Here is a 115,343-nt window from a genome sequence, read left to right as displayed (position 1 = left end):
CGGCCAAACCGAGCGGGTGCCGCGGCGAGTGCGTTGGCCTGGCCGCAAGGCCGCCCCGGCGATCTGATCTGACCAGTACTGATCGATCAGGCCTGCGCTGGTCAGTTCTGCAGCGGGATGACGTCGACGCTGCCGCCGACGCCCACGACGACGAGCACGCGTGCTCCGGTGACCCCGGCCAAGGCCAGGCCGAGGCGCTCGGCCGATGGCAGGACGTCGTCGATCGGTGCAGCGTCGATCGGTGCAGGGCCGTCGGGGGAGGCCGCACGCTGCCAGACCGTGACGGCGGCGCCGGTCAGCTCGGCGATGAGGTCGCGGGTCGCGGTCGGGTCGCCGGCCGTGACCAGAATGACCCGGTGGATGGCACGGCCGGGCAGCTCGGCCTCAGCCAGCGCAGCGCGGTCCCTCCGCCAGACCGAGAAGTGGTAGCCGGCGGCGAGGCCGGTGGCGACGAGCAGCCCCAACGGTGCTCGCACCCGGTCGAGCAGGCTCTGTCGGCTCAGGTCGTCGAGGACGAATTCGAAAATGCGGTAGCCGATCACGAGCAGGGTGATAATGGCCACGATCGCGCTGATCCCGAAGATGAGAATTAGGTAGACCCGGCGGCCCGTCACCTGGGCGGACACCGGATCGACCGGGCGCAGCGGCTTCCAGGCGGCCCACCAGACCGGGCCACCCACGATTGCGGCGCTAAGCCCGCCGAGCAGCAGGGAGCGCGTGTCCGACCCGACCACGACCGGCGCCAGGCCGGACAGCAGGGCATTGACGATGATTCCCAGCCCGGTAGCCGCAGCCACCAGACCGAAGCCGGAAACGACGAGGGTGGCGGCCAGCCGGGTCGGCAGCGCTCGCTGCCGCAGCAGACCGTGGTGGTAGGCCCAGACCAGAGCGCCGACCAGAGCGGTCGCCACGGCGGTGCCGAGCGGATCGAGAATATCGTCCAGCGGATGCTCCCGGGCAAAGGCCAGCCGGAGCAGCACGAACAGCACCGTGCCCGTTCCCACCAGCGACGCGGCAGCAGCGGCGGCGATCCCCAAGACGACGAGGGCAAGATCGGCCAGCACACCGCGCACGAGCCGGGCGCGCTCCCGCATCCACTGCCACCACCAGATCAGGGTGCCGCCGAGAAACCAGACGCCTGCCTGCAGGGCCAGCCGCCACCAGGGATCGCCGATGACGATCGAGGACTGGAGCGCGTCGACGGCCGCATTGATCAGGGATGCGAGCGCGGTCACCGCCCCGACCGCTCCGATCAGCAAACCAAAAATCGAGCTCAGAATGGGCGCGACGCTCGTCAACTGCATGGGACTCTTGGACGGGTGTCGGGACATCCACCGGTGCCAGGCCCACACCAGCGTCCAGATCAGCGCGACCGCGAGGGTGCGCGGCTGCCAGTCGCCCCGCACCAGTGCCGCCAGGGTCCCGAGCAGGGCAGAAGCCGCGGTCACGATCGCGACCGTCTGCAGGCCGGCCAGGTAGAGCCCCCAAGAGATCGACGCCCGCTCCGCGCTCGCCATCCGCCGCCACAGCACCCACCAGAGCAGCGCGGCGAACGGGCCGGCGATCAGGGTGAAGGCGAGGGACCGCGCGAGTCCGGTCACATCGATACCGGCCAGGTTGGTGCCGGTATCGAGGGCGCGCCCCAGGAGGCCGCTCAGGCCGATCGCGGCGATGACCACGAGCGCGAACAACAAGATGTACACGACCACTCGGCGTGCCGTCGGGGTTGATGTGCTACCGGGCTGTCTAGGAGATCGGCGCACAGCGATGACGATGCCGGTCATGCCCACGCCCAGCACGGCGACGAGGACGAGAAGGACCACGATGGACATTACTTCGTTACCATCGGGTTCGGGCAGATGGAGAGCTCCCAGGGAGCTGTCTCGATCAGCCAGGCACCGTCCGCCCTGACCAGGTCGAAATTGCTCTCGAACTCATACTCGGAGGCGCCGAACGGGCCGTCGTCGTAGGACGTGACCAGGGACACGACGACATCGGCTGATTTGGGGCGAACCGTCGTTGACACCAGTACGACGCGAAGGCTGTTGGTTGGACCGTGTTCGACGGGCCCACAGCCCACCAGGGCCTCTGCGGTGAGCAGCTTTTCGGCCGCATCTTCGTCACCGGCGATGACGGCCGCAGAATAGGCCTGCACCACGCCTTCCGGGGTGTTTGGGTCGAGCAGTTCCGGTGCGCCGCGGGTGAAGACCACCACGAGGGCGACGAGCACCAGGGCGACGATAGTGCCGAGGATGACGATCAAGGTGCGATCTTTAGTGCCCGCCAGTGTGTGCATGTTCTCATCATGGACCCAATGGTGTGGCATCACCACAGCGGGTGCCGGGGGGAGCGCGCGGGGATCTAGGCTAGTGAGCGTGTCGACTCTCAGTGATCTCGTTCTTGCCCAGGGCCGCAGCAGCGCGGAAGACGTGGACTGGCTGCACATGCTCGTTGCCGACGGCCAGCTGCTGGCCGACCTCGCTTTCGCCGATATTGTCGTATGGGTTCCGGCGCAGTCTGGCGGCTTCGTCGCCGTCGCGCATGCCCGGCCGTCGAGTGCCGCCACGCTGTTCTATCGCGACTTCGTCGGGCAGCAGATCAAGGTCGAGTGGCGCAATCAGGTTACCGAGGCGTTCGAGACCGCCAGGATCGTCGACGCCACCGCTCCCGACTGGTATGAGGAGACGCCGACCCGGGTGCGGGCTATCCCGGTGCTGCGCCGGCTGAGCACGACCGGTGCTGCGGTAACGGATGCTCCGGTGGCGGTGCTGACCTGCCACAGCAACCTGAGCGAGGCACGCACGCCGGGACGCCAGGAGCTGACCTTCAACGATTGCGCCAACGATCTGTTCGCCATGATCGCGTCCGGGGACTTTCCCGACCTCGGCGCTCCGACCGGTCCGCGCCGCGGCGCGCCACGCGCCTCCGACGGGCTGCTCCGGCTCGATGTCGACGGACTGACCACTTTTGCCAGCCCCAACGCGCTCTCGGCGTTCAACCGCATGGGTTTCATCGAGGAACTCGAGGGGGAATCGCTCGCCGAGGTGACGACCGGCCTGCTTACCGGCACCGCCGTCGTGGACGAGTCGCTGCCCCTGGTGGTCACCGGGCGGGCACCGTGGCGCACCGACATTGAAGCGCGCGGCGTGACGGTGTCGCTCCGGGCGATTCCCATTCGCAACCGCGGCGAACGCGTCGGCGCGATCGTGTTGTCGCGGGACGTTACCGAACTGCGGCACCAGGAACGTGAGCTGATCACCAAGGATGCCACCATCCGGGAGATTCACCACCGGGTCAAGAACAACCTGCAGACCGTTGCCTCGCTGCTGCGGATCCAAGCTCGGCGTACCCAGTCCGACCGGGCGCGCGAGGCGCTGACCCAGGCGATGCGGCGGGTCGCTGCGATTGCCGTCGTGCACGACACCCTGTCCGAGGGACTCAGCCAGATCGTCGACTTCGACGCCGTTTTCGAGCGGGTGCTGCTGCTCACGGTGGAGGTCGCATCCGCTCACAATACGACCGTGCATCCCAAGTCGTCGGGTAGCTTCGGCACCCTGCCCAGCGCCTATGCGACGCCGCTCGCGCTGGTTTTGACCGAACTGGTCACCAATGCTGTGGAGCACGGCCTCGCCGGGCGCGAGGGCGAGGTGTCGATCGAGGCGCAGCGCAGCGAGGAGACGCTGACCGTCATGGTGCGAGACACCGGTGCCGGATTACCGGAAGGTAAGGTCGGTTCGGGGCTCGGCACTCAGATCGTGCGCACGCTCATTCAGGGCGAGCTCGGCGGCACCATCGACTGGCACACCATGATGGGCAGCGGCACCGAGGTCACGATCGAGATCCCCCTCCGCTTCATGCAGGAGTCCTAGCCCTTTCGGGACGGGGCCTGGGCCCCGTCCCCGGGCCCAGGTTAGAAACTGGGACCAGGGACATACGGTGGGCCCGGGGAGCGGATGCCGATTCCGCGCGGTCGCGCGGCCCGGCTGCGCGCAGAGCACAAAAAAACGAGCCCGCGGCCTCCGGGAATACCGGACGGCCGTAGGCTCGCGTTCTGTAGCGGTGCCGGCTTTGCTAGGAAGCGCGACGGGCGCGTGCGGCGCGACGCTTGAGCGCACGCCGCTCGTCCTCGCTCAGGCCGCCCCAGACCCCAGAGTCCTGACCGGTCTCGAGTGCGTACTGGAGGCAGACCTCCGTGACGTTGCAGCGAGCGCACACCGATTTTGCCTTCTCGATCTGGTCCACAGCGGGTCCAGTGTTACCGACCGGGAAGAAAAGTTCCGGGTCAGCGGTGAGGCAGGCAGCTTTATCGCGCCAGTCCATAGGGATGCTCCTTTTATTACATGGGTGCACGGCCGATTGGCCAGAGTTGCAGGGTGATGGCCGGTTGCAGGAAAGTGGGATCTGCGCGATAACCGCGTTGAAACAGCTCACGTCCCTGTGAGCGTCAACCGGGCCTCAAATATCGTCCCATAATAGAGGTATCAAATCAATAGTTTTGTATGGCTTTTCGCTGTGAACAGCGACTCTGGTGCGCGGCGCCCAGCTCGGATCGACCTCCGGGCGCTTCGTCGTGCCCCCCTTCTGGGTGTGCTCGTAGGGCTCGTAGCTCTGGAGGCGCTCGCACTGTGGGCGCTCACGGCCTGGTGGGTGCTCGAACTGCTCATCGATACACCGACCTCGATGGGTGGCGCGCTTGCCCTGCTGGCACTGACGGCCGTCGCGGCCGTGTGGGTGAGCGCAATCACGGTCGGCGCCCTGCGCGGGCGTCCGTGGATTCGCGGAGCCGCGGTCACCTGGCAGCTCGTACAGATCATGATCGCCGTCGGTTGCTTCCAGGGCATCTACGCCCGCCCCGACGTCGGCTGGGCGCTGCTCGCCCCCTCGATCGTGGTGCTCGTGCTGGTCTTCACTCCGAAGGTCGTCGCCGCGACCAGTCACGAACCGAAGCCGGACGCCGACTGACCACGGCCGCATGACCGCTAGACGGTCAGGCGTCGATGCCGAGCTTCTTGCGCAGGCTGGCGACGTGGCCGGTGGCCTTGACGTTGTACAGGGCGTGGGTGATGACGCCGGCTTCGTCCAGCACGAACGTCGACCGCAGCACGCCGGTCACGATCTTGCCGTAGAGGTTCTTCTCGCCCCAGGCGCCGTAGGCGCGGTGCACGTCGAGTGCGCTGTCGCTCAGCAGCGGAAAGTTAACCGCATCATGCTGCTGGAACGTCTTGAGCTTGGCCGGGGCATCCTTCGACAGGCCGAGCACCTGGTAGCCCGCGGACTTGAGCGACCCGAGGTTGTCGCGAAAGTCACAGGCCTGGGTCGTGCAGCCGGGGGTCATCGCCGCCGGGTAGAAATACACGACCACCTTGCTGCCCGCGAAACGGCTAAGCGAAACGGATGCCCCATCCTGGTCGGTCAGGGTGAACTGGGGGGCCGTATCGCCGACTGCAAGGCGCGCTGAATCCGTCATGGTTCCATCGTATCGAGAGCAGACTCAGCGGGCGGGCGCAAACGTGGCGAGCAGCCGTTGCAGCGAGTCGAGGCGCACCTGGCCGGTGTCGCCGAGCTCGCCGGCCTCAACCGCGTCGATGATCGCGCAGTCCGGCGAATCGGGCAGGTGAGTGCAGCCGCGTGGGCAGCGCTCCGCGATCGTCGCGAGGTCGGTGAAGGCCTTGAGAATATTGTCGGTGTTGATGTGACCGAGGCCGAAGGAGCGAACGCCGGGGGTGTCGATAACCCACCCGCGGCCGGCATCCGTTTCGAGGCGCAGTGACACCGTCGACGACGAGGTGTGGCGCCCGCGCCCGGTGACGGTGTTGACGACGCCGATGGCCCGGTTGGTGCCGGGGACGAGCGCATTCACGAGCGTGGACTTGCCGACGCCGGAGTGCCCGACGAAGACCGTGTCGTGGCCGACCAGCGCCGCAGAGATCTCCTCGATCGGCATCCCGCCCTCCCCGCTTTGAAACACGGGCAGGTCGAGGCCGGCGAAGTTGGCCAGGAACGCGGCGGGGTCGGCGAGGTCGGTCTTGGTGATGCAGAGAATAGGTTTCACGCCGGCGTCATAGGCCGCGACCAAATAGCGATCCACCAAGCGGATGCGCGGCTCCGGGTTGGCCGCGGCGACCACGATCAGCATCTGGTCGGCGTTGGCCACGATCACCCGCTCGACGGCGTCGGTGTCGTCGGCGCTCCTCCGCAGCAGGGTGTCGCGCGGCACGATGCGCACGATGCGGGCCAGGCTGCCCTCGGCTCCGGTGGTGTCGCCGACGATGTCGACCCGGTCGCCGTTGACGACGGCCTTTTTGCGCAGCTCGCTGGCCCGCGCGGTTGTGATTCGACGCTCGGTGGGCAGATTCTCGTCGAGCATGACGGTGTAGCGACCGCGATCTACCGAGAGGATGCGCCCGGTCAGCGCATCCTGATGGCTCGGCCTGGTCTTGGAGCGCGGTTTACTGCCCTTGCGGCCGGGGCGCACCCGCACGCTCGACTCGTCGAACTCCGGTTCGTCGTCGGCGGCGGAGGCCCACCAGGTGTCGCCGGGATCGCCGGCCAGGTCCTCGGCAAGACCCTCAGAACCGTCAGCGGGCGGCGCCACGGGCATCTACAGCGCCGCTTCGGAGATCATCGCGTGCCACAGCTCGGGAAACTGGGGGAGCGTCTTCGCGGTCGTACCGATGTTCTCGACCTCGACGCCGGGCACGGCGAGGCCGATCAGCGCACCGGCCGTGGCCATGCGGTGGTCGTCGTAGCTGAGCCACTGGCCGCCGTGCAGGGGCGCCGGTTCGATCCGGAGGCCGTCGGGCAGCTCGGTGACCTTGCCGCCCAGCCGATTGATCTCGGTCGCCAGTGCGGCGAGACGGTCGGTCTCGTGGTGGCGAATGTGCCCGATGCCGGTGATCGTGCTCGGCGTCGAGGCCAAGGCGGCCAGAGCGACGAGGGTGCAGGCGAGTTCCCCGCCAGCGGAGAGATCCAGGTCGACGCCGACGATGTGCTCGCCCCCGGTGACGGTGAGCCGGTCACCGGCGCGCGTGACGACGGCGCCGAACAACGGCAGCAGCTGGGCGAGGTCGGCCCCGACCTGCGTCGTCGTCTCCGGCCAGCCGGTGATGGTGACACTGCCGCCGGCCACGAGCGCGGCGCACAGAAACGGTGCCGCGTTTGATAAATCGGGTTCGATGTCGACCGTGCGACCGGCGAGCAGGCCGGGTGCGACGATCCACTCGCCGACGTTCGGCGTAGACACGTCGACGCCGCGCGCGCGCAGCACCTCGATGGTCATCTCGATGTGTGGCAGGCTCGGCAGCCGTTCGCCGGAGTGGGTGAGGTGCAGCCCGTGCTCGAAGCGTGCGCCGGCCAGCAGCAACCCCGACACGAACTGGCTTGAGCTGCCGGCGTCGATGGTGACCGCTCCGCCGGTGACCGCTCCGCGGCCGTGCACGGTGAAGGGCAGGGTGTGCTTGCCATCGTCGTTGATATCGCCGCCGAGGTCGCGCAGAGCGCCGATGATGGGACCCATCGGGCGGCGTCGCGCGCCGGAATCGCCGTCGAACGTGGTCGGGCCGAGCGCGAGGGCTGCGAGCGGGGGCAGAAAACGCATGACCGTGCCGGCCAGGCCGCAATCGATCGTGGTGGAGCCAAGCAATTCCTCGGGCGGGGTCACCAGCAGGTCCGTTCCGAACGCCCCGTCGCCCGCAACGGCCTCGATCGTGGCGCCGAGCTGCCGCAGGGCATCGACCATGAGATCGCTGTCGCGCGAGTGCAGCGGCGCGCGCAGCAGAGACGGTTCACTGGCGAGAGCGGATGCGACGAGCTCCCGGTTGGTCAGGGATTTCGAGCCCGGCAGAGCCAGCACCGCCTGCAATGGCGCGCCAATGCTCGGCGCCGGCCACCAGACATCCACTTCGGTCGGTGAATTGTCGCCGTACGGATCAAACTCCGGCTTGGAATATCTCGAGATCAACATCGGTTATCAGAATAGTCGGTGATAACAATCTGAGGGAGGCCCGTGACGGTGTCAATGCTGTTAGAACGACCCCTGGCTGTGGGGAACGGCCTAGAATTGCCTGTGATGACTTCAGACACGCCCGTCAATTCGGAATCTATTCCGGTTGACGACACAGAACTGGTTGCACCGACCAAGGCCGAGCTGCGCGAGCAGACCCGCGGACTGTTCGAAGAACAGGCCCTGCCGTTCCTCGACCAGTTGTACGCTGCCGCCATGCGCATGACCCGCAACCCGTCCGATGCCCAGGACCTCGTGCAGGAGACCTTTGTCAAGGCCTTCGCCGCGTTCGCGCAGTACGAGCAGGGCACCAACCTCAAGGCCTGGCTCTACCGCATCCTCACCAACACCTTCATCAACCAGTACCGCAAGAAGCAGCGTGAGCCCTATCAGGGCACCATCGATGAGCTCGAAGACTGGCAGCTGGGCGGCGCCGAGTCGACGACCGCCATGTCAGGACGGTCGGCCGAGGCCGAGGCCATCGACCATCTGCCGGACAGCGCCGTTAAAGAAGCCCTGCAGTCCATTCCCGAAGACTTCCGACTCGCCGTGTACTTCGCCGACGTCGAAGGCTTCTCCTACCAGGAGATCGCCGAAATCATGAAAACACCCATTGGCACCGTGATGAGCCGCCTGCACCGTGGCCGGCGACTCCTTCGTGAGCTCTTGGCCGGTTACGCGGCCGAGCGCGGACTAGGCCAGGGACAGAAAACATCCGGGAGCGCAAGCAAATGACCGATTGTGGTTGCGAGAAGGCCAAGGCCGAACTCGAAGAATACCTGCACAACGAACTCCGCAAAGACGATGCGGCCGACATTCAGGAGCACCTCGCGACCTGCACCGACTGCAGCGCCGAACACCTGATCGGACGCACCATGACCGAGGTGATGCAGCGCGCCTGCAAGGAAACCGCGCCCGAAGTTCTGCGCGACCAGGTCCTGCTCAAGCTGCGCGCCCTCCAGGCCTCGCACTAGCTGAGCGCGCACGTTCAATCGCCTGTCGCTGTTCGCTGGCAGGCAAACGGATGCCACCGCGCTCGCACGCGGGCCGGCCACGCCGCAGCCTCGTGGCACTCGTCATGGATCGTGGCACTCTAGCGCGGGGTGCCACGAGCGGTACCAGGGCCGCGAGCGGCGGCGTGACCGCGCGCATCCGCTGAGGGCACGTGTTCGTTGCACCCGCCCCGGTTGCAACCGGCCAGGCACGGGCCGCCAGGCCGCGCCCGCCGCCGCGCAGGAACACCAATGGAGGGTGACCCCGGGGTCACCCTCCATTTTCATGTGCGGTTACAGCGTGAGCGCCTCGCGCTGCAGCTTGGCCTGCTCGACCGCGTGGCGCTTGGCTGAACCTGCCGCCGGCGAGGCCGACGCGGGACGGGAGAACAGCCGGATGGCTCGCGGGCCGAGCTTGTTGGTCTCCAGGTAGAAGAACGGCCAGGCTCCCTGGTTCTCCGGTTCGTCCTGCACCCAGGCCAGTTCGGCGTTCGGATACTGGGCGGCGACGTTCTTTAGCTCAACGGCGGGCAGCGGGTAGAACTGCTCGACGCGCACGAGAGCAATCTCGGGGTTCGGGTTCTTCTCGAGTTCGTTCAGCAGGTCGTAGTAGATCTTTCCGGCCATGAACAGAACGCGCTTGACGGCGTTCTTGTCGTTCACGCGTGCATCGTCGATGACCGCTTCGAACTTGCCGCTGGTCAATTCAGACACGGCGCTCGTCGCTCCGCGCAGGCGCAGCATCGACTTGGGCGTGAACACGATCAGCGGACGGCGCGGACGCATGTAGGCCTGGCGACGCAGCAGGTGAAAGTACGACGCGGGCGTCGACGGGCGCGCCACGGTCATGTTTTCCTCGGCACACAGCTGCAGGAATCGCTCGATGCGGGCTGAGGAGTGGTCAGGGCCCTGACCCTCGTAGCCGTGCGGCAGCAGCAGCACAACGGATGACCGCTGGCCCCACTTCTGCTCGGCGGAGGACACAAACTGGTCGATGATGGTCTGCGCACCGTTGGCGAAGTCACCGAACTGGGCTTCCCAGAGCACGAGCGCGTCGGCGCGTTCCACCGAATAGCCGTACTCGAAGCCCATGGCGGCGTATTCGCTCAGCAATGAGTCGTAGATCCAGAATCGGGCCTGGTTGTCCTTGAGGTTGGCCAGTGGCAGCCATTCCTGGCCATTCACCCGGTCGTGCAGCACCGCGTGACGCTGCACGAACGTGCCGCGGCGGGCATCCTGTCCGGCAAAACGCACCGGGGTGCCCTCGACCAGCAGCGAGCCGAGCGCGAGCAGTTCGCCGAAGCTCCAGTCGATATTGCCGTTGCGGCTCATGTCGAGGCGCTTCTGCAACAGTTGCTGCAGCTTGTTGTGCACGGTGAAACCGGCCGGCTTGTTATTGAATGCATCACCGATGAGCTGGATGACGCTCTCCGGGACACCGGTGGTCTCGGGCTCACCTGCGGCGTCTTCACGGGCCTGAGCTTCAGCCTCGGCCTTGGCCGTGGCGGCCATTTCCGGCGTGATGACCGGGATTGACGCGGTCTGGGCAGCGTGGGTCTCGAGGAAGGCGCGCTCGAGGCGATCCTGGAAGTCGCGGTGGGCGGCTTCGTATTCTTCCTCGGTGATGTCACCACGGCCGACGAGCGCCTCGGTGTACAGCTTGCGCACGCTGCGCTTGGCCTCGACCAGGTTGTACATCAGCGGCTGCGTCATCGAGGGGTCGTCGCCCTCGTTGTGGCCCCGACGGCGGTAGCAGATGAGGTCAACGACGACATCCTTCTTGAATTCCTGGCGGTAGGCGAAGGCTAGTTCGCCGGCGCGTACCACGGCCTCCGGGTCATCCCCGTTGACGTGGAAGATCGGCGCCTGGATGGTCTTGGCGACGTCGGTGGCGTAAACGCTGGTGCGGGCATCCTGCGGCAGGGTGGTGAACCCGAGCTGGTTGTTGACCACGATGTGTACGGTTCCGCCGGTGCGGTAGCCGCGCAGCTGGGACATCTGCAGGGTTTCGAGTACGACGCCCTGGCCGGCCATCGCGGCGTCGCCGTGGATGAGGATCGGCAGGGTGGAGAAGGTGCCGATCGGCTTGCGGTCCTGCTTGGCGCGCACGATGCCCTCGAGCACGCCGTCGCCGGCCTCGAGGTGCGAGGGGTTCGCTGCCAGCGACACCGGAATCTCGGCGCCGTCTTCACCGCGGAACATGCCCGTGGTACCGAGGTGGTACTTCACGTCGCCGGAGCCGTGTACGGTGCGTGGGTCCTGCGTGCCCTCGAACTCGCGGAAGATCTCGCCGTAGGTCTTGCCGGCGATGTTGGTGAGAACGTTCAAGCGGCCACGGTGGGCCATCCCGATCGCGACCTCGTCGAGACCCTGCTCGGCGGCGCCCTGCAAAATGGTGTCCAGTAGCGGAATGGTGCACTCGCCGCCCTCGAGGCTGAAGCGCTTCTGACCGACGTACTTGGTCTGCAGAAACGTTTCGAAGGCTTCGGCCTCGTTGAGCTTGGCCAGAATACGCATCTGCTCGTGGTGGGTGGGCTTGACGTACGACTTCTCGATTTTCTCCTGCACCCACTTGCGCTGGGCCGGGTCCTGAATGTGCATGTACTCGATGCCGGTGGTGCGGCAGTACGAGTCACGCAGCACACCGAGAATGTCGCGCAGCAGCATCTGGCGCTTCGCTCCGAAACCGCCGGTCACGAAGGACCGGTCGAGGTCCCAGAAGGTGAGCCCGTGGGTGGCGATGTCGAGGTCGGGGTGGCTGCGCTGTGAGTACTCGAGCGGGTCGATGTCGGCCATCAGGTGGCCGCGCACGCGGAACGAGTTGATCAGTTCCTGCACCCGCGCGGTCTTGTCGACGGCGCTCGCGAGGTCGACGCTGATGTCCGGGGCCCAGTGGATCGGGTCGTACGGGATGCGCAGGGCGGAGAAGATCTCTTCGTAGAAGTTGTGCTGGCCGATCAAAAGCTCGTGCACGATTTTGAGGAACTCGCCCGACCCTGCACCCTGGATAACGCGGTGGTCGTAGGTGCTGGTGAGGGTGATGGTCTTTGAGATGGCCAGGCCGGTGAGCGTCTTGACGCTCGAGCCCTGGAATTCGGCCGGGTAGTCGAGGGCGCCGGCGCCGATGATACAGCCCTGGCCCTTCATCAGGCGGGGCACCGAGTGCACGGTGCCGATGCCGCCCGGATTGGTCAGCGACAGGGTCGCTCCGGCGAAGTCGTCGGCCGTGAGCTTGTTTTGGCGGGCGCGAGTGACGAGGTCTTCGTAGGCGGCGAGGTATTCGCCGAAGGTCATCGTGTCGGCACGCTTGATCGCCGGAACCAGCAGGGCGCGGGTGCCGTCGGGCTTGGGCATGTCGATGGCCAGGCCCATGCCGACGTGGGCGGGAGCGACCACGGAGGGCTTGCCGTCGACCTCGTCGTAGTAGACGTTCTGGCTCGGGAACATCTTGAGCGCGCGAATCAGCGCCCAGCCGATCAGGTGGGTGAAACTGACCTTGCCGCCGCGTGCCCGCTTCATGTGGTTGTTCATGACGATGCGGTTGTCGATGAGCAGCTTGGCCGGGATGGTGCGCACGCTGGTCGCGGTCGGCACGGTCAGGCTCGTAACCATGTTGGTCGCGAGTGACTTCGCCATACCGCGCAGCGGAACGACCTTGTCCTGCTTGACCGGCGCTGACTCGTCGGTGACGACGGTCTGCGGGCTGGTGACGGGAGCGTCGGCGGGAACCGGGGCCGGCTTCGGCGCGCTCGAGGTGGTGCGGGCCGTCGGCTGGTTCTCAGCCACCTGAGCTGGCGCTGCCGGTACGGCCGGGACGGCGGCGGGTGCGGCTGCGGCGGGTGCGGCCGGCGCCGGTGAAACGGATGCTGCTGGCGCTGCTGCGGGGGCAGCATCCGCTGGAATGGGAGTGTTCGCGGTCTGATTGTAGCTCTCCAACACCGGCCACCACGACTCATCAACCAAGTTCTTGTCGATCAGGAATCGCTCATACAATTCGTCAACGAGCCACTCGTTTGCTCCGAATTCGCCTGACGTTGTCTCGTCAGAAGCTCCACCGGTTACCTGGCTTGACACCGTGGGATCGCCCACTCTCTGCTTTGAATTTGGATGCCCTCGGCAAGGTCCGTTGCCGGGTCATTCTGCGCTTTCATTGAGCCTGTCGCTGACGATCGTGACCGCCAGGTCAGTCTTACTGTCCAGCCTAATCCCATCCCACGCGACCACTAACACCCTGTCGAACGGCTAGCGTTCTTGGTATGCAGTTCTATGGAACGACGCCCAGCCATGATTTGACTTACTCCGACGTGTTTTTGGTGCCCGGACAATCGGCTGTCACTAGCCGGTTGGATGTCTCCCTGGCACCGAATGACGGTACGGATGCGACGATTCCGATCGTGTCGGCGAATATGAACTCGGTCACCGGGCCACGCCTGGCTGCCTCGCTGGCCCGCCGCGGAGGGCTCGGAGTGCTGCCGCAGGACATGCCGTTGCAGGACCTCGATGCCGCTATCCGCTGGGTCAAAGCCCAATCGGTTCGTTTCGACACGCCGTTCACCTTTGCCCCGGACGATACCGTCGAGATGGCGTTGCGGCAGGTTCCGGCCTCGCCCGGCCAGGGAATCGTCATCCACTCCACCAGCGGAGACTACCTGGGCTGCATCGTCGCCAGCCGGCTGGCGACCGCGCTACCCGATGCGCGCCTCGGCGATCTGCTGCACGGTGAACTCGCCGCGCTCGACGCCGACGACGTCGAGGGGCCGCGCCGCGCCTTCGACCTGATGACGGAGGCTGACATCGATTTCGCGCCGGTGCTGCACCACGGCACCGTCGTCGGAACGCTCAGCCGCAAGAGCGCCCTGCGCTCCACCCTGTACCAGCCGACACTGGACGCCCGCGGTCGGCTCAAGGTCGCTGCCGCGATCGGCATCAACGGCGACGTCGCCGCCAAGGCCCGCGCCCTCGCCGCCGCCGGCGTCGACATTCTGGTGATCGACACCGCGCACGGCCACCAAGACGGCATGCTGCGTGCCCTCGGCATCGTCGCCGATCTGAACCTCGGGCTGCCGATCGTGGCCGGTAACGTCGTCACCAAGGACGCCGTGCGCGACCTGGTCGGTGCCGGCGCCACGATCGTCAAGGTGGGAGTCGGTCCGGGCGCCATGTGCACCACCCGCATGATGACCGCCGTCGGTCGGCCCCAGTTCTCGGCCGTGCTCGAAACTGCCACCGCGGCCCGTGAGCTCGGCGCGCACGTCTGGGCCGACGGGGGAGTGCGCTACCCGCGGGACGTGGCCCTCGCGCTGGCCGCTGGGGCGGCATCCGTCATGATTGGTTCCTGGTTTGCCGGCACGACCGAGGCGCCAGGAACGCTGAATACGGATGCCCGCGGCGCGCTGTACAAGGAAAGCTGGGGAATGGCCTCGACCAAGGCCGTTCAGGCGCGCTTCGAGCGCCTCGACGCCTACGACCTCGCCCGCAAGACCCTGTTCGCCGAGGGGATCTCGAGCTCGAAGATCTACCTCGACCCGCTGCGGCCGTCGATCGAGGACCTGCTCGACATGATCACCTCTGGCGTGCGCTCGTCGTTCACCTACGCCGGCGCCACCACCGTCGCCGACTTTCACGAGAAAGCGCTCGTGGGCATTCAGTCGGCGGCCGGGTACGAAGAGGGCAAGGCTCTGCCGGTCTCCTGGTAGATGTGGGCGGGCGCTGCCGGACGGTTCTCGTGCTGCGCTGGTGGGTGTGGTCGGGCGCGCAGGCAGGTGCGCCCGGTATACTCGGAGAAATAATGGATGACCCTCCCACCGCTGAACCCTCGCCTGACAAACCCTCGCCCGTGACTGCCGGCGGTGAAATCCTTGTCTGAGCTGATCATGCTCGGGTTCGGCCTCATCCTCACGGTGGGAACGGGCATCTTCGTCGCCAGTGAGTTCGCCCTGGTGAATCTCGATCGCGCCGACCTTGAAGTGCGCCGCGATCGCGGGGAAACCCGTCTCGCCATGACCATCGCGGCGCTGAAAATCACCTCGACCCACCTGTCGAGTGCGCAACTGGGCATCACCCTGACCACGCTGCTGACCGGGTACACGATCGAACCGGCCCTCTCGTCCCTGCTGCGCAGCCCGCTCACCGCGGCCGGGCTGCCGGTTGACCTGGTTCCCGTCTTCGGCACCACGATCGCCATCGTCTCGGCGACCCTCGTGTCGATGGTCATCGGCGAACTGGTCCCGAAGAATTTTGCGCTTGCGTTGCCGATTCCGACCGCTCGGCTGGTCATTCCGTTTCAGACCGTGTTCACCGCCGTGTTCAAACCGGCCGTGCTCGTGCTCAACAACAGCGCCAACGGCCTGTTGCGCGCGTTCGGCATCGAACCCAAGGAGGAGCTCTCGGGTGCCCGCACCGCTGAAGAGCTCTCCTCGCTCGTACGCCGCTCGGCCAGCGCCGGGCTGCTCGAGAAGGACACCGCGACCCTGCTGCGCCGCACGTTGATGTTCTCCGGACACATCGCCTCCGATGTCATGACTCCGCGCCCGCGGGTCGCGAGTATCCACCGCACCGATTCGGCGCAGGACATCATCGACCTCGCGCGTTCCACCGGTTTTTCCCGGTTCCCGGTCGTCGACGAGAGCGTCGACGACGTCGCGGGTGTCGTGCACGTCAAGCAGGCGGTGGCCGTGCCGCGCAATCGGCGAGCGGATGTGCCGGTGTCGGCCCTGCAGACCGACCCGGTTCGCGTGCCCGAAACGATGAAACTCGACGACCTGCTCGGCGAGTTGCGCGGTCGTGGCTACCAGATGGCGATCGTCGTCGACGAATATGGTGGAACCGCCGGCGTCGTCACCCTGGAGGACCTGGTCGAGGAACTGGTCGGCGAGGTCGCCGACGAGCACGACCGAGCCAGGGCCGGCGTCGTGCGCTCGCCCGACTCGCTGACCTTTCCCGGAATGCTGCGACCGGATGAACTGCTCGATCGTACCGGTGTCGTCGTGCCGGAACAGGGCCCCTACGAGACCGTGGCCGGCTTTGTGATGAGCGAGCTGGGGCGGTTGCCGGTCACCGGCGACCGCGTACCGGTGCCGGGCGGATTCCTCACCGTTGAGCGCCTGGAAGGGCGTCGCATCGACCGGCTGCGTTTCACCCCGGAGGTGGCGCCGGAGCCGGCGGTTCCGCCCGGGCCCAAGACTGATCGAAAGAAGGTGAGCGACAAATGAGCGACTGGGCCGGACTTGCCTGGTTGGTCGTGCTGCTCGCCGCCAACGCCTTCTTCGTCGGAGCGGAATTCGCCGTCATCTCGGCGCGTCGTTCCCAGATTGAGCCGCTCGCCGAGGCCGGAAAACGCAGCGCCAAGACCGCGCTCTGGGCGATGGAACACGCAACGCTCATGCTCGCGACCTCGCAGCTGGGCATCACGGTCTGTTCGCTGCTCATTTTGAATGTCTCCGAACCGGCGATCCACCACCTGCTCGAGGTGCCGCTGGCCCTGACCGGCCTGCCGGAGGCTCTGATCGGCACGATCGCCTTCATCGTCGCACTGCTGCTGGTCTCGTACCTGCACGTGGTGTTCGGCGAGATGGTACCGAAAAACCTGTCTTTCTCGGTCCCCGACCAGGCCGTGTTGCTGCTTGCCCCGCCCCTCGTGTTCGTCGCCCGCGTCTTTCGTCCGGTGATCGTCACGCTCAACGCCTGCGCGAATGGTGTGCTGCGACTGTTTGGCGTGCAGCCGAAGAATGAGGCGACGAGCGCGTACACGCTCGACGAGGTCGCCACGATCGTCACGCAGTCCACCAAAGAGGGTGTGCTGAGCGACGGGACCGGCGCCCTGACCGCGGCTTTCGAGTTCACCAACCTTAAGGTGCGCGACGTGGCTGTTGGTCTGTCCAAGCTGGTCAGCCTGCCCGAGTCGGCCACTCCGGCCGACGTGGAGAAGGCCGTCACTCGCCACGGGTTCTCCCGGTATGTGCTGGCCGATGCCGAGGGCTATCTCACCGGATACGTGCACCTGAAGGACGTTCTCGACCTCGATATCGCATCGGCCGGGGAAGCAACTCTCGCGGAACCGGACAGCTACTCGGGGCGGATCCCGGCCAAGCGCATCCGTGCCCTGATTTCAATCTTTGAAGACACCGACCTCGAAGATGCCCTCGCCACCATGCGTCGCTCTGGCGCGCACCTCGCGCGCTCGTTCACCGCAGAAGGCGAAACCACCGGGGTGCTCTTTCTCGAGGACATCATCGAGGAGCTCGTCGGCGAAGTGCAAGACGCCACCCGCCGCGAGTAGCCCGCGCAGCTCGGGGATCTTGATCGCTCGCAAGCTCGCGCCTCGATCGGCGAGTGGCCCGAGCGTGCGGAGTACGCGAAGGACGGCCGTCACCCGCGTGATTCGCGTGGTGAGGGCCGTCTTCAGTGGATGCGTTACGCGACGCTCCGACGTCGGGCGGCGACGAGCGTGGCTCCGGCCAGAAGCAGCAGCAGGGCGGCGAAGCCGAGCGGCGCGGCGGTGAACCCGGTCGCCGCGAGCGCCGCGGTGACGGTCGTGGCGGCATCCGCTGCGGTGTAGGAGAGGTAGGTGACCGTCCCGGTTGCGCTGACCGTGAGGTAGGCGACGCGAGAGATGACCGAGCCGTCAGTGGCTGTGCCCGTCAGGGTCACGGTGTGCTGTCCGGCCGTCACTCCGGTCGGCAGAATCGCGCTGGCCGTGAACGCGCCAGTGGAGTCGATCGTTCCGCCGGCCAGCAGTACCGGGGTGGAGCGCAGAATGACGGTGTAGTCCGAGCCGACGGCCAGTCCGGCGCCGGACACGGTTACCGGGGCGCCGGCGACGACGTCGCCAACGGCCAGGCCAAGGTCGAGCGTGAGGGTCGGTGAGGTAGACGTAACCACATCAGCCGTGGCCCACTTCGCGTACACGGTCACGTCATCGGTCGGGGCGACCGAAAAATCAAACGCCGTTGTGAAGTCTGCCGTGGTGTACCAGCCATCGAAGTCTGCGTCCGTCGGCTCAGGATCGACGGCCAGCTCGCCCGCCACCAAGCGCTGCTCAGCAATCGGGTCGTGCCCGGTGACGTCAAACGACACGATCGGGTCAATCACAGTGGTGTAGCCCATCCATGTCGGCGTCGTAAACCCTCCGTCAACTCCGAACTTCGAAAGATAGTGCACCTTCAAGCCCTCAGCCGTACCCAGCGACGGCTCGAGGTCGTCGGCGCCGAGGACTGTCGTTGGCGCTGCGCCGGCGAAAGCCACTGACACGACGGGGGCCCCATAGAAGATATTCGCTTCGATGGTCTTCACGGACGCCGGAATGCTGATCGCCGTCAGCCTTGCGTTGTTTGCGAAAGCATACCCTCCAATGAACTGGAGCCCCTCGTGCAGGGTGACCGAGGTCAGGCCGTCGTTTGCGAATGCCGCGGCGCCGATGCTTTCCACTGACCCTGGAATGTCGAGTGGCGAAAGGAAACTGTTCGTGTGGAACGCGCTGCCGCCGATGGTCTTCACGGACGCCGGAATGCTAATCGATGTCAACAAGTTGGATTTAAAGGCCGAAGAGCCAAGGGTGGTCACGTTGTTGCCAATGGTGATTTCCGTGATGCTCTTATAGGCAAAGGCGCTGTTTCCGATGGCGGTGACCGTATAGGTCGTGCTCATATCTTCGACCGTGTCGGGAATCTCAACGATCCTCGACGCCGCATCAGTAAGGCTAACGGCGGTCGCCGTTCCGTCGCCAGCGCTCGTGTCATACGTGATGCCGTTTGCGGCGGTGAACGTCGTACACGAGGCCCACTTCGCGTACAGGGTAACATCCGTGGTCGGGGCGACCGAAAAATCAAACTTCGTCATCCTCTCTGCATCGCTGGTCCAGCAACCGACCTCGGTATCCGTCAAAGTAGGAGGCACGGCCAGCTCGCCCGCGATCAAGCGCTGCGAATCAATCGAGCCGCCGTGCTCGGTCAGGTCAAACGACACGATCGGGTCGATCACGGTGAGGTAGTCCGTCCACGCTCCCGACGTAAACCCTCCGTCAACTGCGAACTGCGACAGATAGTGCACCGTCACAGGCGTAACCACGACACCGTCATACCTAGAACCCCAACCCAGCGGCGGATAGGTGGCATTAGAGTCATCGAGTGTCGGCGCGAGGCCGGCGAAAGTCACCGATACGACTGCGCCCTCATAGAAGATGTCCTGACCAATGTTCTTCACTGACGCCGGAATGGTGATAGCCGTCATCAGGTTTCCACCGAGGGCATGACTGCTAATGCTAACGAGCCCCTCGGAGAGGGTGATAGAGCTCAGGTTCTTCCCATAAAATGCGTACTCATCAATGGCGGTGACCGGGAAGCTCGTGCTGTCCTTTAGGACCGTGGCAGGAATCACAACGGTCGTGTCCGACCCGGTATAGCCAATGGCGGTAATCGTTCCGTCACCAGCGCTCGGTCCGTAGACAATGCCGTTCGCGGCGGTGAAGCCTGCCGTCGTGGCCTGTGCCGGTCCGGCGATCAGTGCGATCGAGCTGGCCACGAGTAAACCGACGACGGATGCCGCTAGCATCCGTTTCGACGCCCCTCGCGAAAGGGAAAAACCTACAGACACTGCGACCTCCAGATAGATGAACGTGACGACTCGGCCACCGGCGGGCGTGGTCGTCAGAGGGTTCCGACACACGCCGAATTTTGAGCCTACTTCGAGCACCCCCCCCCATTTGCCCAGAGTGGGAGTGCTGGGATTTCGTTACGAACTACTGGGATGGGTGCTTCTGTTCCAGCAAAAGGGATCAGCGGATGGCCGCGCCCGATTCGGCTGGCCGCTACGCCCGTTACCGTAGCGAGCACCCAGATCGGGCGCGCTCGCGGCGGGTCGCAGCGCTCCGACCGCACAAGACGGCCGTCACCCGCATGATTCACGCGGTGACGGCCGACTTCAGTGGATGCGTTACGCGACGCTCCGACGTCGGGCCGCGACGAGCGCGGCTCCGGCCAGGAGCAGCAGCAGCGCGGCGAAGCCGAGCGGCGCGGCCGTGAATCCGGTTGCCGCGAGCGCTGCGGTGGCAGCATCCGCTGCGGTGTAGGAGAGATAAGTGACCGTCCCGGTCGCGCTGACCGTCAGGAAGGCAACGCGAGACAGGGAAGAGCCGTCAGTGGCCGTGCCCGTCAGGGTCACGGTGTGCTGTCCGGCCGACAGTCCGGTCGGCAGAACAGCGCTGGCTGTGAACGCTCCGGAGCTGTCGATCGTTCCGCCGGCCAGCAGTACCGGGGTGGAGCGCAAAATGACGGTGTAATCGGAGCCGGCTTTGAGCCCCGCGCCCGACACCGTCACCGGAGCACCGGCGACAACGTCGCCAACGGCCAGGCCGAGGTCAAGAGTCAGGGTCGGCGACGACGGCGCGACCGGCTCAACAACCGGCTCTCCAATAACCACCGCGGCCACGGGCCACTTCGCGTACACGGTCACATCGTCGGTCGGAGCGACCGAAAAATCAAACGGCGTCGTGAAGTCTGCCGTGGTGAACCAGCCATCGAAGCCTGCATCCGTAACAGTAGGAGCCGTGGCCAGCTCGCCTGCAACCAAGCGCTGCGCCGCAATCGCGTCGTGCCCGGTGACGTCAAACGACACGATCGGGTCAATCACGGTGTTGTAGCCCATCCAGGTCGGCGTCGTAAACCCATTGGCACGCCCTCCGTCAACTCCGAACGTCGACAGATAGTGCACCGTCAAGCCCGCAGCGTCGCCCAGCGACGGCTCGACGTGGCCCGAGTCCGGATTGATGGCGTCAGTGCTCCAGAGTGTCGGCGCTGCGCCGGCGAAAGTCACCGCTACGACGTGGCCGTGCCAGAAGAGGTTCGCGCCAATGGTCTGCACTGACGCCGGAATGGTGATTGCCGTCATCGGGTTTCCCCAGAAGGCGTATTGATCAATGCTTTCGAGCCCCTCATGCAGAGTGACCGACGTCAGGCCAGTGTCGCCGAAAGCTGCCTCGCCGATGTGTGTCACTGACGCTGGAATGTCCAGTGACGTTAGAATACCGCTTGAGCTGAACGCATCGTCTTCGATGGTCTGCACGGACGCCGGAATGATAATAGGCCCGGTCACGGAGTTCCTGCTGAAGGCCATCTGGCCAATGGTTTTCACGTTCTGGCCAATGATGACCCCGGTAAGGCCCCAATATTTAAAGGCCTCGGCCCCGATGGCAGTGACCGTGTACTCCGCGCCCGCTTCTGTGACCGTGTCGGGAATCTCAACGGTCAATGCCGACCCGTCATAGCCAATGGCGGTAATCGTTCCGTCGACGGCGCTGGCACCGTATCGGATGCCGTTTGCAGCGGTAAAGCCCGACGTCGCGGCCTGTGCCGGAGCGGCGATCAGCGCTATCGAGCTGGCGACCAGCAGGCCGACAACGGATGCCGCCAGCATCCGCTTCGACGCTCCTCGCGAAAGAGAAAAAGCTACAGACACTGAGACCTCCAAGTAGGGGACCGTGACGTCTCGGCCGCCGGTGGGCGTGGACGTCAGAGGGTTCCGGCATGCGCCGAATTTTGAGCCTACTTCGGGTGTTACCCACGTCTTCTCTCGGTGGACACTGTGATTGCCGGAAGAACTACTGGGTTTTCGATCCGCCCGTGCAAAGTCGACCGGTCGTGGTCTCCCGGGGTGCTCCAACCGACCGGGCGTGTCCGGAAGGCAGCCGCTCGCGGCATCCGTTGGTGTGATCGTGCTGAACCGAAACGACCTATCGTGGAGGCATGGTGAAACCGCGCGGCTGGCTCGAATGGGAGGCCGAACAGGCCCGCGACTGGATCGCGCGGCCCCAGGCCGGAGATGACAAATACTCCCGTGGTGTGCTCGGAGTGCGCACCGGTTCCAAGGACTACCCGGGCGCAGCGGTGCTCGGCGTCGACGCGGCCGTGCGCACCGGCGTCGGCATGGTGCGCTACCTCGGGCCGCGCCGCGCTCAGGACCTGGTCCTGCAGCGCCGCCCCGAGATCGTGACCCTGCCCGGGCGGGTACAGGCCTGGCTGCTCGGCTCCGGTATCAACGCCGCCACGAGAACGGATGCCGTCAGCGCTGCCCTCGACGAAGCGCTCGCCGAGGGCCTGCCCACCGTCATCGACGCCGGCGCCCTCGACCTGGTCTCGCACGCAATCGGACCGACAGTCATCACACCGCACGCCGGCGAACTGGCTGCGATGCTCGAGGGCGAGGCCAAGCCGGGCTCAGCCTCGCAGATCGCAGCGAATCCGGGGGAATGGGCCATTCGCGCCGCCCGGCTGTTTGACGTCACGGTGCTGCTCAAGGGAGCAGTCACCCACATTGCCTCACCGGCCGGCGCCCGCCTGACCGTGTCGACCGGACCGGCCTGGCTCGCGACGGCGGGGTCCGGCGACGTGCTCGGCGGCATCCTCGGGGCGCTGCTGGCGACCCACTCCGACCAGCTCGAAGCGGATGCCGCGTCCCTCGCCCCGCTCGCCGCCACTGCAGCGCTCATCCACGCCGAAGCGGCGAACTTCGCCTCCGCCGGCGGTCCGATCGCGGCCCTGGACGTGGCCGACGCCGTACCGCGGGCCGTCGCCGCGTTTCTGGACTATGGCATCGCGCCGGGGGCTCGTCCGGCGCGCTGACGCGCGCCTTTCCCCAGCGCCGAGCTCGCTCGGCGTGCTGACGTTTGCGCGGCGCGCAGTCGCGATGCCCTTCCGGCGCGCCAGAGCGGAACGCGGGCGAGAAACTCCCGGGTGAGCTGCGCGGGCGGTGTCCCTGGGCCGCCGCCTGTGCGAAGGTAAAGCGTGCGAATTCACGACGAGCCCCGCGGGGCAACCGGCGCGCGGCCTGCGCGGCCGGTGCTGCGGCATCCGCTCGCCGCGCTATGGTCGGCCTTCGTGCTCGTGCACCTGCTGCTGATCACTCTGGCTTTGTTCGGGCCGGGGTATCCGCTCGGCGATGTCGAAGTGGTGTATCGCGGATGGGCGGAGGGCGCCGCGGCCGGCAATATCGTCGGCGTCACCGAGAATTTCGTCTACCCGTTGCTCGCGCTCGTACCCGTCGTCGGCGCGCTCGCCCTCGGCGGCCCGGCCTATCTCGGCACCTGGTTTGGGCTAATCACCGTGCTCAACGCCGGGGCATTCTTCGTACTCCTGCGCACGCACCGACCCGCGGCGTGGTGGTGGCTGGCATTCCTGGCGTTGCTTGGCCCGATTGCGCTGCTGCGCATCGATGCGGTCACGGTGCCGCTCTGCATCATCGCCCTGCTGGGCCTGCGGCGCCTTCCGCTCTGGGGCACGGTGCTACTGACCATTGCGGCCTGGATCAAGATCTGGCCGGTGGCCGCCCTCGCCGCCCTGTTTGTGGCGTCCAAACTGCGCTGGCGGATGCTCGGGGTCGCCGCAGCCGTCACCGCGGCGGTCGTCGCCGCGGCCGGGGCGCTCAGCCTGGCTCGAGGCAGTGGCATCCACGTACTGAGTTTCGTGGGCGAGCAGGCGGGCCGGGGGATCCAGATTGAATCACCCATCGCTGTGCCGTGGCTGTGGCAGGCCGTGCTCAACGTGCCCGGCAGCTTCATCTACTACGACCAGCAGATCCTCACCTTTCAAGTGGCCGGCGCTGGCACCGCCGCCGCAAGCGCCGTGATGACTCCGTTGCTTGCGCTCGCCGCCGCCGCCGTGCTGCTGCTCGGAGTGCGGGCCCAGCGGCGGGGAGTCGGCTGGTTGGCGGTCTTTCCGCCGCTGACCCTCGCCCTGACCGTGACCCTCATCGCCGTCAATAAGGTGGGGTCGCCGCAGTTCATCAGTTGGCTGGCCGCACCGATCATTCTCGGGCTCGTGCTGAACGGGCGCGCCTGGCGCACGCCGGCGCTGCTCGCGCTCGCGCTCGCCGCCCTCACCCAGCTGGTCTACCCGTACCTGTACGACTGGCTGCTGGTGGCCCATCCCCTCATGATTCTGGTGCTGACCGTGCGCAACCTACTCGAATTCGTGCTGCTCGGCTGGGCGCTCTTCACGCTGCACCGGCTGGGCAGGTCAGGCCGGCCCGCCCGCGACCGTTTCACCACGAAACCACTCACCACCAAACCACTCATCTAGGGAGCCCACCATGCTTGTAGCATTCTCCGTCGCACCGTCCGTCGCCGCCGACTCGCAGGGGTCCGTGCACGATGCGGTTGCCGCCGCGGTGCGCATCGTCCGCGAATCCGGACTGCCGAATCACACCGACTCCATGTTCACCACCATCGAGGGCGACTGGGATGAAGTCTTCGCCGTGATCAAGGCGGCGACCGAGGCGGTGGGCGCCTTCGGGCCGCGTGTTTCCCTCGTGCTGAAGGCGGACATCCGCCCCGGCCACACCGGCGAACTGACCGGCAAGCTCGAGCGCCTGGAGACCGCCCTCTCCGAGTGAATCGTCCGCTCCAGCTGGCCTGGGTTTAGGCTTGTTGCATGCCCCTCACTCCTGACGGGTCGACGCAGCTGTCGTCGACCCGTATTCGTCTTGCCCTGCTCGCCCTGGCCCTGGGCGGATTCGGCATCGGCGCGACCGAATTCGTTGCCATGGGTCTGCTGCCGAACCTGGCCGCCGATCTGCTGCCCGGTCTCTATGCTGCGGCGCCGGATGCCGCCAACGCGCAGGTCGGCTGGCTGATCTCGGCTTATGCCCTCGGTGTTGTCGTTGGCGCGCCCACGATCGCGGCCGCTGCGGCCCGCTGGCCGCGCAAACAACTGCTCCTGGCCCTGCTGACCGCGTTCACGCTCGGCACGATCGCCTCGGCCCTGTTGCCGACCTTTGAGACCGTTCTCGTTGCCCGCTTTGTGGCCGGGCTGCCGCACGGCGCCTACTTCGGCATCGCCTCGCTCGTCGCCGCCCGCCTGATGGGCCCCGGCAAACGGGCTCGCGGTATCGCAATCGTGCTCTCCGGGCTGACCATCTCCAACGTCATCGGGGTGCCCACGATCACCTGGATCGGTCAGGTGAGCGGATGGCGAATCGCCTACCTCGTCGTCGCTGCGATCTTCGCGCTCACCTTCGTGGCCGTCGCTATGTTCGTGCCGTTCCAGGCTGGCAACCCCAAGGCCACCATGCGCGCCGAGCTGCGAGCATTCAGCCAATTGCAGGTCTGGATCACGCTCTCGATCGGTGCGATCGGCTTCGGCGGCCTGTTCGCGGTCTACACCTATGTCGCCCCGCTGGTGATCGAAATCACCGGGCTCACGGCCGCAACGGTACCGCTTATTCTGGTCGTCATCGGCCTCGGCATGACAGTCGGCAACTTCGCCGGGGGAGCGCTGGCCGACTGGAGCGTGCGCCGCACCATGTACATCTCGTTCGGCGTGCTCATCGCAGCGCTCGTCACACTCGGCCTGTCGGCGCAGTCGCTCGTCGGTTTGGTGATCGGCATGTTCTTTATCGGTGCAGCGGCATCCGCTCTCTCGCCGACCATTCAGGCCCGACTGATGGACGTCGCGCACGAAAGCCAGTCGCTCGCGGCAGCTCTCAACCATTCCTCGCTCAACGTCGGTAACGCCCTCGGCGCGGCCCTCGGTGGCGTGGCTATCGCCGCTGGGCTCGGCTACCTCGCCCCGGTCTGGATCGGCGTTGCCCTGAGCGCGCTCGGCGTGCTGCTGACCCTGCTCACCTTCATCATCGACCGTCGGCGCCGCTTGTGCGGCCAGCATGTGCCCTACGGCACGCAGCTGATCCCCGTCGTTCGCAAGGGCTAATGTCGGCGCGTGCCCGTCGGCATCCACTTAATCGAAGCCGCGTTAACGAACGAACCGGCCCGCATTACGAAAAATGGGGCCGGTTGGCAACACGAAGGTCAGTCCGTTTGCAGCAGGATGCCGTCGTGGATGGCACGTTTGCGCAGCGCGACCTTGGTACCCACGTCGTACCCGGCTAAGCGGTACTTCTCGCGAATGCGCTTCAGGTAGCTCTTGGCGGTCTCCTCGGAGATGCCGAGTTGGTAGGCGACGGCCTTCACCGGCTCACCGGCGCCGTAGAGCGCCATGACGCGGCGTTCCTGGGCGCTGAGGCGGGGACCTTCAACGTTCTCGGTCGAGTTGAGCGCGTAGTCGAGCTCAGCGGAGATGTAGGACTTGCCGTTGTAGGCAGCACGAATGGCATCGACAATCATGCTCGCTTCCTCGCTCTTCACGAGGTAGCCGAGGGCGCCGGCGGCGAGGGCTTCGCGCACGAGAGCCGGCTCGGAGTAGGTGCTCATGAGCACCGTCTTCACTCCGGTCGTCTTGAGCGTAGCAATCTTCAGGGACACCGGAATGTTGTCCTTGAGATCGAGGTCGAGCAGCACGACGTCCACCGGAAACTCGCGGTGGGTCAGCAACTCGGGCCAGGTCGTCACCGCCGCGACCATCTCGATGTCGTCAGCGGCGCTTCGAATCCACTCGGTGAGCGCCCCCAAGAGCATCCTGTGGTCGTCAACAAGGGCCAAGCGGATGGGACGGGGTGTCGTCGTCATATGTTGCCTCCTACTGAGTGCACCTTATCGTCTATATCCCCAATACTAGGCATCAGCTGGATTGTCCACACTGCACTCGATGTCTACCCGCAAGCTTCCGGCCCAATTGGAATCCATGTGCGGACCAACCGCACAAATCGCCTGCCAGGTTTCGGGATCGACACGCCGCCGCGATACCCCAGTTGTGGTCAATTGAATCGGAAAACGCACCTGGTGCTGCAGCCCCACCCCACGTGTGGGGGCAATCGGTCCGAACCGCAGTGAAACGGATGCTCCCGATCGCTGGGTATCCCCGATCAGCAGCCAAATCGTCAGGAGCAGCCCCTCACGTTGGGTCGGCGACAACAGCCCGGCGAGCCCGGCCGGGTCGCTCAGGGCTACGACGGGGCCAAGAAACTCGCTCTCCGTGATCGCGTGGTGCAGCCAGGTCTCGGTGCGGCCCTCGATCAGGTGCACGCGCAACTGGGTGGCGAGCGACGCAGCGGTCGTGGCCGTCGACGCGGCCAACGGAAGCGCTGTGCGTCCCTGGGCCACATCGTCGAGCAAGGTCTCCGCATCGAGGTCGAGCCGAGCCAGCTGTTCCGAGGCGAGCATGCCGACCGCAAACCGTGGCTGGGACACGGTGCTCTGCACGAGCACGAGGTCGAGCTCGCGCTGAACCATGCGCCGAAACGCTTGCACAATGCTCGCGCCGACCACCGGCGGTACCACCGCGAGGGTGACCCCGAGAATATCTGGTCCCAGCGTCAGCACGTCGCTGCGGGCTTCGAGCAGGGTTGCAGCGCCCATGATGACACCGAGGGCGAGCGCTGCCAGGGTGATATCGCGAGATTCCCGCAGGGTCGCAATCGTCAGCAGAAAGGCGCCAACGGCTGGAGCCGCGGTGGGAAAGGCCGCCGTTCCCGGAATTCCCATGGATCCGGCCAGGTCGAGGGCGACCACGATCGCGCAGAGGCCGAGGGCTAGTAGAAACAGCCACATGGGCATGCGTGAGGAGAGTTCGTGGACCGCCAGGTTCACCCCGACCGCGATCGCGGCGAGTAACAGCCAGGCCACAATACTCAGTGTGGGCGTGGGGGCCTGGTCCCACTCGACCACCAGCCGCACAGCCAGAAAAACGGCGATGACGGCCGCACTGATGCTCATACCGATACCGAGGTGGCGGGCGCCTAAACCGTTTTGGTCCGAGCGGAAAACGGTGAAATGACCGTCACCACGCAGGCTCGATCGCGGAAACCGCAGCGGCGACAGTGCGGCCCGGGTCGTTTGGCCAGCGGATGATGTCGGCCAGCTTCGCGCGTCCGGCCCGCCCAGCAGGCGCGCACCCACACCGCGCGTGCGAACGGTATCAATGGGTGCGGTGTCGCTCAGCGGACTCATTTGGGAACCTCAAGAACAACCGTCGTTCCGGCACCCGGCGAGGAAAACAGACGAGCGTTGCCCCCCGCGTCACGCAGCCGGGCAACGACCGACTCGGCGACGCCGAGTCGTTCCGAACCGACCTGTCCGAGGTCGAAGCCGACCCCCGTGTCCGTGACCATCGCGCGAATGGTGGCGTCGTCATCCGTTATTGTTACGTCGGCATGATCGACCCCGGAGTGACGGCGCACGTTTTCGAGGCACTCAGAGAGGGCGAGCAGAAAGGAATCGAGCACGTTGCTGGGCAACTGCACCTGCCCGCTGCCGTGCCAGTTGACGGTCAGACCGACCCGTTCGAAGCGCTGACGCACTTCGTCGAGCGTGTCGCCGAGGGTCAGCAGCGAGGCTGGTTCGAGGGTATACCCGCCGGAACGGCTCGGCATCGGCAGGCCGCCGAGCCGCAATTGACGCAGTAGCCGGGCGTCGTCGCCAGCCTGCTTCTGCAGGGCTGCTGGGCTCACTCCGACCCCGGAATGGGCCAGCAGGGTCAGCGTGGCGAGCACGGTATCGTGCAGCAACCGGGCGTCCTGTCGGCGTTGCGCCTCGAGTTCGCTGGCGTGCCGTTCGGCGCGGTAGGCACGCCCGATCGCGGCAATGCGGTGCATTACCCGAGGGACGCTCTGCGCGATAAACCAGGAGGCGAGGGTGAAGGAAAACCACATGGCCACCGTCAGGGTGAGCAGAATGACTTGGTTGGGGGCGCCTACTGTAACGACGGCAACAGTCGCGACGGTCAGCACGAAGAAGGAGCCGAGCATCAGCAGCCGACGTGCGCTCGTGATCAGTACCGCCGCGACCGCGCACATCGGCGCGGTCGCCACCATGCCGATCACGCTTTCCTCGATTGGGTTGGGAGAAACTCCGGGGTGGCTCGCGAAGCCCACGACCAGGATCGTTCCTTCTCCGCAGAGCACGATAAGCACCGCCCAGCGCAGGGCGCCCGTGCTGCCGAGCAGGTACTGCGCGGCCGCCAGCAGCAGGATGAGCGCCACCGCCGCAATGCGCGCGTCTCCGGCAAGGCCACCGGGTACGAACAAGCACGCCAGCGTCGTGGCCGAGCCGGTCAGCCCGGCCGCCTGCACCGCTCTGCGAAGGAGCCGGTCTCGCTCCTTGAGGATGCGTTGCATGGGTGCCTGTCTGGTGGGAGATAAACATGTCTATCTGCACCATACCGGGCGAGACGCCGGAGAGTTCTCCCTAGTCCAACACCCGCCGTATTTGGGCGCCGATCGCTTCGTTCTCGATGAGGAAGCCATCGTGACCATACCCGGATTCCAGCACCACAGCGGTGGGGCCATCGATATTGTTCGGCAGGTGGGCGGCGATGGTGCGCTGGCCGTCGACCGGGAACAGTCGGTCACTGTCGATACCGACGACAACGGACCGGGCGGTGACCCGGCCGAGGGCGGTCGCCACGCCGCCGCGGCCGCGCCCGACATCGTGGGAATTCATGGCTTCGACCAACACGATGTAGCTGTTGGCGTCGAAGCGCCTGGTGAATTTATTCCCGTGAAAGTCAAGATACGATTCCACGGCGAAGCGACCGTTGGCGCCGAGCGGACTGATATCGCTCTGCCAGCCCCGCGCGAAGCGTGCGTTGAGTTCGGCTGGGCTGCGGTAGTTCAACAGGGCCATGCGGCGGGCGAGGGCCAGCCCGCGCGTCGGTCCGTCACCATCTGCTTCATCGTAATAATCGCCGGCCCGAAAGGCCGGGTCGGTGCGAATCGCCTCGATCTGAACCGAGTTGACGGCGATCTGATCGGCCGTGGTGATTGGCGGCGCGGCCAAAATGATCAGGCGCTCGACCCGCTCGGGGGTGATGATCGCCCATTCCAAGGCGTGCATGCCGCCCATTGACCCGCCGATGACGGCAGCCCAGCGGTCGATGCCGAGTCGGTCGCTGAAAACGCGCTGCGCGCTGACCTGGTCGCGAATCGTGAGATAGGGAAAACGGATGCCCCACTCCAGACCGTCCGGAGCCAGCGACGCCGGCCCGGTGCTGCCCTGGCAGCCGCCGAGCATGTTCGGCGCCACGACGAACCACCGGTCGGTGTCGATGGCGAGGCCCGGTCCGACGATGCCGTCCCACCAGCCGCCGGTCTCCTGGCCGGGGCCGGGGGCACCGGCCAGGTGGCTGTCGCCGGTGAGCGCGTGCAGCACGAGCACGGCATTGTCGCCGGCCGGATTGAGGGTGCCCCAGGTCTCGTAGGCGAGCCGCACCATGGGGAGGCTGCCGCCGGCCTCAAAGCTCAGCGGGCCGAGAGTGGCGAATTGCCGGTTTCCCACCGGGTCACCGTCACGCCAGGCACCGGTCGCCGGAGGCTTGCCGAGGACCGAGCGCGCCTGGGCTTCGGTGATGAAGCTCGACGGGACCGTGTCTGCTGATGATTGCCATTCCATATCCGTCCATTCTGTCGGCCGAGTGGACGGCTCGGGCGCATGTTACGTTGTGCGCCCGGGCCCAGCGACCCGGTCAGGCGTCGGCGCGGTCGCGCTTGACGACGGCGCGGGCCGCGGCGAGGCCAGCCTCGAGGTCGGCTTTCAGGTCGGCCACGTTTTCGATGCCGACCGAGAGCCGCACCAGGCCCGGGGTGACGCCGGCGGTGAGCTGCTGCTCCGGGGTGAGCTGGGCGTGCGTGGTCGAGGCCGGGTGAATGACCAGGGAACGCACGTCGCCGATGTTGGCGAGGTGGCTGAACAAGCTCAGATTGTCGACGAGGGCGCGGCCGGCGGCGACTCCGCCCTTGAGTTCGAAGGAGAGCACCGCTCCGACGCCGAGCGGGGCGTACTTGTTGGCGTTGGCGTACCAGGGGCTCGAGGGCAGGCCGGCGTAGTTCACCGAGGCGATGTCGTCGTGGTTGTCGAGCCACTCGGCGATTTCCTGGGCATTCTGCACGTGGCGTTCGATGCGCAGACTGAGCGTCTCGATGCCTTGGATGAGCTGCCAGGCGCTCGCCGGGGCGATGGCGCTTCCGAGGTCACGCAGCAGCTGCACGCGAGCCTTGATGACGTAGGCGATGCCGTCACCGACCGCGGTGGTGTAGCTCGCGCCGTGGTAGGAGGGGTCGGGTTCGGTCAGTCCGGGGAACTTTTCCACATTCTTCGACCACTCGAACTTGCCACCGTCGACGAGAACCCCGCCGATGACGGCGCCGTGGCCGCCGAGGAATTTCGTGGCCGAGTGCACGATGATGTCGGCGCCGTGCTCGAACGGGCGAATCAGGTACGGCGTCGCGATCGTGTTATCGACGATCAGCGGAATGCCGGCGGCGTGGGCGACATCCGCTACCAGAGTTATGTCGAGCACGTTGATGCGCGGGTTTCCGATGGTCTCGGCGAAGAACAGCTTGGTGTTGGGGCGCACCGCACGGGCCCACTCGGCCGCGTCATCCTGGTCTTCCACGAAGGTGGTTTCGATGCCGAGCTTGGCCAGGGTGTACTTGAACAGGTTGTAGGTGCCGCCATAGATCGAGCTGGACGAGACAATGTGGTCGCCGGCCTGGGCGATGTTCAACACCGCAAAAGTGGACGCCGACTGTCCGCTGGACAGCAGCAGCGCCGCGGTGCCCCCCTCGAGTGCGGCCACGCGCTCCTCGACGACGGCCTGGGTGGGGTTCTGGATGCGGGTGTAGATATTGCCGAATTCGGCCAGCGCGAACAGGTTCTGGGCGTGCTCTGCGCTGTTGAAGACATACGAGGTGGTCTGGTAGATCGGCGTCGCCCGAGCGTTGGTGGTCGGGTCCGGGTGTGCTCCGGTGTGAACCTGCTTGGTCTCAAACTTCCACGATGAAGAATTGTCGGTCACGATAGCCTCCGGATCACTCGGCGCGGATTGTCCGGCGCTCTGGCCACGAGCATATGGAGCCGGTGTGAACCCTGCAACGGATGCCGCAACACGGCGTCATCTTCTGCCGGATGCTACTTTCGGTCGCGATGCGGCAGCACAATCGTGCCCGTCGGTGTCGCAGCGCCCGGGCGAAACAGCCACCGGGCTTTCGGCTCGACCAGGGGCCGCATTACCCTCCGCACGATCGGCAGCGAGAGCACGATCGAGATGGCCACGCTCAGCACGATCATCGCCGGAAGCACCCAGCCCGCCTGCGGCCCGTCGAGTACACCGGTTTCACGCAGCGGGTAGAGCAGAAAGGTGTGCAGCAGATAGATATACATCGTGGCCGCTCCGAGCTCACTGAACCAGGTCGTGCGCCGGGGGATCAGCATCAGGAACGCCACGATCAGCGCGAAGGCGAGCAGTATGACGGCCAAACGGATGCCGCCGGCCCACCATGAGGAGTAATCAAACGTCGCGTACGACTCGTCGTAGAGCAGAAAACGGCGCACCTGCAGCTCGCGCAGGGTCTCGATATTGAGGGTGATCAGCAGGTACAGCCCGCCAAACAGCCCGAGCGCCCCGGCCCGCCAGCGCCAGACCAGCCCCGCGCGCAGTTCGAGCCAGGTGTCCGTCAGCAGCCACTGCCGCAGTTTCCAGCCGAACACGAAGAACGGGAGCAGCCCGAGGGTGCGGGCGAGGGTGAAGGTGCCATCGATCGACGAGATGTAGCCGGCGCCGATGGAGATCACAATGCTGATGGTGAGGGGATAGCGCAGCAAGACCAGGTAGGGCAATGCGATCCGCCAGATCAGCAGGGCGAGCAGGAACCAGAGGGTCCAGCTGGCACTGGAGTAATCCAGCAGAAATTTGCCGCCGAGGATCCAGCGCAGCCCGGTCCAGATGGTTTCGAAGATGAGGTACGGAAAAACGATGTCGGTGAGCAGCCGCTGCATCTGTCGCGCGTCGGGAGGCCCCGATTTGGCAAAATAGCCGCTCACGGCAACGAACACCGGCACGTGGAATGCGTAGATGAACAGGTACAGCGTATAGGCGACATCCGCTTCGCCGATGAGTTTGAGAATGGCGTGGCCGATCACCACGAGGGTGACCGCGATCCAGCGCGCGTTGTCCCAGAGGGGTAAGCGACGCTTCTGCGGTCGAGTGGTGGCGGTGCCAAGTGCGCTCATTGAATCCATTCTCCCGCCACAATGGAGAAATGAGTACTCGAAGAGTGGTTGTGACCGGAGCAAGTTCGGGAATCGGAGCGGCGACCGTTCGCCTGTTTCGGCTGCGAGGCTGGGATGTGGTCGGGGTCGCGCGGCGGGCCGACCGCCTCGCTACGCTGCGAGCGGACACGGGAGCGGATGTCTTCACCGCTGACCTGACGCTGCAAGCGGATGTCGACGCCCTCCGCGACTATCTCGCCGCCACCGGCCCGGTGCACGCCCTGGTCAACAATGCCGGCGGCGCCAAAGGCCTCGACACTGTGGAGGCCGGGAGTATCGAGGACTGGGCCTGGATGTTCGAGATCAACGTGCTCGCCGTCAAGCGGGTCACCACGGCGATTCTGCCGCTGCTGCGCTCCGGCATCGACTCCGGGGCCGGGTCGGCCGACATCGTCACCATCACTTCGATCGCCGGGCACGTGGCCTATCTCGGTGGCGGCGGCTACAACGCGGCCAAGTTCGCTGCCCACGCCATGACCGAGGTACTGCGCCTCGAGCTCTCCGGTGAGCCGATTCGGGTGATCGAGATCGCGCCAGGCATGGTCAAAACGGATGAGTTCGGTCTGGTTCGTTTCAACGGTGACGCCGACAAGGCGTTCGCGGCCTACGACAACGTGCCAGATCCGCTATCGGCGGAGGACATCGCGGAGACCATCGTGTCGAGCGTTGAGCGCCCGGCACACGTGAACCTCGACCTGATCGTGATCAAGCCGGTCGCCCAGGCGGCCCCGACACGCATCGCCCGTGGTTCGCTGAAAGTGCGCGAGCTCTAACCACGTTCCGGCCGCGCGGGGGTTGCGCCAATTCGCGGGACCTGCGCCGGTGCGCGGGAGTTTGGGAGCGGGGGCGGTGCTGGCCGGCCTCGTTACGCGGGTGTTCCGCCAGTGCGCGGGACCTGTGGCCTGGCCACAACTCCCGCGTGCCGCGAGGGGGGGCAACTGACCCGGAGCTGCCCTCGAAACTGAGCCATCCTGCCACCGTATTTAGCCACATTTTGAACTGGAGTGGGCATGCTGCCGACATGAGGGTGTCTGCGGGGCCGCTCGCGCGCATCCGCTGGCCGAGGTCGGCGACCACCGTACCCCGGGAGCGGATGCCTGCAGCAGCAGGGGCACAGAAACGGGCCGGACAGGATATGCATCCTGGCCGGCCCGTTTGTGTACTGCAGAGGGTTAGTGCTCGACGGCCTTTTCGGCGCCGTGCCCGGTGAGCGAACGCACCGACATTTCGGCGGCGAGCTTCGGGCTCTCCTTCACGGTGCTGGTGACCGATCCGAGCCAGCCCAGGAAGAACCCGAGCGGGATCGAGATGATGCCCGGGTTGCTCAGCGGGAAGATCGCGAAGTCCACGGCGGCACCGAACATGGAGGTGTCAGTGCCCGAGAATACCGGCGAGAAGATGATCAGAAGCACGGCTGAGGACAGCCCGCCGTACATGCTCCAGACCGCGCCCCGGGTAGTGAAGCCACGCCAGAACAGGGAATAGAGAATGGTGGGCAGGTTGGCGCTCGCCGCGACGGCGAACGCGAGTGCCACGAGGAAGGCGATGTTCTGCCCCTGCACGCCGATACCACCGGCAATGGCGAGGATTCCGATCACGATCACGGTGCGACGGGCAACCTTGACCTCGTCGTCGGGGTTTCCCTTGCCCTTCTTAATGACGGAGCCGTAGATGTCGTGCGCAAAGCTCGTTGCCGCCGTGATGGTGATTCCGGCCACAACGGCCAGGATCGTCGCGAAGGCGATGGCCGAGATGAAGCCGAGCAGCAGCGGACCACCGAGAGCGAGCGCGAGCAGCGGAGCTGCCGAGTTCACTCCACCGGGAGCGGCGAGAACGGTGTCAGCACCAACGAGCGATGCGGCACCGAAGCCCAGCACGAGGGTGAAGATGTAGAACGCGCCGATGAGCCAGATGGCCCAGACCACAGAGCGACGAGCTTCCTTGGCGGTCGGAACCGTGTAGAAGCGCATGAGCACGTGCGGCAGGCCGGCAGTTCCGAGAACCAGGGCGAGGGCGAGCGAGATGAAGTCGAGCGGGTTGGTGCCGTACTTCAGGCCCGGAGCCAGGATCGCATCGGCCGGAACGGAGGTCGAGACGGCAACAGCGCTGTCGAGCAGGGCCGACAGGTTGAACCCGTTCAGGGCCAGTACCCAGATGCTCATGGCGAGTGCACCGATGATGAGCAGGAACGCCTTGACGATCTGCACCCACGTGGTGCCCTTCATACCGCCGACCAGTACGTAGACGATCATCAGCGCGCCGACGACGGTGACCACGATGGACTGGCCGAGCTTGTCGTTGATGCCGAGGAGTAGCGAGACGAGTCCGCCGGCTCCGGCCATCTGGGCGAGCAGGTAGAAGAAGCACACGGCCAGGGTGGTCGTTGCTGCTGCCACGCGTACTGGACCCTGCTTCAACCGGAAGGAGAGCACGTCGGCCATCGTGAACTTGCCGGTGTTGCGCATGAGCTCCGCAACGAGCAGCAGGGCCACGAGCCAGGCGACGAGGAATCCGATCGAGTACATGAACCCGTCGTAGCCGCTGATCGCGATGGCGCCGACGATGCCGAGGAACGACGCCGCCGAGAGGTAGTCGCCGGCGATGGCGAAACCGTTCTGCGGTCCGGTGAACGAGCGGCCACCGGTGTAGTAGTCCGCGGCGGACTTGTTGTTGCGTCCGGAGCGGATGACGATGATCAGGGTCACCGCCACAAAGGCGAGAAAGATGGATATGTTCAGGATCGGGTTGTTTTCAACCGGTTTGACCGTCGTGGCCAGGAGGTGCAGTGCGTTCATCGCTGTTCCATCCGCTCAAGCTCAAGGCGAAGTTCTTCGGTGCGCGGGTCGATCTTGCGGTTCGCGAAGGTCACGTAGGTCATGGTGATGGCGAACGTCGTGACGAACTGGCCGAGGCCGAGCAGCAGTCCGATATTGATGCGGCCGAAGACCGGCGTGGCCATGAACTCGTGCAGGTACGCGGCAGCGAGTACGTAGGCGATGTACCAGACAAAGAAGAAGATTGCCATCGGTACGACGAACCTGTTGCGGGTGCGCTTCAACTCGAGAAAACGGGGGGTCTTTTCAAAAGCCTCGTAGTCGATGATGGACTTCGGTGGGGCGTCTTTCACTGCTTCACTCATGGGGCCTCCTTGCCTTAAGGGTGGAAAGTACGGGTTTTACGGAAAAGTTGTCGGTGCGCGGTTTAGGGCGCGAGCGGTCTTGACCTGGTTAGGAAACGGATGCTGACAGCGCCTGTTTCAAATCGTCGAGAACGGTGGGGTCTTCGATAGTGGGGGGAACGGAATATTCTTCACCGTCGACGATCTGCCGAATGGTTTTGCGAAGAATCTTGCCCGACCGCGTTTTGGGCAGTCGGTCGAGTATGGTGACGTCGCGAAACGCGGCAACCGGGCCGACATGCTCCCGGACGAGCGCGACGAGTTCGGCGGCCAGAACGTCGTGGTCGACACTAGTCCCTACTTTGAGGGTCACGAAACCAGCGGCTCGCTGGCCCTTGAGGGCGTCGTGCACGCCGAGTACCGCGCACTCGGCGACGGCCGGGTGCAGGGTGAGTACCTCTTCGAGCGACCCGGTGGAGAGCCGGTGCCCGGCAACGTTGATCACATCGTCGGTGCGGCCCATCACGAACAGGTAGCCGTCGGCGTCGAAATGGCCGGAGTCGCCGGTGGCGTAGTAGCCGGGGAAGGCGGTCAGGTAAGAACTCGTAAACCGTTCCTCGCTGCCCCAGACCCCGAGCAGGGTTCCGGGCGGCAGGGGGAGTCGAATGGCGATGTTGCCGTCCTTGCCGACTTTCTCGATCGGCTTGCCCTTGGAATCCAGAATGGCAATGTCGTATCCGGGTACCGGGACGGTGGCCGAACCCGGCTTGGTCGGCAATTCTTCAATGCCGAGCAGATTGGCGCAGATCGCCCACCCGGTCTCGGTCTGCCACCAGTGGTCGACGACCGGGCAGTGCAGCCCATTGTTGGCCCAGTGGAAGGTCTCGGGGTCGAGTCGTTCGCCGGCCAGGAACAGGCTGGTCAGGCTCGAAACGTCGTGGTTCTTCAGATCGAGCAGGTCGGGGTCGACCCGGCGGATGGCCCGTATGGCGGTCGGCGCGGTGAACAGAACCTTCACCTTGTAGTCGTCGACGACGCGCCAGAAGGCGCCGGCATCCGGGGTGCCGATCGGCTTGCCCTCATAGAGGACCGTGGTCGCGCCCGCCAGGAGCGGCGCGTAGACGATGTAGGAGTGTCCGACCACCCAGCCGACGTCGGATGCGGCCCAGTAGACGTCGCCCGGTCCCACATCGTAAATGTTGCGCATCGACCAGTTCAGCGCAACGGCATGGCCGCCGTTGTCGCGGATGATGCCCTTGGGCTTACCGGTCGTACCGGACGTGTACAGGATGTACAGCGGGTCTTCGGAGCGCAGGGCGACCGGGTCGGCCGGCGCGGCTTTGGCCTCTTCGGCTGCCCAGTCGAGCCAGACGACATCCGCTTCTGAATGGTTCTGGTAGTCAGCAGCTGAGCCGGGGATGCTGTCCCGGCCCTGCACGATCACGGTGTGCACCGAACCCTGGCTCAGGGCGATGGCCTTGTCGACCAGTGGCAGGTATTCCACCGCGCGGCCAGGCTCCAGGCCGCCGGATGCCGTGACGATGACACTCGGGCGGGCGTCATCAATGCGCACGGCCAGTTCGGTTGCGGCGAAACCACCGAACACGACCGAGTGCACCGCGCCGATGCGGGCGCAGGCGAGCATGGCGACAACGGCTTCGGGAATCATCGGCAGGTAGATGACGACGCGGTCGCCGGTGCCAACACCGTTGGCGCGGAGTACGCCGGCGAACCTGGCGACGCGGCCGAGCAGGTCGAGGTAGCTGAGCTTGACCCGGGTGCCGGTCATGGCGGAGTCATAGATCAGCGCGGTGTGGGCGCCGCGGCCGGCCAGCACGTGGCGGTCGAGTGCGTTGTAGCTGGTATTGAGAGTGCCGCCGGGAAACCAGCTGCCGGTCGCCGGGCCGTCGGGAGCGAGCGCCAGACGGGGCTGCGTGATCCAGTCGATGCCCTCAGCCGCCTCAAGCCAGAAGGCTTCCGTCGACGAAATGCTGCGTCGCCACGCATCCCGGTAGCTCGCACCTGATTCGCCGTTCATGTCTATCTTCTCCATCGAAGTGCCTCTGTATACAAAGAGTGGTTGAAGTATTGCATATAACCCAGCATTGTGGAATAGGATCTGAGTTGTGTATACAGAAACCGCAATGTTGGGGTTAGACGTGCCGCTCCGCGCCAGTGAGCGAGCGTACCGTCAGCTGCGCGGGGAAATCCTGAACGGATTCCTCGCACCAGGGGCTGCCCTGCTCGAAGTCGAACAGGCCGAGCGTATTGGCATATCGCGCACCCCGCTGCGGGAAGCGGTGGCCCGATTGATTGCCGATGGACTCGTCGTCGGTCGCCGAGGCCGTGGCTTTGAAGTCACCGATATCTCGGTCGACAGTATTTCCGAACTTTACGAACTGCGCCAGGCGCTTGAGGTGCAGGCCATTCGTCTGGCGGCGATTCGCCGTGATCCCACCCCGTTCGCCCTGCTCCGTGAGGGCTTCGTCAATGCTCCGCAGCTGCTGGAACAGGGCGACGTCGGAGTGCACCGATACTACGGGCTGATCGATGAACTCGAAGATGCCATCGATGTCGCGGTCGGCAACCCCTTTCTCGTCGGCGCCCTGCGCGCCGTACGCACCCACTTGGCCCGAATTCGTCGGTTGGCCCGGAGAAATCCGCTGCGGCTCCATGCCGCGGCGGCCGAGCATCTGCTGATTCTCGACGCCATCATCGCCGGCGATCCGTCGCTGGCGGCCCATGCCACCCATATTCATCTTCATCAAAGCCTCCAGAGCGTCCTCGCGGCGATCGATGAGGGTTCGGCCACTGTCGCCAATTAGCGGCCCTGGTCACCTAACGAAGGGATCCACAGTGCAGCTTCACCACGTTCGAGTTCACAAGAGCGACGAGAATCTGGCCCGCGAGGACCAGCTGGCCTGGAAAATCGCCGAGGTCGCCGCCGACCCGGCCCTCGTCTCTGAAGAGGTGACCGAGATGGTCATCAACCGGGTGATCGACAACGCCTCCGTCGCGGCGGCCAGCCTGACTCGTCGCCCGGTGATCGCCGCCCGCTCGCAGGCGCTCGCACATCCGCGTTCCAATGGCGGCGACGGAGCGACTGTGTTCGGCCTCGCCCCCGCCCGCCGGGTTTCCCCGGAGTGGGCGGCCTGGGCCAACGGTGTGGCCGTGCGTGAACTCGACTATCACGACACGTTCCTCGCCGCCGAGTACTCGCACCCCGGCGACAATATCCCGCCGATCACGGCGGTCGCCCAGCACCTCGCGGCCTCCCGCGGCCTGACCGGCAGCGACCTGATTCGCGGCATCGCCACCGGCTACGAGATTCAGATCGACCTGGTGAAATCGATCAGCCTGCACGCGCACAAGATCGACCACGTTGCCCACCTCGGCCCGTCGGTCGCCGCCGGTATCGGCACCCTGCTCGGCCTCGACAAGGAAACCATCTTTCAGGCCGTCGGTCAGGCGCTGCACACCACGACCGCGACGCGCCAATCCCGCAAGGGCGAAATCTCCAGCTGGAAGGCGCACGCCCCGGCTTTCGCTGGCAAGATGGCTGTCGAAGCCGTCGACCGTGCGCTGCGCGGCGAAACCAGCCCGACTCCCATCTATGAGGGCGAAGACGGCGTCATCGCCTGGCTGCTCGACGGCCCGGACGGCTCCTATGACGTGTCGCTGCCGAAAGCCGGCAGCATCAAGCGGGCCATTCTGGACAGCTATACCAAGGAGCACTCGGCCGAATACCAGGCGCAGGCCTGGATCGACCTCGCTCGCAAGCTGCACAACGAACACCCCGAACTGCTCGTCGCCGGGGCTATCACGAGCGTTGTCATCCACACCAGCCACCACACGCACTATGTGATCGGCTCCGGCGCCAACGACCCGCAGAAGTACGACCCCACCGCGAGCCGCGAGACGCTCGACCACTCCATTCCCTATATCTTCACGGTCGCTCTGCAGGACGGCAGCTGGAACCACGTCGATTCCTACAGCCCGGAACGAGCCGGCCGCCCAGACACCATCGCCCTGTGGCAGACCGTCACAACCACCGAGGATAAGGAGTGGACGCGTCGCTACCACTCCCTCGACCCGGCCGAGAAGGCCTTCGGCGGTCGCGTCGAGATCGAACTGGCCAATGGAACCCGCATCGTGGACGAGATTGCCGTCGCCGATGCGCATCCGCTCGGAGCTCGCCCCTTCGCCCGCGCGGAGTACATCAACAAGTTCCGCACCCTCGCTGCCCCGGTCATGGAGGCGTCGGAGATTGAACGCTTTCTCGCTCTGGCCCAGCGTCTGCCCGAGCTCGGCGCGGCTGAGCTCGGCGGCCTGACCATCGTGGCCAAGCCGGGATTGCTCTCCTCCATTACTGCGCCGATCGGAATCTTCTAATGCTGTACGCCAGGCGCGACGCCGCTGACAAGCGCATTGCCCTGCGCCAGGGCCTAAAAAGCGGCAAGATTTTGCGCTTTCCGGGCGCGTTCAACCCGCTTTCGGCCAAACTCATTCAGCAGAAGGGGTTCGAGGGCGTCTACATTTCGGGTGCCGTGCTCTCGGCCGACCTCGGCCTGCCCGACATTGGCCTGACCACCCTCACCGAGGTGGCCGGCCGGTCGCAGCAGATCGCCCGGATGACCGACCTGCCGGCCATCGTCGATGCCGACACCGGCTTCGGCGAGCCGATGAACGTGGCGCGCACCATTCAGACTCTCGAGGATGCCGGCCTGGCCGGAATGCACATCGAGGACCAGATCAACCCGAAACGCTGCGGTCACCTGGACGGCAAGCAGGTCGTGGATGCGGACACCGCGATCAAGCGCATCCGCGCGGCGGTCGATGCCCGCCGGGATGCGAACTTTCTCGTGATGGCGCGCACGGACATCCGTGCCGTCGACGGTTTGGATGCCGCGGTGACTCGGGCAAAGCAGCTGCAGGATGCCGGAGCGGACGCGATCTTCCCCGAGGCGATGGGCAGCCTGGCCGAGTTCGAGACGATCCGGGCGGCCGTCTCGGTGCCGATCCTGGCGAACATGACCGAATTCGGCAAGGGCGAGCTGTACACCGTGCAGCAGCTCGAAAACGTGGGCATGAACCTGGTGATCTTTCCGGTGTCGTTGCTGCGCCTCGCGATGGGGTCGGCGGCCCGCGGACTCGATGCGATCGAGCAGACCGGCTCGCTCACGACGATGCTGCCCGAGATGCAGCACCGGGCTGACCTGTACGAATTGCTCGACTACGCGTCGTATAGCCAGTTCGATTCGGGTATCTTCGATTTCACGCTGAACCCGCACATTTCGTCCAAGGTATAAGGGGAGCATAATGTCTGACACGGAAACACTCGCTCCACACGTCTATAAGGGGCTGACCGGCGTGGTCGTCGACACGACCGCGGTCTCCAAGGTCAACCCGGAGACCAACTCGCTGCTCTACCGTGGCTACCCGGTGCAGGAACTCGCGGCGAAGAAGAGCTTCGAGGAGGTCGCCTACCTGCTCTGGCACGGGGAGCTGCCCGACGACCAACAGCTGGCCGAGTTCGAGGCCCTCGAACGATCGCTGCGCCACCTCAACCCGGTCGTCAAGCGCATCATCGACGAACTGCCGTTGACCGCGCACCCGATGGATGTCATGCGCACCGCGGTGAGCGTTATCGGAGCGAGCGATCCGGAAGCCGAGAACCCGTCGCCGGAATCCGACCTGGCCAAGTCGATTCGGCTGTTCGCCCAGCTGCCCGCGATCGTGTCGTACGACCAGCGGCGTCGGCATGGGCTCGACCTGGTCGAGCCGCGCGACGACCTCGGCTACTCGGCGAACTTTTTGCACATGGCCTTCGGGGAGGTGCCTGAGGTCGTCGTCGTCAACGCTTTCGACGTGTCGATGATTCTCTACGCCGAGCACTCCTTCAACGCCTCGACGTTCACCGCGCGGGTGATCACCTCAACCCTGTCAGACCTCTATTCGGCCGTGACCGGCGCGGTCGGGGCGCTCAAGGGAGCATTGCACGGCGGCGCGAACGAAGCCGTCATGCACACCTTCACCGAGATCGGCCTCGGCGCTGGCTCGGCCGCCCGGGCCGAGCCCTGGCTCGCGCAGGCGCTCGCCGAGAAGCGCAAGATCATGGGCTTCGGGCACCGCGTCTATAAGAGCGGCGACTCGCGCGTACCGACCATGCGGGCGGCGCTCGTCACCCTGGCCCTGCACTACGAGAAGCCGGAGCTGCTCGAACTCTACGAAGCCCTCGAGACGGCGATGACGACGCGCAAGGCGATCCTGCCCAACCTCGACTACCCCTCGGGCCCGGCCTACCACCTGATGGGGTTCGACACCCTCACCTTCACGCCGCTGTTCGTTGCGGCGCGCATCACCGGGTGGACCGCGCACATCATGGAGCAAAAGACCAGCAACGCACTGATTCGCCCGCTGTCGGCCTACAACGGGCTCGACCAGCGTCAGGTTCCGTAGCGCTTCTTCTTCGCGCCGGATAAACCGCAACGAGCGGATGCCGCGCTGCCGGTCGGCAGCGCGGCATCCGCTTTATTGTGCCTGCGGTCACGGCGCTTGCGTCTTTCGTTAGCATTGTCGAATGACACTTGACGCACCTCTTTCGAGCAACGACACAGCCACGACCGAAACGAAGGTCACCGCGTGAGCGTGCACCTGGTCGGCGGCGGAGGAGACCCGGCCCACAATGCCCAGGTGCTCGGAACGTTCCTGTCCGAGGTTGTGGCTCACGCCGCACAGGCTGGCCGTGACGAACCGATCGTGGCTATCATCACCGTCGGCCCGGGCAGCGCCCACGCCGAGGAACTGGCTGCCTCGCTCGGCGACAGTGTGCAGACCCGCCGCACCGTACTCGCGCCCGGCGATACCGGCGACCTCACCGCTCTGGGCGCTGTCGACGGCATTCTCATCGGCGGCGGCGTGACCCCCGATTACCTGGCCGCACTGCTCCCCATAGCCGGCGAGATTCGCCGCCAGGTATCGGCCGGCGTGCCCTACCTCGGCTTCTCGGCCGGTGCCATGATCGCCGCCGAACGAGCCCTGATCGGCGGCTGGCGCATCGGCGGCGTCGAGGTGACGCCCGAAGACGTCTCCGAGGGCCTCGACGAGATCACCCTCGCCCAGGGCATCGGACTGCTCGACGTCACGGTCGACGTGCACGCCGCCCAGTCCGGCAGCCTGTCCCGGTTGATCGCGGCGACCGAGGCCGGCCTGATCGACGGCGGCCTCGCCATCGACGAGAACACCGTGCTCGTGGTCGGCGAGGGCGCACTTCGCGTGCTCGGCGCCGGCAGCGTCTGGAACGTCAGCCAGGCCGACGGCGGCGTGCTCGTGAGCACCATCGGCGCCTGACCCGCGCATGACAGCCTGCACAACGGATGCCGCAACATGCGTACCGAGTCAGCTCGCGGCGGTCGCCACCCCATCAGGTACCTGCCGGGTTGATCGGGCGCGCCCGGTCGGCCGGGTGAGGTCGTGAACCTCGACGCCCTCGCGGCCAGCGGCGACATCGATCCGGGCTGGGCGCTCGCCCTCGCACCCGTGGCCGATGACCTGGCCAGGATCGGCGAGTTCCTGACGCGTGAACGAGCCGCCGGCCGCGCCGTGCTGCCCGCTGCGGAGCACCTGCTGCGCGCGTTCCGCCAGCCGTTCGACGCCGTGCGGGTGCTCATCGTCGGGCAGGATCCGTATCCGACTCCGGGCCATCCGATCGGCCTGGCCTTCGCCGTCAAAGCCGACGTGCGCCCGCTTCCGCGCAGCCTCGGCAATATCTACACTGAATATGAAGCCGATCTCGGCCTGCCGCGACCCGAGCACGGCGACCTCTCGGCCTGGACCGATCAGGGCGTGCTGCTGCTGAACCGGGTGCTCAGCGTCGGTGCGGGAGCGGCCGGTTCGCACCGCCGCCAGGGATGGGAAGCGGTGACCGACCAGGCCATTCGCGCACTGGCCGGGCGGGGACATCCGCTGGTCGCGATTTTGTGGGGACAGGATGCCGGCGCGCTCAAGCCACTGCTCGGCGACACGCCCGTGCACGAGTCGGTGCACCCGAGTCCACTATCGGCCTGGCGTGGTTTTTTCGGTTCGAAGCCATTCAGCAACGCCAACCGGCTGTTGACCGGGCAGGGGGCTGCATCGGTGAACTGGGAGCTTCCGGTAATCTGGAATCAACCAGAAAGGGGAGTGCCCGGTGCTTGAGGAAGAATACGAGCCTCGTCGTCGGTTGCCCCGCCACCTGCGGCCGGAAACCGCCGTCGAGACGCCGTTCGAATACACGATGCGTGAGGTGCGGGCGACCGACCTGCCGCACATTCGCGAAATTTACAATTATTACGTAGCCAACAGCACCGTCACTTTTGACGAAGATGCCATGACTCTCCCCGAGTGGCGCGACAAGTTCTACTACCTGAACAAGCAGGGCATGCCGTTCATCGTTGCCGTCTCACCGGCCGGCCAGATTCTCGGCTATGCCCTGGTCGCCCCGTGGAAACAGAAGAAGGCCTACCGGTTCACGGTCGAAAACTCGATCTACCTCGGCGCCGCGTCCACCGGAAAGGGACTCGGGCGCGAGCTGCTCGGCGAACTGATCAAGCGGTCGAAGGCGGCCGGCCTGAAGGAGATCATCGCCGTGATCGCGGATCAGGGAGCGGATGCCTCGATCAAGCTGCACCGCGACTTCGGTTTCGAGGAGATCGGCCGCATGGGCAAGGTCGGTTTCAAGTTCGAGCGCTGGCTCGGCACTATTCTGCTGCAGAAGAGTCTGAAGTAGCCCCGTCGGCCCAGCTCATGGGGCCGACGTTGGCAGGTCGCGGGGCATAGGGACCGAAGTTGGCGTCTCGCGGGCGTGCCCGGGCTCAGCGCGTGCCGCGCGGCGTGTTCAGGCGGCCGACGGCGTTGAGTACCGCACGTCGCGGAGAGATGCTCGCGACCCGGGCGAGCAGGGCGTTGCGGGCGCCGACCAGCACGACCGAGGGCGTGACCGAGCGGTCGAGCGCCGAGAACGAGGCGCGCATAACCTCGTCGACCGTGAGCGGTGTGCCCTTCTTGCCGCCGCCGGTCTTGGCGACCTCGAAGAACTCGGTGTCGGCGGGACCTGGGCAGATCGCCGTGACCTTGAGGCCGCTCGCCCGCGTTTCGTAACTGATCGCCTCGGTGTAGCTGAGCACGTAGGCCTTGGTCGCGCCGTACACCGCCATGCGCGGCACCGGCTGGAATGCGGCCGTGCTGGCCAGGTTCACCAGCGCCGCAGTGTGCGGATGCAGCGAGGCGGTCTCGACCAGATCGGGCAGGAAGGCGTGGGTCAGCGCGGTCAGCGCGTGCACGTTGAGCGCCACCTGCTCGCGTTCGCGGGCCTCGTCCGACTCGAGCACGGTGCCGAAGGTGGCGAATCCGGCATTGTTCACGAGGGTGCCGATGGTGATTGCCCGCTCACGCAGGTCGCGCACCAGCTCGGGGACGGCATCCGCTTCGGTGAGATCGAGCGGAATCACGGTGGAAACGGTGCCGTATTTCTCGGCGAGATCGACCGCGAGGGATTCGAGCCGGGCCTGGCGACGGGCGACGAGTACCAGATCCGCGCCGCGCTGGGCGAGCGCGTGGGCGTACCCGACGCCGAGTCCGCTCGACGCTCCGGTGATGAGCGCGGTGGTGCCGATGGGGTTGTACAAAGCGCTGGCCATGGATTGAGGCTAGCCTCGTTGTGCCGCCCCGGCCAGTGCTGCCTGATTGGCGACCGTCGCCGAACTAGGCTCGGGTCATGGCTGATCCACACGAACTGACCGCCCTTGAGCAATGGCAGGCCCTGCAGAACCGCGAAATCAGCCCGGGCGAGCTCGCCGAGCACTACCTCGCCCGCATCGAGAAGTACAATCCGGCACTCGGTGCCTTTGTCACGGTGACGGCAGACGCGGCCAGGGCCAGGGCCCGTTACGTTGAAGAGCGGATGCCGCGCACCGCGCCGCTCTGGGGCCTCCCGTTCGCCGACAAGGACCTGTACCTGCGTGCCGGGGTGCCGGCCAGGTTCGGCTCCCGCCTCTTCGCCGACTATGTGCCCGACGAGTCGGATGAGCTTGTGCAGGCCCTCGACGACGCCGGGGGAGTCAGCCTCGGCAAGACGAACACGCCGGAATTCGGCCTCGCCTCCTACACCGAAAGCCTCGCGGCACCGCCGGCTCGCACGCCGTGGAACCTTGCGCTCGGCGCCGGCGGATCCAGCGGCGGCGCCGCCGCCGCGGTCGCCGCCCGCCTGCTGCCGTTCGCGCCGGGCTCCGATGGCGGCGGGTCCATCCGCATCCCAGCGGCCGCCTGCGGGCTGGTCGGCCTCAAGCCGAGCCGCGGACGGGTGCCGTCCGCTTCCGGAGTCGACAAGCTCGGTGGCCTCGCCGTCGGCGGCCCGATCGCCCGCACGGTAGCGGATGCCGCCCTGCTGCTCGATGCCATGATCGCGCCGCGAGATGGTCACCCCGACCACCACTATGCCTTGCGGGCTCCGGGAGACGAAGCTCCGCTGCTGGCCGCGGCGGTGCGCGGCGATGGGCGGTTTCAGCTCGGCGTCATGACCACTTCAGCCTGGGATAACGATTACTCCATTTCGATTGCGCCCGAAGCCCAGGCCGCGCTCGATCTCGCCGTGGCCGGTTTCGCCGCGCTGCAGCACGGCCTCGAGGAGACGGCACTCGTGCCCGACGCGAGCTATGTGCCGGCGTTTCGCACAATTTGGCAAGCGGGCGCGGCGACCATCCCGGCCGAAACCGACGCAGACGTCGCCCTGCTTGAACCGCTGACCCAGTGGCTGCTCGCCCGAGGTCGTGCCCTCGGTGCCCGGGAACTCGCCGAGGCGCTGGCCGCACTGTCCGCGTTCGAGCGTTCGTTCATTCGCCAGCTGTCGAAATTCGATGCGGTGCTGACCCCGGCGATGGCGCTGACGCCGCGGCCGGTCGGCTGGTACGACGCGCACGACGGCGAGGCGAACTTCGCCCAGCAGGTGCAGTACACGCCGTTCACCTCGATGATCAACGTGAGCGGGCTGCCGGCCATCGTGCTGCCGGTGCACCAGACCGACGACGGCCTGCCGATGGGCGTGCAGCTCATCGGGCGACCCGGCGGCGAAGCGACGCTGCTGGCGCTCGGCGCGCAGCTGGAGCGGCGCATCCGCTGGCAGGACCGCGTGCCGCCCGACCCTGCGTAGGCCTGACCGGGCGTTGGCCTCACCGGGCGTGAGCCCGGAGTCAACCAGAGTCGCGCCGAAATTCTACTGGCGTGACGCGACAGGCTTCGACGGCCACCAGAACCGGTCGTCCACCAGAAAGACCAGGGCCGGCACGAGCACGGTGCGCACGACAAGGGTGTCGAGCAGCACGCCGATGCAGACGATCACGCCGATCTGGGTGAGCGCCACGACCGGCAGGACGCCGAGCACGGCGAACACCGCCGCGATCAGAATCCCGGCGCTCGTGATCACCGCTCCGGTCGACGAGAGCGCCCGCACCATGCCTTCTCGGGTGCCGTAGCGCCGGGCCTCTTCCCGCGCTCGCGTGGTCAGGAAGATGTTGTAGTCCACGCCGAGAGCGACCAGGAACAGAAAGGAAAACAGCACGACGCTGGTGTCGAACGCGGCGAAGCCGAGCAGGTTCTGAAAGATCAGGTTCGAAGCTCCCAGGCTGGCGAAGAAGGTGCCGAGCACGGTGGCGATGAGCAACGCCGGCGCCACGAGGGAGCGCAGCAGCAGCGCCAAAATGAGAAAGACGATGCCCAGAATCAGCGGCAGAATCAGGGCCTGGTCCCGTTCGGCGCTGATTTTCGTATCGAGGGCCGTGGCATCGCTGCCACCGACCAGCGCCTGCGAGACCGCGCCCGAAGCATCCGCTAAATCGCTGCGCAGTTGGCTGAGGGTCGCGAAAGTCAGGTCGCTGCCTGGTTCGCTGTCTAGGGTGACATCGATGCGGGTCAGGCCGCCGGCGTTCTCACCGGCGACAGCCGCGGAGACCCCTGGGGTCTGCAGGGCCACTGCCACGGTGTCAGCGGATACCGCATCCGGCGTCAGCACGACCGTCTGGCTGGTCAGCCCCGCCGAAAAAGACGCGTCCACGATGTCCTGGGCAACAACCGACTCCGGGTTGCCGAGCAACTGGTCGGCCTGGGATAGCCCGACCGCGGCTCCGTTCAGCCCGAACGCGAGCGAACCGATCGCCAGAACGGACACGATCGTGATGATCACCGGATGCCTGGCCACTCCGCGACCGAGCCTGGTCCAGAAGCCGGTGCGCGGGGCAGTGGCCTGGGCCTGCACGCGCGGAATGAACGGCCAGAACAGGCCGCGCCCGCAGACCACGAGGGCGGCCGGCAGCACGAGCAGGGCGAACAGAATGGCGATGAGTACACCGATGGCGCAGGCGATGCCGAGCGCCCGGTTGCCGGCCAGTTCGGCGAAAACCAGGGTCGCCAGGCTCAGCGCAACGGTGCCGCCGCTCGCCGCGATGGCCGGGCCGGCGCTCGTCACGGCGGTGCGCATGGCGACGTTGCGATTTTCGGTGTGCAGCAATTCTTCGCGATAGCGGGCCACGAGCAGCAGGGCATAATTGGTGCCGGCGCCGAACACGAGCACCGAAAGGATGCCCGAGATCGAGGCGTCGAGGGCGAAACCGAGCGGTTCGGTCAGCGCGCCGGCGACCTTGCCGGCCAGGCCGTCGGCGAGCCCGACCACGACGAGCGGCAGGATCCAGAGCACCGGGCTGCGATAGGTCACGATCAGAAGCACCGCGACGACGATCACGGTCACCAGCAGCAGGCGAAAGTCGGCTCCGGCGAAAGCGTTGGTGATGTCGGACTGAAAGCCGACCGGCCCGGTGACATAGGCGGTCAGCCCGCTCGGCAGCGCGGTCGACGCCGTTGAACGGATGTCGGTGGCCGTCTTCGCAATGTCGGCCGTCGCGCTCGCCGCCTCCAGCGGCACCACACTCAGCGCCGCCTGACCGTCGTCGCTGAACTGCGGCGTGGCCGCGCGCGGGGCGATCGACGCGGCACCGAGCTGCTCGGCTGCGGCGGTGATCGCGGTTTGGTCGGACGCCGTGAGCGCGGTGCCGTCGCGGCTCCAGACCACGATCGCCGCGGTCTGGTCGGCCGAGGGAAAGTCGGCGAGCAGCTCGGTGACTTGGGCCGCCTGGCTGGTCTCCGGCAGCCCCGCCGCCGGAAAATCCTCGGACTCATTGGCCGGGAGCAGCGCAAACAGCAGACCGACCGCCACGAGTGTTCCGAGCAAGACCGCCCAGGCGGTGCGTTTGCCGGTGATGAATCGCGTGATCGCGAGCACAGTTCCTCCAGAACCTCGATAATCGCTATCCTAGCTAGCTATACCAGTGCCCGAATTGTTTTGAATTACTCAAAACAAATGCTAGGGTCGGAGCATGACGACGATCGAACCGAGCGAAGAGACCGCGGGCCTGCGCCTGGCCGCAGCCGACGCCGGGTTGCTCGCCGACAGCCTCCGTTCGGCTGGTCTCAAAGTCACGGCGCCGCGTCTGGCTGTGCTGCGCGCCCTCACCGATATGCCGCACTCCAACGCCGATGCCCTGTTCACCGCGGTGCACACCGACCTGCCCGGCACCTCGCTGCAGGCGGTCTACGGGGTGCTCGCCTCGCTCGGCACTGCCGGACTCGTGCGCAAGATCGAACCGGCCGGTTCGCCCGCCCTGTTCGAGCGCAGGGTCGGCGACAACCACCACCACATCGTCTGCACCCGCTGCACTGTGGTGCACGACGTGGACTGCGCCATCGGTCACGCACCCTGCCTCACGCCGGCGGATACGCTCGGTTTCGACGTGCGCGCCGCCGAGGTCATCTACTGGGGCCTGTGCGCCCAGTGCCAGCTCGACACCGCACACCCCTAACTTTCTTCCGCCAACCTCGCGTTGCTGATCCACACCAAGGAGCACCATGACTATCAAGCCCACTACCGACCAGACGGGAACGCCCGTCGCCAGCGACGCGCACTCCCTCACCGTCGGCGCCGACGGCGTCACCGCGCTGCACGACCGCTACCTGGTCGAGAAGCTCGCCCAGTTCAACCGCGAGCGCATTCCGGAGCGCATCGTGCACGCCAAGGGCAGCGGAGCGCACGGCGAGTTCGTCGTGACCGGCGACGTCTCGAAGTACACCCGCGCGGCCGTGTTTCAGCCCGGCACCGTCACCCCCACCCTGCAGCGCTTCTCCAGCGTGGCCGGCGAGCAGGGCAGCCCAGACACCTGGCGCGACGTGCGCGGCTTCTCGGTCAAGTTCTACACGACCGAGGGCAATTACGACATCGTCGGCAACAACACCCCGGTGTTCTTCATCCGCGACGGCATCAAGTTCCCCGACTTCATCCACTCGCAGAAGCGCCTGCCGGGCACCGGCCTGCGCGACGCGACCATGCAGTGGGACTTCTGGACGCTCTCCCCGGAGTCCGCCCACCAGGTGACCTACCTCATGGGAGACCGCGGCCTGCCGCGCTCCTGGCGTGAAATGCCCGGCTTCGGCTCGCACACCTACCAGTGGATCAACGCCGCCGGCGAGCGGTTCTGGGTGAAGTACCACTTCGAATCCAACCAGGGCAACGTCGAGATGGAAGGCTCAGAAGCTGAGCTCATCGCCGGAGCGGATGCTGACTACTACCGTCGCGACCTGTCCGACGCCATTGCCGCCGGCAACTTCCCGTCCTGGAACGTTTCCGTGCAGGTCATGCCGTACGAGCAGGGCAACACCTACCGATTCAACCCGTTCGACGTGACCAAGGTCTGGCCGCACGCCGACTTCCCGCTCATTCCGGTCGGAACCCACACCCTCAACCGCAACCCGGAGAACTTCTTCGCCGAGATCGAGCAGGCCGCGTTCTCGCCCGCCAACTTCGTTCCCGGAATTGCCGCAAGCCCCGACAAGATGCTCATGGCGCGCATCTTCTCCTACCCCGACGCGCAGCGCTACCGCGTCGGCACCAACTACACCCAGCTGCCGATCAATGCGGCGAAGAGCCCGGTCAACAACTACTCGCAGGATGGCGCGCAGCGCCACCACTTCAACGCCCCGAGCCAGCCGAACTACGCACCCAACTCCCTCGGCGGCCCCGTCGCCGACCCGGCCGCGGCCGGCGAGGGCGCCTGGGAAGGCGACGGAACGCTGCTGCGTGCCGCCGCGACCCTGCGCAGCGAGGACAGCGACTTCGGCCAGGCCGGAACGCTGTACCGCGAGGTCTACGACGACGCCGCCAAGGCGCGCTTCCTCGACACCATCACCGGTGCCATCAGCGGCGTGACCCGCCCCGAGGTCACCGAGCGTGCCATTTGGTACTGGACCAGCGTTGACGCCGACCTCGGCGCCAAGCTGCGTGCGAACCTCGCTGTGTTCGCCGCGGCTGCCGCCATCGACGCTGAGTACGTCGCCGCGCAGTAGCGCTTCTGCACGACAAAACCGCCCGGCCTGTTCCCAGCCCGGGCGGTTTTGTGTGTGCTGCAGCCGCTCACCGGAATGGACGGCGGTGTCACGAGCCACGTTGGCTGAACTAGCGGATGTAGCCGCCCTTTTTCAGGCCGGCCTCGATCTCGAAGCGGTTCTGCAGCGGATTGCGCCCGCCGAGCGCGTATAGCAGCGGAAAGACCATGCCGAAGCGCTGCCACTGGCGTTTGTGCACGGCCTCATGCTCGAGCACGGCCGCGGTGACGTTCTGATTGGTGAGGTAGCAGCCGCCGACGCAGGATCCGCCGCGTCCGAACGTCCACGGCGGCATGCCGCGAAACACATACAGGCCGGCCTTGCGCTCGACTCGGCCGGTACTCCAGATCGAGCCCCAGACTAGCCCGAACGCGGTTGCGTACAGGTAGCCGGCGCGGCTGACGGGTGAGTCGAACAGGATGCGCCGCATCCGCTACTCGTCCGCGGCCTCGGTGTCGTTGTCGGTCGACCCGGGGCGTCCGTACGCTTCGAGCAAGCGCAGCCAGACTTCGCTCAGCGTCGGGTAGCTCGGCACGGCGTGCCACAGCCGGTTGATGGGCACCTCGCCGACAATGGCGACCGTGGCCGAATGCAGCAGCTCAGCGACATCCTGCCCGACGAAGGTGACGCCGAGCAACACCTCGCGGTCGAGGTCGACGATCGCGCGCGCCTTACCGACGTAGCCGACGGCGAGCACGGAGGCGCCGCCCAGGTTGGCGAGGTCGTAATCGAGAATTCGGATGCGATACCCCGCCTTGACAGCGGATGCTGCGGTCAGCCCGACCGAGGCCACCTCCGGGTCGGTGAAGGTGACCTGGGGCACGGCGGCGTGGTCGGCGGTCGCGACGTGCACGCCCCAGGGCGCCGTGTCGATCGGTCTGCCGGCCGCGCGGGTCACGATCGCGTCGCCAGTCGCTCGTGCCTGGTACTTGCCCTGGTGGGTGAGGAGCGCGCGATGGTTGACGTCGCCGGTGGCGTAGAGCCAGTCACCGGCGAGCGCGGGGGAGTCGCCCTGCACGAGCAGGGTGTCGTCGACGGCGAGCCAGTCGCCTTCGTCGAGCCCGACGGTTTCAAGGCCCAGATCCTGGGTGCGCGGGGTTCGGCCGATGGCCACGAGCACTTTCTCGGCCGTGACGGTGCTGTCGTCGTCGAGGGTGAGCGTGACGGTGCCGTCTGAGTTGCGGTGGGCTTCGGTGGTAGACGGGCCGACGAGGACGGTGACGCCGTTGCGCCGCAGGGCGGCGGTGACGAGCTCACCGGCGAAGGGTTCCTGACCGCCGAGCAGAGGGCTGCGCGCGATGACGGTCACTGTCGAGCCGAGTGAGGCGTAGGCGGCGGCCATCTCGGCGGCGACGACGCCGCCGCCGATCACCGCCAGGCTGGCCGGAATCTCCTGGGCGCTGGTCGCGTCGCGGCTGGTCCACGGTTCGATGTTTGTCAGGCCCGGAATGTCGGGCAGGAGGGCGGCCGAACCGGTGCTGACGACGACGGCGTGCGTGGCGGTGAGCACGGTCACGGTGCCGTCGGCGGACGTCACGGTGACCTCTTTCGTGCCGGTGAGGCGGGCGTGGCCGCGTACCAGGTCGATTCCGGCCGACTCGAGCCACTTTGCCTGGCCGTCGTCCTTCCAGTGGCTCGCGATGGCGTCGCGTTGTTTGAGGGCGGCACGCGCGTCGACGGTTCCGGTGACGGCTTCGGCGGCGCCCGGCACGCGCCTGGCCGCAGCGAGAGCGGCGCCGCTGCGCAGTAGAGCCTTGGACGGCATACAGGCCCAGTACGAGCATTCGCCGCCGACCAGGTCGCTTTCGACGACGACCGTGCGCAGGCCGCCCTGCGCGGTGCGGTCGGCCGCGTTCTCGCCGACAGCGCCGCCGCCGATCACAATGACGTCGTAGTTCTGACTTGACATTGAATCTCCTTGACTTTGTGGCCCGACCGTTCAGAGCAGCCTATCCCGAGGTGCCCGTCGGGGGCCCACTCTGTGAACCCGGGCCCGATTAATAGGCTGGGCCTGCGTTCCGGGCCCGGTCGCAGAAGAGGAGGGTGCGCGCGTGGCTAACGGCCCACGAAGACGGCGGGGGTCCGGGTCATGAAGGACTGCATGCCGATGCGGGAGTCCTCAGTTTGCACCAGGCGGGCGAGGGCCGGCTGCAGCTCTTGTTCAGCGGATGCCGCCCCCTCCCGCTGCGCCAGGCGCGCATTGGCGAGGGTGGCCTGGATCGCGAGGGGTGCCTGGGCGGCGATCTTCTCGGCGAGCTCGAGCGCCCGGTCGAACTGGGTGCCGTCGGGCACGACTTCCTGAACGAGGCCCAAACGATGCGCTTCGGCGGTATCGAACAGCTCACCGGTGAGCAGCCACCGCATGGCATTGCCCCAGCCGGCCGCACGCGGGAACCGAATCGTCGCGCCGCCGAACGGCAAAATGCCGCGGGCTACCTCGATCTGCCCGAACTTGGTCGATTCGGCGGCAACCACAATGTCGCTCGCGAGCATGAGCTCGATTCCGAGGGTGAGACAGGTTCCCTGCACGGCGATGACGACCGGTTTACTGAGGGATTCGCCATCCACTTGCCACGGGTTGATGCCGCCCTCCGGCACCATTTCGAGCCCGGCGGGGCCCAGCCGGGGACCGATGTCGGCGAGGTCGAGCCCGGCCGTGAAGTGCTCGCCGACGGCGTAGACCAGGCCGACGCGCAGCTCGGGGTCGCCGTCGAGCTCACCGTAGGCGAGGGCGAGCTGCCGCAGCAGGGCAAAGTCGGCGGCATTGCGCTTCTCGGGCCGATTGAACCCGATCAGAAGAATGTGGCCGCGGCGCTCGGTGAGGATGCGGGGCTGATCGTTCATGGGGCCTCCATTGGTCGGTGTGTGAATTCGTGCGGTGCTCGCCGGGCCTGTCGCCCCGAGTCCATAACTCCTGCAATTCGTTGGCGGTCCCGCAAAGTTGCCCAGAATGACGCCGGTGTGTCCCTGGCCAGCCAGAAATTGCAGCAGTTATGCGCATTCCCACTCACTCAGTCCGGTCACCTGCGAGATCAGTGCCTAGCGGGTGAGTGCCCCGATGATGCGCAGGATGCTCGGCAGATCATCGGTCGCCGCCTCGGGGGAGGCCGGCGCGAACCCGGTGATCGTCGCTCCGGCGAGGGTGAACTCAGCGCGCAGGGCGGTGATCGCTCCACCGAGTTCGGCCACGCTCAACCCGAACGGAATCAGGTCATTCAGGCCGCCAAGAGCTGACGGATCGAGCACATCCAGGTCGATGTGCACGAAGATGTGCTTGGCGCCGATGGCAGCGACGGCCCCGACCAGGGCGGCCGGGTCGGTCAACTCGGAGCAGGACACGCTCACCAGGCCGCGCTCCTGCAGGAGAACGTCTTCGGCATCGTCGACATCGCGGATTCCGGCCAGCACGACGCGGTCGAGTGACACGCTGCTCGTGGCGGCGAGTTCCAGCTCGGCTGGCCCTTCGCCGCTGATCGCGCGCAGCACCATGCCGCAGAATCCGCCGGACGGTGAGGTCTCTGGCGTGTGCAGGTCGGGGTGGGCGTCGAACCAGACGACGGCCAAGTCGCCCGGATGCGTACGCGCCGCGTGCTCGACAGCGGTGAGGGCAATGCCGCAGTCGCCGCCGATGGAGAGCGCCCAATCGGCCGTGTCCTTCAAAACAGCGGTGTGGCGTTCCCGCACGTGCTGGATCGCGGAGAACCGGTGCACCCCGGTATCGAGCGCGTCACCGGCCTCGACCGGAACGTCGACCAGACGCGTGGCCGAAAAGGGCAGGTCGCCTTGAATGGCCGCCGCCCCGTCGACCAGGCGCATTGCGCGCGGAGAAATCGAACCCTGCCACTGTGGTACTACAACGAAGGTGGGAGCCATACCTCAGTATGGCGCAGCGGCCGGGGCCAACAACATCCGCTTCGCCGAGAGCGAATTTCTCGCCGGGCTCGCCGGTCAGGTCCTGAGTGGACAACTTTGGTGGGTGCCACCGGGGTGTCACCCACCAAAGTTGTCCACTGAACGCTCAGCGCTCGAGGGCGGCGGTGGTTCCGGCTTTCAGGGCCGCGAGGCGGGCATCCACTTCGGTGAGCTCGCCGAGGTCGTCGAGGCTTTCGAACTGGGCGTCAAGGCCCGACGCGGCGAGCTCCTGCGCGCCGCGAACCCGGGCTTCTTCGCGACGGATCTTGTCCTCGAAGCGGTTGACCTCGCTCGTCGGATCCATCATGTCGATGCTCTTGACGGCATCCATCACCTGCGCCTGCGCCTTGGCGGTCTTGGAGCGCGCGACGAGCTCTGCACGCTTGTTGGTGAGTTGCACCAACTTCTCTTTCATGGCGTTCAGGCCGGTCTTGAGCTGGTTGACGACGGCGGTCTGGGCCTGAATCTGCGGCTCAGCGGTCTTCGCTTCCTTCTCCGAGGTGAGCTGGCGACCCAGCGCGACCTTGGCGAGGTTGTCGAACTTGTCGGCGTCGGCAGCGTTGCCGACCAGGCGCAGCTCGTCGGCCTTGCGGCTCGCGGCCAGGGCCTTGTCGCCCCACTCCACGGCGGCTTCCTGGTCTTCGCGGTAGTCGTCTTCGAGCAGCCGCAGATTGCCGATGGTCTCGGCGATCGCGCTCTCGGTGTCGGAGACGCTGCTCGAGAAGTCGCGCACCATCTGGTCGAGCATCTTGGCGGGGTCTTCCGCCGAGTCGAGGATGGCGTTGATGTTCGCCTTCGCGAGCTGGGAAATACGGCCGAAGATGGACTGCTTGGTCATTCGGGTGTCCCTTCCAAAGGAGTCGTCCTGGTCGAGCTGACCCGCCAGGAAAGTGCTTGCATGACCAAAGTTTAGGGTGACCGGCAGAGGCGAGTCTGGGAACCTCAGGGAATCCGTGCGATTGCGATGTTGCCCTGTGTTACAGGGCTACTCGCGTGCTACGGGCCTGCCGCCCACAATGGAATCAGGACAGCAATGCGACAGGACGGGAGCCCGGCATGAACCAAGAATTCACGAACCGGATGCTCGTCGTCGTCGAGGTTACCGGAGCGCGCCCAGACCGCCCCGCCTATCACGCCAAGGTGCAGGTGCTCAATTCGCGCGTCGCCGCCGATGCCGAAACCGCCGGCTGGGCAGTCACCCGGGTCGCCGCTGCCGACGTCACATCGGTCGAACTGCTGCGCATCACAGCGGATGCCGACGCCATCATCATCGTCGGCGGCGAAGACGTCACGCCCCACTTCTACGGCGGCGCTACCGGCTACGAGGGTGAGACGGCACACTTCCCGGTCGCCGACGAGGGCCAGATAGCCCTGGTGCAGCGTGCCCTCCTGGTCGGCACCCCGTTGCTGGGCATCTGCCGCGGCCTGCAGATCATCAATGTCGCCCTCGGCGGCAATCTGGTGCAGCACATTGACGACGGCATTCACAAAAACATCGACGTGCCGATCGACCAGATTCTCTCCACCCACGACGTCGTGCTCGCCGCCGACAGCACCCTGGCCGCGAGCCTCGGCCGCATTGACATCTCGGTGCAGAGCGCCCACCACCAGATCGTCGACCGCCTCGGCGCCGGACTTGTGGCCGCCGCCCACGCCCCCGACGGCCTGATCGAAGCCCTCGAGCATGAGAGTGCTCCGATCACCGGCGTGCAGTGGCACCCCGAAGCGCCCGACTCCCCGGTCGATCAGCTCGCCCGGCTTCTGGCCGGTCTGGCCGAGCAGCACGGGGCTCGCTCGCTGCGCGTCGACGCCCCCGCGCTCGCCGCGTAACCGGCCTGGGTCAGCATCCGCTGAAACGACCCGCGCTGGTCTCGGGATCGCCACCAATTCGTTGGCCGATCCTGCCGAGACCGCCATGGCACGGCCCTCGCGGCGCCGCGGAACCGAAAAAGCCCCGGCACTTCTCGCCTGGGGGGAGGTGAGAAATATGCCGGGGCTTTACGTGGAGTGGGGGAACTCCGTGTGTAACGGTACGGGGCATGGCCTGAGAAGAGGCTGATAAAAAACAAAAGAGTCTACCCTCGCGCCAGAATGAAATCTCCCGGTTGGCCGGTTTGTTACGCATCCGTTGCAACGCGTCGAGCGCACAGCGGTCGGCCGACTGAACTGAACCGAGGCCGCCGTTCCACAAAACTAGGCGGTGCCGACCCGGGTAGGGAGTCGACACCGCCTCGGATGTTCGAGTCGGCTGGTGTCAGGCGGCCTGGTGCTTGGTGGCGTGGTTTTTGTCGGCCTGGTGTTCGGTGGCCTGGTGTTCGGTGGCCTGGTGTTCGGTGGCACTGACAGCGCTCGCAGAGTGGCTCCAGGCGAGGAGTTCGGCCTGCGCCCGCTTACGGCTCGCAGCGGTCTGTTTGGGGGGGACCGCAACGATCATTCGGGAGCCCGGGCAATCCTTGGAGGAATTGGCCAGGGAATGGTAGGTCGCGAAGCGGGTATCCGACGTGATCCACACCATTTGTTGGCATTCGGGGCACTCTGTCTGCAACATTTTCACGATTGTCCGTTCCATCGCCGACTCCGGGTAATCGGTTCGATAATTCCAACCTAGCGGGGATAGACAGCGTGATGTCCTCCCCTGTGACGGGGACAGCAGGAAACGCCAAATGGTGGTACTTTACTCCGGCAAGTGCTTGCGCTCATTCTGATTTCCCCGCCCGCAAGAGCCGATGCAGTGGAGATACGCCTTGAACATTGATTGGGAATTCAACGGACTGCCGCTTCACGTGCTGATCGTGCACGCGGTCGTGATCGTGGTGCCACTCGCCGCCCTGTGCGCGCTGCTCACCGCGTTCTGGCCGGCCGCTCGGCGGCGATTGGGCATCGTGACGCCCCTGGTGGCCCTGGCAGCGCTCGTGCTGGTTCCGCTCGCCGTGCAGGCGGGGGAGTGGCTGCAGTCCCGGCTGGTCAACGTGACCCCGTTGCTCGGCACGCACACCTCGCTCGGCAACACGCTGCTGCCGTGGGTGATCGCCCTGTTCCTCGTGGCGGCACTGCAGTGGTTTTGGTACCGCTACGTAACCGCCGAGGGCGCCCGTTTCTCATCCGCTCTGCCACACGGCACCGGACGCCTCGCGGCCACCATTGTTCTTGATCTTGTGGTTCTGGTCAGCGCGCTTGGATCGGTCGTCACGGTTGCGCTCATCGGGGAATCGGGTTCTCGAGCGGTCTGGACCGACCTGTTCACCTCGTGAGGGTGCCGCATCGAACGTGCGACACCCTCACGCGCCTCTCAGGCCCGCGGCCTGGGCGGCTGCGGCTTCTGGAATGCCAGCTCCCCGCCAACGCGCCCGCCAAACGGCCGGCCGTGGTCGGCGAATTCCTCCCGAAAGTAGCCCATGCGCCACGGGCCCATTTCGAGCCGCGACCCGGTGCGCAGAATCTGGCTGTTCCCGGTGCCTCCCTCGGCCGGTCGAGAGCTGCTCGCGACGTCACCCATCGCAAACAGAACGTACTCATCGTTGTCATCGTGGCGAATTTCGGCGTGCAGCGGTTTCAACCCGGGCAATTGCAGGTCGGCATCCGCGGACGAGCCGATCGTCGTCACGCCCGGCAGTAGGTTGAATTCCCGGGGCATCTGCCCGTTCCAGTTCTCCGAGCCCACGACGAAGATGAGGCGGGGTCGCCCGCTTCCCGGCGTGTAGTGCGTTGTGGTGATCTTTCGCCGGCGGTGTCGATCAAAGGTCGGTGCGAGCGGAAACACCGTCGATGGCGGCAGCGGAATGGCAACCGGCATGCGTGCACGCCCGCGCATTCGTGCCTGCACGAGCGGCCCGAGGGCGTTTCGGGACCCGAGCACGATGTGCGGTGACCGCGTCAACAGCCGTTGCGAAACGGATGCCTGCACGTCGCCGAGACGCGCAATCAGCCCGATCGGGCCCGTGATGGAGACGGTCAGACCGCGGGAGGCCAATTCGGCAGCCAGCGCGCGCAGCGGTTCCAGATTGAGCGCACGCCCCTGCACGAACATTTCCGGGTTGCTCGTGAATACGGTGATCTCCGTGCCGTTGGCGGTCACCGTGCCCTGCATGGCATCCGCTGACCCAAAGGAATCGCCGAACTCTGCTCCGGTCGAATCCGCACCGGAGGAAGCTTTCGACGCACCGACCGCACCCGTCGGTTCGACCAGGGAAAAGGCGAGATCGATGTGCAGACTCACCGGGGAGCCAGCCAGTGTTGAGCTCGCCGAGGAGCTCACGATCAGCCCCGAAACGGATCGGAGCCGAGCGACTTCTCGTCGCTCGTGGTTACCCGCAGGGTGCCGTTGAGCTTCCAGACGGCCCGCGGAGCATCGGGGCCGATGTCACGGGGAACTTCGACGACCATATCGATGAAACTGTAGTTGATGGCCGCACCCTTACCGGTGAGGTACGACCACATTTCCTGGCCGAGATCCGCCCAGTCCTTGATGGTGTGCTCCTCGGATTCAGGGGTGCTCTCAACGTTGCCCAGGTACGTCTGTCGTTCAGTCACGGTAGGTTCCTTTTCGCTCGCACAGATGGTGTTGCAGGTACCGGCAGGTGCGCCGGTCTCGCGCGGGCACAGCGCCCGCGCGATTTACCTAGCGTAGTTACCTAGTTGCGTGCGGTAAAGGATTGTCCCCAAACGGGGAACGGGTATTATTCGGCGTCGAGATCCGTCTCCAGAATCTTGACCAAGGAGTCGAGAGCCTCGTCGGCGCCTTCGCCGTCGGCACGCAGCACGACGGTATCGCCGTTGGAGGCGCCGAGACTCATAATGGAGAGGATGCTCGACGCGTCCATGGCATCCTCGGCCGGCTCGCCGGCCATGGCGATGGTGACCTCGAGGGGCAGCTCACCGACCGCGGCGACAAAGATTCCGGCGGGGCGGGCGTGCAGACCGACGCGGCTTGCGATGACAGCGGTTCGTTCAGACATGGGGTCCTCCAAGGTAAGCAGTGTTGACAAAGAGTGAGGGCAGATTACAAACCCAGCGTATTAAGTATGGGAAGTTTTTCGCGAACGATTCGACGGGCATCCGTTGCTGAATATGATTTGAGGGCCAGGGCGGCCAGTTGCTGCGCCTCGGGCAGCGTCACGCTCGCGAGCACGGCGGCGACGGCGGAGAGGGCCCGTGCGGTCATGGACAGTGTCGAGACTCCGAGTCCGACCAGCACCACCGCGAGTGCGGGATCGGCGGCAGCTTCACCGCAGACCCCAACCGGCTTGTCGTTGCCCTCGTCACGCGAACCGGCCACGGTCAGGCGGATCAATTGCAGCACTGCTGGCTGCCACGGCGTGTTGAGGGCCGCGAGTGGGCCGAGCTGGCGGTCGGCGGCCATGGCGTACTGGGTCAGGTCGTTGGTGCCGAGGCTGACGAAGTCGACGTGTTCGAGAATGCTCGCGGCGGTGAGCGCGGCCGAGGGGACCTCGACCATGACGCCGGGTGTCGTGAGCCCCGCCGCGGCGCAGAGGCCGGCGAAATGTTCGGCTTCCTCGGCGGTGGAGATCATCGGCGCCATCACCCAGACCTGCGCCTCGGTGCCGTTGGCTGCCTGCGCGATGGCCTGGAGCTGACGCTCGAGCACTCCGGGGGAGGTAAAATCGGTGCGGTAGCCGCGCACGCCGAGGGCGGGATTCGGCTCGGAGGCATCGGTCAGAAACGGCAGCGGTTTGTCGGCGCCGGCGTCGAGGGTGCGCACGACGACCTTCTTGCCGGGGAACGCGTCGAACACGCCGCGGTAGGCGTCGACCTGTTCGGCGATGGTGGGTTCGGTGTCACGTTCCAAGAAGCAGAATTCGGTGCGCAGCAGGCCGACGCCCTGGGCACCGGCGGCGGCGGCTTTGACCGCATCCTTGGCGCCGCCGACGTTGGAGAGCAGCGGAACCAGGTGGCCGTCTTTGAGGCGTCCGGTGCCGTCGAACACGGCCAGGGCGGCGGTGGTGGTCGCCCAGGCCTTGGCCAGGTCGATCTCGTCGGCGCCGGGGTCGACCAGAATCGTTCCGGCCGCGCCGTCCACGAAGACGATGGTGCCGTCGGTCAGGCCTTCGACGCCGACAGCGGCGACCACGGCCGGCAGCCCAAGGGCGCGGGCGATGATGGCCGTGTGCGACTGGGGTCCGCCGCTCGAGGTGACGAGGGCGAGAACCTTCGCCGGGTCGAGAGTGGCAGTGTCGGCCGGCGCAAGATCCTCGCCGACCAGAATGAACGGCGTGTCCGAGTACGGGATTCCGGGGGCCGGAACGCCGCGCAGTTCGGCCACGATCCGGCCGCGCACATCGAGCACGTCGGTCGCCCGCTCGGCCATGTAACCGCCGAGGTTGTGCAGCATTTCGGCCACCGAGGCGGCCGCATCCCAGATCGCCCGTTCCGGTGAGGAACCGTTGGTGATGAGCTTGACGGCCGCCTTAACCAGCATCGGGTCGTTCGCCATCAGTGCTGTCGCCTCCAGCACCTCCCGGCCGGCGCCCGAAGCGCCGACCGAGCGAGCTGTGAGACTGGTTTGCACGGCCTTTGCTGCGACCCGCAGGGTAGCGGATGCCTCTTCCGGCGTGGTCCCCTCGACCAGGCGTTCGCCCGCAGCGGGTTCCCGCACGGGCTGGGGCATCAACAGGATGGAGCCGACGATACGGCCGGGGCTGACACCGACTCCGGTGAAGGTGCGGCCGGTTTCGGCGCGGTCGGTACTGGCCTTGCCTGAAAGCGTCTGCACGATCGTCCTCAATTCCTTGAACCCCAGCCTGCGGCTGGCGTCACTGTACTGCGTGGCATTCTTCGCGGGGAGTTCCCGCACGGGGTACTTTCCGGGTCAGGCGTTGACCGGGGCGGCGTCCACGACTGCGGGCTTGCGCACCGCGTAACGCTTGAGCCCGACCACGGCGAACGCTGATACCACAGTACCGATCGCAATGGCGAGCACGAACAGCAGGAAGTTGTCGATGGCGAAGAAGACGAACATTCCACCGTGTGGCGCCTTGCTCGTGATGTTCCAGGCCATGGACAGCCCGCCGGTGACCGCTGCGCCGAGCATGGCGGCCGGAATAACCCGGAACACGTCGGCAGCGGCGAACGGAATGGCGCCTTCGGAGATGAACGAGGCACCCAGCAACCAGGCCGCCTTGCCGTTCTCACGCTCAGACAGGCTGAACAGCTTCTTGTCGATCACGGTGGCGAGGGCCATTGCGAGCGGCGGAACCATGCCGGCGGCCATGACCGCGGCCATGATCTGCCACGGTGCCTGGTTGGCAAGGCTCGCCGCGCCGAGGCCGGCGACGGCGAACGAGTAGGCGACCTTGTTGACCGGACCGCCAAGGTCGAATGCCATCATGAGACCGAGAATGACACCGAGAATCACAGCGGATGCCCCGGTCATGCCGTTCAGCCAATTGCCGAGTCCCACGGTGAGCAGCGCGATCGGACCGCCGAGCACGAGGAACATCAACCCGGACGCGACGATCGATGCGATCAGCGGAATGATCACGACGGGCATCAGGCTGCGCAGCCAGCGCGGAACGCTGATCCTGGCAATACTCATGGCGACGACACCAGCGAGCAGCCCGCCGACTATACCTCCGAGGAAGCCAGCGCCCATGAAGCCGGCGACGGCGCCCGCGACGAAGCCGGGCGCGATACCGGGACGGTCAGCGATCGCGAAGGCGATGTAGCCGGCCAGTGCGGGAACGAGGAAGCCCATCGACAAGGCGCCGATCTTGAAGAAGACCGCGCCGAGATAGACACCGAACCCCCCGAGCAGGTTCGCCCCGCCGTCCGGCAGATTGAAGAGACTGTTGTTCAGCACCACGTCGTCGGCGATGTCCGTGATCGCGTAGCCGCCGAACAGAAAGCCGAGGGCGATCAGCAGACCTCCGCCGGCGACGAACGGAATCATGTAGCTGACACCGGTGAGCAGCGCGCGCTTGAGCTTCTGGCCCAGGTGCTCGCTCTTCTCGTTCGATGCGCCGCCGAGGTCGACGGTGCCGCTGACGCGACGGGCGTTCGGGTTGAGTGCGGCCGCGAGGGCTTCCTCGATCAGTCGGCCAGGTTCGTCGATGCCGCGCTTGACCGGGGCGTTGATGACGGGCTTGCCGGCAAAACGTTCCCGGCCGCGCACGTCGACGTCGACGGCGAAGATGACGGCGTCGGCGGCAGCAATGACCGCTGGGTCGAGTGGGGTGACGCCAGCCGAACCCTGGGTTTCCACCTGCAGGTCAACGCCGACGGCCTTGGCAGCGGCCACGAGCGAGTCGGCGGCCATGTAGGTGTGCGCGATGCCGGTCGGGCAGGCGGTGACGGCGACGATGCGCCCCCTGCTGGTTGACTCGGCGCCGGTCTGAGCCGGACCGGTGCCGGCGTTTGCATTCTCGGCGGCACCGGCCGCGTGTGCGCCAGCGGCAACCGGAACCGGGGCGACGACGTTGCCCACGAGTTCGACGATCTGCTGCGCGGTCGACGCGTCCCGAAGGGCCGCGGTGAAGTCTTTCTTCATGAGCGACCGGGCGAGCTTGGCCAGAATCTTCAGGTGTTCCTGGTCGGCGCCTTCCGGGGCCGCGATGAGAAAGACCAGGTCGGCGGGGCCGTCCTTCGACCCGAAATCGACCGGGGTCGACAGACGGGCCAGCGCGAGGGTGGGTTCCAACACGGCCGACGAACGGCAGTGCGGAATGGCGAGGCCACCCGGAATGCCGGTGGCGGTCTTCGCTTCGCGAGCGAGGGCATCCGCGTACAACGCCTCGATCTCGGTGGCGCGACCTGACTCGACGACAAGCTCGGCCAGGCGCCGAATGACGTCCTTCGGCTCGCTGCCGAGATGGGTGTCCAGAGCAACGAGCTCCGGGGTAATCAGTGCACTCACTGGTCATCCTCCTTTGGATGTGCGGCCAGGACCGGCCGGGGGACCGATTCTGGGGCAAGGTCCGTCACGGTGACGGCGCTGGGGTTGGTTTGGTGCAGGGCGGGAACAGTGGAACCGGGTAGGGAGGCTGCGGCGGCGCCGTGGGCGGCGGCCTGGCGCAGGCGGTCGGGGGCGCTCGCGCCGAGGTTGCTTTGCAGCAGGTAACCGGCCAGGGCCGAGTCGCCGGCACCGACGGTGCTCACGGCGATCATCGGCGGCGTGGTAGCGAGCCAGCTGCCCTCGGCAGTGACGAGCACGGCGCCCTTCGCTCCGAGGGTGGCCAGCACGGCACCGACACCGCCTGCGATGAGCACGCGCGCCGCGTCGACGACAAGGTCGGGGTTTGCCTCGAGCGTGTCGCCGTCGAACAGTCCGCTCAACTCCGCGAGTTCCTCACCGTTGGGTTTGAGCAGATCGGGGTGGGCCAGCGCCGCTTTCTCCAGTGGGCCACCCGAAGAATCCACAGCCACTTTCGGTGCCGCCGAGCCAAAGCGTTCGCGCAGCTCGCGGATGATGCGGGCGTAGAAATCGTCGGGCACACCGGGCGGCACGGACCCGGCCAGCACGAGCCAGCTGGCGCCGGCCGACTGCTCGAGCACCAGGTCGACGAGGGCGTTTTGCTGGGCCGGGCTCAGTTCCGGTCCGGGTTCGTTAAGCTTGGTGGTCGTGCCGTCGGGTTCGGTGATCGCCACGTTGCTGCGCAGCGGTTTGCCGATGTGCAGGCCGAGGTGCGGAATGCCGTGGCTGGTCAGGGCGAGCAGCACCGGGTCGTCGGCGTCGCCGGGGAGGATGGCCATGCTAGAGATGCCACTCGCTTCGAGGGCGCGGCAGATGTTGACGCCCTTGCCGCCGGGTTCGCCGTGGGCGGCGACGGCGCGTTGCACTTCGCCGCGGGCGAGCGGCCCGGCCAGTTCGATGGTGCGGTCGAGGCTCGGGTTGGGGGTCAGCGTTACGATCATGCGATCACCACGTCGACATCGGCTGCGGCCAGTGCTGCGGCAAGATCGGCGGATGGCGCGGCATCCGTTATCAAGGTGTCGATCGCTGCGAGGGCGGCGAAGGAGACCAGGGTCTCCTGGTCGAGCTTGCTGGAATCGGCGAGAACGACGACGCGCCGGGCTGCCCGGACGATCGCGGACTTGACCGCTGCTTCGACCGAGTCCGGGGTGCTGAGGCCGAAGGTCGCGCTGATGCCGTTGGTGCCGATGAAGGCGATGTCGGGGCGCAGCGCCGCGAGCTGGGCGACGGTGCCGGCACCAACGATCGCGCTGGTCAGCCCACGCACCCGACCGCCGAGAATGTGCAGGTTGATGGCGTCGTTGCGGGAGAGTTTGGCGGCGATCGGAACGGCGTTGGTGATCACGAGCAGCTGGTCGCCGGCGACGGCGGGCGTCCAAGCGGCGAGGCGCTCGGCGAGGCGCTCGGTGGTGCTGCCGGAATCGAGCAAGATCGAGCCGGTTCGACTCGCGGGAATCATGCGCAGGGCGGCATCGGCAATGCGGGACTTCTCGTCGAGGCGTTGGGTCTGACGCTCGTCGAGGCTCGGCTCTGACAGGCTCAGGCGATCGATCGCGACGGCACCGCCGTGCACTCGGCGCAACTGGCGGGCGGCCTCGAGGGTGTCGAGGTCACGGCGCACGGTTTCGGCGGTGATGGTGAAACGCGCGGCGAGGTCGGTCACGGTGACCCGTCCTTCGGTTGCCACGAGTGCGGCGATCAAGAGTTGACGTTCTTCGGCGAACACGAATTGCCTCCTCGACGATGAGTGACACAGGTCACAAGATGTTGGTTTCATCGACTTTAGCTGTGTTTATTTTTGTTTGTCAAGAAAAAACAAGATAAACAAAGAAATTACCTCGTTCAGGTGGAACGGATGCTGTCGGTCGGCCGTGTCGGTGGCCGACGGTAGCGTGAATGTTATGAAGATTCTGCACACCTCGGACTGGCACATCGGGCGCACCTTCCACACCCATTCGACCCTCGAACACCTGGCGGTCGTGCTCGACGCCGTCGTTGCGGTGGTGCGCGAGCGAGGCGTCGACGTGGTCGTCGTGGCGGGCGACGTGTTTGATTCCGCCATGCCCTCGAAAGAGAGCTACGCGCTGCTGACGCGCGTCTTGCGGCGTCTGAAGGAGGCCGGGGCATCCGTTGTCATGACCAGCGGAAACCACGACTCGGCCACCCGTCTGGGCTTTCAGGCCGAGTGGGCGGCGCTGGCCGGCATTCACGTGGTCACCCGGCCCGAGCAGTACCTCGAACCGATCACCATCAGTGATGAGCACGGGCCGGTGCACTTCTACGGCATTCCGTTTCTGGAGCCTGTACTCATCCGACACCTGCACCCCGGCGAGCTGCTGAAAACGCACGAGCAGGTCCTGGATTTCGCCATGACGCGGATTCGGGCCGACCGGTCACTGCGCGGACTTACTGCGGGCGGCGGGCGCAGCGTGGTGCTCTCGCACTGCTTCGCCGCCGGGGTGACCCCGGCCACGGCGGCGAGCGATGTGGAGCGCGATATCACCGCCGGCGGCCTCGACGTCGTTCCGCTGAGCGTCTTCGACGGCTGTGACTACGTCGCGCTGGGGCACATCCACGGCCGGGCCACCCTCACCGACCGCGTACGCTATTCCGGGTCGCCACTGCATTACTCCTTCTCCGAGGTGGGCAAACCGCGGGGAGCCTGGCTGGTCGAACTCGATGCCTCCGGCCTCGGGCGGGTCGAGTGGGTCGACCTGCCGGTGCCGCGCCGATTGGCCGTGCTCACCGGCGAGCTCGCCGATCTGCTCGAAAATTCCAGCTACGCCGACAACGAGGGCGACTGGGTGAAGGCCATCCTCACCGATCAGGTGCGGCCGCTCGACGCCATGCGTGCGCTGCAGGCCCGGTTTGCGCACGCGGTGGCGCTCGAGCATCGTCCGGCGATTCGGGTCGACCCCGGCGATAACAGCTACGCCGAGCGCATTCGCGCGGCGACGAGTGACCCCGAGATCGTGGCCGGCTTCCTCTCTTTCGTGCGCAACGGCGTCGGACCGACCGAATTTGAGAGTGCGCTCGTCGCCGAACTGCTCACCGAGCAGTCCACCCGGGCGGTGAACTCGTGAAGATACTGCGGTTGCGGCTCGCCGGGTTCGGCCCGTATAAAGACGAACAGCTCGTGGACTTCGAGCGCTTCGACAGTGACGGCATCTTTCTGATCTCCGGCAAGACCGGGGCCGGCAAATCGAGCATTCTCGACGCCATTTGTTTCGCCCTCTACAACCAGGTGCCGCGCTTCGATGGCAGCGAACTCAAGCTGCGCAGCGACCACTGCGAGGCTGGCGACCCGACTTTCGTCGAACTCGACTTCAGCGTCAACCAGTCCCGATATCGGTTGCGCCGCAGCCCGGCGTACGAACGACCCAAGAAGAATCAAGTCGGGGTCACCACGGCCGCGCCGACCGCCGTGCTGCAGGTTCTGGACGACGCCGACGGTTCCTATAATGGCGGCTGGCGCGGTGTAGCAGCCAAGCCCGGTGCCGTCGGGCACGAGCTTGACACCATTCTGCCGCTGAAGGTCGACCAGTTTCTGCAGGTGATCCTGCTCGCGCAGAATCGATTCCAACGATTCCTGCTCGCCAAGACCGAGGAGCGCCGCGCTGTCCTGCGCACCCTGTTCAACACCGGCCGCTTCGAACAGCTCGAGGCCGCGCTGATTCTGCGCCGCAAGGGATTGGACGAGCAGCTGGCGACGAGCCAGCGCGACCTCGAGCAAGACCAGACCGCTGCCGCACAGCTGCTACGGGACGAGGGGCCGCTCGCCGCACCAACCGCTGGGTGGTTTGCCGCCGCCCAGCATGACCTCGCCGGGCAACTTGATGCTGCGACCATTGAGCAGGCGCGCACCATGGCCGAACTGACCGCCGCGACCGACCGGCACCAGTCCCTGCTGCAGACCGAGCAGCGTCAGCTGCGTCGATCCGCTGCCGCCAGTGCTCTGGCCGCACTCGACTCCCGGCAGGACGACATCGTGCGGGAGCGCTCCGATCTGCAAAACGCCGCGCGTGCGGCCCGAGTCTGGCCGCAGGTTCGGGCGCGCCACGAGGCCGCCAGTGCACTCGCGGCGGCCGAGAGCGCCCTGGCCGCCGCACAGGCGCAGCGCACGGGCGATCGCCCGGCCGAGACTGCGGGTGCTGGTGCTGCGGGTCGTTCGCGATCGGATGTGGCTTCCCCGGAAACGCTCGGCCAGCTTCAGCTGGTCATTGACGGGCTGCTCGGCCGCCTTGGTGCGCTCGAAGATGCCCTCGCCGACGAGCTCGCCCTCCCCGAGCTCGACAACGAGATCGCCGAGCTACTGATCGAACAGCTGGAAGGCACTCGCGCGCTCGATGCTGCCCGTGCCCAGGCCGATGCTTTGCCCGAACAAATCGAGGCAATCACCGCGGAGCACTCCGCGGCACAGCTCGCGGCTGCTCGTCAGCCCGACACGATGATTGCGCTCGACCGCGCCACCCTTACCCTGGAGGCCGCGCAGACTGTCACGCGGCTCAGTAGCGTCCTGCTCACCGCGCAGCAGGCCGAGTTGACTGCGAGCGGCGACAACGCCGACGCGGCCGCGCACTACGAGAGCGTGCTCGCTCGTCGCTTCTCGGGATTCGCCGCTGAGCTCGCCGCCCGGCTGATCACCGGGGACGCCTGCGCGGTGTGCGGGTCAACGGCACACCCCCAGCCAGCCCTCGGCCACGATGATCCGGTCACCACCCACGATCTGAACACCGCGCGCAGCACGGTCACCGACCGGCAGGGTCAGCTCCTCGTGGCCCAGAACGCGGTGCAATCGGTCAATCTGCGTCTGGCCGAAGCCCGCGCCCTCACCAGCGGCCGCGACGCGGCCACGGTCACTGCCGAGCACGACGCAGCAACCGCGGCGCACCGGCTGGCCGATCGGGCCACCGCGACTCTGCCCGATTTGCAGGCCCGGCTCGCTCAACTGCAGTCCACGATGACCCGGGCGGCCACGAGCGTCGACCAACTACGCGGCCAACGCGATCAGGCCAGCACCGCTCATGCCTTCAAGGTCAGCCAGAGGGAGGCCATCTTCGGCCGGCTTGCCGCGCAACGCGGCGAGTTCGACAGTGTGCGCGGCCAGGCCACTCACCTGCACGACGAACTGACCCAGGCCCGCACCCTCGCCACCGCACTGAGTGTGGTCGATGAGTGCGGCGCAGCCGAAGACGCCGCGCAGAGCCGCCTCACCGCGCAATTGGCTGAAGAAGCCTTTACCGATGAAGCAGCAGCACTCGCCGCGCGGCTCGACCAGCCCGAGATTGAGCGACGCACGAGAGCTCTGCGGGTGCATGATGACGGTCTGGCGGCAGCCCGCGCGACCCTGGCCCAGCCCGACCTCGCCGATTTACCCACCGAGCCCGTCGACGTATTACCGGCCGCGGCCGCCGCTGCCGCTGCGAGCACGGCTCGTGATGCCGCGTTGACCCGGCAGAGTTCGCTGGTCGATCGCACCGGGACCCTCTCGGCGATCGTGCGCCGGGTTGGATCGCTGTTCGCGGCATCCGCTCAGTTGCACGAGATACAGCAGCAGGTGAGTCAGCTGGCCGACGTCGTGCACGGCGACGAACCCAACACCAAACGCATGCGACTGGAGAATTACGTGCTGGCCGCGCAGCTCGAGGAGATCGTGGCGGTCGCCAACATTCGGCTGCGCACCATGACCAGCGGTCGCTACACCCTTGAACACGATGACTCCCTGGCTTTCGGCGGGGCACGGTCGGGCCTGGGGCTCGCCATCCGCGACGAATACACCGGACGGGCCCGTCCAACGCACTCGCTGTCGGGCGGTGAGACATTTCTCGCCTCTCTGGCCCTCGCTCTGGGGCTCGCCGAGGTCGTGACCGGGCAGGCCGGCGGCGTCACCCTCGATACCCTCTTCGTCGATGAGGGCTTCGGCTCCCTCGACGGTGAAACCCTCGAGACGGCCATGAGTACGCTCGATTCCCTCCGTGCCGGGGGCCGCACCATCGGGCTGATCAGTCACGTCGATTCCATGAAGGAGCAGATCCCTGCAACTCTTCGCATCGTGGTGACCGATCGGGGCTCTAGCGAAATTGAGGGCGGTGACGCCACGGGGTGACCGGCGCCGCCGGGCGTGCCAATCGTTCGGGGTTGTCTTCAGGTATTGCCGATCTGGGGTGGCCCTGTCAACATCGGAGCGTTGCCGCAATGATGCGAGCCGCATTAGGGAGCCCGAATGAAAAAGATCCTCTATATCGACCTCGACAACACACTCGTCAACGTGCAATCGGGAATCGACCGCCTGACCAACACGGAATACAGCCGCTACGAAAAAAGACTCGATGAGGTGCCGGGCGTTTTCGCCCGGATGGAACCGATCAGCGGCGCGATAGAGGCCTTTCGTACCCTGGCGAAATCCTTTGACACCTATATTTTGTCGATGGCGCCGTGGGGCAACGCGAGTGCCTGGCAGCACAAGCTGGAGTGGGTACAGGAACATTTAGGAGCGGATGCGACCGGTCCGGCCTACAAACGGCTGATCTTCTCGCACCACAAGCATTTGAATCGCGGAGACTTTCTGGTCGACGATGGCATGGCCGTCGGGGCTGACCGGTTCGAGGGGGAGCTGATCAAGTTTCTGACACCGAAGTTTGCGGACTGGCACACGGTCACGCGCTATCTGCTGGAGCGGGCCGAAACGCCGCTCCGTTCGGACCCGCGCGCCAAGCGGGAATCCCGGTCGCTGCGCTCGAGTGATCTGCAGACCGTGGTGTCCTCGGCTCGGTGATTTTTCCCGGCGGAACAGTCAGCCACTAGGTGTTTTGTGCTTGAGCAGGTGCCCCCGGCGTTGTATATTCATGCTGTCTAGATCAGTCCGATCGCCCTATCGGCCGGACTGATCTTTCTGTGTGCGGTGGGATTTCACGGTGCGATCTGTCTGCGACCAGCGCCTGAACTCACCGTCACCAACCCTGAGAGACCTCTGTGGCTGCGGAGTATACATCTTCTGAAAGTCTTGACTAGGGGTTTACCCACATGTAAATCTGGGGTAATCTCATTTTTCAGACGGGCAATGTCCTGCCAGGGTGGTTTACCCTCGCGAGTCAATGCCACCAGATGATTGGGTGACGACATGGTGGAACTGAAGTCGGATTTCGTTCCGATGGGCGAAGTGAGCGCCGATGAGCGCTCCAGAATGGCTTTTGGCAAGGCCGGCGTGCACCGTGATGATCGGTATGCCGTTGCGGTGAATGCCGAGGGTGAAATTCTTCTGACGCCGCTCGTGTCCATTCCCCGCCGGGAACTTCTGGTCTGGGATGACGAGGGAATTCGTGCCGCTCTGGTGCGTGGCCTCGAGCACAGTTCCAAGGACGAAACGAGTGAGGGCGGTGACTTCACCCGGTACGCCGAGGAAGACCACCCGCTCGAGGACGAGAATGCCTCCGCCGAGCCCCGGTCATGAGCTTTACGCTCCTGCTCACTCGGGAAGCGGCATCCGGACTCTCCATTCTAGAAGCGAAACCGCAACTGGTCGGCCGACTCAAGCGCGTGCGAACCGCGCTCGGTCGGCTGCAGCTGAACCCCGAAGATCCGGCCCTGCGCTCGCACAAATATGTGTCGCTGGCGGGCAAGAAGGGCGAGGCCGTCTGGGACTCCTACATTGAGCACCGCACGCCCACAGCCGGTCGCATCTACTGGCATTACGGACCAGGGCTCGACCGCATCACCGTCGTGATCATCACGCCGCACCCATAGCGCCCGCCCGCGCTCTGCGGTAACGAACCGGCGTAGCGGCTACCCGTTTTGAGCGCGGTCGTGCGGGTCGCGGATGCCGTGGCAGCTGCTCGGGCCGTTCGGACCCCGGTCACGCCGCGCTCTGCTCAGTGCCTGCTGCTCGGTCGGCGGCTCAGTGCCCGCAGCCTAGAACGGGTTGAGCAGTCGGTGCAGAAACTGGCGGGTGCGTTCATGTTGTGGGTTCCGCAGCAGCTGTTTCGGGTCGCCGTGCTCGACGATCGTTCCGCCGTCGACGAACGCAATCTCGTGGGCGACCTCTCGGGCGAATTCGAGTTCGTGGGTGACGATCACCATGGTCCAGCCCTCGTCGGCGAGTTCCTTGATCAGGCGCAGCACGTCGCCGACCAGCTCGGGATCGAGAGCGGATGTCGGTTCGTCGAACAACAGCACCTGCGGCCGCAGGGCGAGTGCCCGAACGATTCCGACCCGCTGTTGTTGGCCGCCGGAGAGCTCGAACGGGTAACTGTCCCGCTTGTCGGTCAGGCCGACCCGATCGAGGAGGGCGAGTGCTTCGGCGGTCACCTCGGCTGCCGGGCGTCGCTGCACGATTACCGGTCCCTCGATCACGTTCTGCAGCACGGTTTTGTGCGGGAACAGGTTGTAGTGCTGGAAGACCATCGCCGACCGGTCGCGCAGGCTAGCCAACTCTTTCGGTGAGGTTTTCGCCGCAAAATCGATGGTCAACGGTGCGGCCGAGCGCTCGCCCCGGCCGGCAGCTGAACCGCCCGGACCCCGGTCACTCGCGCTGGCGACGGCGACGTCGATCGTGCCGCCGTCGGGTAATTCCAACCCGTTCAAGCAGCGCAGGATCGTGGTCTTGCCCGAGCCTGACGGTCCGATCAGCGCGAGTACCCGGCCGCGACCCACGGTGAGGTCTACCGATTCCAGGACTCGGTTGCTGCCAAAACTTTTCTGCAGGCCGCGCACGCGCAGCAGGGGAGCGGCATCCATTTCGCCGGCGGCAAAGCCGGGCGAGAGATCAGCGGGCGACATAGCGGTCCAATCGCTTTTCGAGAAAACCCTGCCCGGTGGAAAGCACGAGGCAGATGACCCAGTAGATCAGGGCTGCTTCGAGGTAGATCAGCATGAATTCCTGGCTGAAAGCAGCGATCTGCTGCGCCTCACGAAACAGCTCGGTGACCAGGATCGTGGAGGCCAGCGAGGTGTCCTTCACCAGGCTGATGAAGGTGTTCGACAGCGGCGGCACCGAGACCCGGGCTGCCTGCGGCAGGATGATGCGGGTGAGAGCCCGACGGTGCGACATGCCGATCATGTAGGCCGCTTCCCACTGGCCCTTGGGTACCGAGAGAATCGCGGCCCGAATGACCTCGGCCGCGTAGCCACCCACATTGATCGAGAAGGCGACCACAGCGCTCGGCCACGGATCGATCGTCACGCCGATCGACGGCAGCCCGTAGAAGATCACAAACAGTTGTACCAGCAGCGGAGTGCCTCGCACGATCGAGATGTAGCCGCGTGCGATTCCGGACAGCCAGCGGCGGGTCGACAACCGCATCAATGCCAGTGCAATCGCGAGCACGAGCCCGATCGCGAACGACATCAGGGCGAGCGGAATCGTGCCGCGCACCGCGCCGTCGAACATTGGCCACAGCGAGCTGAGGAACAAATCCCACTCAGGTTGGATCATCGACGTGTCGGTTTACTGGCTGACGTCGGCGCCGAAGTACTTGTCCGAGAGCTCGGCCAGCGTGCCGTCGGCGCTCAGGGTGGCGAGCGCTTCGCTCACGGCGTCGGCCAGGGCCGTGCCGTCCTTGGCGAAGGCGAACGCGCTCTCCGAGCGCTCCTCTGTCTCGGCGGCGATCTTCAGGTTGTCGGCGCCGTTGGTCTTCTGGTAATCGAGGAAGGTCAGCTTGTCGTTGACCGTGGCATCCACTCGGCCCTGTTCGACCAGGGCGACCGATTGGGCCCAGCCCTCAACGCCCTCAACGGTGGCGCCACTCTCAGTAGCGAGGGTGTTCCAGTTGCTGGTCAACGACTGCGCGGTTGTCTTGCCGTCGAGGCTCGCGAACGAGGTGATCGAGGTGTTGTCGGACGGAACCACGATGACGCCGGTGGAGTAGGTATACGGCGTGGAGAACTTGTAGGCGTCCAGGCGTTCCGGCGTGATGGACACCTGGTTGGCGATGGTGTCCCAGCGGCCGGCGGTGAGGCCGGCGAAGATGGCGTCCCACTGGGTTTCTTCAAACTTGGCGTCAACGCCGAGCTCGGTGGCGACGGCGCGAGCGACTTCGACGTCATAACCGGTCAGTTCGCCGGATCCGTCTTCGTGGAACGAGAACGGCCGGTAGGTTCCCTCGGTGCCGATCACGAGGGTGCCGGCGTCGAGCACACTGCTGAGCGAATCGTCGGTGCCGGTCGTGCTGTCCGCTGCGTTGTCGGCGCTGGAGGCCGAGCAGCCGGTCAGGGTGAGGGCGACGATGGAAAGCAAAGCGGCTGGAATGAATCTGAGCTTCATGAAAAACGCCTAACGAACTAATGGGGGTGAGCGCGGGTCGTGCGGGTACTGTCCCAGAATGTGCGGAGGCCGCGAGTAGCGGCGTCCCCAGCGTAACAAGGCGCTGGCGGGCTCGAATATTCCGGTTACGCCCGATGGCAGCGCTGGTTGGGTACGAAAGCAGCGCTTGTCGGCCACGACGCAACGCCCAGCGGCTACGAGCGCAGTGCGAGCGTGAACGGCAGCACGGCCGAGGCGCCGTGCTGGCGCAGCACGCGGGCGGCCACGGTCACGGTCCAGCGGCTGTCGGCAAGGTCGTCGATGAGCATAATAGGGCGCCCGGCGAACGGTGCGAGCGCCTCAGCGAGATTGGGCCCCACCGCGAATCGGTCCCAGACGCTGGACAGCCGGTAGGCGCTGTTGCCGCCGGGTTCACCGGTGGGGCCGCCGTTCGCCCAGTTCAGGGCGCCGAGCCACGGCAGCCGGCCGACCTCGGACAGTGACCGGGCCGCCGAATCGATCAGAAGCGGATGCTGCCGCGACGGCATCGAGACAATAGCCGCCGGTCGATCGGCCCACCCCCACTCGGCCAGCACCCGCACACAGGCGGCCAGCATGGCCGGCGGGGCTGCAGCATCGGCTGCACCGGTGGCGAAGAGATCTCGCAGGGGGCCGCCCCAGCCTAGGTCGGTCAGCCGGGCCAGCGCGCGGCCGGGTTCGGCGCGTTCTGCGAGGGGGATCTTGCCGGTGGCCGCGACGCCGAGGCTGCTCATGCCGGTGGGCCATTGGGCGCGCACGTCGATCGCGACGCCCACCCGGTCGAGCGATTGCGCGGCCGTGGTGGCTGCTCCCTCGGCCAGGTTGACCGGATACCAGGAGCCCTGGCAGTTGTCGCAGCGGCCGCAGGGCACGGCGGTATCGTCGTCGAGGGCACGTTGCAGAAATTCCATGCGGCAGCCGGTGGTGCTCTCGAACTCGAGCATCGCCCGCTGTTCGCCGAGCCGCGCGGCGGCGATGCGTTCGTAGCGTTCGGAGTCGTAGACCCAGGGCTGCCCGGTGGACTGCCAGCCGCCCTTGACCCGGTGCACGGCGCCGTCGACGTCGAGCACCTTGAGTAGCAGTTCGAGCGGGGTGCGCCGAAGGTCGACCCTGGCCTCGAGCGCCGGCGTCGACAGGGGTGCACCGGCAGCTTCGAGCGCGCCGATCACGGCGAGGGCCTTGGCCTGATTGGGCATCGAAGCGGTCGCGAAATAGTGCCAGATCGCCTCGTCCTCGGTGCCGGGCAACAGCAGCACGTCGGCCGAGGCGGTGGCACGACCGGCGCGTCCCACCTGCTGGTAGTACGCGACGGGGGAGGAAGGCGCCCCTAGATGCAGCACGAAACCGAGGTCGGGTTTGTCGAATCCCATGCCGAGGGCACTCGTGGCGATGAGCGCCTTGACCTGGTTGGTCTTGAGTAGCCCCTCGGACTCTTCGCGCTCAGCCGTATCGGTTTGCCCGGTGTAGGCGCGCACCGCGTGGCCGGCCTCACGCAGCAGCCGGGCGGTGTCTTCGGCCGCCGCCACGGTGAGGGTGTAGATGATGCCGCTACCGGGCAGATCGCCGAGGTGGCTGAGCAGCCAGGCCAGTCGAGCACGCGAGTCGGGCAGGCGCAGCACGCCGAGGCGCAGCGAAGAACGGGCGAGCGGGCCGCGAATCGTGACGACCTCTGCGGCGCCAGTGCCGGCACCAAAACCAGCGGCGACCATACCCACCTGCTCCGCGACATCTTGCACGACCCGGCTGTTGGCGGTCGCCGTCGTGGCGAGCACCGGCACCCCTGTCGGCATCTGGGCGATCAGGTCGCGCAGGCGACGGTAGTCCGGGCGAAAGTCGTGGCCCCAGTCCGAGATGCAGTGTGCTTCATCGACCACGAGCAGGCCGACGCGGGCGATCAAAGCGGGCAGCTGCTCATCGCGGAAAGACGGATTGTTCAGCCGTTCGGGCGACACCAGCAGCACGTCAACCTCGTCGGCATCGAGCTGACGCAGCACGTCGGCCCACTCGTGCGCGTTCGACGAGTTGATCGACACCGCTCTTACCCCGGCTCGCGCCGCCGCGGCAACCTGGTCGCGCATCAGTGCGAGCAGCGGCGAGACCAGAATGGTCGGGCCGGCGCCCTGGCGTCGCAGCAGCAGGGTCGCCACAAAATACACGGCCGATTTGCCCCACCCAGTGCGCTGCACGACGAGTGCGCGGCGGCGCTGGTCGACCAGGGTTTCGATCGCCTCGTACTGGCCGTCGTGCCAGGAGGCGTCGTCCCGACCCACCAGGGTGCGCAGAATGGCCAGAGCGGATGCGCGGGTGTCGGTCATCCTTCAAGGGTGCCAGATACCACCGACAGTCCCGCCCGCCCTCGGGTTTGCGGGAGCGGAATGCTGCTCGACGCACTGAAAATCGCCGGGAAAGCCCATTCCGGTCGGGCGTCCGTGCGCGTACTGTTCTGTCATCGCTAGACCCAGGTCGGTGGGTATCTGTGTGGCTGGGGCACGCTCCCGCGCCCTCCCGATCTGGTTATGCGTCCTGGGATTAGTCACCGGCCTCCGGCTCGTGATGCTCATGGCTGGTCCATTCCTGACGGCAGCAGGTATCGACTTCCCCGGGTTTCTTTGGGTTGCCTCCATGGCACTGATCCCGCTGGGAATGCTGTGGTGGCTGGGGCTCGGCGTTGTGCTGCTGGTCAAGTCCCACCACGGCGGATAGGGGCCGGTCGATCCGGCAGCACCACAACGTTTCGCTGACCAAGCAGCCGCAGAACCCGCGCGATAGATTCTCGAACACCGGTCCAGCGTGCGTGTCGTGGGGCATCCGTCAGTTTTGAGCGACATCGCTCAGTAGGCTCGGTGGGTGAACGTGATTCAGGAGATCGAGACGCGGCTGCCGGAACAGGCGGTCGTCGGTTTTCGCCGACTCATCGGCCAGGCCCGTGTGGGCGACCCGATCCTGCTGCAGGAACGAGCCATGGCACGCATGGTCGCGCAAGCGCAGTGGATTTTGAACCGGGTCGGCACCGACGGCATCCGTTTGACTCAGGCCGGACACCTGCCGCCGGCCGTCGTCGTGGAGGCAGCCGCCGCGCTCGACTGGGGCTGGCCGATCAGCGTCAACCGTGAAGTCCACTTGAGCCCGCTGCAGGAGCTGCGCGGGCACCTGCGCGATGTCGGGTTGCTGCGCATCAGCAAGGGGACGCTGCTGCTCACCAAGAAGGGTCGCGCCCTTGCCGGGAATCCGCGCGAACTGTGGTGGCACCTCGCCCGCACCATTCATCACAGTCGGACTGCCGCCGTGAGCGATGCCACCCGACTGCTGCTGCTGTTCGTCGCGACCCGCGGCCTCACCCGACGCGAGGACTATCTGGTGACCCTCGCGCGCGCGCTCGGCTCACTCGGCTGGGTGCAGTCCGACGGTCAGGAACCGACGACGGACTCGGTTTGGCACCTCGTCGACACCAAGTGGCGCCTGCTCAACCGGCTCAGCGTGTTCGAGCAGACCGATGCCTGGCACGGCGACCGCAGCGCTGTCACCGTTGGCGGCGCGGCTTTCGCCCGAGCGGCCCTGCAATCCGAGGCGCCGGTCGCTGGGTAGATCACGCCCACGGCATCCGCTGCCCGACCTGAGTGGTTGGATGGAGGAATGGATGCAACGCCCGACTACATCACCGATTTCACTGCTTTTCTGCAAGCCTCACCGTCGTCGTACCACGCCGCAGCCGAGGTGGCCCGGCGCCTCGACGCGGCCGGTTTCACCCGGCTGAGCGAGTCAGACAACTGGATCGATGCTGCAGAGCGTTGCTACGTCGTGCGCGACGGCGCCGTGATCGCCTGGTCCCAGCCGGCCAACGCCGGGCCCACCACGCCGTTCCGCATCCTCGGCGCGCACACCGACTCCCCGGGGTTCAAGCTCAAGCCCAAACCCACGATCGGCGCACACGGTTGGCTGCAGGCTGGCGTCGAGGTCTACGGCGGGCCGCTGCAGAACTCCTGGCTCGACCGCGAGCTCGAGCTCGCCGGCCGGCTGGTCACCCGCGATGGCGTTGAGCATCTGGTGCGCACCGGACCGTTCCTGCGTATCCCGCAGCTTGCGGTGCACCTCGACCGCGAGGTCAATAACGGCCTGACCCTCGACAAGCAACGCCACCTCACGCCGGTCTTCGGCGTCGGCGATGCAGCCGAGGCCGACCTGCTGGCTCATCTGGCCAGTCTGGCCGGTCTTCGGGCAGCGGATGTTGCCGGTTACGACATTCTCACCGCAGACACCAACCCTCCGGCGACGTTCGGTCTCGGCCAGGAGCTGTTTGCCGGCGGGCGCCTCGACAACCTCACCTCGGTGTACGCCGGGCTGCGCGCCCTGATCCTGACGAGCGAGCACACCACCGGCCCGATCAGCGTGCTGGCCGCCTTCGACCACGAAGAGCTCGGCTCGCAGTCCCGCTCCGGCGCGAGCGGGCCGCTGCTCGATGATATTATCACCCGGATCGGCGCCGGTCTCGGCGCATCCGTTTCGGAGCGGCTGCAGGCCTACGCCGAGTCCTGGTGCCTCTCCGCCGACGCCGGACATGCCGTGCACCCGAACTACCCCGAGCGCCACGACCCGGCGAACGCGCCCATTCTCGGCGGCGGCCCGCTGCTTAAAATCAATGCCAACCAGCGTTACGCAACGGATGCCCATGGCGCGGCCCTGTGGGCGCGCACCTGCGCCCAGGCCAACGTTGAGTACCAGGAATTCGTCTCCAACAACACGGTTCCCTGCGGGTCGACCATCGGACCACTGACCGCGACCCGCCTCGGCATCCGCGTCGTCGACGTTGGTGTGCCGTTGTTGTCGATGCACTCAGCGCGGGAACTCTGCCACGTCAACGATCCCCAAGCGCTCAGCGCGGCTACGGCTGCGTTCTTCGTGCCCGAGGCGTAACCGGACCTGGTCCGGACGGCACCCATTCGAGGGCTGGGTCAGGAGCGGGTGCTGATAGGGCGAGGGCTGGGGTGTCGGTGTATCCGCTGTCGCCCGCCCGACGACGTCAAGCTGCACGCCGATGAAGTCACTACCGCAGTACTCGATCACGGTGTGTGGAATGCCTTCCGGCGCCAGGGCCTGATCTTACCGAGTAACAGTCGATCGAGGCCCGCGCGGGGGCTACGTCTCGGGAGCGAGCTGGTCGGTGCGTGTGATCCGCGCCAAACGTGCGCGGGCAGCATCCTCTGAGGTCGACGAAGGGCCGAGCAGGGTGCGCACGACGCCCAGAACGAGGCGGGTGGCCCAGAGGGAGGGCAGTCGGGAGCGTTTCAGACCGAGCATGTCGCGATACTCGCGAGGGATCGAGGCGACGGCCCCGGCGAACATGATGCGGTAAAAGGGCAGCATGCCACGGCTGAGCGGCGGGTAGCGGATGAATCGCACCGCCTCGGCGACGCGGGCGTCGCTTTTCAGGGTTCCGGCGCTGCGAAAGGCCTCCAGCTGGGCGGCGAGTTCACTGGCCGAATGTGGAGCATTTTGCACGCCGATCAGCTCGCCGGCCGTGGCCCATTCGTTGACGTAGCCGTCGGAACCGCCGGGAATGGCGTCGCCCCAAAGCAGGTGGGTCTGCAGGAAGGCGTCGGTGAAGACCACGTGCACCCACGAGAGAAGCTCGGGGTCACCCGCGGTGTACGGCCGTTCTTTGCCCTGCGCATCAAGGTAGGTCCCGGCGACGCGTTCGTGAAAGTGAGCCACCCGGTCCGATTCGCGCTGAGCCACCACCGTGTCCGCGAAGGTCACGGTGACGAGCCATTGAATCGTTCCCGACAGGCGGCCGAGCGGGTCTTCGTGATAGCGGGACCAGTCGTGCACCCCGGCCATCGCGCCCGGGTGCAGCGTCTGCATGAGCAGGGCCCGAATGCCGGCGACCATGGTCGCCATTCCGCCGTGTACCGCCCAGGCCGCGCTGCCCGGGCCGAAGTACCCGGCGTCGTCGCCCGTCGCTATCTGGCCGACCCATTTCGGCCGGCCTTCGCTGTTGCCCGACAGCGTGACCAGTAGGTGCGAGCGCCAGCTGTCAAAAAATTTGCCCATCCTCGGATGGTAGCCCTGCCCTGCTGGACGCTCGCCGCGAGTGCAGCAGCGCTGGCGTTGCGTATCGCGAGTTCTGCGGATTTTACGTTGAGTTTGTCGTGCTGTCGCGGTATAGGTTGCAGGCTCTGTCGAATCCGTCCTTGGTGGTGGTGGTGGTGACGATTGGCCATTAGTCACCGGAGCGAGGTTAACCGTCGCAATGAAAGTAGGTTCAAGCTCCGTGAGAAAGCCGATGCGGAGGGGGCGGAGCTGGGTGATGTGGGTGATGGTCATGATGAGTCTCCTCGGTTAGGCGTTGCTGTCGGCATAGCGGGTAACAGTGCACGTTTCGTCGGGCTGGGTGTCGATGCGGCCCTCGTCGGCCAGCCCGAAGGCTGGCCGACCCTGGCTCCTGCAGTTCGGCGGCGTCGGTCGCGTCGGTGATGATCCGCGCCCCGAATTCTTTGATGAGGCGGTGGCATCCGGCACTGCTGGTGGGTGAGGTGGCCGGGCCGGGGACGGCGCCGAACGGGTTCCTAGCGCGGCAGTGTGACCGGTGGTGTTCAGCGAACCAGAACGCCACTCCGTCTTCACCACGAGCGTCGTCGTACTGCCGGCGGCGATCAACCGTCTTCGCATCCGGAATCTTCGGACTGGAAAGTCCAGACCCGCTCGAGCAAGTCGGTGACGATCTGCTCTAATCAGCTGCGCTGAGCCGGATCGAGCCTGACCATCAGAGCAGAACTCTCGGGTCACCACGCCGTCACAACCCACGCAGACCGGTCGATTGAGGACTAGGTGGGGATTAGACTAATCGCATCGATCCAGGGCGTGGTCGCGCAAGGAGGTCGCGGGTGCCGATTACGCGGACCGTGCTGGAAGTCGCCGAGCAGTATCCGGACCAGCTGGCGATAGTTGCAGCTGATATTCGGCTGACGTATGCGCAACTCGTTGAGGATTCCCGGTACATGTTCGCGGCCGTGGAGGAGCTTCACTTGAGGCAGCACACGCCGCCGGTACCCGCCGCTGAAACCGGCGGCATCCCGATCACGGCCGTGAGCATCGCATCAGCGTTCCATACGGCACGCATCATCGCGGGGCTCGCGGGGTTCCGCGCTGTGTCGGCGACTATCGACCCACGGTGGCCGCTGGAGCACAGGGTCGGCGTCATTCTTGCCACGGGAATCGGTGTGGTGATCAGTGATGCTACCGACCTTGCGGATGCCCTCGCCGCGCGCGGCTGGACCGGTACGATCCAGCCGCTGGCCGACTTCATGCAGCGCGAGGCATCTGCCACGGCGGCGGCAGCACCGACGGTGCGGCACGGCAACGAGCCTTTCCTCCTCTTGTTCTCATCGGGCACGACGAGCAACCCCAAGGCATTCCTGAAGACGCGGCACCAGTACCGCGAGAACTTCGCGATCTCCAGTGCGCACCTGGAACCACGGCCCGGCGTCGCAACGCTCGCGCCCGGCCCAGTGTCGTACAGCCTCACCCTCTACGCGCTGATCGAGTGCCTCGCCTCCGGAGGCAGCGCGCACATGGCGGACGTGTTCAATCCGCTGGAAATGGCCGCGCGCATCCTCGACGAGAAGATCACCCGCGTCGTTACGGTCCCTGCCGTCGTGCAGGCACTGGTGAATGCCGCCCGTCGTGACCCCGCCCGCTTCACCACGCTCGAACTGATCGTCACTGGCGGCGCGAATCTACCCGCCGTTCTTCGTGCGGGTTTGGCCGACGTGCTGCCCGATGTGCGGCTGATCAGTTATTACGGTGCAGCTGAGATCGGGTTCATCGGTGACAGCCGTGACGGTGACGGCACAACTATCAACATCTACGATGGTGTCAAGGCGAGTATTCGCGACAAGGATGGCGCCGAGCTGCCCGACGGCGAGCCCGGCACGCTGTGGATCCGGGCCGCCGCTTGCTCCGACGGTTACATCGCCCGTACGACAAATGCCGTGCTGAAGGGCTCCGACGGCTGGTCAACCGTACATGACCACGGCCGGCTGGTCGACGGTGCGTTGGTTCTGGTGGGCCGCGCCGGAGACATCGCCGTCACCGGCGGACACAAGGTGGCGTTACCGGAGGTGGAACGCGCATTCGAGGTGATACCGCGCCTGGGCGCGATTTGCGCCGTGGCGCTTCCTCACGAACGGCTGGGCACTGTCATCGCCCTCGTCATCGAGGGTGAAACGCCAAACAAGGGTCAGCTGCTCACGCACGCGCGGCACAACCTGGCCCCGCAATTCGTCCCACGCCGTTGGTACTGGGTCGAGCGGCTGCCGCGCACAATCGGCGGAAAGATTCGCCGCGCCGCCACCGCGCAGCTCGTCGCGCGGGGAGAGGCCGTGCGGCTGTGAGCGATCGGCGCCGCGTGGTCATTACCGGGCTCGGGGCGATCACCCCGAGCGGCTTGGATGTGCCGACGATGTGGGATGCCGTCCGCCACGGCCGCAGCGCCATTACGACACTTGACGATCCCGAATTCGCCGACCTGGCCGTGCGCATCGGCGGACAGGTGCACGGGTTCGAGGTATCCAGCGTCCTCGCACCGAGCCTTGCCCGTCGGCTGAGCCGCAGCCAACACTGGGCCGTCGCGGCCGCTGACCAGGCACTGGCGCAGGCAGGCTGGACGCCCGGAACCGGCGAGATGCCGTGGGACCCGCACCGATTCGCGGTGATCGCCGCCACGGGCTCCGGACCGGTCAACGCCATGCAGCACGCCACCCGCGCCCTCGACGAGCGCGGCCCCCGAGCAGTGCCACTGACCCTCGCGATCTACGGTGCACCCGACGCAGCGGCGGCCCTACTCAGCCAGCGCTACCAGGCATTCGGGCCGGCACAGAGCGTATCGGCGACGTGCGCGAGCGGCGCGATCGGTCTCGGGGAGGCGCTGCGTCGCATCCGCCACGGCTACGCCGACGCAGTCCTCGTCGTCGGTGTCGAGGACTGCCTGAACCCGGTAAATCTCGCATCGAACGCGAACATACGCGCCCTGGCAGCTGGGTACGAGCATGATCCCGCCGCCGCATCCCGCCCCTTCGATCGGGCACGCTCCGGCTTCGTAATGTCGGCCGGGGCCGCCGCCATCCTTCTCGAGTCCGAGGAGGGCGCGCGCACCCGCCGGGCCACAGTGTTAGCCCAGCTGGCCGGTTTCGGGGCGGCCAGCGATGCGTACCACCCGACCGCACCGCATCCACAAGGTCGAGGAGCGGCGCAAGCTGTGCGAGTCTGCCTTGCCGACGCCGGCGTCACGCCAGATGCCGTCGACCACATCAACGCACACGGCACCGGAACACCGACCGGTGATGCCGCCGAACTGAACGCGATGGATGCCGCGCTCGGTGATCGAGCTCGCAGCATCCCGATCAGCGCAACCAAGTCCAGCACAGGCCACCTCCTCGGCGCGTCCGGGGTGGTGGAGGCAATCATCGCCGTGCAGTCGTTGCGTGACGAGGTATTACCGCCCACTCGCAACCTCGACGACCTCGAGTTCGCGGGCTGGGATATCGTGGCCGGCAAGGCCCGCCGACAGCGTGTTGACACGGTGCTGTCGAACTCGTTCGGGTTCGGCGGCCACAACGGCGCGGTACTGATCAGACGCGCCAATGCATGACGAAGGAGCAGACATGTCAGATCGGGAAACCCGACACGCAGAGCTGGCCTCGACGTACCTGCCCGACGACCTGTTGGGCCGTTTCCGCGCGCGGGCCGAGATCTACGATCGGGAAAACCGCTTCTTCGATGAGGACCTCGGCGAGCTCACAGCGCAAGGCTATCTCACCCTGTTTGTGCCGGAGGAGTTCGGCGGCGCAGGTCTGAGCCTCAACGAAGTATCTCGGCTGCAGCAGCGTTTGGCCACGGCAGCGCCCGCGACGGCCCTCGCCGTAAACATGCACCTGATGTGCGTCGGGGTTGTACGTGCGATGTTCGAGCGCGGCGACCGGTCGCTGACGTACGTGTTCGACGAGGCGATGGCCGGTGAGATCTTCGCGTTCGGGGTGAGCGAGCCAGCCAACGACTGGGTGCTGCAGGGGTCGAACACCGTTGCTCAGCCGCAGGAGGACGGCGGTTATCTGCTGACCGGGGTGAAGGTTTTCACCTCACTGTCGCCGGTATGGACGCGCCTGATCACCCACGGGCTGGACAGCACCGATGCCGACAACCCGAGGCTCGTGTACGGGTTCATCGAGCGGAGCGCGGAGGGCATCAGCGTGTCGGACCAGTGGAACGTGCTCGGTATGCGCGCGTCGCAGAGCCGTGCGACGATCCTGAAGAACGTGCGGATGCGGCCGGAGAAGGTCGCTCGCAGAATTCCGACGGGGCGATACCCCGATCTGTTGACGTTCGCGATCACGAGCAACTTTCAACTGCTGATCGGGGCTGTGTACACGGGTGTCGCGCGCCGTGCGCTGGATCTGGGCGCCGCGGGGCTGAAAAGCCGGAAGTCGGCCAAGAACGGCACTACCTACGCCCAGGTTCCGGAGTTCCGGGCACGCCTGGCCGACGCCCTCATGGCGTACATGGCCGTGCCCGCGCAGTTGGATGCCTACACTCGCGACTTCGACGACCTCATCGACCACGGCGCAGGCTGGCCGCTGCGTCTGGTCAGCGCGCGCATCAACGCATCCAACGTGGCCCGGCACGCGACCGAGACCGCGCTGATGTGCGCAAGTGGGAGCGGATACAACAACAGCGACGAGCTTAACCGCCTGTTCCGGGATGCTACGGCCGGGCTGTTCCATCCGCCGAGTGCCGACGCCGCCCGACCGATGTACGCGGCCGCATTACTCGACGAGCCCACCGTTGCGTGACGGGCTTCGTCCGCCAAAGCTGATCCCTGTTCGCTGGTCATTCCATTGTCCTGCCAACTCGATTGAGGCTGGGTGCAATCTCCCCGGCAGATCAAACCGGACGAGATCGTGGCATTCTCGGCACGAACAGGGCCGGGAAAATCACGATCATCACGATGGCCGCGACTCTTCTGCAGCCAACCCACGGGAGAACGTGAACTTCATTGCCGACCTCCGGGACACCAACAGCAAACGTAGAAGTCGGCTCAACTCGGACTGGAACTGGAAGGGGTGAATTTTAGACGATTTGTCATGAAACAGATTCTTCTTATCTCTGTCTCATTCACCATACGAGCGCAAGTCTCTGGAGACCGTCACCTGCGTGCTCCACGGCGTCATCATCGACTATTGCGGAACGAACTCTTTAGGAAAAGTAGAGGTAGCATGACTGACAATTTCTACTCCAACCCGGCCGCCAGGCGGTGGCGAACGGATGCTGTGGACGACTCGATCCTGCAATTCCACCGCAGCCTGCCCGACTACCGGCCGAGCTCGCTCACGGAGGTTTCCGCCCTGGCCGACGAGTTGAGGGTCGGCCGTGCGTTCGTGAAAGACGAATCGTTCCGATTCGGCCTGCCGGCGTTCAAGATGATGGGCGCGTCGTACGCGGTGTCGCGCGTGCTGTCGGCTCGGGTAGGGTCGCCGGATGCGGCGCTTCCGCTGGAGGAGTTGCGCGACCGGCTGACCGCGCAGGCACCGTTCACCCTGGTCGCCGCGACCGACGGCAACCACGGGCGCGCGGTCGCCCATATGGCGCGGCTGCTCGGCCTGCCCGCGCGCATCTTCGTCTCGAACTACCTGTCGAAGCTCCCCTGGGCGGCGATCGAATCGGAGGGTGCGGGGGTATTTGGGGTGGACGCACCGTACGACGGCGTGGTGGCTGCCGCCCGCGCCTATGTCGAGTCGGCGGGGGAGAGTGCACTCCACATCCAAGACACCGCCTGGCCCGGCTATGAGCAGGTACCGCAGCTTATCGTCGACGGCTACTCGACCATCTTCAGTGAGGCTGACGCGCAGCTGGGGGAATTGGGGCTTCTCGCCGACCTGGTGACGGTTCCCGTCGGTGTCGGGTCCCTGGCTGAGGCGGCCATCCGCCACTATCGCTCGCGACCGGATGGAGTCGCCGCGGCTCCGACAGTGCTGAGCGTCGAACCCGAGAATGCACCATCCGTCATTGTCTCGCTGCAAGCCGGTAAGCTCACGTCAGTGCCGACCTCATACACGATCATGGCCGGCCTCAACTGCGGCACGCCGTCGAGCAACTCCTGGCCATATTTGATCGACGGCCTGGATGCTGCAGTCACCGTCTCGGAGGACGACACGCGGCGCGCTGTGCATGACCTCGAGCAGCTCGGGGTGGACGCCGGCCCGTGCGGCGCGTCGTCCCTGGCGGCGATGCGCGCAATCGCAGGCGATCCGGGCAGACGCACCGCAGCGTCGCTGACTTCCGATGCCGTGGTCGTGCTGCTGAGTACAGAAAGCCGCTCGGCAAATCCGATCTGAGCCGAGGGATCCGCGTCAGGCCAGCCGGATGCCCGTCACAGGTGGCTCAGCACGTCCAGTCGAAGCTGCGCGACGACGGCGACTACGATGCAGCTGGCGACGGTGATGGTCGGCACCCAGCCGTGGACCGAGCCGAGTGTCCGAGCCATCCGCTCGTCGAAACGGCCGTGGCTGGTATTGTGCAGGGTCACGGCCCAGAACAGCGGGACTTTCCGATCGTCTTTGAAATCTTGGGTGAAACGCCTACGTGCTGCGGTCATGCTGATCTCTACTTTCAGTAGACCCACATTTTAAGAGGGCCCACTAACCGAGATATCCGCAGCAGTTCACTTTGGGATTTAGTGCTCTAATGCTATTCAGACCCGGAACGAGGTCATCATCGAGCAGACGGTTTAGGTAACGCGTATGACGGTTGTCTCGGTCCGGGCATCATCTGTTATCTGGGGTTAGATCAGATCGGCGTGGTGGGCCGCAGCCACGTTGGGGTGGGCGCGTAAGCGGTAGCGCAGGGCGTTGTCACCGTAGGTCGTCTCGAGAATGGGGCTGTTGGTCGGGTCGGCAGAGAGCCCGCGGGCCTCGCGAGTAAGACTCTCGTCGAGCTGCAGTCGCGGCATTACGGTGTCGAGTGCAGGGTTGAAGAAGAACGGCACGGAGATGCGGTCGGACCCGTCTTCAGGGGAGAAAACGCGGTGCAGGGTCGCCTTGAGGTAGCCATCCGTTGCCAGTTCGAGCATTTCGCCGATGTTCACGACGAAGGCGCCGTCGAGCGGGGGAGCGTCGATCCACTCGCCATCGTGCTCGACTTGCAGGCCGTCTTTGTCTGGTTCGACGAGCAGCAGTGTGAGAACTCCACCGTCGCGGTGCTCGCCCACACCCTGGGCACGTACCGGCTGGCCGGGATAGCGCACGATCTTGGTCAAGAGGAACGGGTTCTCGGCGAAAGCGGCGTCGAAGACGCTCTCGGGGCTGCCGAGGGCGAGTGCCCAGGCGCGCAGCAGGCGAAGCGCGATGCGGCTCAGCTCCTCATTCCAGCGCAGGGCGACGGTCTTCAGCTCGGGCAAGGACTCCGGCCAGAGGTTCGGGCCCTCGAGGCGCCAATAGTCTGGAGTTCCGACGGCGAGGGGCACGGGCTCGCGGTCTACTCCGATATCGATTTGCTCACGCCAGTCAACGGCGTTGGCGGTGAGCTCCCCGCCAACGCGGGTATAACCGCGAAACTGGGGACTGTGGATGTTTTCCAGCTTGAGTTTCTGGTCGGCCGGCAGATCAAAGAATTTGCGGGAGACGGCGAGGAGCTCTTTCGTCAGCTGCGGGTCGACGCCGTGGCCGGTCAGGTAGAAGAACCCGACCTCGTGGGTGACGCGCAGGAGTTCGGCGCGGAATACCGCAGCTTCGGCTTCGCCAGCGTCGAGTTGAGAGAAATCGAGGATCGGCAGTGAGAACACCATGGTCCAAGTCTGGCACCGAGCAGGCCACGCCGCGAATCGTGACGCCTCCGAGCCTGGGGCAGGGTTATAAGTGTCGGCTGACATTCGCTTGGATGTGCGGGGTTTAGCACCACTCAGCGGGACGTGACCGGGCTTTCAGCGCCGCGAGGACTGTGGTGATGGAATATATCGAATCTTGGTACTACCGGCGGCGCCCTCATTCACACAACGGAGGGCTCCAACCCGCGGTCGCGTTGGCCGCTCACCGCGATGCCCGCCAAACGGCAGCGGCGTAGAAGAAAAATCAATCAGATTGTCTCAATAACTTGACGGGCGCACATCGGCGATGCGGAATTGGCGCGGTGCTGGTGCGCGGGGCGGTGGAGCAGGCGCGGACGCTGGGGCTATTCGTGATTGAGAATCGTTTATTGTTTCGACATCAAAAAGTTGGCACCAACCGACTTCGGCGGAGTATTACGAGCGATTATCACTCTCCTGCAGATGGAAGCAAGGTTCACGACCTTCAGCAGCGTAAATGCTGTCTAGAATATTTATGAGCTTCTCTCGCTTTTGTGTTCGGTTTGGGGTAGAATCATGGGGAGGAGGCAATGGCGCCCATGTTCATGGAAAACCCGAGCGAGGTCAGTGTGAACCCCACTATTGTGGCGGTGGAGCAGGCGCGGGAGGCGTTGTTGGCGGCGTTGTTGGCGGCGTTGGGTGGGGTGTCGTTCGGGCTGCTCGGTGATGACGAGTCCTTGAGCATGTTGCTTGCGCTGGAGAGTGTGGGTCGGGTTGTTGATGGGGCCCGGGTGCTGTCGACGACGGATATGCTGCGTCGTTCCGAGTACTTTGATGAGTCCGTGGCGAAGACGGCAGCGGCGATGACCGCCGATCAGACCGAGGTGGAAGCGGCGGGCGCGGTGTCTCTGGCGCGTCGGCTGGGCTGCCGTAGCGGTCTCGTGTTGGTTTCGACCCTGGCTCGGTTGTCGCGCAGTGAGGTGCGGCAGCGTGCCAGCCTGGGTAAGACTGCGGGTGAGCGGATGCTGCTGGGTCGGCCCCTGACGCCGACCTATCCCGTTGTCGGGGAAGCTGTGCAGGGCGGGTTGCTTGGCGTGGAGCAGGCCCGCGTGATCGTGAAGGTCCTCGACGGCCTACGCCCCTCGGTTCTGGTTGATGACCTCGACCGGGTCGAACGCTCTCTCGTGGCGAGTGGGTCCGGTGCGATCACCCCGGAGACCGAGGGGCTTCCGGGTGCGGGGATTGCGTTCGCGCCGGAGTTGCTGCGGCAGCAGGGCATTGCGTGGCAGGCGCGCCTTGCGCCCGATGGGTCCGCGCCTGGTGAGGCTGCGGTGGAACGGCACAGCTGGCTCTCCTTTGGTGGGCTGGCGAACGGGGGCTACAGCCTGAACGGCTGGCTGAGCACCCTCGACCGCGCCATCATCAGCACCGTCTTCGACGCCTACCTGTCTTCGGCCGCCACCAGCCCCGTCCCCGGCGCTACCCCGCGGGCCACGGTCGCGTTCCACGCGAGCGCACCGTCCGCCCAGGACAGCACGGACGGCACCAACGTCAATGGCAGCGGCAGCAGCGGCAGCGGCAGCGACGGCCTCGCAGCTGCCGCCGACGCTGACGGTGGCGACCAGGCCGAGAACCACACACCGACAGAGCACGGCGAAGCCGACGAACAGACGGGAGCAAGCGACGGCCAGGTGCTCAGTCCTTGCCCGCAGGAACCCGGCGACGTCCGCTCGATTGGTGAGAAGCAGGCCGGCATCCTCCGCGCGGTGTTCGAGGCGGCCGCTCGACAGCCGGGAACCCCGACGATGGGCGGCGCGGCACCGACGGTGCTGGTGCACATCCACGTCGACGACCTCCTCGCCGGGCGCGGCGCCGGCTGGATCAATGGCATCGACGGTCCCCTCAGTGTCAAACAAGTCGACGAGCTCGTCTGCGCCGGCGGGTATCAGCCCGTGTTGTTCGGCCACCAGGGTCAGGTTGTGCACCTCGGCACCACCAACCGATTCTTCACCAACAGCCAACGCCGAGCATTAGCGGCCCGTGATGGTGGCTGTGTCATCCCCGGCTGCACCGTGCCACCCCACCTCACGCAGGCTCACCACGTTATTCCCTGGAATAAGGGCGGTCTGACAAATATCGACAACGCCGTTCTCATCTGCAACGCCGCGCATGCCAGCATCGAAACATCCGGATGGGACATCGATATGCGACACGGACGCCCCTGGGGGCGCGGACCCCTCATCTTCGACCCCACCCAAACCTGGCGCCCCGCCGGCCAAAACCGCGCCGCCACCCCAGCCGAGAAACCCCACTGGGAAAAGTGAGCGCCACCGCGCTGGGCGCGACGCCGCTACCGGGTCGGATGGGTCTGTGACAGTCTCGCTCGCTTCGACAGGCCCCATGGCCGGTTTTCACAAACAGTCTGCGCTGGTCGATGGCGGTCTCGACAAGCGCGACCAATGGAAATGGGCGCGCTGTCAAAACTGGATCGTTTGCTGCGCACCGCGGTCTCGACCAGCTCGACCAGAGGAACGCGGACATCGGCGAAGGCTGAGGGCAGGACTTCAGAAACGAGTGGCACCCGAAGTAGGCTCGTCAGGTTGCACAATCGATGCACCAGACGCGCGCGTACAGCGCGGGTCACCTGACTCAGGGGGCGGCACTTGACCGACAGCACGACATCCACGACCGACCGCGGCATTCCGAGCACGAACCGAAAGGTCATCGCGCTGGCCATCGCCGGTGCCCTCGGCGGGTTTCTGTTCGGCTTCGACTCCTCGGTCATCAACGGGGCCGTCAACGCGGTCCAGCAGGAATTCGGGCTGAACGCCACTTTGACCGGGTTCGCCGTGGCCTGCGCGCTGCTCGGCGCCGCGGCCGGAGCGTTCTTCGGCGGGCGCTTCGCCGACCGTTACGGCCGCATCCCCATGATGGTGGTCGGCGGCGTGGTGTTCCTGGTCAGCTCGATCGGCTCCGGCTTCGCCTTCGGCGTCGTCGACCTGATCATCTGGCGGGTGGTCGGCGGACTCGGTATTGGTCTCGCATCCGTTGTCGCACCGGCCTATATCGCCGAGATTTCGCCGCGTCAGATGCGTGGGCGCCTCGGCTCGCTGCAGCAGCTCGCGATCACCCTCGGAATCTTCACCGCGCTGCTCTCCGATGCCCTGTTTGCCGAGAGCGCCGGCGGCGCCGGCAGCGAGTTCTGGTTCGGCCTCGAAGCCTGGCGCTGGATGTTCCTGGCCGGCGCGGTTCCGGCCATCGTCTACGGCGGAATCGCGTTCATCCTGCCGGAATCCCCGCGTTTTCTGATTCTGAAAGATAAAGAAGCGGATGCCCGCGCCGTCTTCACCCGGCTCTGGCCGAGCGGCGACGTCGATCGCGAGATTCGCGACATGCGCCGGTCGATCGAGGTCGACGCGCGATCCCAGAAATCGGGCTCGTTGCGGGGGGGTACCTTCGGGCTGAAGCCGATCGTCTGGGTCGGAATCATACTGTCGGTGTTCCAGCAGTTCGTCGGCATCAACGTGATTTTCTACTATTCGACCACCCTCTGGGAGGCCGTCGGGTTCGAAGAATCCAACTCGCTGACCATCTCGGTGATCACCTCGGTGACCAATATCCTGGTCACCCTGGTCGCGATCGCCCTGGTCGACCGGATCGGACGGCGACCGATTCTGCTCACCGGTTCCATCGGCATGACGGTGTCGCTCGCCACCATGGCTATCGCGTTCAGCCAGTCGGTGACGGTGGGTGGCGAGTTGAGCCTGCCGGGGGCGTGGGCGCCGATCGCGCTCGTTGCGGCCAACCTGTTCGTGATCTCGTTCGGCGCGTCCTGGGGTCCCGTGGTCTGGGTGTTGCTCGGGGAGATGTTCCCGAACTCGATTCGGGCCAAGGCACTCGGGCTCGCCGCGGCGGCCCAGTGGATCGCGAACTTCCTTATCACAGTCAGCTTCCCCCCGATGGCGGATGCCTCACTGCCGATCACCTACGGCCTCTACGCCCTGTTCGCCGGGTTGTCGTTCTGGTTCGTGCTGCGCAAGGTTCCCGAGACGAACGGTATGTCCCTCGAAGAGGCCGATACCCTGCTGCCGCCGAAGAACTCGGCGAAGAAGGCGGCCGCCGCCGCCCCGGCACGCTAACCCGGGCGCCGTCGCCCAGACCGCTGTCGTGGCTGCAAATTTGTGATTGTGCCCGAAAGCTGCTTGCACGCCTGGCCTGCCGGACGCGTGAGCAGCGTCCGCTCGCGCCTGCAGCGTTCAGCCTCGGCCGTACTGGGTTAGACCCAACGCGTGAGCAGTTTTTGGCCACACGACGAGACCCACTGCGCATAAATCAGTGGTTCAGGCGACGCGTCAAGCCCCCGAAGGGGAATTCGCACAGCCGGCGGTTTGTCGATAACTTCACAACACAAGATTGTGGAGTGAGACCATGCCCGAACGTGGATACGCCGTTATAAGTTTGAAAACCACTGGACTGTTCCCGTACCAACGGGACCGGGTCGTCGAGGTCGCCGTGGTGCACCTCGACGAGGGTGGTCACATTACTGCGCGGTGGGAGACTGTCGTCAACCCGGAAAGCAACGTGGGGGGCGCGACGAACCATGGCGTCAGCACGGCCGAGCTGCTGCGCGCACCGACGTTTGCCCAGATCGCTCCGCGCCTGGTCGATCTGCTCAGCGGACGTGTGCTGGTCACCCACAATGCCCAGTTCGTCACCGGCTTTCTGATGAGCGAGTTCGACCAGATCGGCTACGCCCCCGGTCGCGGACTCGAAGCTGTCTGCACCATGCAACTGGCCCGCAGCTACCTGCCGGGTGCCGGACGACTGCTGGTGGATTGCTGCGCGGCCTACGACATTGAGATCGAGCCCGGCCCTGGAGCACTCGTGCAGGCCGTCGCCGGTGCGAGCCTGCTGGCGGCCTATCTGCACGGTTCGCCGAGCGCTGCCCCGTGGACCGACGCCCTCGACCGGGCCGAGCTGAATGTCTGGCCGGCCCTCCCGCGCGCAACCACGGGCACTGCGCCGGTCGGCACTGCGCCGGCCTGGGTGCACCGCGACCCGACACCCACGGTTGTCCTGGCGACGCCGAGTTTTCTCGCCCGGGTGACCGTGAAGCTGCCCGACTACACCGGCCCGGAGGAGCACCTCGACTATCTCGCCCTGCTCGATCTGTGTCTGCTCGATCGCGTGCTTCTGCCTCGTGACACGCGTGAGTTGCGCATACAGGCGGAAGTCAGCGGGATCAGCCCGACCGACTGCACCGCCCTGCACCGCGGCTACTTCGAAGACCTCGTGCGCGTCGCGTGGTCGAGCGGCGCGCTGAGCATTGCCGATTCGGCCGAGCTGATCGCCGTCGCCCGCATGCTCGATGTTGCCCCCGAGGTCGTCGCGACCGCGCTGGCTACGCCCGCCTTGGCGCCGCGTCAACCGGTTACCTCCATCGACGAAGTACTGCTGGAACGCGGCGATATCGTCGTGTTGACCGGTGACATGGCCCGCGCCCGCGCCGACTGGGGCAAAGAATTGGTTGCCCGCGGACTGTCTCTGGGCACGGCGGTCACGATGCGCACCCGGCTGTTGGTCGCCGCCAACCCGGAGTCGTTCACCGGAAAGACCGGCAAGGCCCGCGACTACGGCATCCCGATCGTCTCCGAGTTCGGGCTGCGCTCGCTGATCGGCGTGCGTTGACGCGGCATCTGCTGCTGCACAACTCCCGCGTAGCGTGAAAGTGGGTGCAGCTAGCGTCGTCGCTGCGCGGCCGTCTCGGCGCAGGCGATGCAGAGGTCGGCGGCGGGCTTGATCTGCAGCCGGCCCTCGGGGATAATCTCGCCGCCGCGCACGCACCGGCCGTAGCTGCCATCGACGATGCGCTGCAGGGCCCGGTCGATGGCCGCGAGCTCTTCGACGGCCTCGCCCTGAAATCCCGACATGCGTGACCATTCGGTGCGCAGCGAGGAAGCCTCAGCGTCGTGGGCGCCATCGGCCGAGCCGTCGCTACGGGAGCTTTGCACGCCGGCGAAGGTGTCGGCGAGACGCTGGGACTTCTCGGTCAGTTCGAGGCGGCGTTCGCCGAGTGCGGTCTCGAAAACGTGCAATTGCGTGGGATTAAAGGGTGAAACGATCATGTTCCATGGTCTCACGCCCTAGATCAGACCGCGTAGGTACTCCTCGACGGTCACGTTGCGGGCAGCGGCCCGCTGCACCAGGCGCTGGTGCTCCTCGGCGCTGAGCGACAGGGTCACCCGGTGCAACTCGCCCGCGCTGCGCACCGCGCTCGTGCCGTGTGGGTCGGTCAGGTCGCGAAAATTCTCGCCGATGTCGTGACCGAGATCGTCGAAAGAGAACAGCTCATCGTGTGCGTAGGCCGAAGCCTGCTCCGTCATCCGGTCCGCGGTCAACGTCGGCGAGCGCTGACCGACGGATGCCGCAGCCGTCGCAGCGCGCCCTCCGCTAACACCAGGCTCGGCCGCCGCTCCGCCCGCGCGAAAACCCGGCCCGGCCGGTGCCGGACGGCCGCGCTGAAACGCCTCGGCCGCCCCGCGCGCACGCTCGTCGGCGGCCTCGTTGAGCGGATGCCCGACGTGCCCCTTGACCCACTCGAACCGGTAGCGACGCCCGGCGATGGCCTCGTCGATCTCCTTGAGCAAATCCAGATTCATGACCGGTTTGCCGTCGCCCTTGCGCCAGCCCTTCGCCTTCCAGCCCTTCATCCACTTGGTGACGGAGTTGATCACGTACTGGCTGTCGCAGAGCACGAGCAGATCGTCATCGATGTGTGCGGTCGCCCGAAACAGTTCGAGCACGGCCTTGAGCTCACCCTGGTTGTTGGTCGCGTGCTTCCAGCCGCCAGCCGCCCAGGAGGAGTCGTCGACGTACCAGGCCCAACCGGCTGGTCCGGGGTTTCCGAGGGCAGAACCGTCGGCGGCAGCGGTGATCGTCATTAGGTGGCCTTTCAAACAGCGGAGCGCAGGTTGACTAAGTCTGCCACCCTCGTCATCCGTTGCCCGTATTGTGTCCGTCATGTAACAGCGCCCCATCACGTCCCCCGAGCTGGTGTGATCATCTCGTGATCGAAAGGTAACCGGTGCCACGGTTGCCGGAAACACGCGCTGGCTAACGTCGAAGTCATGGCTAGCCGCTCGGGCTGCCTGCCGCTTCATCCCGAGGGGACTTCGATGACATCCAGCACCGTTGAATCAGCACCGAACGTGATCGATACAGACACCGCCGTGCTCGTGCACCGTCCGGGCCGGTGGATCGACAATTGGAACCCGGAGAACAAGAAGCAGTGGGAACAGGGCGGCAAGCTCATCGCCGCCCGCAACCTCAAATGGTCGATCTTTGCCGAGTTCCTCGGCTTTGTGGTCTGGCAACTGTGGAGCATTGTCGTCGTGTCGTTGCCGGCCGCCGGCTTCACCTTCTCCACCACCGAGGTGTTCTGGCTCATCTCGATGCCGAGCCTCGTCGGCGCGACCCTGCGCTTTCCGTACACGTTCATGGTGCCCAAGTTCGGCGGTCGCAACTGGACCATCATCTCGGCCGGCCTGCTGCTGATACCCTCGATCGCCCTCGGAATCTGCGTCGGCAATCCGGACACCCCGTTCGGCGTCATGCTGTTTGTCGCCGCGCTCGCCGGCTTCGGTGGCGGCAATTTCGCCAGCTCGATGTCGAACATCACCTACTTCTACCCGCAGAGCCAGAAGGGCTACGCGCTCGGCCTAAATGCCGCAGGCGGCAACCTCGGCGCCGGGGTGGCCCAGCTCATCGTGCCGATCGTGATCACCCTCGGTGCCGTCGGCACCCTGAACATCAGCTTCGCCGGCTGGTTCTGGATTCCCCTCATCCTCGTCGCCATGTGGGGCGCCTGGAAGTACATGGACAACCTCACCAACGCCAAGGCCGACTTCGCCGGTTCGATCGCCGCGGTCAAGGAACCGCACTTCTGGATTCTCGCCGTGCTCTACATCGGCACCTTCGGCTCATTCATCGGCTTCGCGAGCGTCTTCCCCAAGCTCATCGCCGACCAGTTTCCGGCATACTCCACCTTCCAGGTCGCATCCGCCTCCCTGTCGCTCGCTTTCATCGGCGCTCTCGTCGGTTCGCTGGCCCGCCCGGCCGGCGGACGCCTGGCCGACCGCTTTGGCGGGGCATCCGTCACCGTCGCCGCCTTCGGCGTGATGGCCGTCGGAGCTCTCGTGGTCGTCGCGGTGCTGCCGCTCGGTAACTTTTGGGCCTTCCTCGGCAGTTTCCTGCTCATCTTCGTCGCCACCGGAATCGGCAACGGCTCGACCTACCGCATGATTCCGAGCGTGTTCTCGGCCCGCAGCGGTGTGAAAGACGCCCACCAGAACTCGGGCGACGTCAACACCCAGCGTAAAACGGCCGCGGCCCTCGGCCTCATCTCCGCGGTCGGCGCCTACGGCGGGTTCATCATTCCGCAGGTGCTCGGCTATTCCAAGACCACCACTGGGGACTATTCCAGCGCGATCTACGCCTTCGCCATCGCCTATGTTGTGATGATGTGCGTCACCGCCTTCGTCTATCTCCGCCGCGGTTCCTCCGTCGCCGGCCAGAAGATCTAGGACCCTATGACCGCGACCGCCACCCACTGCCCGTACTGCGCTTTGCAGTGCGCGATGACACTGAGTTCCGCTGCTGCGACAGCGAGAGAAGCGGATGCTGACGGCTCCGCTTCGCTGGCCGCCGCGGTAACGGTCGCGGGCCGGGACTTTCCGACCAACCGTGGCGGCCTGTGCAAGAAAGGCTGGACCTCGGCCGAACTGCTCGTCTCGCCGGACCGGATTCTCGAACCCCTGCTGCGTCAGGCCGACGGAACCTTCGAGCCGGCCGCCTGGAGCGACGCGCTCGACCTCGTCGCCGCGAAGCTGCGCGAGACCCGTGCGGAGTTCGGGGCCGACGCGGTCGGCGTGTTCGGCGGCGGCGGCCTGACCAACGAGAAGGCCTACCAGCTCGGCAAATTCACCCGGGTGGCGCTTCGCTCCAGCCGCATTGACTACAACGGCAGGTTCTGCATGTCGAGCGCCGCCGCGGCCGGCAACCGTGCCTTCGGCCTCGACCGAGGGCTGCCGTTTCGGGTGGACGAGCTCGATGCGGCCGACACCATCCTCATTCTCGGCTCCAACGTGGCACAGACCATGCCTCCGTTCATTGGCCACCTCGACGGAGCCCGCGCCGCCGGTGGCCTCGTGGTCGTCGACCCACGGCGTACCGCGACCGCCCGGCTCACCGCGGACGGCGCCGGCATGCACGTGCAGCCGACCCCGGGCAGCGACCTCGTGCTGCTGCTCGGGCTGACCCACATCGTCATCGCCGAGAAACTCGTCGACCAGGACTACCTCGAAGCCCGCACCACCGGGTTCGACGCCGTGCGCCGCAGCGTGAGCCAGTGGTGGCCGACCCGCGTGCAGGAACAGACCGGCGTTCCGGTCTGGCAGCTGCGCGAACTCGCCCGCCGCCTCGCCGCCGGCGCTGCCCGGGGAGCCGCGACCGGCAGTGGCACCTACATTCTCACCGGGCGCGGCGTTGAGCAGCACGCCGACGGCACCGACACAGCGACCGCGGCCATCAACCTCAGCCTCGTGCTCGGCCTCGTCGGCACGAGCCATTCCGGTTACGGCACCCTCACCGGCCAGGGCAACGGGCAGGGCGGTCGCGAGCACGGGCAGAAGTGCGACCAGCTACCGGGCTACCGCAAGATCACCGACCCTGCCGCCCGGGCCCACGTCGCCGGGGTCTGGGGCGTCGACCCCGACAGCTTGCCCGGTGTGGGCCTGCCCGCGGTCGAGCTGCTGAGCGCACTCGGCGAGCCGGGCGGCATCCGCTGTCTGCTGGTACACGGCTCCAACGTCGTCGTCTCCGCGCCGAACGCCGACCGGGTGCGGGCCGCTCTTAAAACGCTCGATTTTCTGGTCGTGGCCGACTTTTTCTTCTCCGAAACCGCGGTGCTGGCGGACGTGGTACTGCCGGTGACCCAGTGGGCCGAGGAAGAGGGGACCATGACGTCGCTCGAGGGCCGCGTCATTCGTCGTCGCCAGGCCGTCGAGGCTCCGGGGGGAGTGCGCAGCGAACTGTGGATCTGGCAGGAACTCGCCAGACGGCTGAATTCCCCGGGAACCTTCAGTGCCGAGGCGGCTGCCGTGTTCGACGAACTCTGCCAGGCCTCCGCGGGCGGGCTGGCCGACTACTCCGGCCTGAGCTATGCCCTGCTCGACTCCGAGGAACCGGCCTTCTGGCCTTACCCGGTCGGGTCCACCGGAACGCCGCGGCTCTTTCTGGATCGCTTCGCCCACCCCGACGGCCGCGCGCACTTCGTCGCCGTCACGGCGCGGCGCCTCGGCGCGCCGGCCCAGGTCGGCGGCACCCTGACTCTGATCACCGGTCGCCTGCTCGAGCACTATCAGAGCGGAACCCAGACCCGGCGGGTGAAAGAACTGGCCGATGCCCAGCCGGAGGCCCGCCTGCAGCTGCACCCGGCCACCGCCGAGCAGCTCGGGATCGAGGACGAGGCCTGGGTCGAAGTCAGCAACGACCGCGGAACGGTGCGCTGCCGCACCCAGGTGAGCACCGACGTCCGCTTCGACACGGTGTTTCTACCGTTTCACTTTGCCGGCGACCAGCGCGCCAACCTGCTGACCGATGACGAGACCGATCCCATCAGCGGCATGCCCGAATTCAAGAAGACGACCGTTCGAGTGAAAGCACTCGTGGAAGCAGGCGCCCATGTCTGAGCAACCCGAGCGCATCGTGCTGGTCGGCTACGGCCCGGTCGGTGCCCGTTTCGTTGAAGAGCTGCTGCCGCTCGTGCGCCAGGGCGCGGCCACCCTGACCGTGGTCGGGGCCGAGAGCGCCGACGCCTACAATCGGGTGCTGATCGCCGAATATGCCGTCGGAAACGCCGACCGGGAGAGCCTGGATATCACCGACACGCTCGCCGCCCGGGAGGCCGGCGTGCACCTGCGCCGCGGTGTGGGTGTCACGGCCATTTTGCGCAGCCGCCGGGTGGTGTCCCTCAGCGATGGCACCCTGCTGCCCTACGATCGGCTCGTGCTCGCGACCGGCGCCCGCGCCAATATCCCCACGCTCGACGGCGTCACCCGGGTGCGCCGAGACCGCCAGATACCTCCAACGGATGCCGCCACCCTCGACACAAGCGGCGCCCCGCTCCCGCGCGGGGTTACCGTGTTGCGTGACCTGGACGACGCGGAGCGGGTACTCGCAGCAGTGACGGCCGGCAAACGCATCGTCGTGCTCGGCGCCGGAGTGCTCGGCATGGAGATCGCGCTCGCCGCTGCCGCCGCCGGGGGAGAGGCCTGTGTCGTCTACCACGGAGAGATTCCGATGGCGCGCAACCTCGACCGGGGCGGCGGCAGCGTGCTCGCCCGGAGCGCCCGGCGGGCCGGCGTCACCATGGTCAACCACTCCCGCGCCGAAAGCCTGCTGTTTCACCAGGACGACGACGGCGTCGACCGCTTCGACGCCCTGATCTGCGCCGACGGCAAACAGATTCATGGCGACCTGCTGCTGCTCTCCTGCGGGGTCGGCGCCCGCACCGAACTGGCCCAGCTGGCCGGTTTGCCGGTCTCGACCGGGGTCCTGGTCGATGAGAACCTGCAGAGCTGGACCGACGCGCGCATCTACGCGATCGGCGACTGTGCCCACGTGGCAGCCGCGCCCCGCGCCGGCGATTCGACGGCGCCGCCGGCCGGCGGGCCGAGCGGCCTGATCGGTCCGGGCTGGCGCCAGGCCGACTGGCTCGCCGCACGATTCACCGCCTCGGTGCTGGGCCGGCCCGACACGGCGGCGCTCGCGGCATCCGCTTCGGCCGTCGTCATGCTCAAAGCCGAGGGAATCGACGTCGTCTCGGTCGGCAACACCTCCGCTGACCCCGGGGACCTTTCAGTCGACGACCACGCTGCGGGGTGTGCATCCGCTCCGCTGCACGTGTCGCAGTGGGCCGACCCTGAGCACGGACGCTATGTGAAAATGGTCACCCGCGACGGCATTCTCGACGGCTTCGTCTGCGTCGGGATGCCGCGCACGGCCGCCGAGCTGACCCTGCTGTTCGAGCGCGGCAGTGAGCTGCCGGCGGACCGCTCTGTCCTGCTGCGCTACGACGGACCGGACTACGAGCCCGAGGCTGGCAGCGCGTTCGCGCGGGACGCGACCGTGTGCTGGTGCAACGGCGTCACCGTCGGCGCCATTGCCGACTCTGCCGAAGCCGGCAACACCACCATCGCCTGCATCGGTGCGGCCACTCGCGCCGGCACCGGATGTGGCGGCTGCAAAGCGCGGATCGGGGATGTTCTCGAGCGCTTCGCCGCGGCGACGGCCGAGTCAGCCAGCTGACGATAACCGGATAGCAGAAACCTTACGGCCGCAGGAAATGCTGAGCTTTTCCCGGATTTGTCGGTGCTGCGGCGGATACACTGCTGCACGACCGACTTGATTCGAAGGAGAATTCATATGCTGGCCAACCTGACCGGATGGCATTTTCTGATCATTCTCGTTGTGATCCTGTTGTTGTTCGGCGCTCCGAAGCTGCCGGGGCTCGCCCGCAGCCTCGGCCAGTCGATGAAGATCTTCAAGAGCGAGATCACGCCGGACCGCAACAGTGAAACTCGGCCAGCCGACGGCAGCACGAGCGCCCACAGCAGCCCCAGTACAGACTCGCGCGGCGCACCACACCCGAAAGCCTGATGGTGGTTCAGGGGGTGCGCAGCACTCCCGACAAGAGCAAAATGTCGCTCGGGCAGCATCTGCTGGAATTGCGCAAGCGCCTCTTTCTCGCCGCTGCCGGGATCCTGGTCGGTGCGATTGCGGGCTGGCTGCTGTCTGGATTCGTCTGGGACGGGCTGCGCGAGCCGATCTATGCCATCGTTCGGGCGCAGAACCGCAACGCGCAGATCAACTACCCCGACATCACGAGTGCGTTCGACCTGAAGCTGCGCATCTCGTTCTACGTCGGGTTGATCGTCTCGAGCCCCGTCTGGCTCTACCAGATATTCGCCTTTCTGGTCCCCGGGCTGACCCGCCGCGAGAAGCAATACACCTTCGGATTCTTCTTCTCGGCCGTTCCGCTATTTCTGATCGGCTGCGCGGCTGGCTGGTACGTGCTGCCGCACGTCGTCGAGCTCATGACGAGTTTCGCGCCGCAGCAGGACGCAGCGCTCATCAACGCCCAGAACTATTTCGATTTCGTGCTCAAACTCATGATCGCCATCGGTATCGCGTTCGTGCTGCCGGTGTTCATCGTGCTGCTGAACTTCGCCGGGGTGATCAGCGCCCGTTCGGTCATCAAATCCTGGCGGGTGGCCATCCTCGTGATCATTCTGTTCACCGCCATCGCGACGCCGGCCGCCGACGTCGTATCGATGTTCCTGCTCGCGGTGCCCATGGTCGCGCTCTACTTTGCCGCCTACGGCATCGCCGTGCTGCACGACCGCCGGGCCGCCCGGCGCCTGGCTCCCGTCGGAGCGGACGGGCTGCTGCTCTGATCGTGGATCAGCATCCGCTTAAAGCGCACGTACTCCTTATCGTTTGCTTACGTCCGTGTCCAGCCGTTGGGGCGATCTGTTTTGCGCGGGTAGGTTGACGAGGTCTGTTCAGACACGCTCGGCACATTCATACAACGTCAGGAGAACAAGGATGTTCGATCAGGGTTTCATTACGAATGCCATCAACCGCAGTGCAGAGAATTCCACGGACCGCCGCAACTTTCTGCGGGCTGCCGGTGTGGCCGGCTTCGGCGTGGGAGCGGCGGTACTCGCCACCGGCGGTCCGGCGCTCGCGGCGGAAGCTGCCGTGGCACCAGCAGCCGCGCCCAGCGACGCCTCCATTTTGAACTTCGCACTCAACCTTGAATACCTCGAGGCTGAGTTCTACCTGCGCGCCACGACCGGCAGCGGGCTGCCCGACGGCCTGACCACAGGAACCGGAACCCGCGGCGGGGTGACCGGCGGTCGCATGGTGCACTTCAAGACGGCCATTATCAAGAAGTACGCCGACGAGATCGCCGCCGACGAGAAGGCGCACGTGGCCTTCCTGCGGTCAGCGCTCGGCAGCGTCGCCGTGTCCCGCCCCAAGATCAACCTCGATGCGAGCTTCACGGCTGCCGCCCAGGCGGCCGGGCTGGTCAAGCCGGGGCAAAAGTTCGACGTCTACGCCAACGAGGCGAACTTTCTGTTCGGTGCCTTCATTTTCGAAGACGTCGGAGTGACCGCCTACAAGGGCGCAGCGCCCCTGATCTCGAACAAGACGTTCCTGGAGGCGGCGGCTGGCCTGCTCGCGGTGGAGGCATATCACGCCGGTGTCATTCGCAGCACGCTCTACGCGCTCGGTATTGCCCTGCCGTCGGTCTACACGACCGCCCAGGCGATCTCCGATGTGCGCGACGCCGTCGATGGTTCGTCCGACCTCGACCAGGGCATTGGCAACGCGTCGAAGGCGAACCTCGTGCCGACCGATGCCAACGGTCTGGCTTTCAGCCGCAGCGCCGCCCAGGTGCTCAACATCACGTATCTCAACGCGGCCCCGGTGCGTTCGGGCGGGTTCTTCCCGGCCGGCGTCAACGGCGTGATCAACACGAGCGGGGCCAACGGCTAGTCGGTCGCCCTCGAACGGGGAGCGTCACGCGGCGCGAGACTTGCGCCAGTGCGCGGTAGGCGCAACTCCGGCGCAGCCCCCGCGCGACGGGTGGCGCGGGAGTGCTGGCCACGCCCGAACTCCCGCGTTTCTGCGCGTCTCCCGCGCACCGTGCTCGCCCGGCCTCACCCCGCTACCCGAATTCCCGCGTTCTGGCGCAGCCCCCACGCGTCTCGCTGCGGCGCCACAGGCCATTCGCCCTGATCGCAGCGGCGAGCGCCAAGCGCCTGCAGTTGGGCGTCAATCTGGCGGATGCCGCGCCCACCGACCGATTGCTGCTGGCCGGCGGGATATGCACCCACACGTTGTCGGTGACGAGTCTCGCCGAGGTCGACCCGGAGCTGCTCGGCTGGCTGCGCGCCGCCTATGAGGGCAACTGACTCCGAATGAACTACGAGACAGACACCGAGATTTCGTGCAGTCCGGTGGCGCCGTCGGGGGCGACGTCGGCTGTGGCCGACGTTTGAACGAGGCCAGCGGCATCCGTTGCCCGCACCCTTACGGTGTGGTCGCCGGCGATGGCGTTGGTCCAGGTGTACGCCCACTGCCGCCAGGTGTCGACTGAGATCGCGTCGGCGAGCGTAGCGTCCTGCCAGGGGCCGTCGTCGATCTGCACCGCGACGGCGCTCACGCCCACGTGCTGGGACCAGGCGACACCGGCAATGACGACCGACCCGGCCGTCGCCGACGTTCCGGCGCGCGGTACGTCGATGCGCGAGGAGACTTTGACCGGCCCGAGGGCGGACCAACCGCGCGGCGTCCAGTAACCCTGCTCATCGGCGAAGCGCGTGAGCTTGAGTTCCACCACCCACTTTGTCGCTGACACGTAGCCATACAGGCCGGGTACCACCATGCGCACCGGGTAGCCGTGTTCGAGCTGCAGCGGTTCGCCGTTCATGCCGACCGCCAGAATGGCGTTGCGCCCGTCGGTCAGCGCCTCGATCGGGGTGCCGGCGGTGAAACCGTCCTGGCTTCGGGAGAGCACCATGTCGGCCCCGGTCTGCGGTTTCGCCCGGGCCAGCAGCTCGCGAATCGGATAGCCGAGCCAAGTGGCATTGCCGATCAGGTCGCCGCCGACATAGTTGGAGACGCAGGCGAGCGTCGTTGTGCTCTCTTCGAGCGGCAGGGCGAGCAGTTCGGCGAAGTCGATCTCGACATCGTTCTCGACCATTCCGGTGATCTTCAGCCGCCAGTCGCGCGGGTCGATGCGCGGCACGCTGAGGGCGGTATCGATGCGGTAAAAGTCGGCGTTCGGGGTGATCAGCGGGGTGATGCCCGCCACGTCGAGGCTCGCCCCGGCCGGTATGGCGGCTTGTCGAACGGATGCCGGTGGCAGCGTGAACAGCGCGCGCGCGGCATCCGCTGCCCGGGTCGCTGCGGCGCTGATCTGGCCGCCGGCCAGGGCGAGCAGCCCGATGCCGGCGGTCACGCCGGTGTAGACGAGAAACCGACGACGGTCAGGGCGGTTCAGGTCGCGGGGTGCGCCGGCCGGTTCCGGCGCGGACCGCGGCAACCGGGTCGTGAGAAGGGTCAGCGCGATCGCCGCGACCCCCATGGCGGCGACGGCGGGCACCACGTCGAGGGTAGAGGCGCTCGAGCGGGACAGCGCCGCGAACAGGGCGATCCCCCCGATGAGTACGACGAGCAGTCGGCCGAACGGCGGGCGCCGGCTCTCCAGGATTCCGGCGAGGGCGGCGAGTACCAGCAGCACGAGCACGATGGTGACGATCAGCACGATCTTGTCGGCCGTGCCGAACAGGCCGATCACCAGGTCTTTGACGCCGGCAGGAACGATGTCGATGACGAGCGCGCCGACCGTGAGTACCGGGCTCGCGCCGGGGGCGATCCACGCGGCAGTCAGCTCGGCCAGCCCGAGGCCAGCCAGCGCCGCGGCGAGCCCGGCAGCCGCCGGGCGCCAGAGTGACCGGGCACGACTTGGCGTGGCAACAGCAGCGGTGTCCGGGGTGACGTAGACCATGTCGCCAGCCTAGAACGGGCTGCTGTGATTACCACCCAGCGGGGGCGCAGGATCAGTTTCGTCAGACATCCGTCACATCTTGTGCGCGCGGTAGTGCAGTCTTGAGGGACTATGTCTGTGCTTGAACGCCTCGAAAACGAAACCGACCCCGATGTTCTCTTCGAGGCGTTCGAAAGCTGGGCGGCCGAGCAGGGCCTCACCCTGTACCCGGCGCAGGAGGAAGCGGTCATCGAAATCGTCTCCGGTGCCAACCTCATTTTGAGCACACCGACCGGAACCGGCAAGTCACTCGTGGCTGTCGGGGCCCACTTCGCCGCGCTCTCGGCCGGCAAGCGCAGTTTCTACACCGCGCCGATCAAGGCCCTGGTGAGCGAAAAGTTCTTCTCCTTGGTGGAGACCTTTGGAGCGGAGAACGTCGGCATGATGACCGGCGATTCGAGCGTCAACGCCGACGCTCCGATCATCTGTTGCACGGCGGAGATCCTCGCCAACCTCGCGCTGCGCAACGGTGAGGACACCGAAGTCGACCTCGTCGTGATGGACGAATTTCACTTCTACGGTGACCCGGAGCGCGGCTGGGCCTGGCAGGTGCCGCTGCTGTTGTTGCCGCGGGTGCAATTCATTCTCATGTCGGCCACGCTCGGTGACGTGAAGTTCATCAGCGACGACCTGTCCCGGCGTACCGGACGGGACACGGCCGTCGTGACCGGGGTGGAACGCCCGGTCCCACTCAGCTACTACTACGAGCAGACGCCCGTGCACGAAACCGTCGAAGAACTGCTGCACACCGACAAAGCCCCGGTGTATATCGTGCATTTCTCTCAGGCGGCCGCCCTGGAACGCGCCCAGGCCCTCGCGAGCGCCAAGGTCGCCTCCCGCGAGCAGCGTGATGTGATCGCCGAACTGATCGGCGAGTTTCGGTTCACCACGAGTTTCGGCAAGACCCTGTCGCGGCTCATTCGCATGGGAATCGGCGTGCACCACGCCGGCATGCTGCCCAAATACCGTCGGCTGGTCGAGCAGCTCGCCCAGCGCGGCTACCTGCGCGTGATCTGCGGCACCGACACCCTCGGCGTCGGCATCAACGTGCCCATTCGCACCGTGCTGTTCACCGCGCTCACCAAGTACGACGGTGTGAAAATGCGCCAGGTCAACGTGCGCGAGTTCCATCAGATCGCCGGGCGGGCCGGGCGGGCCGGCTACGACACCGCCGGCACGGTCGTGATCCAGGCGCCGGAGCACGAGAGCGAGAACCTCAAGGCCATTGAAAAGGCCGGCGACGACCCGAAGAAGAAGCGCAAGATCGTGCGCAAGAAGGCACCCGACGGCTTTGTGTCCTGGGGCGAACCGAGTTTTCGCCGACTGGTCGACGCCGAACCCGAGACCCTGTCGTCGAGCATGCAGATGACCGCGGCGATGCTGATCAACGTGATCGGGCGCGGCGGCGACGCCTTCGCGCACGTGTACTCGCTGGTCTTCGACAACCACGAACCGTGGCGGCGACAGCTGGTGCTGGCCCGGCGCGCGCTGGGCATCTACAAGACCCTCCGCGAAGCCGGAATTGTGGAGCAGAGCGCGAGCGGCAGCATCCGTTTGACCGTCGACCTGCAGGCCAACTTTGCGCTCAACCAGCCGCTCTCGCCGTTCGCGCTGGCCGCGTTCGAGCTGCTCGACCCCGAAGCGCCCACCTACTCGCTCGACATGATCTCGATTCTGGAATCTACCCTGGACGACCCGCGGCCGGTGCTCATGGGGCAGCAGTTCGCCGCCCGCGGTGAAGCTGTGAATGCGATGAAGCGGGAAGGCATCGAATACGACGAGCGGATGGAGCTGCTCGAAGAGATCACCTACCCCAAGCCCCTCGAGGAGCTGCTGAACTACACCTTCGAGACCTACAAGGCCTCCCAGCCATGGATCGCCGACTTCGAGCTGCGACCGAAGACCGTCGTGCGCGACATGTATGAGCGGGCCATGTCGTTCGGGGAATTCATCGCGTTCTACAAGCTCGCCCGCAGCGAGGGTGTCGTGCTGCGCTACCTGTCTGACGCCTACCGGGCGGCCCGACAGACCATTCCCGACGAGGCTAAGAACGAAGACCTGCTCGACCTGATCGAATGGCTCGGCGAGCTCGTGCGCCAGGTCGACTCGAGCCTGCTCGACGAGTGGGAGGAACTGCTGCACCCCGATCTCGCCGTGCACGCCGCCGAATCGCACGCGATTCTGCCGCCGCCGCCGCGCCGCCTCACCACCAACACGCGGGCCTTTCGCATTCTGGTGCGGAACGAACTGTTCCGCCGGGTGCAGTTGGCCGCACTCGAGCACTACGACCAGCTCGGCGAACTGGACCGCGAGCACGGCTATTCCAGTGACGTCTGGGCCGAGGCGATGGATGGCTACTTCGCCGAGCACAATGAGCTGCTCACCGGCGGCAACGCGCGCAGCTCCGACCTGCTCATGATCGAGGAGGGCGCCGAAGAGTGGATCGTGCGCCAGATTCTCGACGACCCGGCCGGGGACCACGACTGGGGAATCAGCGCGAGCGTGAACCTCGCCGACTCTGACGAGCTCGGCGAAGCCGTCGTGCGCGTCACCGGGGTCAACCGGCTGTAGCGCGGCTCCGCGCCCTTAACCGCGCCCGCGCCCTTAATCGCGCACAGGGTCTTGACCGCGCCCACGCCCGAGACTGGTAGCCGCTACGGTAACGGGCATAGCGGCTACCCAGATCGGGCGTGCGCGTGCGGTGTCGGCGTGCTGCGCCGCTACGCGCCGGGAGCGCTCAGCGGCGCGGCCGCGTCGGCCGTCCATTCGTTGAGCGACCCGTCATAGATCGAGACGTGCTCGTTGCCGGCGCGGATGAGCGCGAGAGCGCTGGCCGCCGCGGCGATCCCACCGCCGCAGTAGGTCACGAGGTGAGCGCTTGAGGTCACGGTGGGCGCGAGGGTCGCTTTGAGCGCGTCACCACGGAGGAACGCGTTCGTGACGGGGTCGACGAGCTTCGCGGCTGGCAGGCTGATGCTGCCCGGAATGTGCCCGGCGCGCGGGCGGGTTCCGGCCGTACCGGCGAACTCCGCCGGCGGTATGGAGCAAACGAGGGCGGCATCCGCGTGGCCGGCGACGATCGACTCGACAAAGCTCTTGTCGACCCACAGCTCGGGCCGCGGCGTTGCCACAAAGCCGCCGGAGAATCTTGGGTGCGTGCCGCCGGCGACCCGCGGGCGTACGGCGCCGGTGGCGTACGGGCGCGTTTCGGCGTGCCACTTGGTCAGGCCGCCGTCGAGCACGGCGACATTGTCGTAGCCGAAGGATCGGAACAGCCACCAGATGCGCGCCGCCCATTGACCGACGACGGCGTCGTAGACGACCACCGTGATCTCATTGTCAATGCCGACGGATGCTGCGGCCGCTTCAAACAGTTCGGCGTTCGGCCGCGAGAAGTCGAATTCGCCGGTCGGGTCGGAGAAAACGTCGAACAGGTCGGCGAACACGGCACCGGGGATGTGTCCCTTGGTGAGGTAGTCCTCGCGCCCACTGAGGTAACGCGGCCCATCGGGGGTGACGGGTGCCAGGGCAAACACGGTGGCGTCGAGAATGACCAGATTGTCGGAACCGAGATGGTCGGCCAGCCATTGCGTGGACACAATGGGGCTGGACACGACGAGCGAGGATGGCACGGGTGAAGTCATAATTCAAGGCTAGCGGTGGCCGCCGACACCGGCCGGAATCGGAGTCGGTTCAGGTCGTTCAGAGACACACAGCTACAGCGTCGTGGTCCAATCGAGGTTGATTTTCTGTTTGATGTAGATGTTCTCGCCGAGTCCGGGCACGGAGGGATTCATGGTGAGCAATAGCTGCACCGGGATATTGAATCGCTGGGCAATATCGAAGAATGCGTCACCTTCGATGACCGTGTAGGTGAGCAGCGCGCCGGCACCATCGGACATCGTGGTGCCGCGCGCGCCGGGTGTGCTGCCGAGGTCGACGGCCGGCCCCTGGGGCAGCGGCACGGGTTCCGCGTTCGGCACGAGATCGGGTACTTCCGGGTTGGGAATCAATGCCGCTTCCTCCGTGGGTGTCGGAGTGGGCGTCGGGGTGGGCGTCGGCGAAGGCGTCGGTGCGATGCTCGGCGTGATGGTCACCGTCACCGCGGGTGCTGGTTCACCGGCGCAGCCGACCAGCGCAACGAGCAGGAGGGCAGCGACGGCGATGCCCGGGGGACGACGTGCGAAAACGGTGCGAATGGTGGAACCCTTCAAAGAAAGACGGTGCGGCCCGGCCGAGCCACGCGTTCAGCCAGCTTAGGGGGAGACCGGTCCGGTCGGACAGGCAGTACTACCCCCATGTGGGGATCAGATCAGCACTCGATCACGTTGACCGCGAGGCCATCCTCGCTGGTTTCCTTTTACTTCGTCATCATGTCGAGTCCGGTTTGGCGCATGGTTTCGATCACGGTGTCGAGGGAGACCAGGTGTGTCCCATCGCCGTGGAGCGCCAGCCGGGCCGCCGATACGGCCGTGGACGAGGCGATGGCGTTGCGTTCGATGCAAGGTACCTGTACCAGGCCGCCGACCGGGTATCAGGTCAGTCCAAGGTGATGCTCCATCGCGATCTCGGCCGTATTTTCGACCTGGCGCGGTGTGCCGCCGAGCACGGCACAGAGCGCACCGGACGCCATGGCACACGCAGCTCCGACCTCGACCTGGCAGCCGCCCCGTTGGTCGGCGCGGTGACACGCGGCCGCCGGCCGCATTCTCTTCGTTGACCGCGAGCGCGAAGGCGTGCAGCCACTTGGTCGAGGTGTCCTGGTCGTGTGCGGGCAGGCGGTCATATTCCTCTAAGCGCATACGTACCGCTGCGGCCCGACGCTTGACCTTGAGTCCGCCCGGCAGCGTGCCCTCGGCGACCAGGCCGGCTTCGACACAGACGTGCATGGCGTCCCAGATGGCGTCGAGTCCGGCATCGAATGCGGCGCTGCCATGGATGGCTTCTTCGTTGCGGCGCGCGACCTCGCAGATGCTGAGCTCGTGCGCGTCGCACAGCGCGAGCAATTCGGCACTGGACTCGAAGGGGAGCGGCTGCTGAGGAGCGGCCACGCGAATCTGGTCGCCGTCGTGCCGAATAAAACCGCCCCCGATGAAATAGTACGTCTCCTCGAACAGCGCCGTCGAGTCGTCGGTGCCAAACGGATCGGCTCCAAACGCGGACAGGGTCAGCGCGTTCGGATGCCCGGGGAGCCGGGTATGCGGTTCGAAGTGCACATCACTCTGGAGGATCGGGATCGTGTGCCCGCCGAGCAGCGTGATGGTCGCGCCGGTGTCGAGGCCGGACCAGGCCGCGCGCACGTCACTCGGATCGCAGGTTTCGGGTCGAAGCCCCCGGAGGCCGGCCAGGACGGCGTCGGGAGTGCCGTGGCCGAGTCCGGTGGAACCGAGCGAGCCAAAGAGAGAACAGCGGATGCGGGTGACCTCGGCCAAGCGGCCGGTCGCGACCAGGTGTTCGGCGAACACGCGCGCAGCACGCATCGGTCCCACCGTGTGGGAACTGGATGGACCCATGCCGATGGAGAAGAGGTCGAGAGCCGAGACGGACGCTGTCACACTCCCAAGATAAGTCTTTCGGCCGGGAAAGCCCCTTCGGGTCGCAGGCCGGATGCCAGCCACCGAAACGTGTGCGGCTTAAATACTCGAGCCACCCTTGCGGCAACAAGGGAGGCTCAAGAGTTCGGTGGGGCGTACTGAGCGTTACGCGATCGTGAAGGTGATGGTCGCGATGTAAGGGTTGACGGTGACGCCATCATCGCCGGCGTAATTGGAGCGGAAGGCGTTGGCCGGAACGGTCAGGTCGAACACCGGGGTCAAGGTGAAGGTGCCCTTGCCCGAGGTAGACGAGACCAGGGCCTGAGCCGTGCCGGACATTGTGACCGGCGCCGTAGTCGGAGCGGCGTCGGAGCCGGTGCCCGCGGTGACGGATCCGGGGGTGATCACGAGGTTGTTGGCGGCCAGCTCGCGCTCAACCGTGTCGACGGATCCCGCGGCGCTGGTGAAGGGGGTCACGCTGGCCGAGAGCGTCCAGGGGGCGGCGGTGCCGCGAGCGTTGACGACCTTCCACTGCGGGGCCTGGCCGGTCGAGGTCTTGTTGGAGATGCCGTCGAGCATGACACTGGTCATCGAGTCGGGCGCACTGGCCGCGAAGCTCAGAGTTCCGGCGCTGACGGTGGCGTCAACGGTGTCGGTGTCGGCGGCGTAAGCGGGGGAGAGGGCCAGACCGAGCAGCACGCCGGTGGTAGTGGTGATGACGATGCCTTTGATAAGAGCGTGCATGGTGTGTCCTCTGGATGATGCGGGTGCGGGCGCGCCAAAAAACGCGGCCACACGGTGCGGGCTGGCGAAGAAGAAGGGACAACTGGTCGCAGGGGATGAGCCGAACTTGTCAGTTGTGAGAACAAGCTCCGGTGGCGATAACCAATCTTTACACGGGCAAACCCCGAAATGGGGCTCGGTGGCGCAGGACTCGATCAGGGTTGGCGCAGGGTTCGCGCAGGGTACGGCTACGCGCCCTGTTCGGCCCGGGCGACCTGGGCGATGGCCTGCCGGGCGCGTCGGATGAACCGCGTGGTGCGCCAGCTGGCGAAGGCCAGGAACAGCGGGACAAGCACGGCGACGGCGATGATCCACCACGGCAGATAGACGAGGCTGGTGCTGACCGTTTCGGCGCCGGCATCGCTCTGCAGAGTGGCGCGCGCGGTGCCAGCTTGGATGAGCGGCAGCTCGGTGAGCACGGCTCGCAGCGTTAGCGTCGCCCCGGGCAGGATGCTTTCGGGGGTGTTGAAGCTGAGCGAGTCGTTCACCCCGATGGCGCTGTCAATCGACAGCTCCGTGACCGGGAAGAGAATCGTGTTGCCGGTATTCGTGATGGGCAGCGCAAAGGTGATCGAATCACCCGAGCGTTCCCAGCTCAGGTCTCCGTGAGCCAAGGTCGCCGAGGCCGTTCCGTCGACGGTGAGGTAGATGCGCACCCCCTGACGCTGGATCACGTCGAGCCGCAGCGCTGCGTCACCGTTGCCCGTGGTTGTTTCGCCCTGCACCGGCGGACTTTGAATGATCAGTCCGCCGGCGTAGTCGCCGGGGGTCGTGCCGACCGGAACGGTCAGTCGGAATGGTACGGCGAGATCGGAATTGGCGGGAACGGTGATTTCCTTAGCGTCGAGGGCGACCCAGGCGCCCACCCCCGCTCTCGTGTCGGCCTGCGCAGCGAGGGCGAAGGCGCCCTGGGGGGTGCTTTGACCGTCGACGGCATAGTTGAGTAACGTCACCGCGGCATCCGTGTAGTTACTAACGATCGCGGTCGCATCGATGGCCGCGCCGGGTGCGAGAACAATGTGAAAGAAATCCGACTCAAGCTGAGGACGGATGCCCAGGGTTCCGTCATCGATAGCCTGAGCAGACTGCGGCATGGCCAGGGCCAGGGCCAGACCAACCGGCGCAAGCAGGGCGGCGGCCAGCAGCACGACCAGGATGGTACGGGGCCGGGCCGTTCGCTCGGTCCGACGGGTACGGGGGAGACGTCCAAACGTGGGAAGCATGGGGTGAACCTTTGCCGAGGAAGCGGAGTGGCCCCCGCGTGGGGGCCACTGATATGTGAAGTGGGTCGTATTTTAGCTGATGGTGAAGGTGAGGGTCGTGACGTACGGGTTCACCGGGGAGGCGTTGATCTCGCCGGAAAAGTTGGACCGAAAGGCGTTCGGCGGAACAGCCAGGCTGAAGGACGGGGTCAACAGGTAGGTGCCCGGGTTGGATCCGACGGTCGAGAGCAGCACCTGCGGCGTACCCGACATGGTGAGGGGCCTGCCCACGATGCGCGCTGGGTTGGAGCCGTTCGGGCCCGCCGTGATCGGCCCGGGATCGATCACCAGGCTGTCGATGGGCAGGGTGCGGGCGATCAATTCCGTGCTGCCCGGTGCACTCGTCGCCGCCGTAGCGGTCACCGTGAGCGTCCACGGGGCTCCGGTACCCCGATCGTCGACGATCAACCACTGCGGGCCGGAGCCGGTGGCATACTGTGTGCTCGTGCCGTTCAAGACGACCGCTGACAGTGCCGCGCCGCCGGTCGAGGCGGTCAGGGTGCCCAGTCGCAGGGGCGTGAGCGTAAAGATGTTCGAATCGAGAGTGACCGCTGCGGTCACGGCGAGGGCGCGACCGTCGAACGTCGTGCCGGTCGTGACGGTGATCGACACCAGGGCGAGGATCGTGCCGGCGAATGTCGAGTAGGTACCCATGGTCGCGGAGCTGCCGACCTGCCAGAACACGTTGGCCGCCTGCGCTCCGTTGACCAGGCGCACCGAGCTGCCGGACGCCGTCGTGAGGGTCGAGCCGATCTGGAAGATGAAGACGGCGTTGGGATCATTGCCGGCGTCGAGTGTGACGCTTCCGGTGATGGCGAGGGTGCTGTTCGCGCGGTAGACCCCCGGCGTGAGGGTTGACGCGCCGATTTCGGGGGAGAGAATGGTCTGCGAGACGCGGCCGACGGCATCCGCATAGGCGCTTTCCAGGTCGGCGTGGGCCGCTCCGGCGTCGGCGCCAACCAAGATGAGGCCCCCCACTTGGCCCGCCGACATGCCCGTGACGGACGTGCCGGGGCTGACGCCGAGGTCGCCGCTCGTGGTCGTGTGGCCGGTGTTGGTAACCGTCGATGCACCGAGTACCGAGTAAGTCTGTGCCGCTCCGAGATCGAGCGGTGCCGGCGACGGAGCAGCCTGCGCCGGCAGCGCGGGGCCTCCGATCAGGGCGAGGGCGAGGCCGATAACGGCCAGAATGCCGTGCAGTCGTGGCGCGTGCCTGGTCATGGGCTACGCCATTGTGAAGGTGATGGTCGACGCGTACGGGTGCACGCCGTCGACGCCGACGTTGGAACGAAAGGCAGTGGCGGGAATGGTCAGGTCGAACAATGGAGCCAACAGCACAAAGGAACCCTTGGCTCCCGTTGCGGCGGGTGGCGCCCAGACGAGCGCCTGGGCGAGGGTGGACATGGTGAGGGCGGACGTCTCGGGGGCGGTGTCAGCACCGCCGGTGGCGACCACGGTGCCGGGTGTGATGACGAGATTCGCAACGCTGATCGTGCGCGGAACCAGTTCGTCCGCCGAAGTTCCGGGGGCGCTCGTGAAGTCTGAGGCGGATGCCGACAAAGTCCAGCCGGCTCCCGACCCGCGAGCATCAATGATGGTCCAGGCCAGGGCGGTTCCGGTTGAGCGCTGCTCGCCGCTACGCAGCACGACGGACGACATATTGCTCGGCGCCGACACCGTGGATTGGAGCCCACCTGAGGTGATCGTGAACTCCGCGGTATCGGCGGACTCGGCCGAGGCCGGCGGCGTGCCCAGGAATGACGCGCCGACGAGGCAGCCTCCAACCAGCAGGCTGGTCAGCGTACCGGTGCCAATCCACGTAGTGCGTGTGTGCAATGGACGTCTCCTGAGCGAGAAAGGGGCGGGAATAGAGTCGTGGTGTGCCGGTTCAGAGACCCTGAAGGCTCAGCTCGCTGGTCGTGCGAACTGAGAGCCTGTCGTTGCCGCGAAAAACGCTCAGAGAGAAACAAAAAGTCGTATTGAGTAATGACTATAACACCGAACAATACCCATTTGACACATTCTCAGAAATGGTCCAGCTGCGATGCACGAAGGCCGCCTCCGGAGGGACGGCCTTCAGGTACTCGGTGCTGTGGAACTAGTGCGTGCGGAACCGTGCGGTCATCGGGCAGTCGAACGGGTCACGAGCGGCCAGGCCGACCTTGTTGAGGTAAGCGATGACGATGCCGTAGCTTTCGAAGACGCCGGTCTCGGTGTACTTCACGCCGTGCGACTGGCAGTATTCCTTGGCGATTTCCTGCGCCTTGCGCAGGTGCGGTCGGGCCATGTTCGGAAACAGGTGGTGCTCAATCTGGTAATTGAGCCCGCCCATATAGGTGTCGATGAAGGTGCCACCGCGAATATTGCGGCTGGTCAGCACCTGGCGGCGCAGAAAGTCGACCTTGCTTTCGGCCGGAAGCTGCGGCATCCCCTTGTGGTTGGGGGCAAAGGATGCACCCATGTAGACGCCGAACACGGCCATCTGCACGCCGACGAAGGCGAAGGCCATGCCGAGCGGCAGAAAGAAGAAGATGACGGCGAGGTAGAGCGTGATGCGGGTGACGAGCATCGTGATCTCGATCCAGCGCTGGTCGACCTTGTGCTTGCCGAAGACCGTCTTGAAGCCCTGAATGTGCAGGTT

General features: G+C 66.2%; 100 protein-coding genes and 1 pseudogene (2 of these 101 cut by a window edge). 49 read left to right on the top strand and 52 right to left on the bottom strand.

Annotated features, from left to right (window positions below):
* Positions 1-67: the final stretch of a regulator gene (locus E3T41_RS17110; protein WP_092451344.1), read on the top strand. The gene continues 1,196 nt to the left of window position 1, outside the view; 67 of the gene's 1,263 nt are visible here — the last part of the coding sequence; its start codon lies off the left edge, out of view; the stop codon is at positions 65-67.
* Positions 68-101: 34 nt separating this feature from the next.
* Here the strand turns inward: E3T41_RS17110 and E3T41_RS17105 are convergent, their stop codons facing one another.
* Positions 102-1,832 carry a DUF5671 domain-containing protein gene (locus E3T41_RS17105; RefSeq protein WP_241991223.1) on the bottom strand — a complete coding sequence of 577 codons (1,731 nt, stop codon included), beginning with the start codon at positions 1,830-1,832 and terminating at the stop codon, positions 102-104.
* The gene (locus E3T41_RS17100; protein ID WP_092451342.1) at positions 1,832-2,296 is read right to left on the bottom strand and encodes a hypothetical protein; all 465 of its coding nucleotides are present in this window, start codon (positions 2,294-2,296) and stop codon (positions 1,832-1,834) included. Before E3T41_RS17100 ends, E3T41_RS17105 begins: the two co-directional genes overlap by 1 nt.
* Positions 2,297-2,375: 79 nt before the next feature.
* Between E3T41_RS17100 and E3T41_RS17095 the strand changes: the two genes are divergently transcribed.
* Positions 2,376-3,869 (top strand): sensor histidine kinase, encoded by a 1,494-nt coding sequence (locus E3T41_RS17095; RefSeq protein ID WP_092451340.1) that lies wholly within the window; start codon positions 2,376-2,378, stop codon positions 3,867-3,869.
* A gap of 202 nt (positions 3,870-4,071) precedes the next feature.
* Here E3T41_RS17095 and E3T41_RS17090 read toward each other — a convergent pair whose 3' ends face one another.
* Positions 4,072-4,320 (bottom strand): WhiB family transcriptional regulator, encoded by a 249-nt coding sequence (locus E3T41_RS17090; RefSeq protein ID WP_035837005.1) that lies wholly within the window; start codon positions 4,318-4,320, stop codon positions 4,072-4,074.
* 192 nt (positions 4,321-4,512) lie between these two features.
* Here E3T41_RS17090 and E3T41_RS17085 point away from each other — a divergent pair, with 192 nt between their 5' ends.
* On the top strand, positions 4,513-4,962 hold the full coding sequence (locus tag E3T41_RS17085) for a hypothetical protein (protein WP_241978890.1): 450 nt from the start codon (positions 4,513-4,515) through the stop codon (positions 4,960-4,962).
* Between the two features lie 25 nt (positions 4,963-4,987).
* On the opposite strand, the gene bcp is transcribed toward E3T41_RS17085, so the two are convergent.
* From bcp to aroA, 3 genes are read right to left on the bottom strand one after another with little or no spacing between them, the layout of a single operon-like run.
* Complete coding sequence (gene bcp / locus E3T41_RS17080) at positions 4,988-5,467, bottom strand: thioredoxin-dependent thiol peroxidase (RefSeq protein WP_092451338.1); 480 nt, start codon at positions 5,465-5,467, stop codon at positions 4,988-4,990.
* A 24-nt stretch (positions 5,468-5,491) separates the two neighbouring features.
* Positions 5,492-6,601 (bottom strand): ribosome small subunit-dependent GTPase A, encoded by a 1,110-nt coding sequence (gene rsgA, locus E3T41_RS17075; protein WP_092451336.1) that lies wholly within the window; start codon positions 6,599-6,601, stop codon positions 5,492-5,494.
* Positions 6,602-7,963, bottom strand: coding sequence for a 3-phosphoshikimate 1-carboxyvinyltransferase (gene aroA / locus E3T41_RS17070; RefSeq protein ID WP_134479456.1), 1,362 nt, complete (start codon positions 7,961-7,963; stop codon positions 6,602-6,604).
* Positions 7,964-8,068: 105 nt separating this feature from the next.
* On the opposite strand from aroA, the gene E3T41_RS17065 reads away from it, so the two are divergent.
* Together E3T41_RS17065 and E3T41_RS17060 are read left to right on the top strand one after the other, a co-directional pair.
* Positions 8,069-8,737 (top strand): sigma-70 family RNA polymerase sigma factor, encoded by a 669-nt coding sequence (locus E3T41_RS17065; protein ID WP_092451332.1) that lies wholly within the window; start codon positions 8,069-8,071, stop codon positions 8,735-8,737.
* Positions 8,734-8,976, top strand: coding sequence for a zf-HC2 domain-containing protein (locus E3T41_RS17060; RefSeq protein ID WP_092451330.1), 243 nt, complete (start codon positions 8,734-8,736; stop codon positions 8,974-8,976). The genes E3T41_RS17065 and E3T41_RS17060 overlap by 4 nt, the downstream gene beginning before the upstream one ends.
* 312 nt (positions 8,977-9,288) lie before the next feature.
* Here the strand turns inward: E3T41_RS17060 and E3T41_RS17055 are convergent, their stop codons facing one another.
* Positions 9,289-13,068, bottom strand: a complete 3,780-nt coding sequence (locus E3T41_RS17055; protein ID WP_092451387.1) for a multifunctional oxoglutarate decarboxylase/oxoglutarate dehydrogenase thiamine pyrophosphate-binding subunit/dihydrolipoyllysine-residue succinyltransferase subunit — start codon at positions 13,066-13,068, stop codon at positions 9,289-9,291.
* Positions 13,069-13,250: 182 nt separating this feature from the next.
* Here E3T41_RS17055 and E3T41_RS17050 point away from each other — a divergent pair, with 182 nt between their 5' ends.
* From E3T41_RS17050 to E3T41_RS17040, 3 genes are all read left to right on the top strand, one after another.
* Positions 13,251-14,690, top strand: coding sequence for a GuaB1 family IMP dehydrogenase-related protein (locus tag E3T41_RS17050; RefSeq protein ID WP_092451328.1), 1,440 nt, complete (start codon positions 13,251-13,253; stop codon positions 14,688-14,690).
* 177 nt (positions 14,691-14,867) lie between these two features.
* Positions 14,868-16,205: a hemolysin family protein gene (locus tag E3T41_RS17045; protein WP_134479468.1), complete on the top strand. Its 1,338-nt coding sequence runs from the start codon at positions 14,868-14,870 to the stop codon at positions 16,203-16,205.
* Positions 16,202-17,272, top strand: a complete 1,071-nt coding sequence (locus E3T41_RS17040; RefSeq protein WP_092451326.1) for a hemolysin family protein — start codon at positions 16,202-16,204, stop codon at positions 17,270-17,272. The genes E3T41_RS17045 and E3T41_RS17040 overlap by 4 nt, the downstream gene beginning before the upstream one ends.
* A gap of 134 nt (positions 17,273-17,406) precedes the next feature.
* Here E3T41_RS17040 and E3T41_RS17035 read toward each other — a convergent pair whose 3' ends face one another.
* The gene (locus E3T41_RS17035; protein WP_134479455.1) at positions 17,407-19,542 is read right to left on the bottom strand and encodes a leucine-rich repeat protein; all 2,136 of its coding nucleotides are present in this window, start codon (positions 19,540-19,542) and stop codon (positions 17,407-17,409) included.
* 381 nt (positions 19,543-19,923) lie between these two features.
* Positions 19,924-21,444 (bottom strand): leucine-rich repeat protein, encoded by a 1,521-nt coding sequence (locus E3T41_RS17030; protein ID WP_134479454.1) that lies wholly within the window; start codon positions 21,442-21,444, stop codon positions 19,924-19,926.
* Between the two features lie 287 nt (positions 21,445-21,731).
* On the opposite strand from E3T41_RS17030, the gene E3T41_RS17025 reads away from it, so the two are divergent.
* The 4 genes from E3T41_RS17025 to E3T41_RS17010 all read left to right on the top strand — a co-directional run bounded on the left by E3T41_RS17025 (position 21,732) and on the right by E3T41_RS17010 (position 25,691).
* The gene (locus tag E3T41_RS17025; RefSeq protein WP_104132784.1) at positions 21,732-22,607 is read left to right on the top strand and encodes an ADP/ATP-dependent (S)-NAD(P)H-hydrate dehydratase; all 876 of its coding nucleotides are present in this window, start codon (positions 21,732-21,734) and stop codon (positions 22,605-22,607) included.
* A gap of 162 nt (positions 22,608-22,769) precedes the next feature.
* The gene (locus E3T41_RS17020) at positions 22,770-24,062 is read left to right on the top strand and encodes a hypothetical protein (protein ID WP_233195371.1); all 1,293 of its coding nucleotides are present in this window, start codon (positions 22,770-22,772) and stop codon (positions 24,060-24,062) included.
* Between the two features lie 10 nt (positions 24,063-24,072).
* Positions 24,073-24,375 (top strand): thiamine-binding protein, encoded by a 303-nt coding sequence (locus tag E3T41_RS17015; RefSeq protein WP_104132783.1) that lies wholly within the window; start codon positions 24,073-24,075, stop codon positions 24,373-24,375.
* A 38-nt stretch (positions 24,376-24,413) separates the two neighbouring features.
* A complete protein-coding gene (locus E3T41_RS17010; protein ID WP_134479453.1) occupies positions 24,414-25,691 on the top strand; it encodes an MFS transporter in 1,278 nt (425 codons plus the stop codon).
* 98 nt (positions 25,692-25,789) lie between these two features.
* Here E3T41_RS17010 and E3T41_RS17005 read toward each other — a convergent pair whose 3' ends face one another.
* The 6 genes from E3T41_RS17005 to E3T41_RS16980 form a co-directional block, all read right to left on the bottom strand.
* Positions 25,790-26,446 (bottom strand): response regulator transcription factor, encoded by a 657-nt coding sequence (locus tag E3T41_RS17005; RefSeq protein ID WP_092451312.1) that lies wholly within the window; start codon positions 26,444-26,446, stop codon positions 25,790-25,792.
* Between the two features lie 45 nt (positions 26,447-26,491).
* On the bottom strand, positions 26,492-27,826 hold the full coding sequence (locus E3T41_RS17000; RefSeq protein ID WP_104132782.1) for a hypothetical protein: 1,335 nt from the start codon (positions 27,824-27,826) through the stop codon (positions 26,492-26,494).
* Positions 27,823-28,992 (bottom strand): sensor histidine kinase, encoded by a 1,170-nt coding sequence (locus E3T41_RS16995; RefSeq protein ID WP_092451308.1) that lies wholly within the window; start codon positions 28,990-28,992, stop codon positions 27,823-27,825. Before E3T41_RS16995 ends, E3T41_RS17000 begins: the two co-directional genes overlap by 4 nt.
* Positions 28,993-29,062: 70 nt before the next feature.
* Positions 29,063-30,265: a homoserine O-acetyltransferase gene (locus E3T41_RS16990; RefSeq protein ID WP_092451306.1), complete on the bottom strand. Its 1,203-nt coding sequence runs from the start codon at positions 30,263-30,265 to the stop codon at positions 29,063-29,065.
* Between the two features lie 73 nt (positions 30,266-30,338).
* Positions 30,339-31,670: a bifunctional o-acetylhomoserine/o-acetylserine sulfhydrylase gene (locus tag E3T41_RS16985; RefSeq protein WP_092451304.1), complete on the bottom strand. Its 1,332-nt coding sequence runs from the start codon at positions 31,668-31,670 to the stop codon at positions 30,339-30,341.
* 113 nt (positions 31,671-31,783) lie between these two features.
* On the bottom strand, positions 31,784-32,884 hold the full coding sequence (locus E3T41_RS16980) for an acyltransferase family protein (RefSeq protein ID WP_233195370.1): 1,101 nt from the start codon (positions 32,882-32,884) through the stop codon (positions 31,784-31,786).
* Between the two features lie 29 nt (positions 32,885-32,913).
* On the opposite strand from E3T41_RS16980, the gene E3T41_RS16975 reads away from it, so the two are divergent.
* On the top strand, positions 32,914-33,696 hold the full coding sequence (locus E3T41_RS16975; protein WP_170851578.1) for an SDR family NAD(P)-dependent oxidoreductase: 783 nt from the start codon (positions 32,914-32,916) through the stop codon (positions 33,694-33,696).
* A gap of 399 nt (positions 33,697-34,095) precedes the next feature.
* On the opposite strand, the gene E3T41_RS16970 is transcribed toward E3T41_RS16975, so the two are convergent.
* From E3T41_RS16970 to E3T41_RS16960, 3 genes are all read right to left on the bottom strand, one after another.
* Positions 34,096-35,718, bottom strand: coding sequence for a cation acetate symporter (locus tag E3T41_RS16970; RefSeq protein ID WP_092451298.1), 1,623 nt, complete (start codon positions 35,716-35,718; stop codon positions 34,096-34,098).
* Complete coding sequence (locus E3T41_RS16965) at positions 35,715-36,062, bottom strand: DUF485 domain-containing protein (RefSeq protein ID WP_092451296.1); 348 nt, start codon at positions 36,060-36,062, stop codon at positions 35,715-35,717. The genes E3T41_RS16970 and E3T41_RS16965 overlap by 4 nt, the downstream gene beginning before the upstream one ends.
* An 88-nt stretch (positions 36,063-36,150) precedes the next feature.
* Positions 36,151-38,079, bottom strand: coding sequence for an acetate--CoA ligase (locus E3T41_RS16960; RefSeq protein ID WP_104132778.1), 1,929 nt, complete (start codon positions 38,077-38,079; stop codon positions 36,151-36,153).
* Between the two features lie 88 nt (positions 38,080-38,167).
* Here E3T41_RS16960 and E3T41_RS16955 point away from each other — a divergent pair, with 88 nt between their 5' ends.
* From E3T41_RS16955 to E3T41_RS16940, 4 genes are read left to right on the top strand one after another with little or no spacing between them, the layout of a single operon-like run.
* Positions 38,168-38,866, top strand: a complete 699-nt coding sequence (locus E3T41_RS16955) for a GntR family transcriptional regulator (RefSeq protein ID WP_370257963.1) — start codon at positions 38,168-38,170, stop codon at positions 38,864-38,866.
* 31 nt (positions 38,867-38,897) lie between these two features.
* A complete protein-coding gene (locus E3T41_RS16950; protein ID WP_233195369.1) occupies positions 38,898-40,433 on the top strand; it encodes an MmgE/PrpD family protein in 1,536 nt (511 codons plus the stop codon).
* Positions 40,433-41,350, top strand: a complete 918-nt coding sequence (prpB, locus tag E3T41_RS16945) for a methylisocitrate lyase (protein WP_092451288.1) — start codon at positions 40,433-40,435, stop codon at positions 41,348-41,350. Before E3T41_RS16950 ends, prpB begins: the two co-directional genes overlap by 1 nt.
* Positions 41,351-41,360: 10 nt before the next feature.
* Positions 41,361-42,500 carry a bifunctional 2-methylcitrate synthase/citrate synthase gene (locus E3T41_RS16940; RefSeq protein ID WP_134479452.1) on the top strand — a complete coding sequence of 380 codons (1,140 nt, stop codon included), beginning with the start codon at positions 41,361-41,363 and terminating at the stop codon, positions 42,498-42,500.
* Here the strand turns inward: E3T41_RS16940 and E3T41_RS18080 are convergent.
* Positions 42,488-42,628, bottom strand: a complete 141-nt coding sequence (locus E3T41_RS18080; protein WP_158251651.1) for a hypothetical protein — start codon at positions 42,626-42,628, stop codon at positions 42,488-42,490. The two genes, E3T41_RS16940 and E3T41_RS18080, sit on opposite strands and share 13 nt — an antisense overlap.
* A gap of 55 nt (positions 42,629-42,683) precedes the next feature.
* Here E3T41_RS18080 and E3T41_RS16935 point away from each other — a divergent pair, with 55 nt between their 5' ends.
* The 3 genes from E3T41_RS16935 to E3T41_RS16925 all read left to right on the top strand — a co-directional run bounded on the left by E3T41_RS16935 (position 42,684) and on the right by E3T41_RS16925 (position 44,808).
* Entirely contained in the window at positions 42,684-43,391 is a 708-nt protein-coding gene (locus tag E3T41_RS16935) for a Type 1 glutamine amidotransferase-like domain-containing protein (RefSeq protein ID WP_092451283.1), read from the top strand.
* Positions 43,392-43,514: 123 nt separating this feature from the next.
* Entirely contained in the window at positions 43,515-44,237 is a 723-nt protein-coding gene (locus E3T41_RS16930; protein ID WP_092451281.1) for a uracil-DNA glycosylase, read from the top strand.
* Positions 44,230-44,808 carry a GNAT family N-acetyltransferase gene (locus E3T41_RS16925; RefSeq protein ID WP_170851577.1) on the top strand — a complete coding sequence of 193 codons (579 nt, stop codon included), beginning with the start codon at positions 44,230-44,232 and terminating at the stop codon, positions 44,806-44,808. Before E3T41_RS16930 ends, E3T41_RS16925 begins: the two co-directional genes overlap by 8 nt.
* An 85-nt stretch (positions 44,809-44,893) precedes the next feature.
* Here the strand turns inward: E3T41_RS16925 and E3T41_RS16920 are convergent, their stop codons facing one another.
* On the bottom strand, positions 44,894-45,718 hold the full coding sequence (locus E3T41_RS16920; RefSeq protein ID WP_092451279.1) for an SDR family oxidoreductase: 825 nt from the start codon (positions 45,716-45,718) through the stop codon (positions 44,894-44,896).
* 77 nt (positions 45,719-45,795) lie between these two features.
* Here E3T41_RS16920 and E3T41_RS16915 point away from each other — a divergent pair, with 77 nt between their 5' ends.
* Entirely contained in the window at positions 45,796-47,226 is a 1,431-nt protein-coding gene (locus E3T41_RS16915; RefSeq protein ID WP_134479451.1) for an amidase, read from the top strand.
* A gap of 63 nt (positions 47,227-47,289) precedes the next feature.
* Here E3T41_RS16915 and E3T41_RS16910 read toward each other — a convergent pair whose 3' ends face one another.
* Positions 47,290-49,347, bottom strand: a complete 2,058-nt coding sequence (locus E3T41_RS16910) for an MMPL family transporter (RefSeq protein WP_134479450.1) — start codon at positions 49,345-49,347, stop codon at positions 47,290-47,292.
* A gap of 94 nt (positions 49,348-49,441) precedes the next feature.
* Between E3T41_RS16910 and E3T41_RS16905 the strand changes: the two genes are divergently transcribed.
* Together E3T41_RS16905 and E3T41_RS16900 are read left to right on the top strand one after the other, a co-directional pair.
* Positions 49,442-49,924 (top strand): Fur family transcriptional regulator, encoded by a 483-nt coding sequence (locus E3T41_RS16905; protein ID WP_134479449.1) that lies wholly within the window; start codon positions 49,442-49,444, stop codon positions 49,922-49,924.
* A gap of 46 nt (positions 49,925-49,970) precedes the next feature.
* A complete protein-coding gene (locus E3T41_RS16900) occupies positions 49,971-51,461 on the top strand; it encodes a catalase (RefSeq protein WP_092451273.1) in 1,491 nt (496 codons plus the stop codon).
* A gap of 109 nt (positions 51,462-51,570) precedes the next feature.
* Here the strand turns inward: E3T41_RS16900 and E3T41_RS16895 are convergent, their stop codons facing one another.
* The 5 genes from E3T41_RS16895 to E3T41_RS16875 form a co-directional block, all read right to left on the bottom strand.
* Positions 51,571-51,930 carry a Fe-S oxidoreductase gene (locus E3T41_RS16895; RefSeq protein WP_104132773.1) on the bottom strand — a complete coding sequence of 120 codons (360 nt, stop codon included), beginning with the start codon at positions 51,928-51,930 and terminating at the stop codon, positions 51,571-51,573.
* A 3-nt stretch (positions 51,931-51,933) separates the two neighbouring features.
* Positions 51,934-53,409, bottom strand: a complete 1,476-nt coding sequence (locus E3T41_RS16890; protein ID WP_092451269.1) for an NAD(P)/FAD-dependent oxidoreductase — start codon at positions 53,407-53,409, stop codon at positions 51,934-51,936.
* 146 nt (positions 53,410-53,555) lie between these two features.
* Positions 53,556-54,344, bottom strand: a complete 789-nt coding sequence (locus E3T41_RS16885; RefSeq protein WP_092451267.1) for a crotonase/enoyl-CoA hydratase family protein — start codon at positions 54,342-54,344, stop codon at positions 53,556-53,558.
* A gap of 195 nt (positions 54,345-54,539) precedes the next feature.
* Positions 54,540-55,373, bottom strand: coding sequence for an arginase family protein (locus E3T41_RS16880; protein WP_134479448.1), 834 nt, complete (start codon positions 55,371-55,373; stop codon positions 54,540-54,542).
* 145 nt (positions 55,374-55,518) lie between these two features.
* Positions 55,519-56,250: a PspA/IM30 family protein gene (locus tag E3T41_RS16875; protein WP_134479447.1), complete on the bottom strand. Its 732-nt coding sequence runs from the start codon at positions 56,248-56,250 to the stop codon at positions 55,519-55,521.
* A 218-nt stretch (positions 56,251-56,468) separates the two neighbouring features.
* On the opposite strand from E3T41_RS16875, the gene E3T41_RS16870 reads away from it, so the two are divergent.
* Entirely contained in the window at positions 56,469-57,242 is a 774-nt protein-coding gene (locus E3T41_RS16870) for a gamma-glutamyl-gamma-aminobutyrate hydrolase family protein (RefSeq protein WP_092451262.1), read from the top strand.
* Positions 57,243-57,666: 424 nt separating this feature from the next.
* Here the strand turns inward: E3T41_RS16870 and E3T41_RS16865 are convergent, their stop codons facing one another.
* Positions 57,667-57,960: a hypothetical protein gene (locus tag E3T41_RS16865; protein ID WP_134479446.1), complete on the bottom strand. Its 294-nt coding sequence runs from the start codon at positions 57,958-57,960 to the stop codon at positions 57,667-57,669.
* A gap of 196 nt (positions 57,961-58,156) precedes the next feature.
* On the opposite strand from E3T41_RS16865, the gene E3T41_RS16860 reads away from it, so the two are divergent.
* Positions 58,157-58,663 (top strand): hypothetical protein, encoded by a 507-nt coding sequence (locus E3T41_RS16860; RefSeq protein WP_241991222.1) that lies wholly within the window; start codon positions 58,157-58,159, stop codon positions 58,661-58,663.
* Between the two features lie 38 nt (positions 58,664-58,701).
* On the opposite strand, the gene E3T41_RS16855 is transcribed toward E3T41_RS16860, so the two are convergent.
* The 7 genes from E3T41_RS16855 to E3T41_RS16825 all read right to left on the bottom strand — a co-directional run bounded on the left by E3T41_RS16855 (position 58,702) and on the right by E3T41_RS16825 (position 66,064).
* Positions 58,702-59,667, bottom strand: a complete 966-nt coding sequence (locus E3T41_RS16855; protein WP_233195367.1) for an FHA domain-containing protein — start codon at positions 59,665-59,667, stop codon at positions 58,702-58,704.
* A gap of 2 nt (positions 59,668-59,669) precedes the next feature.
* A complete protein-coding gene (locus tag E3T41_RS16850) occupies positions 59,670-59,921 on the bottom strand; it encodes a hypothetical protein (protein WP_092451375.1) in 252 nt (83 codons plus the stop codon).
* A 167-nt stretch (positions 59,922-60,088) separates the two neighbouring features.
* A complete protein-coding gene (locus tag E3T41_RS16845) occupies positions 60,089-60,367 on the bottom strand; it encodes an HPr family phosphocarrier protein (protein WP_092451256.1) in 279 nt (92 codons plus the stop codon).
* A 44-nt stretch (positions 60,368-60,411) separates the two neighbouring features.
* On the bottom strand, positions 60,412-62,142 hold the full coding sequence (gene ptsP / locus E3T41_RS16840; protein WP_255411854.1) for a phosphoenolpyruvate--protein phosphotransferase: 1,731 nt from the start codon (positions 62,140-62,142) through the stop codon (positions 60,412-60,414).
* Positions 62,143-62,238: 96 nt separating this feature from the next.
* On the bottom strand, positions 62,239-64,281 hold the full coding sequence (locus E3T41_RS16835) for a fructose-specific PTS transporter subunit EIIC (protein WP_134479445.1): 2,043 nt from the start codon (positions 64,279-64,281) through the stop codon (positions 62,239-62,241).
* Complete coding sequence (locus E3T41_RS16830; protein WP_134479444.1) at positions 64,278-65,279, bottom strand: 1-phosphofructokinase family hexose kinase; 1,002 nt, start codon at positions 65,277-65,279, stop codon at positions 64,278-64,280. Before E3T41_RS16830 ends, E3T41_RS16835 begins: the two co-directional genes overlap by 4 nt.
* Positions 65,276-66,064 (bottom strand): DeoR/GlpR family DNA-binding transcription regulator, encoded by a 789-nt coding sequence (locus E3T41_RS16825; protein WP_092451250.1) that lies wholly within the window; start codon positions 66,062-66,064, stop codon positions 65,276-65,278. The genes E3T41_RS16830 and E3T41_RS16825 overlap by 4 nt, the downstream gene beginning before the upstream one ends.
* Before the next feature lie 175 nt (positions 66,065-66,239).
* Between E3T41_RS16825 and E3T41_RS16820 the strand changes: the two genes are divergently transcribed.
* From E3T41_RS16820 to E3T41_RS16800, 5 genes are all read left to right on the top strand, one after another.
* Positions 66,240-67,421, top strand: a complete 1,182-nt coding sequence (locus E3T41_RS16820) for an exonuclease SbcCD subunit D (protein WP_092451248.1) — start codon at positions 66,240-66,242, stop codon at positions 67,419-67,421.
* Positions 67,418-70,444 (top strand): AAA family ATPase, encoded by a 3,027-nt coding sequence (locus E3T41_RS16815; RefSeq protein ID WP_134479443.1) that lies wholly within the window; start codon positions 67,418-67,420, stop codon positions 70,442-70,444. The genes E3T41_RS16820 and E3T41_RS16815 overlap by 4 nt, the downstream gene beginning before the upstream one ends.
* 117 nt (positions 70,445-70,561) lie before the next feature.
* Entirely contained in the window at positions 70,562-71,113 is a 552-nt protein-coding gene (locus tag E3T41_RS16810) for a hypothetical protein (protein ID WP_134479442.1), read from the top strand.
* 345 nt (positions 71,114-71,458) lie between these two features.
* A complete protein-coding gene (locus tag E3T41_RS16805; RefSeq protein ID WP_092451242.1) occupies positions 71,459-71,788 on the top strand; it encodes a hypothetical protein in 330 nt (109 codons plus the stop codon).
* On the top strand, positions 71,785-72,081 hold the full coding sequence (locus E3T41_RS16800) for a hypothetical protein (protein WP_092451240.1): 297 nt from the start codon (positions 71,785-71,787) through the stop codon (positions 72,079-72,081). Before E3T41_RS16805 ends, E3T41_RS16800 begins: the two co-directional genes overlap by 4 nt.
* 165 nt (positions 72,082-72,246) lie before the next feature.
* Here the strand turns inward: E3T41_RS16800 and E3T41_RS16795 are convergent, their stop codons facing one another.
* The 4 genes from E3T41_RS16795 to E3T41_RS16780 all read right to left on the bottom strand — a co-directional run bounded on the left by E3T41_RS16795 (position 72,247) and on the right by E3T41_RS16780 (position 76,929).
* On the bottom strand, positions 72,247-73,113 hold the full coding sequence (locus E3T41_RS16795; protein WP_134479441.1) for an amino acid ABC transporter ATP-binding protein: 867 nt from the start codon (positions 73,111-73,113) through the stop codon (positions 72,247-72,249).
* Entirely contained in the window at positions 73,100-73,768 is a 669-nt protein-coding gene (locus E3T41_RS16790) for an amino acid ABC transporter permease (RefSeq protein WP_092451236.1), read from the bottom strand. Before E3T41_RS16790 ends, E3T41_RS16795 begins: the two co-directional genes overlap by 14 nt.
* A gap of 12 nt (positions 73,769-73,780) precedes the next feature.
* Complete coding sequence (locus E3T41_RS16785) at positions 73,781-74,596, bottom strand: amino acid ABC transporter substrate-binding protein (RefSeq protein ID WP_092451234.1); 816 nt, start codon at positions 74,594-74,596, stop codon at positions 73,781-73,783.
* A 194-nt stretch (positions 74,597-74,790) separates the two neighbouring features.
* Complete coding sequence (locus tag E3T41_RS16780) at positions 74,791-76,929, bottom strand: ATP-dependent DNA helicase RecQ (RefSeq protein WP_134479440.1); 2,139 nt, start codon at positions 76,927-76,929, stop codon at positions 74,791-74,793.
* Between the two features lie 244 nt (positions 76,930-77,173).
* On the opposite strand from E3T41_RS16780, the gene E3T41_RS18075 reads away from it, so the two are divergent.
* From E3T41_RS18075 to E3T41_RS16770, 3 genes are all read left to right on the top strand, one after another.
* Entirely contained in the window at positions 77,174-77,317 is a 144-nt protein-coding gene (locus E3T41_RS18075; protein WP_158251650.1) for a hypothetical protein, read from the top strand.
* Between the two features lie 144 nt (positions 77,318-77,461).
* Positions 77,462-78,199, top strand: a complete 738-nt coding sequence (locus tag E3T41_RS16775; RefSeq protein WP_092451228.1) for a hypothetical protein — start codon at positions 77,462-77,464, stop codon at positions 78,197-78,199.
* 48 nt (positions 78,200-78,247) lie between these two features.
* On the top strand, positions 78,248-79,525 hold the full coding sequence (locus E3T41_RS16770) for a M18 family aminopeptidase (RefSeq protein WP_134479439.1): 1,278 nt from the start codon (positions 78,248-78,250) through the stop codon (positions 79,523-79,525).
* 222 nt (positions 79,526-79,747) lie between these two features.
* Here E3T41_RS16770 and E3T41_RS16765 read toward each other — a convergent pair whose 3' ends face one another.
* Positions 79,748-80,662, bottom strand: coding sequence for an oxygenase MpaB family protein (locus E3T41_RS16765; RefSeq protein WP_092451224.1), 915 nt, complete (start codon positions 80,660-80,662; stop codon positions 79,748-79,750).
* Positions 80,663-80,981: 319 nt separating this feature from the next.
* On the opposite strand from E3T41_RS16765, the gene E3T41_RS18070 reads away from it, so the two are divergent.
* The 5 genes from E3T41_RS18070 (at position 80,982) to E3T41_RS16745 (ending at position 87,000) form a co-directional block, all read left to right on the top strand.
* Positions 80,982-81,143, top strand: a complete 162-nt coding sequence (locus E3T41_RS18070; protein WP_166791603.1) for a hypothetical protein — start codon at positions 80,982-80,984, stop codon at positions 81,141-81,143.
* 352 nt (positions 81,144-81,495) lie between these two features.
* Positions 81,496-83,004, top strand: coding sequence for a class I adenylate-forming enzyme family protein (locus E3T41_RS16760; protein WP_092451222.1), 1,509 nt, complete (start codon positions 81,496-81,498; stop codon positions 83,002-83,004).
* Positions 83,001-84,260 carry a beta-ketoacyl synthase gene (locus E3T41_RS16755; RefSeq protein WP_092451220.1) on the top strand — a complete coding sequence of 420 codons (1,260 nt, stop codon included), beginning with the start codon at positions 83,001-83,003 and terminating at the stop codon, positions 84,258-84,260. The genes E3T41_RS16760 and E3T41_RS16755 overlap by 4 nt, the downstream gene beginning before the upstream one ends.
* A gap of 13 nt (positions 84,261-84,273) precedes the next feature.
* The gene (locus E3T41_RS16750) at positions 84,274-85,458 is read left to right on the top strand and encodes an acyl-CoA dehydrogenase family protein (protein ID WP_134479438.1); all 1,185 of its coding nucleotides are present in this window, start codon (positions 84,274-84,276) and stop codon (positions 85,456-85,458) included.
* Between the two features lie 423 nt (positions 85,459-85,881).
* Entirely contained in the window at positions 85,882-87,000 is a 1,119-nt protein-coding gene (locus tag E3T41_RS16745) for a pyridoxal-phosphate dependent enzyme (RefSeq protein WP_134479437.1), read from the top strand.
* A gap of 35 nt (positions 87,001-87,035) precedes the next feature.
* Here the strand turns inward: E3T41_RS16745 and E3T41_RS16740 are convergent, their stop codons facing one another.
* Both E3T41_RS16740 and E3T41_RS16735 read right to left on the bottom strand, forming a co-directional pair.
* Positions 87,036-87,260 (bottom strand): hypothetical protein, encoded by a 225-nt coding sequence (locus E3T41_RS16740; RefSeq protein ID WP_134479436.1) that lies wholly within the window; start codon positions 87,258-87,260, stop codon positions 87,036-87,038.
* A gap of 186 nt (positions 87,261-87,446) precedes the next feature.
* Positions 87,447-88,448, bottom strand: a complete 1,002-nt coding sequence (locus tag E3T41_RS16735; RefSeq protein ID WP_174775309.1) for an isopenicillin N synthase family oxygenase — start codon at positions 88,446-88,448, stop codon at positions 87,447-87,449.
* A 587-nt stretch (positions 88,449-89,035) separates the two neighbouring features.
* On the opposite strand from E3T41_RS16735, the gene E3T41_RS16730 reads away from it, so the two are divergent.
* The 3 genes from E3T41_RS16730 to E3T41_RS16720 all read left to right on the top strand — a co-directional run bounded on the left by E3T41_RS16730 (position 89,036) and on the right by E3T41_RS16720 (position 94,133).
* The gene (locus E3T41_RS16730) at positions 89,036-90,769 is read left to right on the top strand and encodes an HNH endonuclease signature motif containing protein (protein WP_134479434.1); all 1,734 of its coding nucleotides are present in this window, start codon (positions 89,036-89,038) and stop codon (positions 90,767-90,769) included.
* Positions 90,770-91,108: 339 nt separating this feature from the next.
* Positions 91,109-92,584, top strand: a complete 1,476-nt coding sequence (locus tag E3T41_RS16725) for a sugar porter family MFS transporter (RefSeq protein ID WP_104131680.1) — start codon at positions 91,109-91,111, stop codon at positions 92,582-92,584.
* A 289-nt stretch (positions 92,585-92,873) separates the two neighbouring features.
* The gene (locus tag E3T41_RS16720) at positions 92,874-94,133 is read left to right on the top strand and encodes an exonuclease domain-containing protein (protein WP_092451557.1); all 1,260 of its coding nucleotides are present in this window, start codon (positions 92,874-92,876) and stop codon (positions 94,131-94,133) included.
* 50 nt (positions 94,134-94,183) lie between these two features.
* Here E3T41_RS16720 and E3T41_RS16715 read toward each other — a convergent pair whose 3' ends face one another.
* Positions 94,184-94,570 (bottom strand): TraR/DksA C4-type zinc finger protein, encoded by a 387-nt coding sequence (locus E3T41_RS16715; RefSeq protein ID WP_092451559.1) that lies wholly within the window; start codon positions 94,568-94,570, stop codon positions 94,184-94,186.
* A gap of 18 nt (positions 94,571-94,588) precedes the next feature.
* Positions 94,589-95,386, bottom strand: coding sequence for an RNase H family protein (locus E3T41_RS16710; RefSeq protein ID WP_092451562.1), 798 nt, complete (start codon positions 95,384-95,386; stop codon positions 94,589-94,591).
* A 234-nt stretch (positions 95,387-95,620) separates the two neighbouring features.
* On the opposite strand from E3T41_RS16710, the gene E3T41_RS16705 reads away from it, so the two are divergent.
* The 7 genes from E3T41_RS16705 to E3T41_RS16675 all read left to right on the top strand — a co-directional run bounded on the left by E3T41_RS16705 (position 95,621) and on the right by E3T41_RS16675 (position 103,486).
* Positions 95,621-97,027, top strand: a complete 1,407-nt coding sequence (locus E3T41_RS16705) for an MFS transporter (RefSeq protein WP_092451563.1) — start codon at positions 95,621-95,623, stop codon at positions 97,025-97,027.
* Positions 97,028-97,033: 6 nt separating this feature from the next.
* On the top strand, positions 97,034-99,193 hold the full coding sequence (locus tag E3T41_RS16700; protein ID WP_134479433.1) for a molybdopterin oxidoreductase family protein: 2,160 nt from the start codon (positions 97,034-97,036) through the stop codon (positions 99,191-99,193).
* Positions 99,186-100,811, top strand: coding sequence for an FAD-dependent oxidoreductase (locus tag E3T41_RS16695; protein ID WP_134479432.1), 1,626 nt, complete (start codon positions 99,186-99,188; stop codon positions 100,809-100,811). The genes E3T41_RS16700 and E3T41_RS16695 overlap by 8 nt, the downstream gene beginning before the upstream one ends.
* Before the next feature lie 117 nt (positions 100,812-100,928).
* On the top strand, positions 100,929-101,162 hold the full coding sequence (gene tatA, locus E3T41_RS16690; protein ID WP_092451569.1) for a twin-arginine translocase TatA/TatE family subunit: 234 nt from the start codon (positions 100,929-100,931) through the stop codon (positions 101,160-101,162).
* A gap of 41 nt (positions 101,163-101,203) precedes the next feature.
* Positions 101,204-101,959, top strand: coding sequence for a twin-arginine translocase subunit TatC (tatC, locus tag E3T41_RS16685; RefSeq protein ID WP_092451687.1), 756 nt, complete (start codon positions 101,204-101,206; stop codon positions 101,957-101,959).
* A gap of 151 nt (positions 101,960-102,110) precedes the next feature.
* Positions 102,111-103,067 (top strand): ferritin-like domain-containing protein, encoded by a 957-nt coding sequence (locus tag E3T41_RS16680; protein ID WP_092451571.1) that lies wholly within the window; start codon positions 102,111-102,113, stop codon positions 103,065-103,067.
* 101 nt (positions 103,068-103,168) lie between these two features.
* Entirely contained in the window at positions 103,169-103,486 is a 318-nt protein-coding gene (locus E3T41_RS16675) for a DUF5655 domain-containing protein (RefSeq protein WP_092451573.1), read from the top strand.
* Positions 103,487-103,497: 11 nt separating this feature from the next.
* Here E3T41_RS16675 and E3T41_RS16670 read toward each other — a convergent pair whose 3' ends face one another.
* On the bottom strand, positions 103,498-105,084 hold the full coding sequence (locus E3T41_RS16670) for a molybdopterin-dependent oxidoreductase (RefSeq protein ID WP_134479431.1): 1,587 nt from the start codon (positions 105,082-105,084) through the stop codon (positions 103,498-103,500).
* A gap of 111 nt (positions 105,085-105,195) precedes the next feature.
* On the opposite strand from E3T41_RS16670, the gene E3T41_RS16665 reads away from it, so the two are divergent.
* Entirely contained in the window at positions 105,196-107,694 is a 2,499-nt protein-coding gene (locus E3T41_RS16665; protein ID WP_134479430.1) for an RNA helicase, read from the top strand.
* A 149-nt stretch (positions 107,695-107,843) separates the two neighbouring features.
* Here E3T41_RS16665 and E3T41_RS16660 read toward each other — a convergent pair whose 3' ends face one another.
* The 8 genes and pseudogenes from E3T41_RS16660 to E3T41_RS16625 all read right to left on the bottom strand — a co-directional run.
* Positions 107,844-108,767: a sulfurtransferase gene (locus E3T41_RS16660; RefSeq protein WP_134479429.1), complete on the bottom strand. Its 924-nt coding sequence runs from the start codon at positions 108,765-108,767 to the stop codon at positions 107,844-107,846.
* Between the two features lie 72 nt (positions 108,768-108,839).
* Positions 108,840-109,337, bottom strand: a complete 498-nt coding sequence (locus E3T41_RS16655) for a LysM domain-containing protein (RefSeq protein WP_134479428.1) — start codon at positions 109,335-109,337, stop codon at positions 108,840-108,842.
* 146 nt (positions 109,338-109,483) lie between these two features.
* Positions 109,484-110,678: pseudogene (locus E3T41_RS16650) on the bottom strand (L-serine ammonia-lyase, iron-sulfur-dependent, subunit alpha).
* A gap of 144 nt (positions 110,679-110,822) precedes the next feature.
* Entirely contained in the window at positions 110,823-111,401 is a 579-nt protein-coding gene (locus E3T41_RS16645; RefSeq protein ID WP_092451584.1) for a WxL domain-containing protein, read from the bottom strand.
* Between the two features lie 227 nt (positions 111,402-111,628).
* Positions 111,629-112,663 (bottom strand): DUF916 domain-containing protein, encoded by a 1,035-nt coding sequence (locus E3T41_RS16640; protein ID WP_241991221.1) that lies wholly within the window; start codon positions 112,661-112,663, stop codon positions 111,629-111,631.
* A gap of 72 nt (positions 112,664-112,735) precedes the next feature.
* A complete protein-coding gene (locus E3T41_RS16635; RefSeq protein ID WP_134479427.1) occupies positions 112,736-113,923 on the bottom strand; it encodes an ice-binding family protein in 1,188 nt (395 codons plus the stop codon).
* A gap of 3 nt (positions 113,924-113,926) precedes the next feature.
* Positions 113,927-114,538 carry a WxL domain-containing protein gene (locus E3T41_RS16630; RefSeq protein ID WP_134479426.1) on the bottom strand — a complete coding sequence of 204 codons (612 nt, stop codon included), beginning with the start codon at positions 114,536-114,538 and terminating at the stop codon, positions 113,927-113,929.
* A 262-nt stretch (positions 114,539-114,800) separates the two neighbouring features.
* Positions 114,801-115,343, bottom strand: the final stretch of a protein-coding gene (locus E3T41_RS16625) for an acyl-CoA desaturase (RefSeq protein ID WP_134479425.1). 558 nt of this gene lie beyond the right edge of the window; 543 of the gene's 1,101 nt are visible here — the last part of the coding sequence; the start codon falls outside the window, past its right edge — the gene reads right to left on this strand; it ends in the stop codon at positions 114,801-114,803.

The sequence above is a fragment of the Cryobacterium sp. Hh38 genome (assembly GCF_004403235.1).
In the GTDB taxonomy this organism is placed as follows: domain Bacteria; phylum Actinomycetota; class Actinomycetes; order Actinomycetales; family Microbacteriaceae; genus Cryobacterium; species Cryobacterium levicorallinum.
The sequence above is the reverse complement of the archived record's forward strand: the minus strand, read 5'-3'. Positions and strand labels throughout refer to the sequence as shown.

Bases quoted from the DNA above. Each gene is read 5' to 3' on its own strand.
- E3T41_RS17105 (WP_241991223.1), bottom strand. From the start codon at position 1,832: ATGTCCATCGTGGTCCTTCTCGTCCTCGTCGCCGTGCTGGGCGTGGGC.
- E3T41_RS17100 (WP_092451342.1), bottom strand. From the start codon at position 2,296: ATGCACACACTGGCGGGCACTAAAGATCGCACCTTGATCGTCATCCTC.
- E3T41_RS17090 (WP_035837005.1), bottom strand. From the start codon at position 4,320: ATGGACTGGCGCGATAAAGCTGCCTGCCTCACCGCTGACCCGGAACTT.
- bcp (WP_092451338.1), bottom strand. From the start codon at position 5,467: ATGACGGATTCAGCGCGCCTTGCAGTCGGCGATACGGCCCCCCAGTTC.
- rsgA (WP_092451336.1), bottom strand. From the start codon at position 6,601: ATGCCCGTGGCGCCGCCCGCTGACGGTTCTGAGGGTCTTGCCGAGGAC.
- aroA (WP_134479456.1), bottom strand. From the start codon at position 7,963: ATGTTGATCTCGAGATATTCCAAGCCGGAGTTTGATCCGTACGGCGAC.
- E3T41_RS17065 (WP_092451332.1), top strand. From the start codon at position 8,069: ATGACTTCAGACACGCCCGTCAATTCGGAATCTATTCCGGTTGACGAC.
- E3T41_RS17060 (WP_092451330.1), top strand. From the start codon at position 8,734: ATGACCGATTGTGGTTGCGAGAAGGCCAAGGCCGAACTCGAAGAATAC.
- E3T41_RS17050 (WP_092451328.1), top strand. From the start codon at position 13,251: ATGCAGTTCTATGGAACGACGCCCAGCCATGATTTGACTTACTCCGAC.
- E3T41_RS17045 (WP_134479468.1), top strand. From the start codon at position 14,868: ATGCTCGGGTTCGGCCTCATCCTCACGGTGGGAACGGGCATCTTCGTC.
- E3T41_RS17040 (WP_092451326.1), top strand. From the start codon at position 16,202: ATGAGCGACTGGGCCGGACTTGCCTGGTTGGTCGTGCTGCTCGCCGCC.
- E3T41_RS17035 (WP_134479455.1), bottom strand. From the start codon at position 19,542: ATGCTAGCGGCATCCGTCGTCGGTTTACTCGTGGCCAGCTCGATCGCA.
- E3T41_RS17025 (WP_104132784.1), top strand. From the start codon at position 21,732: ATGGTGAAACCGCGCGGCTGGCTCGAATGGGAGGCCGAACAGGCCCGC.
- E3T41_RS17015 (WP_104132783.1), top strand. From the start codon at position 24,073: ATGCTTGTAGCATTCTCCGTCGCACCGTCCGTCGCCGCCGACTCGCAG.
- E3T41_RS17010 (WP_134479453.1), top strand. From the start codon at position 24,414: ATGCCCCTCACTCCTGACGGGTCGACGCAGCTGTCGTCGACCCGTATT.
- E3T41_RS17005 (WP_092451312.1), bottom strand. From the start codon at position 26,446: ATGACGACGACACCCCGTCCCATCCGCTTGGCCCTTGTTGACGACCAC.
- E3T41_RS17000 (WP_104132782.1), bottom strand. From the start codon at position 27,826: ATGAGTCCGCTGAGCGACACCGCACCCATTGATACCGTTCGCACGCGC.
- E3T41_RS16995 (WP_092451308.1), bottom strand. From the start codon at position 28,992: ATGCAACGCATCCTCAAGGAGCGAGACCGGCTCCTTCGCAGAGCGGTG.
- E3T41_RS16990 (WP_092451306.1), bottom strand. From the start codon at position 30,265: ATGGAATGGCAATCATCAGCAGACACGGTCCCGTCGAGCTTCATCACC.
- E3T41_RS16980 (WP_233195370.1), bottom strand. From the start codon at position 32,884: ATGAGCGCACTTGGCACCGCCACCACTCGACCGCAGAAGCGTCGCTTA.
- E3T41_RS16975 (WP_170851578.1), top strand. From the start codon at position 32,914: ATGAGTACTCGAAGAGTGGTTGTGACCGGAGCAAGTTCGGGAATCGGA.
- E3T41_RS16970 (WP_092451298.1), bottom strand. From the start codon at position 35,718: ATGAACGCACTGCACCTCCTGGCCACGACGGTCAAACCGGTTGAAAAC.
- E3T41_RS16965 (WP_092451296.1), bottom strand. From the start codon at position 36,062: ATGAGTGAAGCAGTGAAAGACGCCCCACCGAAGTCCATCATCGACTAC.
- E3T41_RS16960 (WP_104132778.1), bottom strand. From the start codon at position 38,079: ATGAACGGCGAATCAGGTGCGAGCTACCGGGATGCGTGGCGACGCAGC.
- prpB (WP_092451288.1), top strand. From the start codon at position 40,433: ATGCTGTACGCCAGGCGCGACGCCGCTGACAAGCGCATTGCCCTGCGC.
- E3T41_RS16940 (WP_134479452.1), top strand. From the start codon at position 41,361: ATGTCTGACACGGAAACACTCGCTCCACACGTCTATAAGGGGCTGACC.
- E3T41_RS16920 (WP_092451279.1), bottom strand. From the start codon at position 45,718: ATGGCCAGCGCTTTGTACAACCCCATCGGCACCACCGCGCTCATCACC.
- E3T41_RS16915 (WP_134479451.1), top strand. From the start codon at position 45,796: ATGGCTGATCCACACGAACTGACCGCCCTTGAGCAATGGCAGGCCCTG.
- E3T41_RS16905 (WP_134479449.1), top strand. From the start codon at position 49,442: ATGACGACGATCGAACCGAGCGAAGAGACCGCGGGCCTGCGCCTGGCC.
- E3T41_RS16900 (WP_092451273.1), top strand. From the start codon at position 49,971: ATGACTATCAAGCCCACTACCGACCAGACGGGAACGCCCGTCGCCAGC.
- E3T41_RS16895 (WP_104132773.1), bottom strand. From the start codon at position 51,930: ATGCGGCGCATCCTGTTCGACTCACCCGTCAGCCGCGCCGGCTACCTG.
- E3T41_RS16890 (WP_092451269.1), bottom strand. From the start codon at position 53,409: ATGTCAAGTCAGAACTACGACGTCATTGTGATCGGCGGCGGCGCTGTC.
- E3T41_RS16885 (WP_092451267.1), bottom strand. From the start codon at position 54,344: ATGAACGATCAGCCCCGCATCCTCACCGAGCGCCGCGGCCACATTCTT.
- E3T41_RS16880 (WP_134479448.1), bottom strand. From the start codon at position 55,373: ATGGCTCCCACCTTCGTTGTAGTACCACAGTGGCAGGGTTCGATTTCT.
- E3T41_RS16875 (WP_134479447.1), bottom strand. From the start codon at position 56,250: ATGACCAAGCAGTCCATCTTCGGCCGTATTTCCCAGCTCGCGAAGGCG.
- E3T41_RS16870 (WP_092451262.1), top strand. From the start codon at position 56,469: ATGAACCAAGAATTCACGAACCGGATGCTCGTCGTCGTCGAGGTTACC.
- E3T41_RS16865 (WP_134479446.1), bottom strand. From the start codon at position 57,960: ATGTTGCAGACAGAGTGCCCCGAATGCCAACAAATGGTGTGGATCACG.
- E3T41_RS16845 (WP_092451256.1), bottom strand. From the start codon at position 60,367: ATGTCTGAACGAACCGCTGTCATCGCAAGCCGCGTCGGTCTGCACGCC.
- E3T41_RS16830 (WP_134479444.1), bottom strand. From the start codon at position 65,279: ATGATCGTAACGCTGACCCCCAACCCGAGCCTCGACCGCACCATCGAA.
- E3T41_RS16820 (WP_092451248.1), top strand. From the start codon at position 66,240: ATGAAGATTCTGCACACCTCGGACTGGCACATCGGGCGCACCTTCCAC.
- E3T41_RS16810 (WP_134479442.1), top strand. From the start codon at position 70,562: ATGAAAAAGATCCTCTATATCGACCTCGACAACACACTCGTCAACGTG.
- E3T41_RS16805 (WP_092451242.1), top strand. From the start codon at position 71,459: ATGGTGGAACTGAAGTCGGATTTCGTTCCGATGGGCGAAGTGAGCGCC.
- E3T41_RS16800 (WP_092451240.1), top strand. From the start codon at position 71,785: ATGAGCTTTACGCTCCTGCTCACTCGGGAAGCGGCATCCGGACTCTCC.
- E3T41_RS16795 (WP_134479441.1), bottom strand. From the start codon at position 73,113: ATGTCGCCCGCTGATCTCTCGCCCGGCTTTGCCGCCGGCGAAATGGAT.
- E3T41_RS16790 (WP_092451236.1), bottom strand. From the start codon at position 73,768: ATGATCCAACCTGAGTGGGATTTGTTCCTCAGCTCGCTGTGGCCAATG.
- E3T41_RS16785 (WP_092451234.1), bottom strand. From the start codon at position 74,596: ATGAAGCTCAGATTCATTCCAGCCGCTTTGCTTTCCATCGTCGCCCTC.
- E3T41_RS16780 (WP_134479440.1), bottom strand. From the start codon at position 76,929: ATGACCGACACCCGCGCATCCGCTCTGGCCATTCTGCGCACCCTGGTG.
- E3T41_RS18075 (WP_158251650.1), top strand. From the start codon at position 77,174: ATGGCTGGTCCATTCCTGACGGCAGCAGGTATCGACTTCCCCGGGTTT.
- E3T41_RS16770 (WP_134479439.1), top strand. From the start codon at position 78,248: ATGGATGCAACGCCCGACTACATCACCGATTTCACTGCTTTTCTGCAA.
- E3T41_RS16765 (WP_092451224.1), bottom strand. From the start codon at position 80,662: ATGGGCAAATTTTTTGACAGCTGGCGCTCGCACCTACTGGTCACGCTG.
- E3T41_RS16750 (WP_134479438.1), top strand. From the start codon at position 84,274: ATGTCAGATCGGGAAACCCGACACGCAGAGCTGGCCTCGACGTACCTG.
- E3T41_RS16745 (WP_134479437.1), top strand. From the start codon at position 85,882: ATGACTGACAATTTCTACTCCAACCCGGCCGCCAGGCGGTGGCGAACG.
- E3T41_RS16740 (WP_134479436.1), bottom strand. From the start codon at position 87,260: ATGACCGCAGCACGTAGGCGTTTCACCCAAGATTTCAAAGACGATCGG.
- E3T41_RS16735 (WP_174775309.1), bottom strand. From the start codon at position 88,448: ATGGTGTTCTCACTGCCGATCCTCGATTTCTCTCAACTCGACGCTGGC.
- E3T41_RS16730 (WP_134479434.1), top strand. From the start codon at position 89,036: ATGGCGCCCATGTTCATGGAAAACCCGAGCGAGGTCAGTGTGAACCCC.
- E3T41_RS16720 (WP_092451557.1), top strand. From the start codon at position 92,874: ATGCCCGAACGTGGATACGCCGTTATAAGTTTGAAAACCACTGGACTG.
- E3T41_RS16715 (WP_092451559.1), bottom strand. From the start codon at position 94,570: ATGATCGTTTCACCCTTTAATCCCACGCAATTGCACGTTTTCGAGACC.
- E3T41_RS16710 (WP_092451562.1), bottom strand. From the start codon at position 95,386: ATGACGATCACCGCTGCCGCCGACGGTTCTGCCCTCGGAAACCCCGGA.
- E3T41_RS16705 (WP_092451563.1), top strand. From the start codon at position 95,621: ATGACATCCAGCACCGTTGAATCAGCACCGAACGTGATCGATACAGAC.
- E3T41_RS16700 (WP_134479433.1), top strand. From the start codon at position 97,034: ATGACCGCGACCGCCACCCACTGCCCGTACTGCGCTTTGCAGTGCGCG.
- E3T41_RS16695 (WP_134479432.1), top strand. From the start codon at position 99,186: ATGTCTGAGCAACCCGAGCGCATCGTGCTGGTCGGCTACGGCCCGGTC.
- tatA (WP_092451569.1), top strand. From the start codon at position 100,929: ATGCTGGCCAACCTGACCGGATGGCATTTTCTGATCATTCTCGTTGTG.
- tatC (WP_092451687.1), top strand. From the start codon at position 101,204: ATGTCGCTCGGGCAGCATCTGCTGGAATTGCGCAAGCGCCTCTTTCTC.
- E3T41_RS16680 (WP_092451571.1), top strand. From the start codon at position 102,111: ATGTTCGATCAGGGTTTCATTACGAATGCCATCAACCGCAGTGCAGAG.
- E3T41_RS16670 (WP_134479431.1), bottom strand. From the start codon at position 105,084: ATGGTCTACGTCACCCCGGACACCGCTGCTGTTGCCACGCCAAGTCGT.
- E3T41_RS16665 (WP_134479430.1), top strand. From the start codon at position 105,196: ATGTCTGTGCTTGAACGCCTCGAAAACGAAACCGACCCCGATGTTCTC.
- E3T41_RS16660 (WP_134479429.1), bottom strand. From the start codon at position 108,767: ATGACTTCACCCGTGCCATCCTCGCTCGTCGTGTCCAGCCCCATTGTG.
- E3T41_RS16645 (WP_092451584.1), bottom strand. From the start codon at position 111,401: ATGCACGCTCTTATCAAAGGCATCGTCATCACCACTACCACCGGCGTG.
- E3T41_RS16640 (WP_241991221.1), bottom strand. From the start codon at position 112,663: ATGCTTCCCACGTTTGGACGTCTCCCCCGTACCCGTCGGACCGAGCGA.
- E3T41_RS16635 (WP_134479427.1), bottom strand. From the start codon at position 113,923: ATGACCAGGCACGCGCCACGACTGCACGGCATTCTGGCCGTTATCGGC.